The following is a 115,343-nucleotide window of genomic DNA, read 5'->3' as shown; positions in this document are numbered from 1 at the left end:
ATAATTTTTCTTTATCTATCTTTAAAATCCCATCTCTATCTGCTATAAAATTAATTTTTCCTTCTTTTATTTCAGAAAATCTTAAACCATCTTTACAGACTAAATTTTTAAGTCTTACTGCCGCATCGTTTTCGTGTAGCATTCCTTCTTCTTTTTCCCAAACGTAGATATGTTCTTTACCTATTTTAAGTAATTCTTCTATATCTTCTTCTTTTATTATGTGTCCCTTTTTAAAGGCACGACCTTTAAATTCTCCTGGTACAATCTTTGTTATATCGTGACAAAGTACCATACCAATAGCATCTTTTACGTTAACACTTTTCATTTTCTTCACCTCTTAATTAATGCGTTTAATTATCCTGTTATAAAAGAAAATAAGAAGGATAGATAGTATCACAATTATAATTAAAATAGTATTAGCTAAATGTGAATCACCGTTTTCAATAGCATAATACATAGCCATCGGAACTGTTTGCGTCTTACCTTCTATATTCCCAGCAACTAAAATAGTTGCACCAAATTCACCAAACACACGTGCAATACCTAATATAAGTCCTGTTAATAGACCTTTTTTTGAGAGTGGCAGACTTATAAGTTTATAAACCTTTAAGTCTGTTGCACCCATCTCTTTTGCAGCGTTTTTCATATCAGAGTTTACGCTTAAAAGAGATGCTTTTAAACTTTGATACATTATAGGTAAGGCAACTATAATTCCAACTACTACAGCACCAATCCAAGTAAAAATTATGCTGTAATCAAAGTTTTCATCTAAAAAACTTCCTATTACTCCTCTTTTACCAAATATAATTAAAATTATATACCCTACAGCTGAGGGCGGTAAAAACATAGGAAACATTATTATAGTTTCAAAAATATTTTTTAATTTAAAATCTTTTTCTACTAGGACATATGATAAAAGTACATTTAGTGTCATCCCTACAAGTACTGACACTAAAACTACTTTTAAAGATATTGCAAGTGCCTCTAAAATCATTGTTAGTTCACTCCAAAGCCATATTTCTCAAATATCTTTTTACTTTCATCGCTTTTTAAATAATCACTAAACTTCTTGCTTAAATCTAATTCTTTACTATCTTTAAGTATACATAGTTCATAAACTATTGGTTTGTGATAGTTATTTGGAACTGTATAAACTATTTTGCTACTTTTTAAATTCATAGCATCAGTTTTATATACAAATCCTAATTCTGTTTCTCCGTTTTCAACGTAAGTTTTTACGTTTGTAACACTTTTTGCAAAAATTAATTTATCTTTTAGTGAATCATAAATTCCAAGTTTGTCTAGGGACTGTTTTGCGTATTGCCCTGCTGGAACTGTATTTAATTCACCTATTGCTATCTTTCCATCTATATTTTTTAAATCATTTAAAGATTTTATATCACCTTTAAAATCCTTGCTTCCAATTAAAACTAATTCATTATTTAATAATTTTTTTGAATCATCTTTTTTTACGTAATCTTCTTTTACTAATTCTTCAGCATATTTAGTGTTTGCTGATATAAACACATCTACAGAAGCTCCGTCAACTATTTGTTTCTTTAAAGTTCCAGAACCTCCTACGTTAAATTGTATCTTTACTCCATTTTCTTTTTCAAACTTATCTCCTATTTCTTTCATTGGTTCTTTTAAACTAGCAGCAATACTTACCGTTAATGACTTATCTTCTGTTTTTTTATTATTACATCCTGCTAATAAACCCAAAGCTAGAAATGATGTTAATACTGTAGCTAATATTATTTTCTTGCGCATTCTTTTGAATCCCCCTTTAAAATATCTATACCATGTTTTAAATCTTCTAAGATATAATCTAAAACTTCCCTGCAAGCTTTAGGACTTCCTGGCATATTAACAATAAGAGTTTCTCCTCTGATTCCAGCAGTTGCTCTTGAAAGCATAGCTCTTTTAGTAATTAACATACTATAACTTCTAATAGCCTCAGGTATACCTAAAGCTAATCTTTCTATTACTTCCATTGTTGCTTCTGGCGTAACATCTCTATGACTAAAGCCAGTTCCTCCTGTTGTTAATATTAGATTTACTGAAAGCTCATCGCTTTGATAGATCATTTCATCTCTTAAAAGATCCTTTTCGTCAGGTAAAACTATATACCTTTTAACTTCAAATCCTCTCATCTTTGCGATTTCAGCTATAACTTTACCACTCTCATCATTTCTTTCTCCTTTATAGCCTTTATCGCTGCTGGTTATTATTCCTAATGTATACATTTTCCTCTCCTTTTTAATAATATTTACCTTACTATTTTAATTTTAGTATAATATCGACAATTTTACTATGGTCATTCTTGTCGATTTGAATATGTTTTTCGTTTTCATTTATATAATCCGTAGCAATACATACCAAATCCTTAGAATTTGAAATTATTTTAGAGCTATACCCTTTTCTAAAAACTTCTATTTTTTTAAGGTTTGAATTTTTGTATCCTTCAACTAAAATAACATCTTTATCTTTCATTAAATTAATAAGTTCTTCTATATTTAATTCTTCTTTGATTTCTTTTATTATAGCTACTCTATTTTTAGATGAAATTATTACTTCATCTGCACCTGCTTCTCTGTGCCTGTAAGTATCTTTTCCTTTCTTATCTATATCAAATCCGTGAACATCATGCTTTATAGTTCCAACTGAATATTTTCTTCTCTTTAATTCTCTTATTAACCCTTCTATTAATGTAGTTTTTCCAACATTACTACACTCTCCTACAATATTTACTACGATAGGCATTTAAATCACCTTTACTTTCTAAGTAAATTTTCATATTCTTCTAAAGTATTTATATTTCTAGTCTTTTTTGTTTCTTTTAAATCTAAATATTCTACCCTTAAATTATTTATTAAATCTTTTAGTTTATAATTTTTTTCTTTTATCATCTTTTCAATTTTTTCTATTGAACTTTTTTTATACACTGAACAAAGGGGTTCTATATTGCCATTTACTCTCACTATAAGAGCATCTTTATTTATTTTAGATTCATAAATTTTTTTAATAAACTCCTCGTCTAAAAAGGGCATATCTGATGGAATAAATAAAACTTCTTCATACTTTGTTTCTTTAAGAGAAGTATAAATCCCTCCAAGCGGTCCTATATCTTTTATCTCATCTTCTACTAGCTTATACCCTAAATCTTTATATAATTCTCTTTGATTACATGAAATTATAATTTCATCAAATATCTTTATAGCATCTAATTCTAATTCTAAAAAACTTTTATCTTGAAGCTTTAAAAAAGCTTTTGTTTTTTTATTCATTCTTGAGTTTTTTCCACCTGATAATATAACTGCACTCTTTTTCATAATACCTCCAAAATTAAAGCATTAAAACATTAACTTTTTCACTTAATTTAAGTTCTTTGTTTTTAGGTATCTCTAATATACCATTACTGTTTATCATAGTGTGAACTTGGCCTGGAGTTTGGTATACGCTATTTATAAAAACTTCGTTTTGATTATTTACATAAACTCTTAAAAACCTTCTTTTAGAAGTTACCTTTAAAAATTCATCTTTTAATATGCAGTTTTTCTTATAGTTATAGTTTTGATTTAACATATTTTCTATAACTTTTCTTCCTGTAAGTTCAAAACTAGTTGCAGCTGCAACAGGAGTCCCTGAAAGACCTATATATAATTTGTCTCCCTTTGAAGCTGCAAACATAGGAGACCCTGGTTTCATATCTACCTTCCAAAACAAGATATCATACAAAGCTTTAACTACACTTTCTTTAACCCTATCTTTTTCTCCAACAGATACACCACCTGTCGAAATTATTATATCTGAGAATTCTTCTAATTCCTTTATAGCTTTTATTATTTCTTCATCAGAGTCACAAATTATATTATAAATTTTCCCAATGCAACCTAGCTCTGATACTCTAGACTTTAAAAAGTAACCGTTGCTATTATAAATCTTACCTTCTTTTAGAGTTTCTCCAAGGTCTTGCACCTCGTCACCTGTGTTAATTATTCCTATAACAGGCTTTTTATAAACCTTAACCTTTTTAATTCCAAGACTTGCTATAGCCATAACTTCTGAGGCTGTAATCTTTGTGTTTTTAGATATAAGCTTTTGACCTTCCTTATAGTCTTCACCTTTAAAACAAAAGTTTTCATAAGGTTTAAGACTCTTATAGACTTTTACATACCCATCTAAAAACTCAGTATCTTCTTTTCTTACTACAGTGTTTGCGCCTTCTGGAATTTTTGCACCTGTAGTGATTTTTATTGCAGTTTTAGGCTTTACTGTTTTCTTTGAGATATGACCTGCATACTCAGTATCTATAACTTTAAGAAATACAAAATCTTTTAAATCAAAAGTATCTTCTGCAATTATTGCATATCCGTCTAAAGGAGATCTATTAAAGGGTGGATTATCAATCTTTGCAAATATATCTTCACTTAAAACTCTACCTGTAGCTTCTTCTAAGCTAACTTCTTCGATTTTTAATTTTGGTGTTTTATTAAGGAGCAAAATTTCAGCTTCTTCTAAACTTACCATATTTATCCCTCTTTCTTTTTATAAGAAAGTATGCCTATCTTTTTAGATAGACATACTAATAAACTAATTTACTTTTTTTACGTTAACAGTTGAATATTTGTATGAAGGTTCTCTAGAATATGCATCATATGAGCCACGAGTTAAGATGTTTGTTTCTATATAGTGCATAGGCCCATATAATTCATCACTTTTTAATCCTTCATTTATCTTCCCTAAAACTATAACTTTTTTTCCGTTAACAGATGATACTTCAATTTTATCTCCGTTATTAATATTTAAATTTTCAGCTATTTCTTTACTTATTTCTATATACGGTTCTTTTGAAATCATCTTTTCTATAATTTGTACTTCCCTTGTTCTAGTTTGAGTGTGCCACTGACCTACAGTTCCTCTTCCTGTATTTAAAACGTATGGGTATTCTTTAGTTTGTTTATCTTCATTTACCTTTACGTCTTCATACATAAATTTCATTTTACCGTTTGGTCTAAAGAATTTACCGTCTTCAAATAATCTTCTTTGATCCTTTTCTAATTTTTCTCCAGATCTTAAAGGCCATTGTACTCCGTTATGGTCTTTAACCATTTCATCGTAAATTACTCCTGTTATATCACAAGGAGTTCCTTTTGAAGCTTTTCTTAAAAGTTCAAATACATCTTTTGTAGTTTCCCAGCCTTTTAGTTCCTCTTCCATTCCTATAGCTTTACCTATTCCGTGTAAAACTTCAAAATCTGTTAATTCATTTTCTTCTTTTTTAAGCATAGGAACTAAGCTTGAAAGTCTTCTTTCAGTATTAATGTAAGTTCCTGATTTTTTAATTCCAGGTGCAACTGGTAAGAAAAGGTCTGCCATCTTTGCAGTATCAGTATCAGAATATAAATCTTGAACTACTAAAAAGTCTAAGTTTTCTCTAGCTTTAATAAATGAACTATTATCTATCCAAGAATCAGCAGGGTTTGTTGAAACAATCCACATCCCTTTGATTTCACCATTTATAGCTCCACTTATTATTTCTGGATACGCTTTAGTAGGTCTTTTAGGAATATATTCATCTTTAACATTCATAACCTCTGTTATAAATTTTCTATCTTCTTCATTTGTATAATCTCTTCCTGCATAAAGGCAAGCAGTATTACTATAAAGCCTTGAACCCATAGCATCACTTTGACCTGTTATTGAATTTGGACCTGTTCCTTCTCTTCCTATGTTTCCAGTCATAACTGCTATGTTTATAATAGCTTGAGCTGTTCTTACAGCTTCATAACCTTGGTTTACTCCCATAGTCCACCAGAATGAAACTTTTTTACCGTTATTTATAGTTTCTGCTAATTCTAAAACTCTATCTTTTGAAATTCCAGTAAACTCTTCTATATTTTCAAGGGTATATTTTTTTACATGCTCTTTAAATCCTTCAAAGTCTTCAGTGTGATTATTTATATAATCTTCATCTATATATCCTTTTTCTATTAATACATTAGCTAATGCATATAAGAAATAAAGGTCTGACTTAGGTTTTATTCCGTACCATTCATCACAAGCTTTAGCTGTTTCTGAATATCTTGGATCTATTGCAATCTTTTTAGCTTCTTTGTTTTTTCTAGCTCTTCCCCAAATTACAGGGTGTGCAACTGCTGGGTTTGCTCCTATTAATATCATAGTATCAGTAAGTTCTATATCTTCTAAAGTGTATGGTGGTGCGTCAAAACCAAAACTTTGTTTGTAAGCTACAACAGATGTTGCCATACAAAGCCTTGTGTTACCATCCCCCTCCATATGCATCATTCCTCTACCTATATATCCAAGTAGAGCCATTTCCTCTAAAGGTAATTGTCCTGTACTTATAAAAGCAGAACTTCCTTCTCCGTATTTATCTTCAATCTCTTTCATTCTTGTAGCAAATACTTTAAATGCCGCATCCCAAGAGATCTCATGCATTTTTCCATCTTCGCCTCTTAAAAGAGGTAATTTATTTTTTCCGTATACTGAACATTGTTTATCTAAATTTAAACCTTTTATACAAGCAGTATTATTATTTACAGGATAACCTTTTTTTCCTGTAATCTTTTGAATCTTTCCATCTTCTACATTAAACTCTAAATTACAGCCTGTTGAACAGTAATTACACACAGATTGTTTTATCATTAACATCACTCCTTATGATCCGTTGATTGTTTAAATTTTATCATTTTCAATGTATAATAAATGTGACTTTCATCACACTTTTACTCAATTTTAATACTTTTTCTATAAATTTTGTGATATTTATCACATATATTTTTGTAAAATTTCTGTATCTTTATAAAGTAATTAAATTTTTAACAAAGGTCGGTGTGTGTTTTGAAAGAAAATAAAATATCATTTTTCCTAGCTTTACTAGGTTTTGTTATTTCACTAATTATTATTTATTTAATAAACGTACTTTAATTTTAAAATTTTTGAGGTGATTATTTTGGACAGAATTAAATTAAAAGATTATCCGATAGGTTTTATCGGAACTTGCCTAGGTGCAGTTACTTTAACTAGCCTATACCCTGGCCTTGGCTTTAACGGAGTTAGAAGTATATTTATCTATATAGGACTTATAGCTTTAATTTTTTGGGTAGCTAGATTTATAAAGCACCCAGATGTTATAAAAAAAGAAATGAACAATCCAATACTTATGACTTTATACCCTACAGCTACGATGCTTCTTATGAATATCGCAGCATACTTTATAAAGTTTAATAGCACACTTGCTTTAACTCTATGGTATATAGGATTTATAATTAACATTTTCTTTATACTCTTCTTCTTAATTACTCACGTTATTAAGAAGTTTGATATGAATTCAGTTTTACCTTGTTGGTATGCACTTTTAGTTGGTATTTCAGTTTCATGTACTACAAGCCCAGCTATGAATACACAAAATATAGTTAAACCTGTATTTTACTTTGTTGTAATAACATTTTTAACTTACTTACCAGTAGTTATATATAGACTTTCAAAAGTTGAAGTGCCAGATGCGCAGTATCCTCTTATTTGTATATTTGCAGCACCAGCTTCACTTTGCGTTTTAAGCTATTTAACATTATTTAAGAATCCAAACATCTATATCGTAGGTTTCTTCTTTATACTTAGCTTAATTACAACTATATATGTTTATATTAACTTCCCTAAGATATTTAAGTTAAAGTTTAACCCAACCTTTGCAGCACTTACCTTCCCATTAGCTGTAGCTACAGTAGCTTGCGTTAAAGTTAGCGGTTATCTATTTAAAGCTGGATATTCTAGTTTAGGTGCTATCGTTAATGAGATTGCAGGAATCGAATTATTTATAGCAACAGGAGTAATCGCTTTTGTATTTTATAAATTTGTATTCCATTTCTTAATGGACATCCCAGGAAAGAAATTCACTAAATAAATAAAAGGTTGCGAAACTAGAATTTTCGCAACCTTTTTTAATTAAATACTTTCCTTGCTATTTCTACTGATTCTTTAGCATCCTTTGAATAAAAGTCTGCTCCTATATTTTTTGCGTATTCTTTAGTTAAAACAGCTCCCCCTACCATTATCTTTCCTTTAAAGTTATTATCTTTTAAAGCTTTAATAGTTTTTTCCATAGATTCAATAGTTGTTGTCATAAGGGCACTAAGCCCAACTAGCTTCACATCATTATTTATAGCTTCCTCTAAGACTTTTTCAATCTTTACATCTTTTCCAAGGTCTATAATTTCATAACCATAGTTTTCTAAAATTACTTTTACTATATTTTTCCCTATATCGTGAATATCACCTTTAACTGTAGCTAGAACTATCTTGCCTTTTTCAGTTCCTTTTTTATTAGTTTTTATAAGCCTTTCTTTTATGATATCAAAAGACACCTTTACAGTTTCAGCGGCTCCTATAAGCTGAGGAAGGAATATCTCTCCCTTCTCATACCTTTCTCCTACTTTATCTAAAGAGGGAATTAACTCTTCATTTACTATATCTATTTCACTCTTTTCTTTTAAAAGATTTAAAGTTAGTTCTTTAACTCGCCCTTTAAGTCCTTTTAATATTAAATCTTCTAAAGTATCAGTCTTTGAATCTTTGTCGTTTTTATTAAAATTATTTTGATCCTTATTTAAAGTGATTCTTTCTATTTTTTTGTTTCCATAAGATTTTATAAATTCTTCCCCTTTAATATCGTTATTATTTAAAACTTTAAAGGATTTTACAACTCCAATCATACCTTCTTTGTTAGGGTTCATTATTGGTAAATCAAGTCCTGCCCCTAAAGCTAAACTTAAAAAGGTTTCGTTTATTAAATCCCTATTTGGTAACCCAAAAGAAATATTTGATACCCCTAAAAGGGTTTTTACTTTAAGTTTTTCTTTTACAAGTCTTAATGCTTTTAAAGTTTCCATAACTTCTTTTTGCTGTGCTGACACAGTTAAAGTTAAGCAATCTATATATACGTCTTCTCTTTTTATACCGTATTCTTTTGCTTTATCTACTATTTTTTTTGCTATTTTAAATCTTTCTTCAAAGGATTCTGGTATTCCATTTGAATCTAAAGTAAGACCAACTACCGAAGCTCCGTACTTTTTAACTAAAGGGAGAATATTATCTAATACTTTATCTTCACCTGTAACTGAATTTACTATAGGTTTACCGTTATAATATCTTAAACCTTCTTCTAAAACTTCTTTTTTATTTGAATCTATTTGAAGCGGAATATCTAAGACTCCTTGAAGTTCTTTTATAACTGTCTTCATCAAACTCTTTTCATCTATTTCAGGTAAGCCAACATTTACATCTAAGATTTCAGCTCCCCCTTCAATTTGTTCTAAAGCTTGATTTATAATATAATCTATATCTTTTTTTATAAGAGCTTCTTTAAATAATTTTTTCCCCGTTGGATTTATTCTCTCTCCAACTACACGAACTTCATCTATATAAACTACTTTAGATGGAGAAGTTACAGCATAAATCTCTTTATACTCTCTTTCTACCTTTTTTAAAGTTTTTAGTTCACTTAGTTCTTTAATAAACTTTTCTGTAGTCCCGCAGCAGCCACCTACTACAGATACCCCTAAATCTATAAATTTAATCATTTCCTCTTTAAATTCTTTAGGTGTAATTTCATAAAAAGCTTCGCCATTAACTATCTTTGGAAGTCCTGCATTAGGCTGAAGTAAAACTGGTAAGTTTGTATTGTCGCAAACCTTTTTTACTATATTATATAATTCTTTAGGCCCTAAAGAACAATTAACACCTAAAGCATCTACATTAAGTCCTTCTAAAGTTATAGCCATACTTTCAGGGGAGCACCCTGTAAATGTTCTTCCGTCTTCTTCAAAAGTCATAGTTGCAAATATAGGTAAATTTGAAACTTCTTTCGCTGCAATAATTGCAGCTTTCATCTCATAAAGGTCTGTAAAAGTTTCAAAAAGTAAGATATCAGCTCCTTCTCTTTCGCCAACCCTTATCTGCCTTTTAAAAATTTCTACAGCCTCTTCAAATTCTAAAGTTCCCATTGGTTCTAATAATTCTCCTATAGGCCCTATATCTTGCGCTATTAATATATCTTTATCTCCTCTAGCTATTTTTGCTAAATCTATAGCTTTTTTTATTACTTCTTCTACAGAATACTCCTTTCCTTTTAGCTTTCTCTCGTTAGCTGAAAAAGTATTAGTAGTTATAATATCAGAACCACACTTTATAAATTCTTTATGTATTTCTATAATTTTTTCTTCTTCTGTAAAATTAAGAAACTCTGGAATTTCTCCAAGCTTTAAACCCTTCTTTTGTAATGTAGTTCCCATAGCACCATCAAAAATTAATATTTTGTTTTTAAGTAGTTTTATTACATCCAAACTCTCCATCCTCTTTTCTATATATACATCTATCGTAGTTATTGCAATTTTTACAACTCTTTTTAGCTTTTACTTTTTCTTTTGTTATTCCAAGAATTGCAGTTACTGATTTTCTAGGAATCATTATAAAACTATCTGATAAATTAAGCCCAAGCCTTCTTTTGCAATCTAAAATCTCTACAAGATCCTTTTGAACACTTAAGCTTAAATCACCGTATCCTGGACTATACCTAAAAGTAAAGTTTTCATTTTCTTTTAAAAACTCTTCTTTTAAATTTTCCTCTAAATTATCACAAAGACTTTCAACTCCAGCTGTTGCACAAGCATCTAAAATAATAGAAGAAGTTAAATCAGTCTTTGAGTATAGCCGAATCTTTTTTTCTATGTCATTTCCTAAAGTTACAGCTATAAGTATACACCTATCAGAGTCTTTTAAAAGGTTATAAATATCTTTCCCTTTAAGTTTTATATTTGTATCTTTTAATTTAATCTCCCCATCTTCTTTTAAAATATGAAACTCTCTAAAAGCTACTCTTTCTCTAAAGAGGTTTTTACTTTCTAATATAAGGCTATCTATTTTTAAATCTAAATTTGTGTCTATATCTTGTCCCTTATATCCTAGATATCTTAAAACCTCTTCTTTTTTTACTTCTATTTTTCTATCCATAAATATTTAGGGAGAATCCTTTATTTAAAGCCTCTTTTGCATATTCCTTTGCTGAAAATAAAGAAAGGTCTTTATAATTTCCACATTGAATTTCATTTTTTGCTGGAATTTCCTTTGCCTTTAAGACTTTTTCTAGTGATTTTTCTAAAGCTTCTTTTATCTCTTTAGGGTCTCTATCTCCAAAAAGGCTTAAATAAAATCCAGTTCTACACCCCATAGGCGAAAGATCTATTATATTATCTAATTCTTCTCTTAATGTATGAGCTAAAAGATGCTCTAAGCCGTGCATACCAGCAGTTCCAAAAGCTTCTTTATTAGGCTGTAAAAACCTCAAATCAAATTTAGTAACCTTATCTCCTTTAATTCCCTCTAAAACGCAGCATTTTCTTACATACGGCGCCTTAACTTTTCTGTGGTCTAATTCAAAACTTTCTACTCTTTCCATTTTTATGCCCTCCTGTTTATCTCATTTATTATAGTATCTATATTTTCACTTATCCTCTTTGCAACGTATGGATTATTCATAGTATATAGATGAATTCCACTAACATCACTTGAGGAAAGGTCTATTATTTGCTCTACTGCATAAGCTATTCCAGCTTCTCTTAAAGCCTCTGGACTTCCTTCATATTTTTCCATAATCTTTCTGAATTTTAAAGGAATGCTCGCTTTGCAAAGCTCTGTTATCCTTTTTATTTGTTTTCCGTTAACAACTGGCATTATCCCAGCTTGAATAGGGATATCTATATTTCTCTTACTTACTTCTTCTAAAAATTTGTAGTACGCATTATTATCAAAAAACAACTGAGAAATAAAACTTGTCGCCCCATTTTCTATTTTCCTCTCTAAATTATCAACTTCTAAACTTATGTTTTTATTATCAATATGCCCTTCTGGGTAACAAGCTCCAATTATATTAAAATCTCCTTTACTTTTAATATAATTCATAAGCTCATTTGCATAAGAAAAGTCCCCTCTAGTATTTCCTAAATCATCTCCTCTTAATGCAAGAATGTTATTTACTTCTTCTAAATTTAACCTTTCAGTTAATTTATCTATATCTTCTTTAGTTGAAGAAATACAAGTTAAATGTGCTAATGACTCTAAACCATATACATTTTTAATAAGTGATGCAAGTTCGCTTGTCTTATTATTAGTTAAACTTCCACCTGCCCCATAGGTTACAGATATAAAATCTGGATTAAGCTTAACTAGATCATTTAACGCTTTATAGATAGTTTTTACAGGTGAAGTATTTTTAGGTGGAAATACTTCAAAAGAAAAAACTAATTTCTTTTCTTTAAATTTGTCTCTTATATTCATACAAATAGCCCCCTTTTGTAGTTATTAAAGTAAAACAAAAAAGCCTTAAGGGTTCACCTTAAGACTTAAATATCTTTAAAATTTAGTACCCTTATCTGTCTGGAATTAGCACCTTGATAAAGATAGCTCTAAAATTTCGCTATCTATAACGGTTGCCGGGTTTCAAAGGGCCAGTCCCTCCACCTCTCTTGATAAGTTTTTTTATAATTATACTATAACTGTATTTTATTGTAAATGATTATCTTTAATTTCTTTAATATAATTATTTTTATAAAATGCATATGCTAGTTGGATACACATTAAGCACCAAATAACAGGTTCACAAATAATTACTCCAAAGTATCCAAGTGTTGGAATTAATAAAATAACAAAAACTATTTTACCTACAAGTTCAATTACACTAGAAACTAAAGGGAGAACCTTTTCTCCAATACCTTGAAGTGAATTTCTTAAATTTAATAATATTCCAAGGACTGCATAAAATGGTGAGTTAATCAAAAGATATCTAGTTCCATTTTCTATTACAGTACTCTCTGTTGAACCTGATAAAATTTTCATTAATATCGGTGCTGTAAAAAGTAAAACTATAGTAACTAAAATTCCCCAAAGTACAGATATTAAATTTGCATACTTTACAGCATCTCTAATTCTTCTTCCTTGGTCTGCTCCTTTATTTTGAGAAACAAAAGTAGCTAAACTCATAGATAAAGAAGATACAGGTATCATAGCAAAGCTATTTAATTTACGTGCAGCTGTGTGTCCTGCTATTATTAAATATCCTAAATTATTTATAGCAGTTTGCAAAATTACAGTACCAGCTGATACTATCATAAGCATAACTCCCATAGATAAACCTTGTCCTAATAAATCTTTATATAATTCTTTATCAAATTTAAAATGCTCTCTTTTAGGAATTAAAACTGGACATTTTTTATAGATATAAATAACGCACAATAATCCTGATATTCCTTGGGCTATAACTGTTGCAACTGCAGCCCCTTTAATTCCCATATCAAATCTTGTAATAAATAATATATCTAAGAAAATATTAATTACAGAAGAAATAATTAAAAATATTAAAGGCATCATACTGTTTCCTACGGCTCTTAAAGCACTTGCACAAAGATTATATAAAAACATTACTGAAACAAACATAGTAACTGTTGATATATAAGAATAAGACTCGTCTATAATATTTTTAGGAGTATTTAATAGTTCAAGTAAAGGATATAAAAATAACTTTGATATAACCATAATGATAACTGAAATAAAAATACCAATTACAAGTGACCCTGCAACTGACTTCTTAACTAGTTCTTCGTCTTTTGAACCGTAACTTCTAGCTGTTACTATACTAAGTCCACTTCCAGTACCTAAAGCAAATCCTACCAAAAGCTCATAAACAGCTGCGGATGCTCCTATTGCAGCTAGTGAAGTATCTCCTAAGTAATTTCCAACAATCATAATATCTACAGTATTATAAAGTTGCTGAAATAAATTTGATATAAAAAGTGGTATTGCAAAGATAATTAAAGATTTTAATATCTTCCCATTTAATAAATCCACATTTGTTTTAAACATTCCATCCCCCCTAGTATTTATTCAATTCTAAAATACATATTTCGATATACTTTTCCCTTTTTTATTATAAATAGTTTACTATTTTTTTACAATATAATTACTTTTATTCTATGTCTAAAGTTTCATAAATACCCCTTACCATATCCTTCACCTCTATTTTTTCTCCTACTAATATAACCTTTTTTGCACCTATTTTATCTGCATAACTCATTTTTTTCTTTAAAGTACCCTCTTCAAAATATATAGCACTTTTATATCCCTTGTTTTGTATTCTTTTTAATATATCTAAAGATACCTTAGTATCTTCAGTTAGTGGAATTATTAAATAATCTAAACTTTCTTTAGTATAATAATTTTCTAAAAAACCAATTTCTTTTAAAATAAAAAATAACCTTGTAATCCCTATAGATATACCGACTCCAGGTAACACCCTTTTTGTAAAATTACTAGCTAAATTATCATACCTTCCGCCAGAACAGATAGAACCATACTTTTCATTTCCAATTAATACTGTTTCAACTATTGTTCCTGTATAATAATCTAACCCTCTGATTATTTTAAAATCTAATACTAAATTTTCTTCATCTACCCCTAAAAAAATTAATGTTTTTTAGACCTCTTTTATTTCTTTTATCCCAGTTCTTAAACTTTCATTTTTAAAATTTAAATTTTCTAAATAAACTATTTTTTCTAAATTACTTCCCTTTAGGTTTATTAAAGAGTTAAGAATATTATAATTTTTCAAAGATATAAGATTTAATAATTCTCTTTCAAAAACGTCTTTTTTAAGCTTTTCTACTTTATCTAAAATAATTAAAACCTCTTTTGAATTTTCAATTTTAAGTTCTTCTAAAATACCAACTAATATCTTTTTATTATTTAATAAAAATTTAAAATTAGCTAATCCGATTCTTTTAAATGCCTGAAATGCTAAACTTATAACTAAGGCATCATTATTTATATTTAATTTCTCATTTCCTATAATATCTATATCAAACTGATAAAACTCTCTATACCTTCCCCTTTGATTTCTCTCTCCTCTATAAACTTTTCCTACTTGATACCTTCTAAAAGGAAAGTTTAAATAATCAAAATGTTGTGCTACATACCTTGAAAAAGGCACAGTTAAATCAAATCTCAAAACTATATCTTTTTTACCTTTTTTAAAGCTATATACTTCTTTTTCTGTTTCTCCTCCTTCTCTAGATAATAATATTTCTTGTTTTTCTAAAATTGGTGTATCTATTTCTAAAAATCCATTTTCCTTATAAACTTCTTTTATTTTTTCTAATATATCACTAAATATTTCTTGCTCTTTTGGTAATAGTTCCATAAACCCACTAAGTATACTAGGTTTTATAATTTTTTTATCCATTTTAATCACTCCTTTAAGAAAATAAAAGCCACGTAGGCTTAAAATCCCACGTGGCTTAAAATAAATTATAAATAACTTAATTTATCTATACCTAGAGACAAAAGCCTACTTTAAATAGACCTGCCTCTTTAAAAACAAGTCTCTAGATATGATGATGTAATGTTTTAAAAACTAAATTAAGCATATTTATAACTCCTTTTTTTTAAATTTGATATTTATATTATATCCTAATTTTTAACTTTTTAATATATATTAAATAAACTACTCATTTTTACTATTTAAATAACTAATAGCACTTAAGGCTGCTACGTTACCTTGCCCTGCTGCCTTTATATCTTGATAAGGTAAGCCTACGCAATCTCCGGCTGCAAAACACCCCTCTAAGCTTGTTTTCATATTAATATCTGCTTTAATATGGCCATTTAAAACTTCTAACACTGGAACTAATTCAGCCATAGGTATAGCATTTTTCAAAACAAAAACACCGTCAGTTTCAATAGAGCTATTTTCTAATATTAATTTTATGCTCCCTAAAATGACCTAATAAATCTTTACCACTTCCAGGAACAAACCCTAAATAATTTTCTATTCTAGGTGCTTTATTTAAATGTCCTGTTAAATCTTTATCACCAAAAATTATAAATGATTTATTTCTAATTTTTGCTATTAAAGAAGCCGATAGACCTGCTGCACCGCTTCCAATTATTGCAATATCATATCTTTCACTCATTAAAACTCCCTCCTTAAATACTTTCAGAGATAAAGTTTATAAGCTGCTCTTTTGGTAAAAATCCATCATTAGTGTTTATTACTTCGCCACTTTTAAAGATCTTCAATGTTGGTATACTTTCTACATCATAAAATACAGATGCTTGCGGGTTTTTATCGATATCTACCTTTACAAATTTAACCTTCCATACCTCTTCTGATACACTTTCTAAAAGCGGAGCTAGCGCTTTGCAGTGTGGACACCAAGTAGCAAAAAACTCAACAAACACTATTCCATCATAATCTAAAACTTCTTTTTTAAAGTCAGCATCATAAATTTCTTTTATCATACAAATCACCTCTTATTATTTTTATCTTTAAAATAGTCCTTATTTTTTAATATGTCAATTTACTGTTAATATAGGGAAAATGGTATATTAAAATTTAATTCATAGAGTTAAAATTAATTATATAAGAAGTTTTTATATTAGCTTTTATTTATTCATTTTAATATCACTTTTATCTATTTTTTATAGATAATTTATAAACATTCTTAAGTTTATAAACTTCTACTGATTTGAAAGTATTTCTTGAATTTGCTAGTATTTACTAAATAAATTGAAAGGATCTGATTTTATGAAAAAATTAAGAACTGTAGAAACTTCTTTTAAAGGTTCAGATTTTTATATGGTTGGTGATGGTTTTAGAGTAAGTCAATACTTTCCTTCTAATAAAAATATATTACTTAGGTTTTCTCCTTTTATTTTATTAAATTATAATGCACCATTTTATTTTGAACCTTCTAATTTTAAATTAGGCGTTGGAGCTCATCCGCATAGGGGATTTGAGATTGTAACTATTCCATACGCAGGTTATGTTAAGCATAAAGATAATAAAGGTCATTCTGGAGTAGTCGGTCCTTACGACGTTCAATGGATTACAGCTGGTTCTGGAATGCTTCATAAAGAGTACCATGAAAAGGAATTCACTAAAAAAGGTGGGGTCTTGCATATGGTAGAACTTTGGATAAACTTACCATACAGAAATAAAATGACTCACCCTAAATATCAGTTTCTATCAAAAAGTTCAATAGGAACTCATATTTTAGATGAAAACTATGGAGAAATTCAAGTTATAGCTGGCGAAGCCTTAGGAACTAGAGGCCCTGCAAAGACTTTTTCAAAGATAAATCTTTATAATGTTTATCTAAAAAACTTTGGAAAGGTTACTTTAAACGAACCAAGTAATTTTAATACTGGGATATTAATAGTTGATGGTAATCTTGTGGTAAATAATAAAATGTATCTAGAAAATGAATTTATAATATTTGATAATGTACGTGGCGATATTCAAATAGAATCCCTAACTGAATCCTCTTTATTTCTTGTTTTAAGTGGAGAATCACTTAGAGAACCTGTAGTATTTGATGGACCTTTCGTATTAGCTACAGAAGAAGATTTACTTAAAGCATATGATGATTTTGATAAAGGAAGATTTGGCTCCTTCGAGTTTTAAAAATTAAGGACAACCTGAAATTAGGTTGTCCTTAATTTTACTTATTTGCAAGTTCTACAGAAATATCAGCTACCCTTTTATATCTTTTTTTATCATCACTAAACTTACTTTCTTTTAATCCAACTCTAGCTATATATTGTAATTCACAAGCTAAACTAAATACTTCTTTATCGTAATTTAAAATGATGCTTTCTATATCCTTTGGATTGTTTAATTTGTATGTAGATTTAATTTCTTTATCCGTTGCTCCCCAAAGTGCAAGTCCAAAATCCACTTTTGCATCTACTGCGCAGTTTCTATCATAAATAGAATCCCCTATATAAATAACCTCATCTCTTTTTGCACTACTTATTTCTAAATACTTTTCCATAGGATCTTTAAAAGGTTTATGCCTTTTAGTATCGTCTGCACAAACAATCGTTTGAAATAACTCACTAAATTTAAAACATAGAAAATCATCTTTTAGTTCAGTTTTTGTTTTTGATGTTATAATTCCTAAATTAATTTTATTTAACTTTAGATTATTTAAAACCTCTTCTATTCCATCAAAAACTACTATATCTTCTTTATATTCTTTAAAATACTCATCCCACTTCTTTAAAACGAAATCTAAGTTTTTTATCCCTAACTTTTTTAGTGCATCTTCTCCTGGTATTCCTAGTGCAAATTTTAATTCTTCTAAGTCTTTTAATTCATCTAACTCTTCAAAAATAGTTTTTCTAAGTGATTTTAACACTGCCTTTTCTGAGTCTATTATAGTTCCATCTATATCAAATACAACATGGGAATATTTCATAGTACCACCCTCACATAAATTAGTTTTTTATTAGTTCTTTAGAGATCTCTATTAATCCAACTTCATAATCTTTTTTAAATTCATTAGATAATATAATTCTTGGAATAACTTCTTTAGTAACTTTTTTCTTCAAATAATCTTCTATTTTTTCTATCCCCTCACTTAAGTATTCATTATTATATAAAACTACTTCGTTTGGATTTATTATAGATATGTAAGATAAAATAACTTTGCTATAGTAAGTAATCATATCTATATCTTTAAATCTATCCTTCTCATTTTCTAAAATAGGTAAAAAAGTTATTTCTCCAGCAAAGTTTGACATCCCTTTAAAGACTTTTCCTCCTATAATAAGGCTTGCACCTATCCCATTATCACCTATATAAATATTTACAACAGTTTCGCCATTTTCTAAACTTTTTCTTTTTATATACCCTCTAGCTACTATATTTAAATCATTATCTATATTTGTAGGTAAATTAAACTTATTAAATAAATATTCTTCTACATCTACACCTTTTAACTCTTTATATTCAATATCTGATAAAAACCTTCCGTCTTTTATAATACTAGCAACTCCAATTGTGATGCCATAAAGATTGTCATAATTTTCTTTTTTCTTAATAATTAATTCTTCTATCTTTAATAAAATATCTCCTTTTGTATCTTCTAAACCTTCTTCTATTATAGTTTCACAATAGTCTATAATTTTCCACTCTAAGGTATCACCTTCTAAACATATAAGTAAAGATACTTTATATAATGGGTTTAAAATATACTTTTTAGAACATCTTCCTCCAATAGATTCCTTTAACCCTTCTTCTTTAACTTCTTCTTTATCTATTAAATACTCTAATACTGTACTTACAGTTGGGAAACTTAAATTTGTAATTTTTGATATTTCACTTTTACTTAAATCTTTCTTTTTAAAGAGAGCATTTCTTATTGAATTTACATTTATTTCTTTTATTGTTCTTGAATTTGCCAAAATACCACCTACTTATTAAAATACTTTTTAAAACTCTTTTAATAAGTTTATTTAATCAAAAACAAATGTAGTTGTCAATGTTTAAACATAAAAAAGCCTTAAGTTAAACTTAAGACTTTTTTATTCTAAAGGCCTTCTATAAAAGCCTCCATAAAACTCTTCTGTATTTAATACGTTGATTATAGCTTTTGGATCAACATTTCTAATTAACATTGTAATATCACTAACTTCATAATATGAAACTACAGTATGAAGTAAACTCATATGAACTTTGCTATACCCTCCGTACCCTTCCATAACGGATACTCCATGCCTATAATTTTTTATATATTTTTCTAAAACTTCTTCTGGGTTTTTAGTTGTTATTTGAAGCGTTACTCTCTTATATCTTCTATAGAAAGATGAAATAGTCTTAGTTGAAATAAACTGAAAAACTATAGAATAACCAGCATATAAAAATCCAAATAAGTATCCAAAAACACATAGCATCAAAGCATTAAATATAAATACATATTCAAAAACCGATTTACCTTTTTTGTTAGAAACATATAATGCTATAAAATCTGTTCCAGCTGTAGAAGAATTTCCTTTAAGAGCACAAACTACTGATATTCCATAAAGAAATCCCCCAAAACAAACGTTAAGCACAATATCATCAAATAAAGGCTTAAAAGTTAAAACTTTTAAAAGAAAGCTTGTTAGAAAAACTTGGCATAAAGAAGATATCACAAATTTTTTACCTATAGCTTTATAACATAATATAGCTACTGGTACATTTAAAACAATAAGCCCAAGGGAAGTTGAAAAAGACCCTCCCTTTAAAGCTGCTATACGATCAATTAAAATTGATGCACCTGTGAACCCACTTGATAATAAATTAGAAGGCTCTATAAAAACCTTAATAACATATGTTTGAAGTAGTGCAGATGCACTAACAGCTAATGCCGTTACTAGATAACTTTTAAATAATTTATTATTCATCTATCTCTCCAAATTAAATATTTAACCTTTTCCTAAATAATAAAGACTTAGTGCATATATCTTTGCATTAGTAATGATATCTTCTATTTTCATCCATTCGTTTGGCTGATGTCCTATACCCTTTTGCCCAGGAAAAGAAGGTCCAAAGGGTACTATGTTTTTCATAAGTTTTGCATAAGTTCCACCAGTTGTAGTAACTGGTGTTCCATCGTTTAAAGTTACCATTTCATAGGTCTTTTTTAAAGTTTCAACTAAGAAGCAATCCTTATTAAATTTAACAGGGTCATAATTTTTCTTTAATCTAACTTTAAATGGGGATATAGCACCTTCTATCCTTTTTAGAATCTCATCTTTATCTGTAGATGCAGGATAGCTTACGCTAAATCTACAAGATGGAACTAGTCCATAATTCAATTTAAAATTTCTAACTTCTAAAGCTCCAAACTCCTCATCTGAGATCTCTAAATTAAATCTCTCTCCGTTTGATTTACTATTTAAAACATATTCATTTACAAATTCAAAAAAGTCTTCTATACTTCCTTCATCCTTAAAAATTTCTACTTCAAGTCTTCCACGCTCAGCATAAACTACAGGATATTTACAGTCTGGAGTAAATCCAAAGATTGGAGGTTTTTCTTTTTTCAAGTAATGCTCTAAATCTAAAAAACCACTTTCTTCATCACAACCAAAAATTATCCTAACCTCTCTGTTTAATTTAATGTTTAATCTTTTTAGAGCATATAATCCATACAAACAAGATAGTATAGGTCCCTTATTATCTAAAACACCACGGCTATAAATCACTCCGTCTTTTGTATATCCGCTAAAAGGAGGCTCTCTCCAACCCTTTAAAGGTTTAACTACATCTAAGTGACCAATAGCTGCAATATACTCCTCGCTTTCTCCATAACTTGCATAACCTATATAATTATCTAAATTATATGTATTAAAGCCTAGTCCTTTTGCTATATCTAAAGTTTTATCTAAGGCAAGTTTTACACCTTTTCCAAAGGGTGCATCTTTTTCTTCTTCTGATTCAACGCTATCGATTTTTACAACTTCAATAATACTTTTTATCATATCATTTGCTATATTATCGACTTCTTTTAATATCTCTTTTTCCATAACTATAACTCCACTAATTTTGCCATTCTAGTTTTCATATAATTATCAAGCCACTCGTTACTTGCAACTTCATGCATACACTTGCCATTAATGTTTTTAGTTAAATATACTGTTGGCTCTTCATTTTCTGTTGCAACTGCAAAAGAAAACCCTTCTATATTTGTAGAAACTCCCCACTCACCTTTATTATTCATAGCAACTAAAGACATATCTCCAGCTTTTTTTCTTCGTTTTTTAAGTTCTAAATCAAAATCATTAACTACCTTTTCACAAGCTTTTTGAGGGTGCATCCCTTCTTTCATAAGCCTTACAACTTCATAAGATACGCAGCCTTTCATTAAATCTTCTCCAAGTCCAGTTGCACTAGCTCCCCCAACTTCACTATCTACATAAAATCCAGATCCTGAGATTGGAGAATCCCCAACACGTCCACTTTTTTTCATAAATAATCCGCTAGTTGATGTAGCTGATGTCATCTTACCATTTGCATCTAAACATACCATTCCTACTGTATCGTGCCCTGAATAAGGCTTTATTTCTAAATCTTTTATTTCTTTTAATCTATTTTTATAATGTATTTTAGCTCTATCTGTTAGCATATTTTTTCTCTCAAAACCTTCTTTACTTGCAAACTTTTCAGCACCCTCTCCAACTAAAAGGTTATTTACCTTTTCTTTGGATAGCCTTCTTGCTATGCTTATAGGATTTTTAAAATCCTTTATAGCTGCAACTGCTCCAAGGTCAAATGTATCACCATCCATATAAGCTGCATCTAATTCTACTATCATTTCTTCGTTTGGAAGTCCTCCAAACCCAACTGATTTATAATATGGAAAATCCTCTACTTCTTTTATTGCCTTCTCTATAGCATCTCCTGAATCTTCTCCATTTTTAAGCATTTCACTAGCTTTTGTAATTCCTTCAACAGCCATTCTCCATGTTGCTATTATTCCCCACATATTTTTTCCTCCTCCGATTTTATAAAAGGATGCTAATTTAGCATCCTTTTATTTTAAATATTTATTAAAAACAATATTTTGATGATATAGTATCTACATCCTTATTTTCTACCATAGCTTTTGAAAGTTTACACATTCCTTCTAAAGCTTCATTTAACCCAGTTCCACCTTTTTTAGGTGTTTCAATTATTTTTATCTTATCTTTAAATTCTCTTATAGTATCCTCATTCTCTTTTGACATAGCTGCAAAAGCTAAAGCATTAGTATTATTATTAATAGCATAAGCTACATTTGCTGCCATTTTTCCGTACCCTTCATAGTTAAAAGCTGGTCCACATATTACTACATCTGGCTTAACCTTATTTACCATCGCACATAGCTTTCTAGTTACTTCATCTTTGTTTTCATCGTAAAACCCATCTCCACAATATAAACAAGCTACAACTTTGCCTCCAACTTCTCTTAAATAAGGTTCCATCATTATTGCAGGTCCTAACACCTCTTTTTTAGCTCCAAGAGGAATCATATGGTCATCTTTTATTCCTGCACCTGATTGAATTTGGTCATAAATCATTATAATTTTCATAATATCACTCCTACAAATCATCAAATGATAAATCATCTAATGAGAAATCATCATCATCGTCTTCTTCTTTTGCTTTAGCTTCATCCATTAAGTATTGCTTATCCATCATTTTTATAAATGGCATGTATATAAACACTCCAAGTACTAAAAGTCCTGCTTGAAGTAAAGCTCCAACCCAGTTAGTTGCAAGAAGCCCTGAAATTATTACAGGTGTCGTCCACGGTATATTAATTCCACTACAGATAGGAACTAATCCAAAGTCCATTGCAAAATATGAAATAATTATATTAACTGTAGGAACAACTATAAACGGAACTAACATCATCGGGTTTAAAACTATAGGAAGCCCAAATATTATAGGCTCATTAATACCAAATATTCCAGGTACTAATGATAGTTTTCCAAGTTCTGTAATCCTCTTTGACTTACAGAAAAATAACATTGCAATTATAAGTGATAAAGTTGAACCTGCCCCTCCAAAAGTTGCAAATAAATCTTGGAATTGTTGGCATATAATATTTCCTTGTCCTACTCCTGTCTTAAAAAACTCTAAGTTTTCAACAGAAAGCGTTTGCAATATTGGGTTAAATACAGCACCTACTACTGATCCACCGTTAATTCCAAAGAACCAGAATAGGTGTAAGAATACATAAGCTATAACCATAGCCCCTAAAGTATTTCCAATATTTAATAACGGAGTCTGTAAGAATTGGAATATAATTGTAAATACATTTGTTCCAAAATATCCAAATATTAAATTTATGAAGAAGAATACTATCATAACTATAGTAGCTGGTATTAAAGCTGCAAAAGATTGAACTACTGTTGGTGGAACACCTTTTGGCATTTTAATTGTCCAACCTCTTCTTTCTACCCAAGCATATATATGAACTGAAACAAAGGCACATATAATTCCTACGAAAATACCTTTAGCACCAAGCCAGCCTGTTGGAACACCAGTTAAGCTTACTTCTTGTCCTCCTACTGTTCCAGTTACTGTATAAGGCATAATTAAAAACCATGACATAATTGCAACAGCTGAACCAAATATAGCATTTGTTTTCATATGCTTTGCAAAGGAATATGCAATACCTATAATTGCAAATATAGCCATTATAGTAAATGTTGCATCAGATGGCTTTTCTAAAAATGCTGCTAAAGTTTGTCCAGTATTTTGATTAACAACAACTGACTTTAACCAATCAGTCCAAGCTGTTAATGGAAAGTTTGCAATTAATAAGAATATTGAACCTGCAATTAGTAGCGGTGTTGATATTAAAAAACCATCTCTAATAGACATTAAGTACTTATTTCTACCTATAGCTTCTGCTAAAGGCATAAGTATTTTTTCAAGCTTTTTTATCATTATTATTCCTCCTTATGTTATTTTTTTGCTTTTATCAATTTTATTGCTATTTTTAATACCTTTTCTCCATTCATCATTCCATAATCATCCGCATTTATAACTGATATAGGAATACCTAAACTTCCAAATTCTTCTACAGTTTCTTCATACATATACTTAACTTGAGGTCCAAGTAAAATACAATCTGGATGTCTCTCATCTATAATTTCTCTTAATTTGTTATGTGGAAATGCTAAAACCTCTATTGGTAAGTTATGACTATTTGCAACCTCTTGCATTTTACTAGCTAGCATGCTAGTTGACATCCCTTGACTACAAAATAAATATACCTTTTTCATAATTAATACCCTTCTTTCTTTCTTTCTTTCTTTTTTTATTTCATTAATTCTTTTATACTTTTATTTAATTTAATTACTTCTTTAGTAAGTATTTTAATAGTTTCAGCTGACATTAATTGATCCTCAGCGTGCATAAGTAAAATTGTTGGAGTAACACCTTTACCACTCGCTTCTTGTTGAATCAATTCTGTGTGACTATTATGTCCTTTACTAAAATACTTATCTCCCTCTTCCATCTTTTCATTAACTAAATCGAATTCTCCTTTTTCAGCAGCTTTCATAGCCTCAATATAACTTGATTTAGCCATTCCTACTGATGAAATAATATTAAAGCTTATTAATTCTAAATTATCCATCTTCTTCTCCTTTCGTCTATAAACAAATTATATATTTTATATAATCTTTTAGGCTTACATCATCTTTTCCTAATGTTAGGAAACTAATCACATAAAACTACTTTTGTATTTCCTATATAATCATGAAGTGCTCTATTTTCTCCTTTAAATAACAACAAACAAACACTTATTGCAGTTATTGCAAATCCTGCATACATTAATGGAGTAACAAAATTAAACCTTGTAAATATAGTAAGTAATTGATGCCATATTGTACTTGCTGTAACTAATGCCCCCTCAATAATCATCACACCTATTACTTGCCTTAAAAAAATATTTTTAAGTTCTACATCTTCATTAGATTTTTTAACTATTTTCATTTTGCAAATTCTCTTACCTATAGTTTGTCCTTTATAAATAAATGTTGGAACTATTACAAAATAAAATACTGCAAATAATAAAGCTAATATTCCTGCTATAATCCCGTATGAACCTTGAAACTCTATAATATTTTGGTTTGTCATAGTATTAGTTAACTTTTGTGAAATTAAAGCTATTGGTAAAGCTGTACATAAAGCTCCTACATACCAATCGATGATATAACCTAAAAACCTTCTACTAACATTTACGTTTGATTTATTATTTTCTTTCATACTCTACCTCCTAAGAAATTATCTCTTTCATTAGTTCTTCAAAACTTTTTACTTCTAGAAGTTTTGAAAATTTATTTTTATCTAAAACTACGCTACTTAACCAATCGAAAAAGGTTTTTAAAAGGGTTGTCCCAGTTTCTTTTATTGCAACTAAAACTATAAGCTTTACATCATATTCGCCCCATTTAACAGGATTATCTAAAATCATAGTAGAGATGCAAGATTCCTTAGCTGTAACTTCAATAGAGTGAGGAACTGCAAAACCATATATAAATGAGGTAGAAGATATTTCTTCACGTTTTAATACATCTTCTTTATAATTTTCATCTACTAAACCTTTTTTTATTAATTCATCTGACAAAAATTCAATAACTTCCTTTGCACTTTCCATACTATTTTTTCTGTAAAATAAATCTTTTCTCATTAACTTATTAATAAGTTCAACAAAATCTCCATGACTGTTTTTCTTATCTAAATTGTTTAAAGTTTGAAAAATTTTACTTTCATCTTCGTAATTTACAAAGAGAGATATATTTACAGTTTGAATATCTAAAGTATGCTTAAGCTTAGCTGTAGTTATTATTAAATCAGCCTCTTCTTCTAATATTTTGCTCTCTTCAAAAAAGTTATGTACAGCTACTATTTCCATCCTATCGCTAAATCTATTGTTTATTTTTTCTATGCACATCTTAGATAACATTTTATTATAAGGAATTATTATTACTGCTTTGTGCTTTTTGATAATATTTACTCTTTCATAAGCTGCACCTAAATGTAACGCAATAAATGATAATTCATTTTCATTTATCTTTTCACCTATTCCCTTTTGAATAACTTCTCCAGCACTTACTGCCATCTCAAAAACTAAAGGATACTTTCTCTTAATATCTTGAATATACGCATTAGTTACATTTATATTGTTTTTTTGTCTCTCTAATAAAGCTTGAAGATGCATAGTTAATCCAACCCTTAAATCAGAATCACCACTAAAATCTATATCATAATGATTTTTAATTTCTAAAATAACTTCATCTGTTAAATCATCTACATCTTCATTTAATTCTTCTTTTAAAATATCTTTTCTAAATTGACTACTTTTTTTACCCATAAGTAAAAGGGCAAATCTATTTATTTCTGCATCTACTAATTCTATATTGATTCTTTTACTTACTTCATTAAAAAACTCTCTTGAAATTTTATATTCAACGCTTTCTTTTAGTTTTTCTGAATCATTAATAGATTTTAAGTAGTTGTGATCAAAAATTCTTTCTATAGCTACTCCCGCGTGAATCATAATCATTGGAAAAATCATTTCTCTTATTTTATAATTATATTTTTCTAAAATCTCTTCTAAAATTTCTTTAACTTCTAAGAAATCAAAGTTGTTCCAAAGGTCTGCTATAGAATTTAAGTTTATAAAATTACCTCTAATCTCTTTTGTTAAAAGATGTTTATATAATCTTCTTTTATCTCCTTCATTTCCTTCAAGCCTTATATGGTTTTTAGACCTTATAAGAGAAAGGTTTGGATATTTACTTATTATTTTTCTTATCTTTTTAATATCATTATCTATAGAGTAACCGCTTACAAAAACTTGCTCTTGAAGTGATATTAAATTGATTTCCTTCCTTTTAAACAGAAGTTTTTGAATTACGTATACACATCTTTCTTTTGAGTTTTGAGGTATAACACCTTTTATCTCTATATTTTGCTTGTTTAACAGTTCTTTATTAACCTTATACCCAAACCTTTTATTAGATTGAATTAAAATACAGTTATAATAATTATTAATACTTGATATATCAAGTCTTATAGTTCTATCAGAGACAGTTAAAATCTTTGATAATTCTTTTCCTGTAATCCAATCATTATTATCATTTAATATATCGATTATATTAGCTTGGCGACTATTTAACATATCTTCCCCTCCTAAGTTAAATTTAACACCTTTTATTTAATTAAAGTTTAGAAACATTTTTCCTAACACTTAGGAACTTTTATATCTCTTTACTATATTAAAGATTCAAATCTATACTAATATAGTTTTTATAGAAATTATCGACTCTATTTCTTAAAAAAGAACATTTCTAAAAAGTATTTATTACTTTTGAATATAATTAAAAGAAGCATATACAAATATGCTTCTTTTTAGATATTTTTATTTTATTTTAAACGTTCATATAAGCTATTACTTCAAGGATCTTTTTTAAGAATTCTTCTTTAGTTCCTTTTCTTTCAATTTCATATGCCAAATTTCCATCCTTAATAAATATTACTCTTTTTGAGTAACTTGCAGCTAAAGGGTCGTGAGTTACCATCATTATTGTTGCATCTTCTTTCTCATTTAGAAAATTTAAAGTATCTAATAAATTTTCAGCTGACTTTGAATCTAATGCACCAGTAGGTTCATCTGCTAAAATTAGAGATGGATTTCCTATAATTGCGCGGCAAGCTGCTGTCCTTTGCTTTTGTCCTCCTGAAATTTCGTAAGGATACTTGTGAAGTATTTCTCTTATTCCAAGCCTGTTAGAAATATTTGCAGCCCTTTGTTTTATTTCACTTTTATTTATGTTTTTAGAAATTGTTAAAGGAAGTGCTATATTTTCTTCAACTGTTAAAGTATCTAAAAGATTAAAACTTTGAAATATAAATCCTAATTTATCACGTCTAAAAGCGGCAAGTTTTTTATCTGATATTTTATTTATATTACTTCCGTCTATATATACTTCTCCAGAACTTGGTCTATCTATAGTTGAAATTACGTTAAGTAATGTACTTTTCCCTGAACCTGAAGGTCCCATAACTGCTACGAATTCTTTTTCTTTTATGGTCAAATTTATATTTTTTAAAGCTACAACTTTATTATTTCCGCTTCCATATGTTTTTCCTAAATCATTTATTTTTAAAATATCTTTCATATTTTTTACCTCTTTTACTTAAATATTATTCTTATATATATTAATCTAGTTATTAGAAAGTAGATTAGATAAACTAAAAAATACCCTAAATACATTCCACCTATAATAGTTATAAATCTTTCTTGCAATCCTAAAATAACTATACTTAGAGCAACTAAGCTATGCACTACCCCTATACAAAACGGAAGTAGATAATTTATCCTTAATTGCTTAGTGATTATACTTTTTATATTTTCTTTTGAAAATCCAATCTTACTTAACATCTCATATCTACTTTTATCATCATAAGCTTCTCTAATAAATTTAAATAGCATAATTGATATAGTGCATATAGTAAAAACTAAAGATATACAAATACCAACAAATAATATTGTAGTAATAACACTACTTGATGCACCTGTATCATCTGTATAATATAAAGCTAGACAAACTCCAAGTGCTGTCATACTAGAGGCAATTAAAACTGATGTCGTTGCAATATTTCTCGAATTGCTTCTAATTTTAAATAGTAGATTTGAATTAACTATTAAATCTTCTCCATTTCTATAGCCTAACTTTTCTTTTCTTAAAGTTATCTTATCTATAACTTTTGTGTTACATAATTTGTATGTACCTTTAACTACCAAAAATAAAGTAATTACAATGCTAAGTCCGAGTGTTCCTATTGAAAATGGATAACTAAAATATCCAATCCCTATTATAACCATAGCAGAAAGACCTTTTATAATAGGCTTTTTAAACTCCTTCTCCCTTTTATTATCAGCATTAAATAAATCAATTAATTTAAATTTATCTATAATACTCGAACTATTTAATGATACTATCGTATAAAATATAAAAAATAATATGTTTGATATAATTAAAGCCTTTAAATCAAATATGCCTATACTTGTTGTATTTTTTATATTAAGCATATTAAAATATATTTTAGTAAAGCCAGATGAAAATATTATCCCTAAAATAGATCCAAAGAACATAGCTATTAATCCAACAAACATCATTTCTCCAAAAATCATATTTGATATTTTGCTATTATCCATTCCAACGAGCGAGTAAATTCCTATTTCTTTTTGCCTTTTTCTTATAAAAAATTTATTTGAATACCAGATAAATATTGATATAACCAAAAGCATAAGTAACCCAGAACCATAAAAAATTCCGTTAACTCCATTAAATTCATCTATAAGCCCACTAACTGTTTTTCCAAAAATTATCGAACAAAAAAAATATAGATTACTTATTGCAAGGGATATTGCACTTAAATAAATTATGTAATCTAATTTATTTCTTTTAATATTTCTAATTGCTAATTCCATCTTTAACCTCCGAATAAAAATTACTATATAAAAATTATAGGTTAAAGACTTTAAAACACATATTTACTTTCATTACATTTACCTTTCATTTATGTAAGAAATAATTTAGAACACTTTAATTAATATAAAAAAAATACTATACTTAATAATGGTAATAAATAAATTACGCCTAAATTTAATTTGATCGAGGGGTTTGTATGAGAAAAAAAGATATACTTGAATTAAGAAAACACTTAAAAAAAGAAAACTGTACCTTTACTAAAATGTGCGGTTGTTATGTAAATTCAGAGAAAAACATTATTTTAAATTTCAGAGAAAGTTTTCTAAATTTAGAAGAGGACGAGTATTTTAAATATTTAGATATAGCAAAGAAAGTTATATCAGGTACTATTTCAAATAATTTATTAGAATTAAACTTTAAAGATTCAGAAGACTTAGTAAATGATAGACAAGTCTCACTTATGCAGCTTAAAACTAGTGCTCTAAAAGATGATACTTTACTTAATGATTTTTATAAGTCAATTATAGATAATTATGATTACACTGGAAACTTTTTAATTATACTTTTCCACGACGCATATGATGTTATCACTAAAACATCTGATAATCTAAATATAGATGAATCAGAAGAAATATATGAATATATATTATGTGCCCTTTGTCCTGTTTCTTTATCAGAGCCAGGCCTTAGATATTACGAAGAAGAAAATACAATCGGCGCTAGAATTCGTGATTGGGTTGTAGAACCTCCTCAAAACGGATTTGTTTTCCCAGCATTTATAAACCGTAGCTCTGATGTAAATTCAGTTATGTATTACACTAAAAATGCTAAAAAAACTCACCCAGAGCTTATGGAAAACTCTCTTGGCTGTGAAATAAAACAAACTGCAACTATTCAAAAAGAAGCATTCCAATCTATAATTAAAGATTCTTACGTAGCTGATGAAAAAGCTGCAAACAAAATTTTTATGGAAGTTCAAGAAAACTTAAGTAATATGATTGAAGAACACGATTCAATTTACGGTGATACAGATAGTGAGCCTTTATCTGTTTCAAAAGAAGAGATGCAAAATCTTTTAACTGAAAGTGGTGTTCCTGAAGCTATTACTAAAAAAATTGAAAAATCATTTGATGAAAATTTCAAAGACCAAGTTCCTTTAGCCGAAAACTTAATAGATAAAAAAACATTAAAAGAAAATGAGCAAAGAAAAAAAGAAGAACATCTTATAAAAGAAGTTGTAAGGCTTCAAGAAAAGATTGAACAAGTTAAAGAAGAAGCCTCTATAAAGCTTGAAAAAGAGGAAGAAGATATCTTAGATTCTTCTAATATAGATCAAACTGAAGAAGATTCTAAATTAGAGGATAACTCAAACTCTGATCAAGGTTTTGATGTTATTTTAAAAGTTAAACCTGAAAAGGTAAGCGAAATAAAATCACAAATAATAGATGGTAAAAAGTGCTTAGTTATACCAATAAACGAAAACGAACAAGCTAAAGTAAATGATATAGAAGACTTAATATAAAATATTATTAAAGCAAACTCTAAAACTAGAGTTTGCTTTATTTTTTTCAAATAAATTAAATCCTCTATAATTATTAAAAACATAAATTTAATGAGTAATTTTTGTTTATATGCTATAATTTTCCTTAATATATTTATTTTTATATACTTAAAGGAGGAGATTTTTATGCTGGGAACTATAATAAATACATTAGCGATTGTTTTAGGTAGCTTAGTCGGATTATTTATTAAAGGAGGAATATCAAATAAAATAAGTGACACTATAATGAAGGGGATTGCACTTTGCGTTTTTTATATAGGAGTTAGCGGTTCTTTAAAGGGAGAGAATACTTTAATTACTATAATCTGCATTGCAGTTGGGTCTTTGATTGGAGAAGCTATAGATATTGATAAAAGATTAAAATCTCTTGGAAATTTTATTGAATCAAAAGTCTCTTCAAAATCAAAACTTTCATCTTCTTTAGAAACTTCTAAATTTTCTGTTTCAAAAGCCTTCGTTTCATCTAGTCTTTTATTTTGCGTTGGTGCTATGGCTATAGTAGGTTCTTTAGAAAGTGGCCTTTTAAAAGATTATGATACACTTTTAGCAAAATCTGTTTTAGACGGTATTTCTGCTATTATATTTTCTGCAACTCTTGGGATAGGTGTTATTTTTTCTTCTATAGCAGTTTTTATCTACCAAGGAACTATCACTTTATGTGCATCCTTTTTATCTTCTCTTTTAAGCCAAGCTGTTATTACTTCTATGACTGCAATAGGTAGTCTTTTAATAATAGGTCTTAGCTTTGATATGCTTGAAATTTCTAAAATTAAAGTCTCTAATATGCTCCCTTCAGTATTTCTTCCTATATTGCTTGGACTTTTTGGACTAATATAAAAAACGTATCAAAAAGATACGTTTTTTATTAAAGCGCTGAATTTTCTAATATTTTATCATTTATATCGCTAAAAAATAACCCTTCCTTAGTTCCTATAGGTGATAGATAAAAATAATCTTTATTTTTATAATTATAAGAAACTAAAATATTATAATAAAAATTTATATAACTTTTGTCCTTAGGAGAAATATCAAGCTTATAACCTCTTCCTTCTGAATTACCTTTTATATTTTCTCTTTTAAAATCACTTTTCAAATTAAAGTATTCACTATCTAAAATTAGATTATTAATAGTAATATCATCACCCTTTAAATTATGAACTTTAAGACTCGATAAATCATCTTTTGAAATTATTATAGAATTTTCTATATCGATATTTTTAGAGTCTCCTTCTTCAAGATTACTTAAATTTAAATCTTTGTTAACTAATTTTCCAAAGTTTAAATCTATACTTCCTCCATCTTTTAAAACTATATTAATATTCTCAGATACTAAATCTTCACTTAATAAATTTAAATTTATAGATATAGAAGATAAAATATATTTTTCTGTTTCTACCTTTTTTAAAGTATCTATCTTCTCTACTTTTATATTTTCATTATCAAAAGTGATATCTTCTCTATTATCTTTTAGCTTATCTTTTATTTCTTTTGGATAAAAATACATTATTTCAAGTTCTGTGAACGCTTCTTTATCTTTAACTTTCTTTTTAGAATAATTATTCACATTTAATGTTTTTATAACTTTAAATTCTTTCTTAAAAACATCTAAATCATCTTTTCTTAAGCCATTCCCCTTCTCTTTAAAATTAATAAAAGTAATAAATATTACCATTAAAATCAGTACCCCCGCTATAATTTTTTTCATAAAATGCCCCCAAATTTTTACTATAATTTAATTATACTTTATAAAATTTATACAAGCTATTGCATTTTTATTAATCAAATGATATTATTTAATCAATAAAATAATAGGATGCTTGTTCTTATCCCCGGGTAAGAACTTTAGATAAGCACTGAATCTTATTCCACTAGGGCCTTATTAAATAAGGAGGAATGAGATTCAGTGCTTTTTGTTTAATCCTATTAAATTTTATAATTTTGGAGGTTATGCAAATGAAATGGGAATTAAAAAAATTCGAAAATTTAAGTGCTTTAGAGGTATATAATATACTCTCTTTAAGAAATGAAGTATTTATAGTAGAACAAGAATGTCCTTACCAAGATTGTGATTTTAAGGATTTAAAGTCTTTTCATTTATTTTTGAAAGATGATGATAAAATAATAGCTTACCTTAGAATATTAGAAAGGGGCATATCTTATGATGAAGTTTCTATAGGAAGGGTTATAGTAAAAGAAGCTTATAGAAAAGGCGGGATTTCTAGAGATATGATGACAAAAGCTATAAAATTTATTACAGAAGAACTTAATGAAAACACTATAAAAATCCAAGCACAAGCTTATTTAATAAATTTTTATAAAAGCTTAGGTTTTAAAGAGGTATCAGAAATTTATTTAGAAGATAATATTCCTCATATTGATATGATTTATAGACATAAAGAAAAGGTATTTTAAATACCTTTTCTTTATATTATTTACTATTTTCTAATATAAACTTTCCAATTTCTATAGCACAATCCTCACTTTGAGGATAATATCCTATATTATCTCCGTAAGCATGCCCAAGACCTTTATATAAAATAGTCTTAGTGTAAATACCTTCTCTATTAAGTTTCACTGCATAAGCTAAGCTCTCTACCTTTAAATAATCATGTTCACCTACTGTTATAAATGTTTTTGGTAACCCTTTAACATCTCCTGAATAAGGATTTAAATAATGATTAGTTTTATCTACCTCTACTCCTAAAATATCACTTAAACCCAAACTAAGATTATCAAACATATAAAGCATAGTTTCTATGCCCTTTTTATACTTAGGTGAAATTTCATATTCGTCTATACTCCATTTAAATAAATCATCTTCGAATTTTGCCATATTTAAAGTAGGATATAAAAGTAATTGTCCCTTTACCATTCCTTTATTTAATTCACGGTCCTTAAGTGAACAATAATGAGCTAAATTTCCTCCTGCACTATCCCCGCAAACAAAAATATTATCCTTATCTCCTCCAAGCTTTGAGCAATTATTATAAACCCACTCTAATCCACAAAAACAATCTTTATGTCCTGTTGGATATTTATTTTCAGGTGCCAATCTATAATCTACTGAAACTGCAATAATATTTGTATTATCTACAATTACTTTAATTAACTCCTCAACAACATCTAATGAACCTCCAAAAAATCCTCCACCGTGTATATAATAAAGTATCTGTGAGTTTTCTTTATAATCTTCTCTTTTATATATCCTTAAATTAATATAGGTTCCATCAAAAGATTTAAATTTATCATTATTTATAATTATTTTATTATTAACTATAGGTCTACTTTTTATTTCATTAAACATTTTTCTAAGTTTCTCTATAGATTTTTTTGAATAACTCTTTTGAATATTTTCTTCCCATAACCTCTCCACTCCTTACTCAAAACCATATTGAATATAATAATTATATAAAGCACCAATTAAATTAGAATCATTAAAATATTTACAAGTATCTATATTTGCTTTAGGTATATCAAAAGGTATTACCTTATAAATATCATCTAATTTTTCCTTAATCTTTTCTAGTAATATAGGTTGCTTTGAAATTCCACCTCCTATAAGAATTTTCTCTGGATCTAAAATACATTGAATATTATATATACCTCTTGCTAAATTCATAGTAAACTTATCAAAAGCTTTTATAGCTTTTTCATCATTTTTCTTAATCATTTCAAATACATCTTTTCCATTTATACTGTCTTTATCTATTCCCTTTTCTTTTGCTACTTCTAAAATAAGTGCCTGTGTACTAGCCTTTAGAGCAAAGACGTCTTCAAATCCTTTTTTTGATCTTCTCCTAAAATAAAAGAAAATTCTCCTGCAAAAAAGTGACTTCCCTTATGAATCTTTTTATCTTTAATTATTCCTCCCCCAACTCCTGTTCCAAGAATTAAAACTACGCCGTCAGAGCAATTAGATAAATTTCCTTTAAATGCCTCTGCAAGTGCTGCACTCTTACCGTCATTTTCAACTGAGACAGGGATATCTATTAGTTTATTTATTTCTTTTATGATGTTAATGTTAGCATTATAAAGTATTGCACCTGGTTGATATATCTGCCCATTCTTTGAATCTATATTGCCAGGCATACTTAAGGCTATTCCATCAACTTCTTCCTCATGTTTTTTATAAATTTTTAAAATAGTGTTTATCAAACTATTTAAACTATCTAAAGGAGTCTTTTCCTCTCCTTTTTTTAATATATTAAAATCTTTATCCATCAAGGCATATTTTATTGCGCTTCCTCCAATATCTAAAACTAGTTTCTCCATAGTCCTCCCCCTTTTATTTTCTCTTTATAAAGCAAAAGACCTCAATTACTGAAAGGCTTTGCTTTCAGCAACTAAGGTCACGCCTGATAAAAATTCAGTAACGATCAGTATATAATTCTAATCATATATTATCACTTATTGTAAACGTTGTAAATATTCTATTTAAATTTTATTCACTCTTCTCTTTACTGTAATTTGATTTTTCAAAATCTTTATAAATACTTTTTACTAAATCGTTCATACCATTTGATAAATCTTTTACAGTTTTAATAGCTTCTTCTTTACTAAGGTTTTGAGCGTTTAATAACTTAGTTATTAATTCTTTAGAGTTTTCTGGCTTTATTTTAAACTTTTCAATCCAAGGTAAAAGTCTCTTTTCTCCAGGATGAAACTCTTCATTTAATGAAAATAAAATATCAAAATAAATTGCTAAATACTCAGTTATCCTATGATTTATAGAAATTATATCCCCTCTTTTTATAGCCTTAATAATTTGATAAGAAAGAGATGGCATTTGATTATCTAAAAGTTTTATATTATTTAAAACTATACTTTCTTTTAATTCTTTAGGATAAAAATTATATTTTTCTCTGTAGTCTTTTATTATATTATTTTTATCATAAAGAACCTTCGAAGTTAAAATATTATGAACCATACAAGTTGAATAACCAAATGAAGATTTAAACTTTTCAAATGTATTTATGAAATTATCTTCTAAAAAATTTAAATCTCTATAGATAAGTTCAACTTCTTTTCCATTTATTAAAATTCCATCATCCTCTTCTTCAAAAAATTTATTAGATACTTCTACGTACTTAAAATATTTTTTAAGTATTTCTCTTCTCGCTTCTACCTCTATATAATTGCTGTAATAAACATATACATCATAATCTGATAGCGCGTCCTCTTTATTTAATGCCTTTGAACCTCCAAGCATTATAAGTTCTACTTCTTCTAAAGATTTTAAATCCTCTATTAATTCTTTAAAATAATCTCTCATAAAATTTCCCCTTTTCATTATTTAAATTTATTTAATATAAACTTTGTCATATCATCTTTATTTTTATTTAACTCATTTAACCTATTAACGTTTGCACCTGATGGGTGAGGGAACCCTTTTAAAATTTGTTCTTCTTTTATATATCCTTCTTCGCTCAACTTAATTAAAACTTCTAAAACAGCTTTGCCAAGAGGTATTATAATCGCTTTATCAAATTTTTCTATGGTTTTTATCTCCTCTATAAAGATATCGTATACATACTTCATTAAAAACTCGCTCTTTATTAAGCTTGGAGTGTACCCTGTATAATTTTTATCTTTAATAAATACAGGATAAGATACTAAAGCCGTTGTGTGAATAAGATAGTCCTTATCTAAAAATAACTCACTGCAAGAATCAATATTTAAAGCTTTATTTAAACTTATTATATCTAACATAGATATAGTATTTTTTCTTAAAGGCCCACTAAATCTTCCTTTTTCTTTGCATCTATATTTAATTTCTTCTAAATCTAAATTCTTATTTAAATCATATCTCGCCTCTATAAATGCATTATTCATTTGATTAAAGCCAGGTGTTATTCCAACTATAATAACTTTAGCCTTTTTATTTATATATTCATTATGAGGTGCATAATAAACTTTTATATTACCTTTTTCATCTATTAGAAAATCTTCTATTAAAAGATCTTCTTTAGTGTACTTATCTTTTAAAGGTAACTTAAGTATTTTATCTTTAAAATCTAATATTGTCTTTTTCATAAGCTTTCTTCCTTTTTACTTTTTAATATAACTAACTAAAATTAAGCTTTAAGAACATAATCCTAAAGCTTAATTTTAATTAATTTTTATAATCTTCTTTAAATAGAGCCATCAATATCTCATCGTAATATTTTCCTTCTCTATAGATTTCTTTTTTTAAAACCCCTTCTTCTTTAAACCCTAAAGATTTATAACATCTTATAGCTCGGTCGTTAAAGCTATATGCCGCAAGTTTAATTTTTTCTAAATTGCATTCTTCAAATATGAATTTTATTAAAACCTTTAAAGCATCAGTTCCATATCCTTTTCCCCAAAACTTTTTATCTCCTATCATTATTCCAATTACGCAATTTCTATTTTTTATGCTACAAGAGTTTATACTAACTCCGCCTATATACTGACCTGTAACTATATCTTCAATTGCAAAATCATAAACTAAACCTTCTTTGTTTTTAGACGATTTTACCCAAGATTCTTCTTCCCATTTAGTGATTGGAAAAGGTGTATTTGGGTCAAGTAGCCTTTTAACTTCGAAGTCGTTAACAAATTCATAAGCTTTTTCTATATCTTCTTCTTTGTAGCCCCTTAATAAAACTTTTTCTCCATAATACATATTTTTACCCCCTTTTATTTTTAGAAATAATTGTATCTTTTATCTATCTTAAAGTCAATTAAATTTCTATTCTTTAATTATTTATTAACAGAATTTCTCAAATTAAATATAATATACAAAAAGTATATAGGAGGATTTATGAGTTACACTACAAATAGGCAACCTCAAGGCACATTGATAGATAAAGTTAACTTTTTAAGGGAAGGTATGATAGCTGAAATAGTTGCTATAAATGATTATAGTCATTTTATAAAGCTTACAAATAATAAAGAAATCAAAGAAATATTCCATCACATTATGGAAGAAGAAAAAGAACATTACGGTTTATTTTTAAATGCCCTTAGAAAGTATGATAAAAAGCAAGAGGAATATGAAGCTAAAGTTAAAAATCATCAGTCTCTAAATAAAAAAGATTTTTCAAAGTACTCAGATTTTTCTTTAAGTAAGACTAAAGATTCTAATTTGTTAGACTATTTAAGAGAAGCTATTAAAGGAGAACTTGAAGCTATTTCACTTTATGAATTTTTCATATCCAATATAAGTGATGACTTTTTAATAGCTCTTATAAATAAGATAATAAACGATGAAAGAGAACATATAGAAGAACTTACCCTTTGCTTAACATTTTTAGATAAAGATAAATACGGTCCTTTATCTAAATAAAAGAAGCCTCCTTTTTAGGAGGCTTCTTTTAAATTAATTTAAAATGTTTCATTGCGTTATAAAATCCATCATTATCTATATCAGAAGTAATATATGTTGCATATTTTTTAACCTCTTCTGGCGCTTGTCCCATAGCTATGCTGTTTTTAGAAAACTCTAGCATTTCAATATCGTTATAATCATCACCAATTGCAAATACATCTTCAAACTCTACATCAAAAAAGCCTAAGACAACTTCCATCCCTGCCTTTTTTGAAACATCCTTTTCAGATATCTCTCCGCCGCTAAACTTCTTACTTAAAGATAAATTAATGCATTTATATTTATCTCCTAAGTCTCTTTTTATCTTTTCGTTATCGACTAAATTTTCACCATCATATAAAACGTCAGCGCTGTAATAATGTAATTTATTTATTTCTATTTTATCTATATCTTCTATTTCAGTAGTTCCTTTATCTATAGTTTCCCTGTGTTTTAAAAGCATATCATATTCTTCTTTTGAAACTTCATTTTTATCTGGAAGTTCGAATAATCTCATGTATTTTTCTTTATGTCCTTTATTTATATAAATACTATCGTTTGCTTCCATGTTGTAGACTATATTATTATTATTAAAATACTCTACTAATTCTCTTTTGCTTTCTTCTTTCATTGGCTTTTTATATACTATTTCGTTATTAACAACTACACATCCACCAGCTGAACATATCATATTTTCAAAATTCATCTCTTTTAAAACCCCGTAGATAGAAGGAAGTGCTCTTCCTGTACTTAAAACTAGTATATGTCCATTTTCTCTTAACTTTTTAAATGCTTCCTTTGTCTTATCTGACATAAAGTGCCCCTTTACTATAGTACCATCAGCATCAAAAAATATAATTTTTCTCTTCATTTTTATCCCACCCTTAATCTTTTTTCAGTTTTATCTTAACACTTAGAGTGCACTCTAAGTCAAATATTTTAGGTAAATATTTTGTATAATATGGTATAATTACTTTTATAATCGGAGGTGTTTATTTATGAAAGTATCTAAAAATACATTCAGCTATAAATCACTTAGCTCCTTGCAAGGATTACTTAAAAGCGAAGCTACGCTTTGTATGGAGCCTAAGTTTTTAGTTAGCTTACAAAACAAAGGCTTCTAAAGCACATCGTTTTTAAGTACTCTTTTGCTTAATTTGATTTCAATTTAGCAAGGAGTAGATTTTATGAAATATATAAAAGCATTAGATGTGTTACCAAAAGAAGTTATTGAAACAATTCAAAAATATATAGATGGTGAATGTCTCTATATCCCAAGAAAAGATGATAATACAAAATCTTGGGGTGAAAAGAGCGGTATTAAAAAAGAATTAAAATACAGAAATATAGAAATTTATAAAAAGTATAAAAAGGGTTATAAAGTTAATGATTTAGCTAAAGAATACTTTTTATCTGATAAGAGTATAAGGAGAATCATAACTGAAGAAAAGAAACTTTGCTCATAAACATTTCATATCCATTTATTAGATTGAAGGATATTTTTAAAAATGATATTCTTTTTTTAGGATGTGAATTAAGGGAGTGAAATTTATGAGTCCTTTTATTAAAAAATACGAATATAACTTTGTAGCTAAATGCTTATATGACTTGAATAATGCATTTAGAAATTGTACTGATAAAAAAATAGTAGAAAGTACAAAAGCATATATAGGAAACAAAATATATGCTAAATTTGATTCTTTAAGTGAAGAAGAAAGAAAAATTCTAGATATTACAAAAATAGAAGATCCTCTACAAATAGAAGGATACTTAAAAGAAGTTAGATCTTACGTATACGGTATGAAAATTCCAAGTTCAAAAACTTTAACTAAACTCTTCAAAAAAGAGAAAAAGTTAAAATTACCTGACCTATCAGAAGATAAAACTTTAGTTTACTTAGGTTTTATAGACCCATCTATAAGAAAACTACTTATAGCTTACGATTATAACGGAACATTACTTGGAATGTCTTGTAGACTATCTGATTCTACATCAAACAATACTAACGTTTGTACACTTTGTAATCATATAGGAAAAAAAGATGAAGTTGCCTTTGTCTCACCCATATGTAAAACTTCAAGTAAAAGCTTAGATGCTTATAAATCTATAGGGTTTTATATATGTTTAGATAGTGAAAAATGTAATGATAGAATAACATCAACTGACAAATTAGAAGGTTTACTAAAAAAAGTAAATAATATAAAATAAATGCTAGAGATAAAACTCTAGCATTTTTTTAAAATTCTTCATCTAATAATTTCTTTTTATAATAACCTTCAGCACCATAGATTGCACCTAAAGGATTATTGCAAAGTACACGGTCCTTTACAGCAAATACTGTTATAGGAGCCTTTGCATGTTTTATAAATAATGTGTCATGACCTACGCATAACCCGAGTAATATATTTAAATCAACTTCATTTTTATTTAAATATAATGCCTGTGCTATAGGGTTACACATTATATCATTTTTAACGTAAGTTTCTTTTTCTTCTTGCTTTATACCTATATATCCTTTTAAATTAGCACCATTTTTACAGCCTATAGAAACTACCTCAAGGCCGTGATGTTCTAATATTTTAACAAACATCTTAGATTCATCGTGTAATCCCATACAAAATGCTACACCTATTTTTTTATAACCCATCTTTTTTGCAAATTCAACTATTTCTCGAACACGAGTCCAATTGCACTTCCCTTCACCTTCAACTAATGTCGCTTCCCTTTCGATTTTTAAATCTTCTGAAACATAAAGCTCTCTTGCTTCCTCCTGAAGTTCTAAATCTCTACTTGGACAAAGTTTCTTTGGCATTTTACTTTCTTCTTTAGTTGTACATCCTCTTGTTGGACATTTTGCACATATTGTCATATTAGTTACCTTCTTTCTTATATTTTTCCGACATATCCTACAAAGTTATATAGACTAATTAGTATTACAACTATTACAAGTGTTGTATATACCTTGTCCACTCCCTTTAAAGATAATTTTTTAGATATCATAGGTCCTATAGTTCCTCCTAAAATACCACCTGCTAACATAAATAAACAAACAGAAGGATCAAAGTCTGGAACCTTCCCTCTAAAAACTGTAAATAATAAACTTGTAAGTTGTGAAAAGAAAATAATATATATAGAGTTTAAAGCTGCAGTCTTACTATCCATTGCAAAAAATAAGAATAGTATAGCTAAGTTAATTGGACCCCCTCCAATTCCCATAAATGCAGAAGTTGACCCTAATAAAAAACCAATTATTAAACATACAGCACTATTTTCAACGCTATATATTTTAAATTTGCTTTTATTTAAAGTAAATATTAAAACTCCAATTGTAACTATTGCAAGAAGCATAGATTGTGAAGCTCCAACTACAGCTTCCTCTCCTGATGCAGTTTTTATGTAATCAAATATTAATTTACCTATTATTCCACCAATAGCTCCTCCAACTGCAAGAAGAGTACCTTTTCTTTTATCAATCTTTATATTAGAATTTCTACTTCTAAATAAGGTCATACTTGTCATTGCTAAAACAGTACAGCCTGATAAAAAACTAATTACAGAAACATTTAATGTTCCTAGGGAGTCTAAGACTGGCTTTATAATAACGCCTCCACCTATACCACTTATAGCTCCAACTATACATGATATTAAACACACAAAAAAATAAATAACACTCATATAACACCTCTAATTTTTAAATTAGTAATACTATAAATTCCTTGGCCAAGTTATTTTTTTCACAAACATATTACATATTAATTCTATCATTTACCAAAAAATATTAATAATAACATTTTTTTATCTTTATTATAAGTTTTAGCTATAAGTAAACATTTACATAAAGATTCACTATTGTTTTGCAAATATAGTAAAAAGTCAAACCATTATAAACTAAACTTTTAATTATTTATATTTATTTTTTGAAATACCTAAAATCCTAAAATTATATAAGTTATATCTATATATATTTATATCTTTAAAATAATTAGTTATATAATTCTTGCTTTTAAATTTAATCTTTCCTATTTTTATTGTTTAACAATAAAAATATATTGTTTTTTATTAAACTTGGTGTTATTATGGTTTTATAAAAGGAGTGATACAAATGAAAAAATTAATTTATCTTTCACCTTATATTTTAGGTTTGCTTTGTTTTTTAGTTAATAGTACCTCAAATTCATATGTTAATTCTGAAGGGTTTTTAATTGAACCATATTTCTTTATGATACCTTTAGGATATCTATTTATTTTTATTGGAATAATTATGACCCTTTTTAAGGCAACTACCTTTCTAATAAAAAGATTAAGAAAAAAAGTGCTAATATAAATTAGCACTTTTAATACTTACTTTAAATGTTCTTTTCTTATTTTCTTTAAAGCTTTTTTTGAACCTCTTAAGATATCTTTTTCTAGTTTTCTTTCTTCGAAACTTATAAATAATTGATTAAAATCATAATCTTTAGGATACAATTCAGAAGCTTTAATTTGTAGCTTTAACCTATTATAATTAATATTTAAATATTCTTCTTTAAAAAACACAATAACATTATTTAAGTTATCCCTTTCTTTAAAGACAATACCGCTTTCATTTTTATCTAAAAGTAAAACTTTATCTCCTATATTAAAGTCATCTATACTATTTTTTTCTCTTTCTAAGACTTTATTTTTTGGCTCTTTTATGCTTCTTAAGTTTATCTCGTATTCTTTATTTTTTATATATTTTTTTGTTTTTTCTATTATAGAATCAGGTATTCCTACCTTTTTAGAAATATATAAAGCGTTACTTTCGCCTGATACTCCAATCTTTAATTTGTATAAAGGATCTAAAGTATCTTTTTGAAATTCCATAGCTGCATTTTCAAAATGAGGATGCAAACTCGAATAGTTTTTTATTTCACCATAGTGAGTAGTTGCAACTGTAGTTGCACCTTTTAAGTATAACTCGTCTAAAATAGCTATAGCTAAAGATGCTCCTTCGTTTGGTTCAGTTCCACTTCCTATTTCATCAAATAATAATAATGTATTTTTATTTGTTTCTTTTATAATTTTAGATAAATTACTAACGTGAGAAGAAAATGTACTTAAGGCATTTTCAATACTTTGATTATCTCCAATATCTACAAATACATTATCAAACACTGAAAGCTCTGTATCTCTAGAGGCTCCTATGTGAAACCCTGATAATGTAGCTAAAGTGAGTAGTCCTATAGTTTTTAAAACTACTGTTTTCCCCCCAGCGTTTGGCCCTGTAATTATAAGACTTTTATAATTATTTCCGACTTCAAAATCTAAAGGAACTGATTCATCTATTAGAGGGTATCTCCCCTTAACAATTTTTATGAACCCATCTTTATTTAATTTTGGTTTTATTCCATTTATCTCTTTACTATATTTAGCTTTGGCAAAAATCATATCATACTCTGCTATAACTTCAATATTTATTTTAAGTTCTTTTACTTTTTCATAAATCATTTCAGTAAGTTTAGCTAAGATTTTATATTCTTCCATAGCTTCTTCTACTTTTAAAACTTCAAATTCGCTAGTATATTTAGAGATAACACTAGGCTCTATAAATACAGAGCCTCCTTTTGATGAAGTTTCAATTATAGTTCCCTCTACTTTATTTTTATAAGATGCCTTTATAGGAATAGTATATCTTCCATTTCTTAAGCTTATAAAAAATTCTCCTATAGCTTCTTTATTATTTGGGCTTTTTAAAAACTTTTCTAGTCTTTCTTTTATTTTTCCTTCACATATATCTTTGTGTCTTCTGATTTTTTTTAATTCTTTAGATGCGTTAGAACTTATACTACTTCCGATTATTGTGTTATTAATTTCCTCTTCTATATAAGAAAACTCTGTTATGTTATCTGCATATAAACTTAGCGTTTTAGCATAACCTTCTTTATTTTTCATAAAATTTTTAATTTTTCTAGAGCCTCTTAGGAAGTTAGATATCATTACTAAATCTTCTATATCTAAAGATGATCCCTTTTCCATTTTTTCTAAGAGAGGTTTTATATTAAAGATTCCATCAAAAGGTATATTATAAGATGCATCAATTAATGCTCTTCCTTCCTCAGTCTCTTCAAGCCTTCTATTTACTACTTTCAAATCTGAACTAGGTTTGATTTTTTCTACTAATTCTTTCCCTAAACCACTTACACAATATCCTTTTACTATTTCTTTTAACTCATAATAATGTAATTTATTTAATGTTTCTTTATTCATTTTTACCCTTCCTTGCTTTCCTCTTTGAGCCAAACGAAACTAAAAAATAGATTTCGATTTTAAATAAAAAAAGCTGTGGATACTCCACAGCTAAATAAACAAAATAAAGGGACTTCTCCCAATAGGTGTAGTTTCGTGGACTCGTATCTTAAATAATAATTAATTCCATCAAAACAAAAGGTATTTAAACCCCTATTTTTATAAAATTAATAAAAATTATCATTTTAGATACTATACACTCACAAAATTACCTCTCTTTTTTGAAATCTATCTTTTAGCATATTATATTATAATTTACAATATTTTAAAAGAGTAAATTATAATCTTTTAATAACTTTTGCTGGATTTCCACCAACTACTACATTATCTTCTACATCTTTAGTAACTACAGACCCTGAGGCTATTATGGAATTGTTTCCAATATTCACTCCAGGATTAATAATAGATCTTCCTCCAATCCAAACATTATCACCTATAGTTACAGGCTTTCCAAACTCAAGCCCACTCACTCTTTCTTTAGCATCTAAAGGATGCGTAGCTGTATATATATGAACTCCTGGTGCAAGTAAGCAGTTATCTCCAATTGTAACCTTACAAACATCTAAAATTACACAATCAAAGTTTGCATAAAAATTATCTCCAACTGAAATATTGCTGCCATAATCACATTTAAATGTAGGTTCTATAAATATATCTTTTCCACTATCACCTAATAACTCTTTTAAAATCTCACTTCTCTTTTCTTTTTCTGTTTCAATAGTATTATTATATTCTCTAGTTAACCTTCTAGCCTTTTCTCTTTCTAAGGATAATTCTGAATCCCCTGCAAAATAATACTCTGAATTTAACATTTTTTCTTTTTCTGTTCTCATAAAAATCTCTCCTCTTAATTAAAAATAATTAAATTAATTATTGTTTACCATAAACTATTATATTTACAAACGTACATATTTTATCAGTTTCGTTTTTATAAGTATGATTTGTATTTGCTAAAAATCTAATACAATTACCTTTTTCTAATGTTAATGGTTCTTTCCCAAAATCCATAGTAAGCATACCTTCATTTACTATTATATATTCTTCAACCAAATCTGCATGTTTAGGTGATGAATGAGTACACCCGCTTTCTAAATCAATGGTTAGAACCTCAAAATTCTTGTTTGAATCAAAAGGGAAAACCGTATAAATTTTCATAAGGTTATCAGCTTCTAAAATTGGTTCTATATCGTATTTATTTATTACTTCATAATCTATAGTCTTATTCTTCATAAAAGAAGAAAATGGTACTTTCAAACCAGTTGATATTTTCCAAAGAGTAGATACTGTTGGGTTTGATTTACCTTTTTCTATTTGTGAAATCATCCCCTTGCTAACTCCAGTCAACTCTGAAACTTCATCAAGACTTAAATTTCTCTTTTTTCTTATACTTATCAGGTTTTTACCTATTATTTTATTTAATTCATCCATAACTGCCCTCTTTGTTCAATATATTGAATATAAATCTAATATATTGAATTTATATTTATTTTATTATATACTATCTTCATAAGATAAATTATACAATACTTTAAACATAAAGGAGACTAAAATTGAAAAAAGCTTTAACCTTAGGAGTTACCGCATCATTGTTTTTCTCATTAACTTTTATTTTAAATAAAACAATGAATTTAAGTGGTGGTAATTGGATGTGGAGTTCCTCTTTAAGATTTATATTAATGCTGCCTTTACTTTCTTTGATAGTAATTAAAAACGGTAGATTTAAATTACTTTTAAAATCAATAAATAAGCATAAAACTAGCTGGCTAATTTGGAGCACTGTAGGGTTTGGTTTGTTTTATGCCCCTTTAACATTTGCCTCTAATTATGGTGAATCATGGTTAGTTGCAGGTTGCTGGCAAATTACTATTATTTTTGGAATACTTTTAACCCCAATTTTTAAAAATAAACTTCCTATTAAGAATCTTATATTCTCTTTCATTATATTAATAGGAATATTTATGATTCAATATGAAAATTCTACAAAATTGAATTTTGGACAAGTGTTTTTATCCATTTTTCCTATTTCAATTGCTGCTATTTCATACCCTCTAGGCAACAGAAAAATGATGCAAATTTGTAGTGATGACCTTTCGTCAACTGAAAGAGTTTTAGGTATGACAATTTGTAGTTTACCCTTTTGGATTTTAATGTCACTATTTGCTTATAAAGATGTTGGATTACCTAGTTCTATGCAAGTTTTTCAATCATTTTCAGTTGCAATATTCTCTGGCATTATAGCAACTATTCTATTTTTCAAGGCTACCACAATTGTAAAAGATGATCCTAAAAAATTAGCTGTAATAGAAGCTACACAATCTGGAGAAGTTATTTTTACATTGATTTTAGAAATTATATTTTTGAGCAGTACATTACCTGGGATAATTGGGTTTATTGGACTTATTCTAATTATATTTGGCATGGTTATAAATAGTATTATAAAATAAATAAGCAATAATTACATTTGTAATTATTGCTTATTTTCTAGTTTAAGGGGTATATATGGTTTTATTATTACCATCTATAATTAAAAGTGATTTAGCTTTTATGCTATCACCTGAAACATTAACATCTTTATTTGAGAAGTTAGCTATAACTTTAATATCATTTCCATACTCAGTCATTTGAACTTCTCTATTATCTGTTAAAACTTTAAAATCTGTCATTTCTTTGTTTATTACTTTTTTGCTAAAATCTGACCAAACCTTTGTGTGGTTAACTATAGTGTCTTTATTTGATTCCCACTCATTTTTATCTATATGATATAAAGGTGGTACATTAAATAAAATTTCAGAAAGCATCCTATTTTTAACATCATCTTTAAACTTTAAAGTTCCATTTCCCCACCAGTAAGTAGTTATAACTGAATCGTTATAAACTAATTTATAAAGAGGAATAGTATACTTTTCATCTAAAAATAAAGTTCTATATTTATCTTTTAGAGGAACTGGTTTTTTAAATAACTCTGGAACGCCTCCAGTATTAGAATAATATTTTCCAAAGTAATATTTACTTTCTTTATTAGATTTCATATCAGGGTCCATCCAGTTAAATGAAGGTGTATCTATACCGTGTGCAAATGCTAATGTTTTACTTGCAAAATCATTTCCACCTTCTGAACCTACTACCATATTCCAATCCTTTTCTAAATACTCCATTCTTTGAAGTCTTGCTTTTATATCTTGCTTTTCAGTTGTTATATGATTTTTTGAATAATCATCATAAACTTCACCTGTTGCATCTGTATCTAAGAACCACGAATTAAATAATAATCCTGTATTCATAATAGAAGATACTCTTTCTTTAACACTTGGCATTGCAAGAGTTGGATTTAGTTTTCTTCCTGTTCCTTGGAATCCTTCTAGTTTTTTGCCATTTTTATCTGTAACTGTTGCATTATCATATAAAGTTTTATCACTAAATTTAGCTGTATTCCATTTTTCTTCTCCTGGCTTATGGATAGAATGATATGAATCATAAGTTCCTACTAAATATCCTAAGTAGTTTGCTTCTTTTACAAAGTTTGGATTATCAAATCCTGTTTGCCAATCATCAAATCCAATCCACATATTATTAATTCCAGACTTTTTCATATCATCTATAACATCAACTGTGTTTGAGTTATTCCACTTATCAACTGGATCTACGCAATCACCTAGTTCACCTTTTAATAGCCTTTTATTAAGATCTATTATTTCTACAGGGTTTAATTTATCTATGCCTTTTTCTATATAAGTTTTACTTTGATCGTCTAAATTTTTAAATATATCTTTATTATAGAATTCTTTAAGCATTAAAACGTTTGAAATACCTGTAACTATTCTGTTTTTAGTATACTTATCTACATAATCTTCTTTGCCAAGTTCATCAAAAGCTGAAGATATATCACTGCTATCTGGCACTTTTGTCTTTAGTAAATTCTTTATCCAATCTTTAAGTTCTTTTGGCATATCTTTATTTAACTTACTCCAAACAATGTTTTCTTTAGAAATCACATTTTTATCCCAAAAATAAACAAAAGGAGCACCATAAAGCTTTTCTATGTTTTTATTTTTTTTAGCCTTCTCACTTAAAGTTTTAAATTCACCTTTTTCGATAATATAATTTTTATATGTTTTAGCTACGCTAACTGGGTTATTGTCAGTAACATATATTCTAAATCCATATTCTTTATCTTCATTAATAGTAGGGTATTCATGATTAAAATCGAAATTAAGATCACCCTTTGTATTTGCTATAAGTTTATTATTATATGGATTTTCCATTATATATAATAAAGAATATTTATCCTTATTAACTGCCAAAAACTGCATTGAGAAGTTCTCTAATGTATCTAATTCACTTTCTTTAAAATAATCCTTAAATGTTTTATCATCTTTTGGTATATTTTTTCCTTCCCCTATAGGTAGCATGTATGAATCACCACTTACTTTTGGAAAGTTAAAACTATTTTCTTTTTTAGTAGTAGATTTAATTTTTACATCTAGATAATTATCTTTTTTCTCTAAATCTACATCAATATTCTTTTTAGGATAAGACCAAGAAATCTTATCACCATCTTTTTTATAATTCTCTACATCTGTCTTTTCTAATGGATTAGATGCACTATAAGTTGAACCATCTACATTTACTTTTATACTAAAAGTATCAGGGTCTACTGAATAACTAAAATTCTTGTCATCCACTTTAGAATAATTTTTTTCTATCTTTTTATCTTCGCTTTTTGCACAACCTGCAAACACACCTATACTTGTAATTGCAATTAATACTAGCGATATTATTTTTCTCAATTCGACCACCTCGAGTTATATATTAATTCCCTTTTGTTACGCCAATGTTGCATCTTTAATTACTTTTTTTATATTATTTGGAAAATATTACTTGACTATATTAAGTACTTAATAAAAGGAAGGGGTGTATACTTTGGAATTTGATAAAGAAGTCCTTAAGGGGTACATAGATTCAATAGTTTTATCAACTTTAAAAAGTGAAGATATGTATGGCTACTTAATTCTAAAGAAAATAAAAGAAATTTCAAATGACCAGTTTGAAATTAAAGAAGCTACACTTTACGTCTCATTAAAGAGGCTTGAAAAACGAGGTTTACTAAAAGGGTATTGGAATGATAGTTCTCCAACTAATGGAGGTAGACGAAGATATTATAAAATTACTAAAGATGGTCTTAACACACTAAAAGAAAACTCAAAAGAATGGAATATTTTAAAGATAATAATCGATAAATTTCTAGGGGGAAACTAAAATGAGTAATTTAGATCCAAAGGATTCAGAAACTAAAATTCTAAAAGAAGAAATGAAGTTTCATTTATATGATAAGATAAGCGATTTAATTAAGGAAGGTTATACAAAAGAAGAAAGTATTGATATAGCAATAAAAAGTTTTGGTGATGAAAATTCAGTTAAATCTGATATTAAAACTATAATAAAATCCCAAAGCAAATATACAAACATTTTAAAAAGAATAGCTTTATTTATTTTTTTACTTGGATTTATTTTAAAGGCTCTGTCAGTTTTTGAACTAAAAAAAGAACAAAATCAATTCTGGGTAGATTATGGTCCTACTTCTAATACTGTGATAGATTCTATAGCAAATGAAATAAAAAATAAAGAATCTTTAGATGAAGCATCTAGAACATCTATAGTAGATAAGTTAAATTCATTTAACAATGAATTTAATAACGGAATTCACCACCTTACTATATCTAAAGGAGACAACGTAGTTTTCGATTATAAAAAGAACATATCAGAAGATTTAAAGGGTTCTGGAAGCGGCGGTACTTATTTAGATAATGGTTTTACTATCACTTATGCAGACACACTAGAAAATGAATTTAGATCTAGCCTTGCATATAATTCTTACGATAGTATTGATGAAATTTCAAATTCACTTCATTATGTTTTAGATAAACTAGGATTTGTTTTCATATGCTCAGCTTTTGTTATGATGATAATGTATTATATTCAAGATTCTATTTTAAAAGAAAAGTTAACTAAATCTAAGATTATTATTTTATCTATCGAAACTTTTATTTTCTTCTTTTCTATAGTTTCAGATAAAGATATAATCTCTCTACTTTTTGTAATCTTTTTAATACTTAATTTAATATTAGAAAAACTTGCTCTTTTAAAACTAAAATCCACCGAAAACGCTACAGTAACTATTTAATTTATAAAGCTGCTGCAAAATATTGCAGCAGCTTATTTTATTTAAAAAGATAGATATCTCTTAAAAATCTTTCATAATTTTCCCTTTGAGTAAACTTATTATTTGGATAAATATTATTTGATAAAACTATCTTATTAAGCTTTTCTCCATTTAAATTCTCATCTAAAAAATAATTTTTTCTTTCGTAAAGGTGCCTTAATAATTTTCCAAGCCTGAAAAGTTCATCATAGTAACTACCGTAAGAAAATCCATCAAGTGCTTTGTCTACTCTTTTTTTATTTCTAAAAAATACTGACTTTGCAAGCCAACCTTTTTTTGCTACACCTTTTTTTGTTGAACTCTTTAAGATATTATTTATTTCTTTAGTGAATTCTGTAAATTCTCCATTTTCTAATTTTATTCCAACTATAGGATACCATAGCCCCTCTATTTTCCCATCATTTGTCCCAGAGGATCTATAATATGCTAAAGTAACTTTTTCGTATACACCATCAAAGTTTATAATAACATCTAAAAGTCCAATCATCCTAAAATGGTTCCTAGTATATATATTAGTCCTAAAACTTTCTTTATAAATTCTTATTATTTTGTTACTCATAGTATTTACCAGTATTTATACTAGAAATTAAAAAATCTAATACTCTTCTTATTTCGTTAGTATCTTTAAAACTATTTCTTTTTGACATTAACCTTTCAAGAAAATATTTTTCTTCTTTAGATATCTTAAGTTCCTCATACCAAGGCCTATCAATATAAGAACTAATATTATACTTCGTATAATAAAGATGAATTAAAAAATCACCTAAATACCAAAAATCTGAAACTCTTAAATCACTTCTACTATCTATAAATTTTGCTAACCCGAAATCAATTAGTGCTAAAGAATTATCTTCTTTAACAATTACATTTGGCAATCTTATATCTCTGTGTGCTACGTTGTTCCTTTGTAAGATTTCAATTATATCTAATAATTTATAGCATACTTTAAATATATCTCTTCTATTAAATTCTAAGTTTTCTTTATAAACTAAATCATCAAAAACTTTTCCTTCAATATATTCTAAAATATATCCTTCCCTATATTTATCTTTAAACGTTCCTATAAACTTAGGAAAAAATTTATAATTTAACCTTTCTAAGATCTCAATTTCGTATTTAATATTTCTTAAGCTTACCTTTAGCATTTCTTTTTTAAATTGCTTAATAACAACCTTTTTCCCATTCTTATCTATTCCTAAATAAGCAATTCCATATCTTCCTTGCCCTAAAAGTTTAACAAGTTTATAATTTTCTATCATTTGTCCTTTTAAAAAATACTTGTCCACTTTATATACCTAATCTTTAAAGATTAAATCTAATACCTAGTGTAATATCTTCTTTTCTTAGCGCTTTTTTCTCTTTTAGGACTTCTTAAATCACTTTCCCATATCCATGAAATAGATTCTTCCCTACTAGGCTTACTACTAAATGAATGACTCCATCTACTTCTCTTTGAATCCCTTGAATCAAAACTATCATATCTACTACTTTCTCTTGAGGAATCAGAACTAGTATAACTTCCACTATATGATTTTTTAGAACTTTTGTAATCACTACTATAAGAATTACTTCTACTTATGCTAGAAGAAGAACTTGACTTATAGCTATATGAATCCTCTCTGCTAAAGCTTCTGCTACTTGAACTACTACTTGAACTACTACTAAAATGTCTTCTATCTTCTGGGATATCAAAAGCGCTATAGCCTTCCTCTTTTTTTATATTCCTTCTTTTATAAAAACTATGGCCTCTACTTGATCTATCATAACCTCTTCTCACGATTAACACCTCTTATAATTAATATTAAAGTTTACCTAGTATATAGTATGTTTTAAATTCATTTTGTGTTACATAATGCTAATAACAAAAAATCACCTAAGAGATTTCCCTTAGGTGATTTTTCTTATTATATGTGATTTTCTATGTAATCTTTTTTAAATAAACTAACTAAAATTAAATCGTGATATTTGAAATCTTTATAGACTTCTTCTCTTAATTTGCCTTCTTCTTTAAATCCAACATTTTTGAAAGATTTAATTATATTTTCATCTAACTCGCTTACTTTAGCTTTTATTTTGTTTATATTGTATTCTCTAAACATCATATCGACTAATAGCTTTAATGCATCTTCTTCATACCCCTTGCCTAAAAGCCTTTTATCCTTGATCACAATTGAGATTTCTGTATTTCTATTTTTAACACTTGTGTTAGAAATAGAACAAATACCAATATAATCTCCTGTATGTGCATTTTCTATTGCAAAATGATAGTCCAAATTATTTTTCTTTTTTGCAAATAGTTCACTATACAATAATTCTTCAATACCTAAACAGTTAAAATCATTTTCTAATGATTTTAAAATTTCGTCCGAACATAACCTTAAAATTACCTTTTCCCCACTGTACATAGCTACCTCCTTTATTTCAGAGATATTATACTTCGTTTGGTTAATTTTGTCAATATATGTCGAATTATTTAAAAGTTACTTTTGCTTCTTTTCTTGGGACAGTTCTTTGATATTTTACGTTTGGATAACCAACTACCATACAGCTAACAATATTTTGATCTTCCTCTAAACCTAAAAATTCCATTATTTTTTTATTTGAAACTGCAGCTCTTTGGAAGAATCCACTAAAGAAAGTTCCAAGTCCTAAGGAGTCTATCATAAGTTCCATATTTGATGAAGCCAATCCACCATTTATAGGAGTTTTTGAAACTACTAAAATAACAACTGGTGCATTAAAGAATAATCCATCCTTTTTATTATCTTTTTTATATTCTTCAAACATATTGATCCATTTTCTTGCGTATCTTTCAAAAGGCTTTGTATCTTCATTTAGATTTTCAATTAAGTACTTACCTTTTTCAAAAAGGCTTTCCATAGCTAAATCTTTTAATTCATTTATCTTATCTTTAACTACTACATAAGATACATCTTGACTGTTTGTAGAAGTTTGAGTATATCTACCAGCTTCAATTATTTTCATTATTTTTTCGTCTTCAATTTCTTTATCTTTAAAGTTTCTAACACTTCTTCTAAATTTAATGAAGTTTAATAAATTTTCTGGCTCTACCTTAAATTCGTCTTCTTTATATTCTATAACCTCTTCCATAGTTTTCTCATCTGTAAAGACAGCATTCTTAGGACAAATAGCAATGCAGTGTCCACAATTAATACAAGCTTCATTTTTCACGAATGCTTTACCACTATTTAATTCTATATCTTTTACTGGACAATCTTTGATACAAAGAGTACACCCTATACATTTATCTCTATCTACTAACATCATAATTTTTTTCCTCCAAATTTTTGACTTATTCTAAGTTCAAATTTATAATTTATTGTATTATACATCACTATTTATATATAGGTCTAATTGAATTTTTTCATATAATTATAACTTTTAGTTATAAATAAAATTTTGCAGGTGAAATAGAATGAATTTACAACAACTAGAATACTTTAAAATAGTATCTGAAACTTTAAACTTTACTAAAGCTTCAAAGATATTATCTGTTACTCAACCAACCTTAAGTAAATCAATATCAAAGTTAGAAGAAGAATTAAATGTTAAATTATTTCAAAAGAAAGGAAGAAATATTATTTTAACTCCCTTTGGCGAGATATTTTTAAAACATGCAAATTTAGCTTTAATAGAAATAGAAACTGGAATTTCTAAAATAAATCAAAGACTTAAATGTGAAAATAAATCTTTATTAATCTCATCTACTCCAAGTGTTTCAAAATACTTTATGCCTTTTGTAATAACAGAGTTTTTAGATTATAACTCAAACCTTAAGATAAATTTTAATTATCAAAAAAAAGATGAAATACTATATGATTTAAAAAATGGGAAAATAGATTTAGGTTTTTACTATGGTTTTAAAAATGAAATTAACGATAAGTATATATTTTCTATTCCTATTAAAAAAGAAGACTACGTTATTATAGTTCCTAAAAATCATAAACTTTCTAGTAAGGATGAGATTTTTCTTAAAGACCTTAAAGAAGAAAAGTTTATAGCTTTTTGCGAAGAAAGAAATTCTGATGCTGTATCTTATGTTGATGTTTTAGGATATACTCCAAAGATTGCAGTTGAACCTAGTAATTCAAGTATGCTTGAAAGTTTAGTTTCAGCCGGCGCTGGAATATCTATAATTCCAAACACGCCTCTAATAAACAAAAATACTATTTCAACTATTAAAATAAAAGATAAAGTAGATAGTAAATATATATATATGGCATTTTTAAAAGACCATCCTTTATCAGACCAAGCAAAACTATTTAAAGATTTTATTTTAGAAAAATACAAAGTAAATATTAAATAAATTTAAGCCACTTATTTTTAAAAATAAGTGGCTTAAATTTGCTTTTATTAAAAACAAAATCTTGATATTAAAACTATTATTATTAAATGTAATGGATAGAATATGTAAAACATCCATTTAACAAATTTATTTCTAATTCCTAATTTTCCGTTATAAAGTAATATTAATGGAAGTGCAAAAACCATCATCCACCCATAATCATATAAAAATATCTGATCGTAAAAATTAGGTTGTCCTAAAGTTAAAATAACAGAAGATAAACTAAATAAAATATAAGTTAAACTTAAAATTAGCTTTTTATCTCTAAAGAAGTAAAATATATAAGTCATAAATAAACCAAAACCAGATGCTTCTGTAAATAATATTACTACAGACATTATTATAGTAAATATAATCCCCTTTGACTTATTTCCACCTTTTTTAACATATTCAAGTCCCATCATTATAGCAACTGAACATGCAAGGGATAAAAATATGTTGTTTTGTATTCCAAGTAAGCTATCCACTCCAAACATAAGGGCACCAAACAGTACTAATCTACTTAAGTACTTTCCCCTATCCCTTGTGTGATAGAACCCTTCTACTATCAAATAAAAGAAAATAGGTGCTGCTATTTTCCCTAAATATCCAAACCATATAGGGATACTATTCCCTGTTGGTCCATTTATATATGTATAAATATGGTCTAACACCATAGAGACTATTGCAATAACCTTTAAATTAAAAGAATTTAATATTTTCAAAACTAATTTCCCCTTTCTAACTTGTCTATAAAACAATTATACGAAAGGATTTATTATTCTCTTATTGATTTATGTTACGCGAACCTTACATTTTTGAAATCTTTTAATTTTCTTCTAAAATCCTAGCTGACTCATTTGTAAGTTTAGTTAAAGTATCATAGTTCTCTATTCCTAATAGTTCTTTATACTTATTATGTAGTTTTAATCTAAACCTTGAAATATCTTCTTGAATGTCCTCACCCTTTGTAGTTAAAAATATATGAGATAATTTCCCTTCTGACTTTCTTTCTACTAAACCCTTTATAACAAGCTTATCAATAAGCCTAGTTATAGTTGATGGCTTTAGATGAAGCTCTTCACATAGTTCTTTTTGGGTAATGCCTGGCTTAAATTTTACGCCAAGCAAAATATATACATATGATGGTGATAAACCTAAAGGCTTTAGTTCTTCATCAGCTATGTTTGCTGCTATTTTTTTTAATCTAGTTGCAGTGAAAAATAAACATCCACAGAAATTTTGTTCTAGCATATTGCCCTCCAAATAAAAATTAATATAATATCTATATTAAATATAAAAATTAAATTTTGCAACTAAATTAGTCCAAAATTTTACAAGTACCTACATAAAAAAAAGGAAGTTTAAAATAAACTTCCTTTTTAAATCAAATTATTTTATAAGTAATTGTTCTTTAGAATGAACTAATGAAGTTAATAAGTCATTATAAGGAGTAGCTATATTTAACTCTTTTCCTTTTTTAGCTATATAACCATTTATATAGTCTATTTCTGTTAAACGCTTATTTTGAATTAAGTCTTGATGCATTGAAGGATAATGTGCTCCAGCTTGACTTGGATCATATATCGCTTCTATTCCTCTTGCAACTTCTTCTACGTTTAAAGTAACTCCGTAAGTTTTAGCTACATTTGAAAACTCTTCAATTATCTTTCTGATTAATTCTCTAGACTCTTTTAATTCACCAAATTCTTTTATATTACAATCTAGTATAGTACAAGTACTATTTAGTGTACCATTTACACAAGCTTTTCTCCAAATTGAGAATATAACGTCACTACTATAGTGAGCTTTCAGTCCTGCTAAATTTAATACATCACAGATTTCTCTAGCTTCTACTTCCATTTTAGGATCTAAGTTTTGAACTTCTAAGCTTCCATCTCCAGTTAAAAGTACATGTCCTGGTCCTTTAAGTCCAGCTGTCCATAAAGTAACACCCATTAATATATTTTTACTATCAACATATTCAGCTATAGTTTCATTGTGCCCTAATCCATTTAATAGACATAATACTCTTGTATTTTCGCCTAATATTCCTTTTATTGATTCAAGCATTGGTCTTAATCCCATTGATTTTGTAAATAAAACTACAAGATCTGGAACTTCTTTTGCCTCTTCTGGAAGCATTGCTGGTATTTTAACCTGTTTTATCTCCCCGTTTTCTTCAACTGAAAGACCTTCTTTATTAATAGTGTCAACATGATCTTTCCATGCATCAACTAAAAATACATCATTTCCAGCGTTTTGTAACATATATCCGAAACGTGAGCCCATAGCTCCTGCCCCTACTATTCCTATCTTCATATAGAACACTCTCCTTATTTTATCTAATAGTTAATTAAATATATTTAAAAATTTTATCGTCGTATAATTTTAAAACTTTTCTACAGAATAAATCTATTAAAAATGCACCAACAAATGGTATAACTATAAATGCAATAACTGCACTAGCTATAGCAAGTCCAACACTTGCAGTAGATCCATTAATAGCTGCAAGAGGTCCAACTAACCCTACTAGTCCAAACCCTGCACTATTTGGAGTACCTAAAATATTTAAGAAATATCCGCCTATTCCACAAAGTATTCCATTTGCTATAATTGGAACTGCGATTATTGGATATGTAACTAAGTTTGGCATCATCATTTTCATAGCACCAAGTAAAACTGATAAAGTAACTCCACTTTGATTAATTCTTCTTGACCCTACTACTAATACTGCAGTACAAGCTGCTACTCCTATTGCTGCAGCACCTGCTCCAAGTCCTGTTATACCAATAGCTATTCCTATAGCTACTGTTGAGATTGGAGATATTATTAAAATTGCAAATGATACACTAATTAGTATGCACATTAATAAAGGTTGTAATGTTGTAAATTTATTCATAACTGCACCTATTCCAACAGTTATCTCTCTAACATATGGTAGCATAAGCATACCGATAACACCAACACCTGCACCTGCTATAATTGGTAATAAAAGAATTGTTAAAGAACCAAGTTTATCACCAATAGCTCTTATTACTAGAACAGCTATACATGAAACTAGCATTATATTTATTAAATCACCAATACCAACTAGCATTACTCCATTTTCTGTTACTTTAAAAGCACCTGAACCTAAAAATACTGCACACCCAACTATTACAGATTGCATTGCATTAAAACTAAATTGTAAACCTACTAAAACTCCAACTAATATAGGAACTACAAATTGCATTATGTTTACTGCATTATATAGAGTTTGAAATATTGGAGAAACTCCTATAAGCCCTTTAAAAATCGATCCTAAAATTGCATTTGGAATAAGTCCTACAACTATCCCTGTTGCTGTACCTGCTAAAATCTTATTTAAATAATCTTTAGCTGTAAGCCTGTCTTTATTTTTTGTGTTTTCTTTTGTCATTTTAATCTTCATCCTTCAAAAATAAATTTGTTTGTTTATTATTTGTCATTAAAATTCAACATTTTTTCTTTTAAATTTTAAAAATCACTAGTAATTTTATTTAGTTAATCGTTTAAATTTAGTAAAAGTACGTTTTAGTTTTACTCATTTGTATGTACAACTAACTTCTTCGTTAATAATATATCATACTTTATTTTTATTTTGCAATACATTTTTTAATATTTTTTTAAAAATATTAAGTTTAATTTGTATACTTTAATTTCTGAAAAATTTTTACTAAAAAAAGGCTAGTCAAACTAACCTTTGTTATTTATTCATATTCACTATATAAAACACTGGATCTTCATAAAACTTTAGCTTTATATCTGGTTCTAAAGTTTTTTCATCGGACTTTTCTTTATTTGGTCTTATAAATTTTTTATGAGATACCATTCCAATTATTTTACTGTTTTTAAGCTGATACTGTATAATATCGCCATATTATGAAGGCATATTTTCACTACTGCTTCCTACAATAACCCCTAAATTACCATCTCTAACTAAGGTTCCAAGCCAAGTTGCTGAACTGAATGTGTTAGCATTTGTTATAACATATAGCTTTATATTTTCATTTTTCTTTGAATAATTACTTCCTTCTAAATCAACGTATCCAGTTTCTTTTAAATACCCTCTTTGTTCTTTTGCAAGTTTTGAATACCTTATCTTTTGTGAGAAACTTCCACACTCCATACCCATAGCATTTAGTAATTCCTCACAGGCCTTTGAATCTCCTCCTGGATTATCACGAACATCTACTATTACATTTTTAACTCCATTATTTAATTCAACCTTTAAATTCTCAATAAGAGTATTTAAACTATCATTAACTGTGCAAATCTGAAATTTTATATAATAATTATCTTTATCTATTTTTTCACCATAAATCTCACGACTTAAAGGTTTACTTATACTTCTGATAAAAGGAATACTTATATTTTTTATTATCTCTCCATCTTTAACCTTTAATATTACTTCCTCTTTAGGTTTTACTCCTAAATAATCTAATACTTTCTTTCCTTTAAGATAATTTTCTATATTTTTGTTTTCTCCAGAATTATTTTCATACGGGAATATTTCATTAATTCCAGATTTTAATCTTTTTATATTAACGCCATTTATTTCTACTACCTCTTGATTAGTTAACTTATTATCTTCATCTAATAACTTTAATTTTGAATCTAAATAAACCCAATTTACATTTAATTTCTCATCCTCTTTCCATCCTATTGCTGTATGCTTGTCCTCTAAAGATGTAAGATACTTAGAAACTTCTACTTGAAAATCAGAAGTTAACATTCCCTTATTAGTATTTTTTATAAACCTCTCCTTTGCTTCCCTATATTTTTTATTAACCCCTTCTAAAAAAATAGGGTGAGTATCCTCTATTATATTTATTAGTTCTTCTCTATCTTCTATAACTTTTTCTTTACTGATATTTTTTGATAAAACAACTCTTCCATTTGGAACAAATTCTTTAGGTTTAGCTAAACTTATAGGATAATTATTATATGAGTATACAAAAGAAATCCCAACTATTAAAAGTAATACACAAATTATACCAAAAATTATTCTCTTTTTTCTCAATCGCCTTCTCCTTTCGTTAAATACTATTAATATTTTATCATAAAATAACTTTTCATCTAACTAATTCCATTTAATAAAGTATAATATAAAAAAACGCACCTAAAAATCAGTACGCTTTTACTTTAGATATTTTAAATTAAATTACAGATTTCTCTTATATCATCTACTACGTGATCTGCTCCTATATTTAAAAAACCTTCTCTAACTCTTTCTCTAGCCTCTCTTTTTTTAGAATCACTTAAAGAGTCATATTCCTCTTTAGAAAGCCCCATATTTGAACTTCCAACAGTTATTCCAACAGTTGTAACTCCAGCATTTTTACCTTCTAGAATATCTGAATTAGTATCTCCAACTTTAATAATTTCTTTTGGAGATAAAATTTTAAGTTCTTCCATATTTCTAAAAATCATATAAGGATAAGGTCTTCCAAGTGAATTTGTAGAGTCTGGAGTAATATAAAAGTCTGGGCTATAGCCCTTTTTCTTAGCTTCACTAACTACTATTTCCATCATTTTGTCTGTGTAACCTGTAGTTGACCCTATCTTTATCCCTCTTTCTCTTAGAGTTTTTATAGTTTCTAATACATTAGGTTTTATATCCGTATAATCTTTTAAAGATTTTAAAAGTGCTGGTTCAAACTCTTTATATAAATTATTTACATCATCTTCTGTAAAATCTCTTTTATATTTAAACTTCCACTCATTTCTTATTCTTTCCATCTTTAACATTTCTCTTATATGGTCTATTTTAAGCATCCCCATAGGTAATCTTGCTTCCTCATTAGTTACATCGATTCCCGCATCTTTAAATATTTGAATAAACACATTAACTGGTGCAAAACACCCAAAGTCTACAGTAGTTCCAGCCCAATCAAAGATTACACATTTTATATTATTCATTTATTTCACCTCTTAAATATTTTTTAGTGGCCTCATATAGCCTTTCTACATCATCTAAATAAATTTCTCCTATATTTCCTATTCTAAAAGTATTTATATCTGTTAATTTACCTGGATATATTACAAATCCCTCTTCTTTCATAAATTTATAAAATGAATCAAATTCGAAATTTTCTTTTGGATATAAAAATGTTGTTATTATAGGCGATTGCTTTTTTTCATCTATATATGATTCTATTCCAAGTTCTTTAAAAGCCAATCTTATCACGTCATTATTTTTTTTATATCTTAAATGCCTAGATTCTACACCCCCTTCTTCCTTTAACTCATCTAAGGCTTTAGAAAAAGCTGCTACAACATGAGTCGGTGATGTAAACCTCCACTTTCCGTCTTTCATTCCAATGTATTGATCATACAAATCTAAAGAAAGACTTTTAGAAACTCCCTTGCACCTATTAAGCGCTTCTTTATTTGAGATAATAAATCCAAAGCCTGGAACTCCTTGAATGCATTTGTTTGCACTACTTATAAGAAAATCTATCTTTAAAGATTTTATATCTATATCTATTCCACCAAAACTACTCATCGCATCTATAATCAATATTTTTTTAAACTCTTTAGAAAGTTTTGATACCTCTTCTATAGGATTTAAAATACCAGTAGTAGTTTCGCAGTGTACCATAGCTATATGAGTTATCTTAGGATCATTTTTTAATATTCTTTTTATAACTTCCATATTAGGATATTTATCATACTCTACTTCATAAATTGCAGTATTTAACTCCATCATCCTTGCCATAGAGATTATTCTCTCTCCATAAGCTCCATTTGATATAATTAAACACTTATCTGTTTTTTTCACCGAAGAATGTAATACTGACTCTACAGAAAAGCTTCCACCTCCTTGCATAAGAACTGCTGTATATTCATCTTCATCTACTTTTCCTATATCTAATAAATCTTTTATTATCTTTCTAGTAATAGCTTTATAATCCTCATCCCAAGTGCATCTATCTTTAAGCATTTCCCTTTTTACAGTTTCTGTTGTTGTAAGTGGTCCTGGTGTTAGTAATTTATAATTTTCCATATAATTTTCCCCCTTAATTTCCCATAGCCTTTTTGAAAATATCTTGATGCTCTTTTAATAAATCAACTGTAAGTTTTTCTTTATAAACTTTGCTATACTTTGGATTATATTTTTCATCTACTTTTTCACCTTTATATAAAGCTACTGGGTAATATTTTATAAGCTCACTTCTACTTTTTTCGATTATAGTTTTTGCAATTTCCATAGATAACTTATTCTTTTCTTCTCCCTTATCTACAACAGCTATAGATTCAGTTAAAGAATAATTACCTTCTACTGGGTCTATATAATCTATAGGTAACCCATTTGCTTTATCGAAAACGCCTTGATGCCTTAATCCAAAACCAGCTAAAACTTCTCCAGCTCTTACTTTTTTAATAGGCCCTGAACCTGAACTTTCTATATGTGGTCCTGCATTTACTACTAACCCTTTTAAAACCTCTTCACCTTCCTTTTCACCATACTCTGAAATTACAGCTTGTACTAAAAGCCATGCTGTAGAAGAATCTAGTATGTTTGGAATAGATATTAGATTTTTATACTTAGGGTCAGTTAAATCTTTTATAGATTTTGGCTCTTCAAACCCTTTTTCCTTTAATACCTTTGTATTAATAAATATTGCCCCTGTATTTGCTAATATAGGCGTATAATAAGCTGGATACCTTTCACTTGAATTAGTGTCAAATGTTAAATCTACAAACATTTTATTTTTATCTTCTGCACTCTCTATATAGTAAGAACTCATAGTTACAACATCTGCTTCAATTGACTTTCCTTCTGCTAAAAGCTTACCTCCAAGTTCTGACGTTCCCATACCCGTTATAATAAATTTATCTTTAAACCCTGAATTATTAAGAGAATCTTCCATAGTTTTTATACATTCTTCATCTGAATTTGTATAAATTATAACTTTCTCTTCTTCTTTACTTGTGCACCCTTGAAATAATCCTAAACTCATTATTATTAAAAGTCCTAAAGCTAAAATTCCTTTTCTTTTTATCATCATTTACACCCCATCTTTTTTATTTTGATAAAATTCGCAAATAAGTTTTACAAATAAATTAGTTAAAAATATAAGAATTGATAATATAAAAATTTCATTAAACTTAGCGTAATGCTGAAGCTCTTTTATTTTTGTTGTTATAACAGCACTCTTTGAACCTACTAAGAAAATTATTGCACTTATAGTTACCATAGAATTTATAAAATAATAGCTAAACATTTCAACTATAGTTTTAAATGAATTTGGGATAATAACCCTATAAAGAGTTTTAAAAAAGCTATCTCCCATAAGTTCTCCTGTAGTTTCAAATCCTTTGTTTAATTTACTTAAAGATCCCTTTGCCATAAGGTATGGAGCTGCAAAAAAGTGAACTATATTACAAATAATTATAAGAATTAAGCTTCCCTTTAAGCTGCTCTTATTAAATAAGAGTAAATAAGATAACCCTAAAACCATCCCTGGAATTGTATTTGTAATAATTGATATAGTATCAATACTTCCTTTAGGTTTAGATTTTAAATTGCTTCTTGTATTTAAAACCGCTGCAAGATAGGCTAAAGTCACGCCAAATACTCCTGAAAATAAAGATACAACTATAGAATTTCTAAAAGTCTCAATTAAATTATTAGAAGTTAAAGTGCTCTTTACGTGATCTAAGGTAAAGGTCATATCATAAGGAAAGTTTTTCATAAATGGAGATATAAACATAACTAAAAACACACCAAAAATTAATAATGCAGAAATTAATGATATTATAGAAAATCCTATATCTCTAAAATTATTTTTCCTAAGTTCTATATCTGAAATTTTGTCATAATTAAAATTAAATCTTTCAAGGTAATTTAATAGAATGATTCCAAACACAGCTGGAATTAACATAATTATTGCAATAGCCGCTCCCCCATTAAAATCAGGTATTGCCCCAAGCATAACTTGATAAAGAGTTGTTGATACTACTTCAAAATTCCCTCCTACAGCTGCAGGAATCCCAAAGTCTGTAAAGCTTAATATAAAAGAAAGAACAAATGCACAGCCTATACTTCCTATTAAAGGCCTTATTACTGTATTTTTTATAGTTCTAAATTTAGAATCTCCCATTAAATTAGATACTGTTAAAAACTTTTTATCTATATATCTAAAAGAATTATTTATTAAAAGGTAAGCTGTAGGCAGTGTATATATCATATATCCTATAAGTAGTCCCTTAGGACCATAGATTTCAAATAGTTCTCTATTAAAAATTTTAGTTAAAAGTCCCTGTTTTCCAAAAGAATAAATTATTGCAAAACCATAAGTAATAGTTGGAAGTAACATTGGAATAAACATAGCTATATTAACTAATTTTTTTATTCTTTTTGGCATGTTTGAAAAATTAATTCCATAAGCCAAAATAAACGCTATAAAAGTAACTATAATTCCATTTAAAAATGAAATACCTACGCTATTTTTTATAGACCTTAAAAGTACTTTATCCGATAGATACTTAGTATAATTACTTAATGTAAACCCTTCGTAATTTCTAAAAGAGTCAAATACTAAGATAAATAATGGAACTAACAAAAATAGTAGAAAAAATAAAAGTATAAAACTATAAATAAATTTAAATTCCTTTTTAGTTTTATCCATAACACTCACCAAATAACTTAAAGATATTTTCTTTCTTTATCATAAGCTGATTTATAATAAACTTTGAAACAAACTCATTACTCGGATTTTCTATAACTTCCTTTGGAGTTCCAAACTGAGATATTTTGCCTTCGTCAATAATAAGGACTTTGTCTGATAAAGTTAGCGCCTCTTCTGGGTCGTGAGTTACTATAATTGTAGTAAGTTTAAATTCTTTAGAAATACTTTTAATCTTGTCTTTTATAGACTCTTTAATTACTCCATCTAAAGCACTTAAAGGTTCATCTAAAAGTAAAACTTTAGGTTTTAAAACTAATGTCCTTGCTATAGATACCCTTTGTTTTTGCCCTCCTGATAACTCACTTATCTTTTTATCTAGATGATTTTCTAATTCTAAAAATTTAATTATATCTTCTACTTCTTCTTTAGTCGAAGCTCCCTTATTATTTTTTAAACCATAAACTATATTTTGATAAGCATTTAAATTTGGAAAAAGTGCATAATCTTGAAAAACTATATTAAAACCTCTATTTTTCATAGATACATTTGTTAAATCTTTTTCCTTAAATAAAATCGTACCTTCATCTTGTTTTGTAAGACCTAATATAATATTTAAAAGAGTTGTCTTTCCAGAGCCGCTCTTTCCAAGGAGGGAAACTATTTCACCTTCTCTTATATCTAAGCTAACGCCATCTAGCACTTTTTTATTTCCAAAACTTTTAGTTATATTTTTTAATTTCAACATCTTCTTAACCTCCGATCTACTTTTACTATAAGCTAACGTTGTAAAAGGAAAATTATGCCTATGTTAATAAATGTAAAATTAAAATTAAAAAGGATAAGCTTTAAGCTTATCCTTTTAGTAATACCTATATTATTGTTATTAAATCTAATCAATGCATCAGATTTTCAAATCCATCTAACGCATTATTCTTAAGGCTTAGAATAAAATCTTTTAAATCTTTATCTTCTTTAAATCTTTGTTATGTTTTAAAATATAATAGTTTTTAATTTATCTTTTTCTTTTTTAAATTTACACTTTAAGATATCATTTTTAAAAATAATTCTTAAATTATAAAGATTTAAGTTAAATTTGTTAATTTATTACTCAGCCCTTTTAACCTTTTTCTAATATTTCTAAACTAAATCTAACAAATAATATTAATTATCTCTTTCCTGCATCAAAAGGTTCTCCAGCTGCCTTTGGTGCCCTTGAAGATTTTGAAAAAACTATTAAAGCTAAAAGTGTAACTACGTACGGGAATATTTTTAAATATACAGGAGGTATAGCTTGAAGAGATGATATAACCCCTGATACATTAGCTATAGTAGTTGCTATTCCAAAAAACATAGTAGCACCTAAAATTCCAAACGGCTTCCACTGACCAAATATAAGTGCAGCTAATGCTAAAAATCCGAGTCCTGCTACACTTCCGTTAAATTCTCCAGCATAAGTTACAATAATTATTGCACCTCCAAGTGCCGAAAGTCCACCTGAAATTATTACTCCAATATATCTCATTTTATACACGCTAATTCCAGCTGAAGCTGCCGCTTGAGGATGTTCTCCACAAGCTCTTAGTCTCATTCCAAAGCTAGTTTTATAAAGTATTACTGCACTTAAAACCACTATTAAAAGTACAAGCCAAGTAGTTATATAAGTATTTGTAAAAAATAAGGGTCCTATTATAGGTATCTTTGAAAGAAGTGGTATATCTTTTGGTACAAATCCCATTTTGATACCTATATTTCCGCTACCTGTAATGCTTCTAGCTAAAAATATTGTAAGTGATCCTGCTATCATATTAATTGCAGTTCCGCTAATTACCTGATTTGCGCAAAGATTTATACTTGCAAAAGCATGTAAAAGAGAAAATATTGCACCTACTAAAAAAGCTACTAAAAGCCCTAGCCAAAGGTGAATGTTACTTCCACTTGGAACTTTATCTTGCATATTAACTATAGTAAAGGCACCTGCAAAAGATCCTACAATCATAAATCCATCAAGCCCTATATTAACAACTCCACTTCGTTCGCAATATAAAGCTCCTAAAGCAGTAATTAATAAAGGTGCCATATATGCCATGGCATAGGGAAATATTTGTTCAATAGTTTCAAGCATTTTAAGATTCCTCCTTTGATAGCTTAGATTTTTTTCTCTTTCTTTTTATGTTGTCCATTACTCTACCTATTAAGACACTTGTAGCTGCAAAGTAGATAATTATAGCTATTATAGTTCCTGCAATTTCTGGCGGTATATCTACCATAGCACTCATAAATCCTCTTCCTGTATATAATAACCCAAAGAATATTGCAGAAAATAGCACTCCAATTGGTGTATTTCCAGCTAAAAGTGCTACTGCTATACCATCAAAACCTTGACTTGGCATAACCCCAATTTGCATAGAAACAGTATTACCAGCATATTGAGTAAGCCCTGCAAGCCCAGCTAGTCCCCCTGCAATCATCATAGATAAAATTATGTTTCTATTAACTGGCATTCCAGCATACTCAGCTGCATGTCTATTAAAACCTACTGCTTTTAATTCATATCCTAAAACAGTTTTGTTTAATATAAATGCTATAGCTATAACTGATATTATAGCTAATATTATCCCAAGATTTATAAAAGACCCATCAAAAAGCTCTGATAAACCCTTTAAATAAAGGCTTGAATTCTCTGAAAGGGCAGCTGATTCAGTTTCCACACTACCTTTAAAATATTCTGGAACAGCATAAAATACTATCCAGTATGATATCCAGTTCATCATTATAGTAGAAACTACTTCATGAACATTAAACTTTGCTTTAAGTATTCCTGGTATTAAAGCAAAAAGTGCCCCAGCTAGCATAGCCCCAATTATCATAACTAAAATCATAATTCCTTTTGGTAAATCTAATGATAATCCTAATGCTAAAGAAACAAATCCTCCAAATAACATCTGTCCTGGTGCACCGATATTAAAAAGTCCAGTTTTAAAAGCAAAGGCTACTGAAAGACCTGTTAAAATTAATGGTGTTGCAGTAGATAGAGTATTTCCTATTCTCTCTATATTCATCATTCCACCTTTAATTAAAAAGGAATATCCTTCTATAGGGTTCTTTCCTATTAGTGCCATAAGAATTCCACCTGCAATTAAACCTAATATTACTGCAAGTAAAGATAAAACAAACTGCCTTTTACCCATCTCTACCTTCCTCCTTTTTAATTCCAGCCATCATAAGACCTATCTCATTTTCATCTGTATCTTTTGAATCTACAATTCCTACAAGTTCTCCGTTATTTATAACTGCAATTCTATCTGATAAATTAAGTATTTCATCTAATTCTAAAGAAACTAAAAGAACTGCCTTTCCTTTATCTCTCTCTTGTACTAATCTTTTATGAATATACTCAATAGAACCAACGTCTAACCCTCTAGTAGGTTGAACTGCTATTAAAAGCTCAGGCTTCATCTCAATTTCTCTTCCTACTATTGCTTTTTGCTGATTTCCACCAGACATTTCTCTTACTATAGTTTCTTCCTCTTCAGAGGATCTTACATCAAAGGCTTTTATTATTTCTTTTGCATACCTTTTTATTTCTTTTTTATTTATTATTCCTTTATTTGAAAAAGGTTTATTTTTATATGCCTTAAGCACTATATTATTTTCTAAGTTATAATCTAATACTAGACCTCTCTTATGCCTATCTTCTGGAATATATGAAATTCCTTTATCAATCCTATCTCTAATAGAGAGCTTTTCTATGTCACTGCCTAGAAATTCTATTTTCCCACTAAAAACTTTACTTATTCCAGTTATAGCTTGAACTAATTCAGCTTGTCCATTCCCTTCAACTCCAGAAAGTCCTAGTATCTCTCCACCTCTTATAGAAATTGAAAAATCTTTAAGACCTAATACTTTTCTGCTATTTTTAACTGATAGATTTTCAGTTTTTAAAACAACGTCTCCTAATTTCGCCTCACCTTTTGAAACTTTAAATGTTACTTCTCTACCTACCATCATCTTAGCCATTTTCTCTTCACTAGTATCTTTTACATCTACAGTTCCTATATATTTCCCTTTTCTAATAACAGTACATCTATCTGCTATTTCTTTAATTTCTTTTAATTTATGAGTTATAATAATTACCGATTTACCTTCATTTATTAAATCCCTTATAATATTCATAAGTTCATGTATCTCTTGAGGTGTTAATACTGCTGTAGGTTCATCTAATATTAAAACATTTGCTTCTCTATATAACATTTTTAATATCTCAACTCTTTGTTGCATACCTACTGATATATCTTCAATTTTTGAATTAGGATCAATATTTAAATTATACTTTTTAGATATCTCTTCAATTCTTTTAGCTGCCTTTTCTTTATCTAAAAACAACTTAAACTTTTTAGGTTCACATCCTAAAATTATATTTTCTGTAACAGTAAAGGTATCAACTAATTTAAAATGCTGATGAACCATACCTATTCCATACTCATTTGCTTTATTTGGACTATTTATCTTTACTTCTTTTCCATTTATTTTTATTTTCCCAGAATCAGGCTTATACATTCCAAATAAAATACTCATCAAAGTAGATTTCCCTGCTCCATTTTCACCAAGTAAAGCATGCACCTCACCTTTTTTTAGAGTAAGAGTTATATTATCATTTGCAACTAACCCTGAAAATTCTTTACGGATATTTAGCATTTCAACTACATATTCCATAGGCTATCCTCCTAGCTTTTTATTATGAAAAAGGGGACCTCATAACTTTTATTTTGAGAATCCCCTTATTTAAATTAAGGTATTAAATCACCTTGTTCTGCTGAAACTTTGATTTCTCCAGATTTCATTTTTTCTTTAACTTCATTTACTTTTTTAACTGTTTCTTCTGAAAGATTTGGATTAGTTTCTGGAATACCTACTCCATCATTACTTATGTCATATCTTAAAGTCTTTCCGCCTTGGAACTTTCCGTCTAATTCATCTTTAATCATATCAAATGCTGATTTACCAATCTTTTTAGTAGCAGATGTTAAAACTACTGACTTGTCTCCTTCATATTTTCCTTCGTCAAATTGATCAACGTCAACTCCAACTACAAAAGCTTCTTCACCTTTGCTTGCTCTAGTTTTAGCTTCAGTAATAACTCCAACTCCAACTTTACCTGCACAAGCGAAGATAGCTTTAACCCCTCTATCATACATAGTAGCTGCTGTTTGTTGTCCTAATGCTACATCATCAAAAGACATTGTATATTTAACATTTTCTTTTTTAAGAGTTACCTTAGTTCCTAAATTCTTATTTGCATAATTTACACCTTGTTGGAATCCCCAGTTAAACTTTTGAACTGGCGGTATTTTAAGCCCTCCGATAAATCCAAGATCTCCTTCTTTAAGCTGCACTGCTGTTGCAACCCCTGCTAAAAATCCTGATTGCTCTTCTGCGTAGAAGATAGAAATAGTATTTTCTCCTACCTTAGTTGTAGGTTTCTTTTCATTTCCATCGTTTGGAGCTCCGTCTATAATTACAAATTTTGCGTCTTTATATTTGTCTTGTGCTTCATATATTGCTGTTTCAAACTTATACCCAGGAGTTACAATAAATTTGAATCCTGCATCATAAATATTTTTTATTTCTGTTAAGTAGTCTGCTTTAGTTTGTCCACCCGGTTGTAAATACTTTTCTTTAATTCCAAGTTCATTTTTGGCTTTGATAATTCCTTCCCAAGTACCTTGATTAAATGACTTATCATCAATAGTTCCAATGTCTGTAATCATACCTACATTTAAATCCGCTGACTTAGTATCTCCTGTACCTGAATCTCCACCGCATCCTGCTAGTACCCCTGTTGTCATTAAAAGTGTAACTGCCATTGCAATTAGTCTTTTTTTCATAACACTACTCCCCTTTAATACATATTTTATTAACTCTTAGTTAACATTGTTTACACTTAAATTATACATCCTATATTTGCTTCTAACAACATATTTTTACATTGATTACTCTTATTTCTTAATGTAAATTTTATCTAATTAATTTATCTATTTACATTTGCAAATAAAAAAATAAAGAGCCCTAAAAATTTAAGGCTCTTTAAACTATTCGTCTTCTTTATATTCAATTATATCCCCTGGTTGGCAATCTAACTCTTTACATATAGCTTCGAGTGTATTAAATCTTATAGCTTTTGCTTTATTGTTTTTAAGAATTGATAAATTTGCATTTGTTATTCCTACTCTTTGAGAAAGCTCTCCTAAAGATATCTTTCTTTTTGCCATCATTACATCTAAATTAATTATTATAGCCATACTATCACCTATATCGTTAAATCATTATCTTCTTTGTATTTTACAGCCTGCTCAAAAACTTTTGAAAGTATTCCTATAAAACAACCTGCAAGTAAGAAGATAAAGATCTCTGCATCTGTGTGTATTCCCGCTTGGTCTATATTTATTATGCTAAATGTATCTTTACCTAGATTTAAGACAAAGTTAACTATATAACAAAAAGCAATAGTAAAACAGGAAAACATAAGTCTTCTTAAAGACTTAACGTTTGAAGCTGTAAAAGGGTTTTCTAAAACTAATGTTTTAATTATCCTTTTAAGTTCAATTACAAATGCAAATGTTGCTATTATTCCAATGATTAAAAGTGCTATTGTTATATACTTATGAAAACCTGAAATATTAACTTTAGGTAATTCAAAAAATAATATATATCCTGATAATATAATTCCAAGTATTAATACTATACTAAGAATTACATTAATAACGCTTGATAGTGAATTCTTTCCGTAGTACTTCATTATTTTCCTCCAAAAACTATAATTATATATATTATAGTACCACATAAACTTAAATTTTACATTTTTGAATTATAATAATTATAATCGTACCATTTATTCGAAATAGTTTTTTGACTTAAATAATAATCAAACTCTTCTCTTTCTATTTTATTCTCTTTAAAAGCTTTTAAAACTTCTTCATAAGCATCACCAGAAAGGGTCGTTATATATGTTATATCTATATTTTTCCCTTTTGAATTTAAATTATAGCCAGCAATTATTTTATCCATATTTATATAATTTAAAATAAGATAGATTATAGATCCAATAATAATTATAATTTTAAAGATATTAATTTTTTTAAATAAGGATATAAAGATAAATACTAAAGATATAACGATAAAAATAGTAAAGGCTGTTGTTAAAAACCTTAATCTTGTAAGTCCAAACTCACTTACATAAAGACTCATTTTATAAATAGATATAAATGCCATAACTATACTCATAGCTGTTGTAATACTATTTAATATTTTTATTTTATCTTTTTCTAAAGTTCTACTTTTAAAATATATAACTAAAAAGATATTTATTAAAAGAACTATAACTAATTGAAAAAATCCATTTCTTGCATAACTTGAATAATCATAAGCGCTATTTAAAGATATATTACTTTTCCATAAAACACTTGAAAAAACTGTTATTAAAAATACTAAATATAAGATATTTATTACTGATAAAATAGTTGCAACTAAAACATCGTCTAACCTTTTAACTTTATATGATTTTCTTCTTTTGAATTTTATATTAAATCCCATATAAAAATTATAAATAAATATAAAAGATAAAATAAAAAATATTATCTTAAAGATAGTAATTTTAAAATTTCCTAAATAGAAAATATCAAAAATTTCTCCAATCCCTTTAGTTATTATAAATTCAAAATTAGAATCTGATGCTGAAAGTAAAATTATTAAAACTACTAAAAGGGGTATAGAAATTACAAGTCCTTTCAATATACTATTTAAATTTTTATTCTTTCTTTTTAATTTAAATCCGCCTAAAGATGCTGTTATTAGATTAATATTATTACAGCAAAAAAGATTAAATATAGTTCTTTTTATACTATCATTAAGTATATTTTCCCTATTAAATTCAGAATCAAAATTTAGAAAATAAAGTCCTATCATTATTGAAATTGGAACAAAAATCAAATTTAAAATAATAAAAATTGGATTTGTAAATATACTATAAGTTAAACTTAGCATAACCCCTAAAAAAGAAAAATATATAAATTTATAATTTATTTTACCTCCTCTAAAAGATGTAACTATACCTAATGTTGTTACAATTAATGCTACAATAAATATCCAAATCCCTCTAAATATAAACCCTTCAAAATTAAAGACGAAAAAAGTTAATATAAGCCCAAGTATAATAGAACTTATCCCTACAGTTTTTGTTAAAGTTACTTCTCTTTCATTTTCCTTAAACCCAAGTTTTAGGTTATAGTTGTATTCTCTTTTACAAAGTTCTTTTACTATTTCAAAATCCCTATAACCTAACTTAAAACCTTCTATTTTTGATACGTTTTGAATATCTTTATCTTTAATTTCAGCATTTAAAAATAAAATATTTAAAATCACTATATTGTATTCCTCTTCTAAGTAAAAAAACTTTTCTGTATCTACAATATCAAGTTTGCTATAGTTAACTTTTCCCTCTAAAAATAAATCTAGATCGTTAAGCGGAATCTCCTCTCCTTCAAAACATTTCATTTCTTCATTTTCTAAAACTAAAAATGAATCATTAAGAGTTTTTAAAATAAATAGATATTTTTTCATACAATCTCCCCCTGTCCTTTAAGAAGATTATAACTCCCACTTTTACTTTTTACAATAAAAATTTATTGATAAACAATAAATTTTTATTTATTTGTGATAATTGAATTGATTTTATTTTGTGATATCTTAAAGTTAATCTTATAATTTAAAATAAAAAAAATAGAGGTAAGCATAAAAATACGCCTACCTCTATTTATTTTGTTTTATTTGTTTACTGAATAAAAACATCTCTTAGGAGAAATTATTTTATCTTCTTTTTTTAATTCTTTAATAGCTTTATCAACTTCTTTTTTATCTATACCAGCTTTTTCTGCTATTTCTGCTCCCTTTAAAGGTTCTTCTGAATTGTTTAGTACTTCTAATACTTTTTCGTTTATATCCATTTTAAACACTCCTTAAAATAAATTCTATAACTTTATTATATCCCTATTAAGAAGTATTAACAATAAATAATATTAATTAAAAATTAATATTATTTAAAATATTGTACACATTTATTATACTTTAGTGTTAAAATTAAAAAATATTTCCTAAGAAATATTTACTTGTTATAATAAATATATAAACTTAAAGAAGAGGTAATTATGGGTAATATAATAATAATTTTAACAACGATTTTTTTAGTGACAATATTAATTTTTAGAAGTATAAATAACAATAGAATAATAAGAAAAACCTTCACTAAAACTATAAATGATATAAATTCCACTTATAAAGAAATGTTTAAGGCAAAATCTATATTAAATAAGCTTTTAAACGGTGGGATTGTAATTTTATCAGATATATTTGGACTAGCTTTCGCTTTTGCAATTGTAAGTAGATATGTTAATTTGCTTTTATCACCTATTTTAGTTATAGCTATAAAGGTGTTAATAACAATTATTATATTTCTTGTTATTCACTATGCTATAGGTTATGTACTTTTAGTAACTAGTAGGATTCAAAAATTCATACATAAGGTTGAAGATAAAAATTTAAAAGTAGATTTTCTTTTAAGCTATTTTATTATAATAACATTCTTAGCTATACTTTTAATTTTCCCAGAGCATTTTAGTAAGAGTGCTGTTTTTGGTCTTATAAGCCTTACTATATGCTATATATTAAATTTAAGAGTTCTTTTGAAACTTATGATAAGTCCAAGCGTAATAAAATCAGTAAATGAAGATTCAACTAGCATATCTAGAGTTGTATCTGCTGCAATTTTAATATTAATTATGCTTATACTAAACTTATTTTTAGCTGTATGCTTTGTAAATAGCTTAGGAAATAATGTATATTTAAACGCCTCTGGTAATTTTGATTTATTTTATTATACTTTAATAACATTTACTACTATAGGTTATGGAGATATAATTCCAACTACTATTTTAGCTAAGACCTTAGCAATTATAATCTCATTAACTAGCGTTATGTGCTTAACTATTTTCTTAAGTAAAATTTTATCTGCTGATGTTTCTGAAAATGAAAAAAGTGAAGCTGATTAAGCTTCACTTTTTTAAACTACATCTTTACCAAATGGCATTAAAGATAATTTTGCAATTTTTATGCTTTGCATAGCAAAAGGTATACCAATTATTGTAATACATAAAAGTACTGCACTAATTAAGTTTGCTAAACACATAGCTAGCCCACCGAAGATAAGCCATAATATATTCATAATTAAGCTTACTCCTCCATCGTCAGTTGTAACTACATCTTTTCCAAAAGGTGCAAGTTGTAATTTTGCCATTTTAAAACATTGTAATCCTATAGGGATTCCTATTATAGTTATGCACCAAAGCACACCAAAAAGTAACCAACCTAAAGCATTAACTATTCCTCCAAAAATCATCCAAATTAAATTTCCAAGACAACTCATAAATTTTCCTCTCTAAAAACAAATTAGCTTGTTTTACATAGTTCTTCTAGTTTATTCCTTAATCTTTCCTCGTATCTACCATCAACTATTGCAGTGATCTTATCTCCAGCTTTAATTACTGTATTTCCATTTGGAATTACCTCAGTGCCTTCTGTTTCAATAGTAATAATTCTAGATTCTCTAACTAAATCTATATTTTTAATCTTAACTCCTACAATAGGTGACCCTAAATCAACAGTATAACTTACCATTATATTACCCATCTCACTATCTAACGTTTTATCTTTATTTGTAGCTAACCTAAATCTAAGTAATGTATCATAAACCGGCTCACAATTTAACGATTCAGCTGTTAAATACGCTACTCCAACAACTACAGCTAAAGGCCCAAGTGCTACAAAACTACCACTCATCTCACAAACTAAAATAAGACCAGTTATAGGTGCACGAACTATAGATGAAAACATTCCTGCCATAGCTAATAACATAAAATTAATTAGAAAACTTTTATCGATATTAAAAAGGCTAAGTGAAACTTGTCCAAATATACCTCCAATAAGCGCTCCAAGTGTTAATAAAGGAAATAATATTCCTCCAGGAGTTCCCGATGCAAAACTTGCCATAGACAAAGTAAATTTGCCAATTAAAAGTATTATGGCTAATTTTAACACAATTTCCTTTGTAAGTATACTATTTATTACAAGCTCTCCACCACCTAATACTTGTGGTAAATATAGTCCAAAGAAAAATGTAATTATAAATGGTATCATCATCTTTTTAGTAACAGGTAATTTAATTTTCCTATATAAATTTATAGTTTTAATTAATACATTATTATATATAACTCCGCCTATCCCTGTTACAAGCCCTAAAATAACTACCAAAATATAATATTTAGCTGGCATTACTAACAAAGAATCTACCGTTAAAATATGATTACTTCCAAAGAAAATCCAAGTGACTAAGTCAGATGTTACAGACGCCCCTATCGCAGATAAAAATAATACTGGTGAAAAGCTTTTATGAACTTCTTCAAGTACAAACATAACTCCTGCAAAAGGTGCATTAAAGGCTGCTGCAAGTCCAGCACCCGCCCCTGCTGATATTAAAAATCTAGACTCTAATTTAATTCTTTTAGTTATTTTTCCATATATCTCAGCTACTGTAGCTCCTAATTGAATTGAAGGTCCTTCAATTCCTAGTGATAATCCTGGACCTATCGCAATTATTCCACCTATAAACTTATATAAGAAAACTCTTATTGGCTTTTTTATAACTAAATATCCCTTTACAAGCCCTTCAATTTGTGGAATCCCACTACCACTTATCATAGGCTCTTTTTTAAGTAATCTTCCTAAAATATATCCTAAAAATAAAAAAACAATTATACCAAGCCCCATATAAAAATAATCATTTTTCATAATTTTATATGCAAAAAAGGTAAACTTACTTATATTAATTATAGCTACCCTATATAAAGAAACAACAAGTCCAGTAATTGCACCTATAAGAACACTTTGAATCACAGTTCTAAATCTTATTTTCTTTATGATATCTACGTAATTAGAAACTCTACTTTCCATATAGCACCTCCTTTTAAAACTTTATCTTAATTATATAATCCTCTAAAGACTACACTATTAACATAACCTTAAAATTTAGTAAAAAAGTATCTCAAATATGGTCTTAAACACTAAATTTGTTATTAATAAATAAAAAAAGAGGTATTAACCTCTTTTAAAATCCAGTATGCCCAAAGTCTCCCCCTCTATCTACACTTTTATGCTTTTTAACATCACACGTTTTAATAAAGTTTGCTCTATAATATTTAGCTAGTACCATCTGCGCTATTCTATTTCCCTTTTTAATGTAGATAGTTCCATAAGGGTTATTATTTTTGTCTAAATAAATATAACCGTCTAATAACTTATGCATACTTCTATCTTTTGTAGTAAGTTCTGTTACATCCTTACCTTTTTCTTTTAAATAATCACTTAATTTAACTTCTCTATAATTTTCAACTAAATCATCAATCAAACTTGGATTACTTGCTATCTCATAAGGCAAATTAGATATATTATAATTATTTTCAAGTAATACAGAAATATTACTTACAGAGTCTGAATCTACCGTTCCTACTGAATTAGATATTTTTAAATTAGTTTTAAGTGATAAGCCACTTCTTGCCCTTATTTGAATCTCTAAATTATCTGGTATTGCAAATTTTATATTTAATGGTAAGGCTACCTTTTCAAAAGGCCTAATTACCATATCACTAGCTGCAAAAAGATCCGCACCAGCTGCTAGTGGCGTTTCATATTTTGGCACTATTGCATTTTCATCATATTCAATATATACATCTCTTATTTTTTGTTCATACATAAACTCTCTCTCCTTTTTTATTTAATACTATAACTTTTATATGAACTAGATAAAAATAATATTTATTTTATATTGATTAATTCTTTACAACAGGTAAATTTCTACATATAAAAAAGTACCTAGAATAATCTAGATACTTATAAATTACTGATGATTATAAAATAGTAGTAAAATAGATAATATACTACAAACTATACTTATAATTGTTATAAATCCAACTATTTGATTAGGGTTTAACCCTTTTCTTTGTAACCTAAAATGTATTTGTCTTCTATCTGCTTGATATACTGGTTGCCCTGCTTTAAACCTTTTAAAAACAACAAACAAGTTATCAAAAATAGGAACTGCAAGTGCAAGTATTGGGATTATTATACTAAGTACAGTAGCTTGCTTAAAAGCTCCATCTAAAGCTATTATACTTAAAATAAAGCCAACAAAGTTTGCCCCAGAATCACCCATAAAAACCTTTGCAGGATATCTATTGTAGACTAAAAATCCAACTATAGCACCAGCTAAAATTATAGACATACTAGCTGATTCAACTTGCATAAGAATTATAGCAGCTAAGAAAAAGGTCCCACTTGCTATAACCGAAATACTTCCAGCTAAACCATCCATTCCATCTGACCAGTTTATTACCGTTGTAACACCGAAAATCCAAGTTACAGTCAGTACAAACTGTAAAAATGTGTTAGGCTCTATATAAACACCAGTGAAGGGGTTTGTAAATCCCGTAAACGAAATACCAGCTTTGTAAACTAATATAGCCGCCAAAACCTGAATAACTAACCTTGGGAATATAGGAAATTCCTTTCCTATAGCCTTAAAGTAATCATCTACTAACCCTATTGCTACTATCAACGTAGAACCAACAAAAATCCAAAAAGCTTTTTCTGGAGGCTCTTCTGCAAATACAAAAAAAGTAATAAAAAAACCTATATACATTCCTAAACCACCGCAAAGTGGTGTAATTTTCTTATGTTTCTTTCTTTTAGTAGGCTTGTCAGTAAACCCAATTTTATGAAACCATTTCATAAGTATCGGAGTCAATGATGCCACGATTCCAAATGTTACTATGAATTCAATAATATAATTCATACCAATCTAATCTCCTAACTATCTGAGTACACTTATATTTAATACATATTACTCTAGTATTATACTATTAATACTAACCATTTACAATTGAATTAATACTTTTGTAATAAGTGAGCCTCCAAATCTCTGATTTGGTTTGGTGGAAGTTAAGTGAAACTCTAAATCTTCGATTTAGTCAGTTGAACTTACACCTAAGAACGAATGTGATTAGGTGTTTCCTTTTAAAAAACGAATGTGAATAGGTGTTTCCTTTTAAAAAACAAAAGTGAGTAGGTGTTTCCTCTTAAATCTCACATTTAGTTAATTTAATTTCTCCTAAAGTAACAAGCGCAAATTTATATAATATTGCTTTATGTAAAATTTTAACATATAATATATAAAAAGGAAAGGAGTTTTGCCATGAAAAGAATTTTTATATTACCCAGTATGTTAATTATCATAATAATCTTATTTTCACAATGCGGTTCCGATATTATAAAAAATGATCAACCTACTAAAGAAAAGCCTGTTATAACTGATAATCTTGAAGCAAAAAAAGTAATTGAATCCTATATGAATTTTATGAATAAAAAAGATGAAGAAGGTTTACGTAGTCTCCTAACCCCTACAGAAAGAAATCAGGAATCAAACTTTAGATTATTTAATTTAAACTATGTTACGTTAAATAAAATCACTTTAGAAGAAGATATAAGATTATACGATTCCTATATAAAAAATTTCAAAGATAAAGATAACTTAGAATATAAAGACTTAATAATTTACAAAGTTGATTACTATATAAAATATATTGACGAGAAAAAAGAACCTATAGATAGTGGAGATACAGAAAAACTATATTACCTGATTCGAAATTCAAATGGAGAATGGAAAATTTCTGATATAGGCACTATGTAAAAAAAATAAATCCCTAGGAGATTTTCTCCTAGGGATTTATTAAATACTATCCTCTTTGCTCTATCATGCTCTTAACTTTCATAAGTCTAGTTAAAGCACTTCTTTCGTTTTCATCAAGTTTCATTCTGATATACTTGATAGTTTCTTGAAGTTGAGGAATTGTCATATATTCAAGAGCATTAACTCTTCTTCTAGTCTTTTCTATTTCATCTGCCATAAGCTGACATGATTTTTCTACCTCTGCTAATTCAAGTAGCTTTGGTACTATACCGTAAAGTTTTGTAATAGCGTCATCAAGTTCTGATGAAGTGTTTGCAAAACCGTATGGGAATATGCTACCTTCATCGCCTTCAAGTTGTCTTTTAAAGTTCATAACAGGTACGTTAACACTCATTATGTTTTTATTTCCAACTTCAACTGCGATGCTTTCCTTAGGATAAGCTATAGCTTCTTCTAAAAACTCAGAGCTCATAACAGCTCTAGCCATAACAAAGTCTTTTAAAGAACCTTGAAGTTCATCTTCAACGGCTTTTCTAAGCTCATTGTTATATTTGACTAAGTTAATGAATTGTCTCATTAACTCGTCTTGCTTATCCTTAAGAAGTTTATGACCTCTAGTAGCTGTAGCTAATCTTTTCTTCAGCTTACTTAGCTCCATTCTTGTAGGATTCACATTTAATCTTGCCATAGACTATTCTTCCTCTCTTGGCATATATTTTTCAAGGTATTCATCTCTGATTCTCTTAAGCTCTGTTCTAGGAAGAAGTCTTAATAACTTCCATCCAAGGTTAAGTGTTTCTTCGATAGTTCTGTTAGCTGTGAAACCTTGAGAAACATATTCGTTTTCGAAAGCTTCAGCGAACTTTGCGAAAGCTTTATCAGTTTCTGAAAGAGCTGACTCTCCTAAGATAGCTGATAATTCTTTTGCTTGCTTACCTTGAGCATATGCTGAGAATAATTGGTTCATAGTATCAGCATGATCCTCTCTAGTTTTTCCTTTTCCTATACCTTTATCTTTAAGTCTTGAAAGTGATGGTAAAACGTCTATTGGCGGCATTATACCCTTTTTATATAATTCCCTTGAAAGAATTATTTGTCCCTCAGTTATATATCCTGTTAAGTCAGGGATTGGGTGAGTTTTATCATCTTCTGGCATTGTAAGTATTGGAATTTGAGTGATTGAACCCTCTTTTCCTTTTAATCTACCAGCTCTTTCATATAAAGTTGAAAGGTCAGTATATAGATATCCTGGGTATCCTCTTCTTCCTGGAACCTCTTTTCTAGCAGCTGAAACTTCTCTTAGAGCTTCTGCGTAGTTTGTGATATCTGTCATTATAACAAGTACGTGCATTCCTTTTTCGTATGCTAAGTACTCAGCAGTTGTAAGTGCCATTCTTGGAGTTGCTATTCTCTCGATAGCTGGGTCTGATGCAAGGTTCATAAATAGAACTGATCTATCTATAGCCCCTGTAGCTTTAAACTCATCTACGAAGAATTGTGCTTCCTCGAAAGTAATACCTATAGCTGCAAATACAACAGCGAATTTTGAATCAGAATTTAAAACTTTCGCTTGTCTTGCAATTTGAGCTGCAAGTTCAGCGTGTGGAAGTCCTGATCCTGAGAAAACAGGAAGTTTTTGTCCTCTTACTAGAGTGTTAAGTCCATCTATAGCTGAGATACCAGTTTGAATAAATTCTGATGGATAATCTCTAGCCATTGGGTTTATAGCTTCACCGTTTATATCTCTTCTCTCTTCTGGTATTATTTTAGGACCATTATCTATTGGTCTTCCCATACCATCAAAGACTCTTCCAAGCATATCTTCTGAAACACCAATTTCAAGAGGTCTTCCTAAGAATTTTGCTTTAGTTCCTTTTAAGTTAATTCCTGAAGAACCTTCGAAGATCTGTACCATTGCTCTTGAACCATTAACTTCAAGAACTTTACCTCTTCTTTTTTCTCCATTTTGTAATTCTATTTCAACTAACTCGTCGTATTTAACTCCTTCAACGCCATCAACAGCCATTAAAGGTCCAACAACTTCAGTTACTGTTCTATATTCTTTAAGCATCTAGAAAGCCCCTCCCTCGCTGATTAATTTATCCATTGCATGAGTTAGGTCAACGCTAATTTGATCAATGTTTTGGATATTTTCTTCTGAGATATATTTAGCTCTTGCTATTTTATCTCTAATCTCATCCATACCTAAGATTTTATCTAGGTAAACTCCGTTTTCTAAAGCTCTTTCAGCTTCAGTTTGGAATTTAAGGATAAGGCTTAACATTTTATGTTGCTTATTTAATGAAGTATAAGTATCAACTTCATGGAAAGCGTTTTGTTGAAGGTAATCTTCTCTTATTGATTTAGCGATTTCAAGTTTTAATCTATCGCCTTCTGAAAGAGCATCTATACCAACAAGTCTTACGATTTCTTGTAAGTTTGCTTCTTCTTGAAGAAGTGCCATAGCTCTAGTTCTAAGTTCTGACCAGTCGCTTGCAATTTCTTCATCCATCCATTTACCGATTCTATCACCATATAATGAATATGAGTTTAACCAGTTAATTGATGGGAAGTGTCTTTGGTAAGCAAGTTGAGCATCTAGTCCCCAGAAAACTTTAACTATTCTTAAAGTAGATTGAGTAACTGGCTCTGAAATATCTCCTCCTGGAGGTGATACTGCACCGATAGCTGTAACTGCTCCTTCTCTTCCGTCATTTCCTAAACAAACAACTTTACCAGCTCTTTCATAGTAATCAGCAAGTCTTGATCCAAGGTATGCTGGGTAACCTTCATCACCTGGCATCTCTTCAAGTCTTCCTGACATTTCTCTTAGAGCCTCTGCCCATCTTGATGTTGAGTCAGCCATGATAGCTACTGAATATCCCATATCTCTGAAGTACTCAGCGATAGTTATACCTGTATATATTGATGCTTCTCTAGCTGCAACTGGCATGTTTGAAGTGTTTGCGATAAGAACTGTTCTCTTCATTAAGCTTTCCCCAGTTTTAGGGTCTTTTAATTCAGGGAACTCGTTTAAAACGTCTGTCATTTCGTTTCCACGCTCTCCACATCCAACGTAAACAACTATTTCAGCATCTCCCCATTTAGCTACTTGGTGTTGTACTACTGTTTTACCTGCACCGAAAGGTCCTGGTACTGCAGCTGCTCCACCTTTAACAACTGGGAAGAATGTATCTATAACTCTTTGTCCTGTAGTAAGTGGTGCAACTGGGTTTAACTTATTTGCATAAGGTCTTCCCTTTCTTACTGGCCACTTTTGCATCATAGTAAGTTCTCTATCTCCCTTAGCTGTTTCTATTACACAAACAACATCGTCAACAGTGAATTCACCTGATTTTATTTCTTTTATTTTACCTGATACTCCAACTGGTACCATTATTTTGTGAAGAACTACTGGAGTTTCTTGAACTGTTCCAAAAACATCTCCTTCGTTTACTTCATCTCCAATTTTTAAAGTAGGAACGAAATCCCACTTTCTTTCTCTGTTTAATGATTTAACAGAAACACCTTTAGTTAAGAAGTCTGATTTAGCAGCTTTCATAAACTCATCTAGTGGTCTTTGTATTCCATCAAACATGGCTTCGATTAGTCCTGGTCCAAGTTCAACACTTAGAGGTTCTCCTGTTGTTACAACTGGGTCCCCAGGTCCTATTCCTGAAGTCTCTTCATATACCTGAATAGATGCCTTATCGTCTCTCATTTCAATGATTTCACCGATAAGACCTTTTTCTCCTACTTTACATACGTCAAAAATGTTAGCTTCATCCATTTGTTCAGCAACAACTAATGGTCCTGAAACTTTAATTATTCTTCCGGTCTTCAACTTGCAAAACCTACCTTCCTTATAGAATATTTACGCCGACAGCTTTTTCTACGTTATCGCTGATTCTTTGCATTCCTATATTTAATGATCCTTGATTACTTGGAATTAATATTACAGCTGGAAGTGTTACTCTATTGTATCTTTCAATAGTTTCTTCAATATCTTTTGCAACTTGCTCAGTTACAAAGATAACTGCGTAATCTGTCATAGCTAATCTATCGATTGTTTTTCTAGCTTCTTCTGATTCTACAACTGGAAAAACATCAATTCCTAGTGCTTTAAATGCTAAAACTGAGTCTTTGTCACCAACGACACCAATCTTCTTATACATAAATATCACGCAGCCTTTCTCTTATTACTTCCCCTGTAACGTTGTTGAGTTTACCAACCATGATTATTCTTACTACTTTTATCTCTGTTTCTTTAGCATAGATATAAGCTAGTAATGGCTCAACACCAAATGGTATAAGCTTAGCTTCTTTCATCATTTTCATGATGTAGTTATCTGTTAATTTCTCAAGTTCACTAGCTGAGTTAGTTTTTGAGAAATCATCCATTCCAAGCTTAAGTATTTCTGAATAATCAGTATATGATAATTTGTTTGCTATATTTTCAGCTGAATCATTTAATAATGATACTAAAGTATCAACATCTATAAATCCACCTTCTATAACTACCTCTGAAAGGAAATCTTTACCTTTGCTTTGCTTTTTAACTCTAAGTAAAGTTTTTAAGTTTGTTAAGTCGATTAAAACTCTAACATACTTAGTAACAAACTTATCATCTAAGCCTTTAGCTATAGTTTTTAATTCTTCAAACATTGCATTATCTAATATAATATCAATTTTTTGAGGATCTTTATTAGAGTCAAAATCTTCGTTTGCTCTTATGATACCATTTTTCATGTTTTCATTTAGATCACTTAAATTGTTATTTAAAACGCTATGCTTTAAAGTTTGTAAATCTATCTTACCAACTGGAATAAGCATTTCACTAAAGTCTTTTTTAAGTTTCATTCCCTTAATTAAAACTTTAATGTTGTGATAATCATATTTGATACTCATTATATCTATAAGAGCCTTTGAAGGAGATGCATCGTACATAAGCTCATAAACCCTTTTTAGTTCTGAACTTAAGACCATCTCATAATCTTCTGCTCTTTTAACGCCAGATAAAACATTTGCATATTCTGATTCCCCAAGAACTTTTAGAGCTTCTTGTGGTGAACTTGCATCTATCATTCTGTCTAATTTCGCTTTATCAAGGAGTCTTGTCTCTAACACTCTAAGTCTTGGTATAACTTGAGTAAACTGCATTGGATTCATTTGCTCTCCTCCTTAATTGAATAAAACACTTGCAACTTCAAATTCTAATTCATCTCTTAAAGCGCTAACTAAAGCTTCAAAAGTATTATTAATTTCAACACCATTCTTTTCTAAGATGAATCCACCTTTAAAGTTTCTAACCTCTTTAGCTAAAGTAAGTTCTCCAACTCTTCCGTTTTCTGAAAGTTTTGAATTAACTTCTTTAATAAACTCTTCAGTTATTATTCCTTTTTCGTTTTGGCTTATTATAACTTTTTCATCACCATCTAATTGTGAATTTAAAATTGTATCCATAACGAATTTTTTGATTTCAGCATCTGACATTTTACATAGGCTTTCTACGCTCATCTCAAATACTTGACTTATAATATTTTGCTTAGCTTCAAGTTTTTCATTTCTAACTTTAAGCTCTGCACTAGATACTATTCTTTCTTTTCTAGTCTTAGCTTCTGCTTCAGACTTTAAAATCATTTCTATTTCAGCTTTTCTAGCTTCTGCTTCTTTTTTTTCTAATATTTTAGCTTTTTCTTCGTTTGCTTTCGCTAGTATGCTATCTCTTTTAGCTTCCGCATCACTAGTGATTTTGGAAGTTAACTTTTTTATGTTTTCAACTGACATAACTTCACTTCCCCAATCTCTTAATATTTATTTTCTAATTAAAATAAGTTGTTTATTAATAAGAATGAGATAACGAATCCTAATAGTGCGTAAGTTTCAACCATCGCTGCAAAGATGATACCTTTAGTGTTGTGCTCTGGTTTTTTAGCTAATATTTGGATACCAGCTGCTGCTGCTTTACCTTGTGCTATACCTGACCATAAACCTGCGATAGCTATTGGTAAACATGCTAATAAAAGATATAAACCTTGTGCTAAAGTTGTTTCTGGACTTAATTTAGTCATAACAACGAAACCTATAACGAAACCATATAAACCTTGTGTACCTGGTAATAATTCAAGAACTAACGCTTTACCGAATTTTTCTGGTTGTTCAGTCATTAATCCTGCTGCTGCTTCACCTACTAAACCAACCCCTTTAGCTGATCCTATACCTGATAAACCTACTGCTAAAGCTATTCCTAAAGCACCTAAAATAAATCCTCCGTAATTTGCTGGGTTTGATAAAAAGCCAGCCCAAGTTGTAATTTCCATAATTCTAATCCTCCTAAAAATTTCCTAAATTTCTTTTTTAATATTTATAAATTTGTCTAATGTTTTAAATGGAACAAATGGTTTTCCGCCACCTTCATAGAATTTTGAGAAGTACTCAACGTATTCTAATCTACAAGTGTGAACATAAGCTCCAAGTAATGATAAACCTAAGTTAAATATGTGGAATAGTATAAACAATACTGGTCCAAGTACTATTAAAGCTACTCCTGGAAGCATTCCAATTATAAGGTTTAATGCACCTGCAATTGAACCACCAGCTAAGCCTAAAGCCATAAGTCTTGTGTAAGATACTAAGTCTCCTATGTACCCAGTAATACCGTATAAAGCATATAATCCTCCACCAAGCTTTGCTCCAACTGATTCTGCTTCTCTACCTTGTGTAAGAACTATAAGAATCATACCGATTATCATTGTGTATTTTGCAAAACCAAATCCAGCTATAAGTAATCCGATAGAAACTAAAGTAATTACCCATGATCCTACATCATAAAAAGCATCTTTTGCTCTTCCATCTCTTATTAAAACGTAAGCTTTAATTGCAAGACCAACAAATATTTGAACAACCCCAAATACTATTGACATAATAAGAATAGTGTTTACATCTTTATTTGTATCAATAAGCTTTGGAAGCGGTATTAAATCTCCAAAGAAAGATCCATATATAAGCCCAAATACCATTGTTGGGAAACTTAAATAAAAGAAGAACTTAGCAAACTGCTCTTGCTTGTTATCTAAATTAAATACTTTTAATGCTATAAATGAACCTATGCATAATAATAATCCATATCCAACGTCTGCAACCATCATTCCAAAGAATAATAAGAAGAAAGGTGCTAAAAATGGTGTTGGGTCTATGTCATCATATCTTGGCATACTATACATTTCTGTAATAGTTTCAAATGACTTATTAACTGCATTATTTTGTAGTCTTATAGGAACTATATCTATCTCTTCTTCTTTAACATCTTCAAATGTTAGATAGTAGTCTTCTCCTATAGAATCTTTGATTACTTTTTCTAAATCGTTATTATCTGATACTGCAATCCATCCTTGAATGATGCTCATAGTATCAGTTTTTAAGAAGTTTGTAGCTACTCCGTTTCTTGAATATGAATTATGATAGTACTCATAAACTTGTTCTAGAGTTTCAACTTCTTTTTCTAATGCTTGTAATTCTTCTTTTATAAAGAACTTTTCTGCATTTATCTTTTCAATTCTATCCATGTTTGTATGGATAACTTTTATTGGTGAATCTGCTTCTTCTGTTTTAAATGAACTAAATCCAAAACCTCTTAAAGCTTCTTCAACCTCTTCTTTTTTCTCATCACCTGTAATAACTAATAAATACATATCTTGATTATCACAAGAGATAATTTCTACGTAAGAATCCCCAAGTGAATTAACTAGTTCTTCTTTGTACTGGTTACTTACACTACCTAAGAAGTAAGGTACTTTTAAACTTCTTATTTCAGAGAAAGGACAATCTAAGCCTTCCCAAGGTTTAAGAGTTTCGTTTTCACCTTCTAGTCTAGTTTTTTCATTATCAAGATTTGAAAGATGTAATTCTTTTTCTTTAAGCTTTTCGTAAAGTGCTTCCCATTCGCTCTTTTCTACATTAGCTTTTAACTCGCTAGCACTTAAAGTTTTCTTTCCTTCTTTCATAGCCTTGATTGATGATTTTGGAGGTACGTAGTTTTTTAAGAACTCTAAAGCAAACTTAACTTTAGATAAATCCTCTTCACTCTTAGCAAACTCTGAATCAATTGAATCTTTAGTAAGATCACTTAGAATTTCATTTTCTTCTAAAACTTTTTCGTCTTGAAGGTTTATAAATTCTATCTCTGAAAAGTTTTGAAGCTTTTCAAGTAGTGATGCTTTGTTTTCTTCAAAGCTTAGTAAGGTGAACTTATTCATCTTAACTATTGCCATGAATTTTCACTATCCTCTCAATCACTAATTTTACAGCATTATTTTTTTTCTCATCTGCTATATCTAGAATACCTTTAGCTTCTTCTTTTCCTTTAGCTAGGATAGGTTCTGCTTCTTTATTTCCAGAATCTACAGCATCTTGAATGATACTATCGCATTTAGCCTTAGCATCACTTAGGATAGAGTTGTATTTTTCTACAGCCTCAGCGGTAGCCTTTTGAACAATCTCTTTTGCATTAACGTTTGCAGTGTTTATCATTTCATCTGCTTTTGCCTCTGCGCTCTTTATTTCCTTTATTGCTTCTAATGCCAAAATCTCACCACCTTTGCAAGTTAATCAATAATATATGAATTAATACTTAATATAGTATTAATTACTTTTTAGTTCATATTTACTATTATACACTTTTTGTGGACAATTTCAATAAATTTCTTAATTTTTATAACCGTTCTAATTTATAATTTGTATAAATTGTTTAAAGTTTATTAAAAATTTATGAGAAATTTGTCTTATATAATAATTTAAATGAAAATAATATTTTTATCATTGTCAACTACTGCATAGATTTCTTTTTTAACAATTTCCCCTTTTGCTAAAAATGCTTCAATATCTATATTGAATTTTTCTACAGTATAAATTCTAAAAGAGTATTCTTCTCTAAGAGAATCTTTGATTTTCCCCTCTTCTTCTCTAGTTAAATCACCTTTTAAAAACTCAGGTATCCCTCTTTTTTTATTTTGAAGTAAATAATCGTATCTTAAAATTTCTCTAAGTGCATAGTTATCTTCTTTTAAAACTTCAAAGTTAAAATCTAGAAAAAGTTTATAATATTCATTATTTCCTATGCTTCTGTCGAAATACCCCTTGTTTTCGTATAGTTTTGATAAATCATTAAAGAAATCAAAAGGTTTTTTATATTTTGGATAAAAATATTTTAAGGTATTGTTGAATTTTTGCCCATTATAGTATTTATCGACCATATGTTCAACTTTCTTAAGTTTAAGTAGTTCTAGATAACTTATATCCTTTGTACTTAAGATTTCATATGGTGGATAATCTGAATACTTCATATTCCAAATGTCCGCTTCTTCTCTCATTGAAGAACCCTTTAAAAGTTTTAAAAATCCTAATTGGATCTCTTCTGGCCTTATTGAATGAACATCATTAAAAGAATTTACAAAGGAATCATAATTTTCTCCTGGTAGTCCTGCAATAAGGTCTAAATGCTGTTTTATATTCCTTATCGATAAAAGTTCTACTACCTTTTCTTTTATATCACTAAAGTTAACAAATCGATTTATGTTATGTAAAACCTTATCGTTTGTAGTTTGAACTCCTACTTCAAATTGGAATCTTCCTTCTGGGCAGTTTCTAAGTAATTCTAATTCCTCTTTTTTTAATATGTCTGCTGATATTTCAAAGTGGAATTGAGTTTCTGTATCGCTATTTATTAAAAACTCCCAAATCTCCATTGCAAATTTGTGATTGCAGTTAAATGTTCTATCAACAAATTTAACAAGTTTTACTTTTTTGTCTATAAAGTATTGAAGTTCTTTTTTAGCTCTTTCTATGTTGTGGAATCTAACTCCGTGTGTAGTTGATGATAAACAATATTTGCAGTTAAAAGGACAACCTCTTGAGCCTTCATAATAAACTATTTTGTTATCAAGATTTTCGTCTTCTTCGTATGGAAATACTATTTCATCCATATTCATAAGAGGTCTAGTGCCATTAAACTTCACTTCATTATTTTCTCTATAAATTAATCCTCTTATACTATCAATTTCTCTAAGATTCAATTTATATTCAACTAACTCTTTAAATGTTTTTTCACCTTCACCTTGAATTACATAATCTCCTACATTCTCCTTTAGGAAAACCATGCTATCATATGTCACTTCTGGTCCTCCAAACATTATTTCAATGTTTGAATCAACCTTTTTTATAAGATTTGCTAATCTAATTACCATCTCAACATTCCAAATATATGTAGAGAAAGACACAAGGTCTGGTCTTTCTTTTATAATTTCTTCTAATATTTTCTCTTCTCTATCATTAATAGAAAACTCTCTTATATTACAATCAAAATCCATATCCTTTGTAAACGCCTTTAAATATCTAACAGCTAAATTGCTGTGAACGAATTTAGAGTTTATAGCTGTAAGTAAAACTTTCATATCTTCATCTCCTAGTTATAATTTTGTTCCCTCTATAAAATGCATCTCTTCCCAAATTCTAGTTTCGTCTATTTTATAACTTTTTTCAAGAATTTTTTTAGTTTCTTCTATATTAGAAGAAGAAAATGGGTTTAGATTTTTTATTTTAAATTCCTTTAAACCGCCCTTAGGTAAGACTACCTTTATACTATTATCTACTATTTCTCCTATATTTTTATTTATATCCCATATATATATCTTACCATTTATTTTAATATGTTTACTTATATCTTCTATTAAATTTTCTTTACTTTCATTTTTCCAAAGCTTACTTAAACTAAAAAACAAAGTACAAGAATCGTATTCCCTGTTCTTTAAGGCAGTTTCCGAATCACCTTCTATATAATCTGCTGATATTTCATCATCTATATCTTTTGAAATATTATAAATAACACCGTGGTCTTCGCAAGTTATATCTAATACATCCCCTTTAAATTTAAAATTTGATAAATTAATTAATAATGTTTTTCCCATTTTTACACCCCTTTAGTTTTTTCTTTTATTTTACCATTTATTTACATATTCTAAACTAATTTCATTTATTTTAAAAGAGGTGTTTAATTAAAAATAAATTAATACTTTAAAAAAACACCTTACTCTTAATAAATGCTTATCTATATTTTCTTTTTAATATTTTATTAACTACTATAACTAAAGCAATTAAAGTTATTATAACTACTATAATTATAATTGCTTTAGGGACAACTTTTTTCGAGCTTAATAAATCACTATTATAAATTTCATAAATAACTCCATTTTCCTTTTCTAAAAGTAAACACTTATCTTTTAAAAATAATATATCTATAATTTCATTTCCTTCTTTTAATGCAATTATCTTAGTTAACTCTTTTTTCTCATTTAAACTTAAAAGTTCTTTTGTTTTACTATCAAAATATAAAATAGAATCCTTCTCTAAAATAACGCCCTCTCTATCTATTGCTAAACATTCTATAGAATCAACAGAGTTATGCTGATAGTAAGGTCCATAAACACTTTCTTTAGGTGGATTTAATAAAAGATTTTCTATTTTTAAGTTATCTGTAAATCTTGGAGATGAAATAGGATCTCCTCCTGAAAAGTCAGGCCATCCATACCAAGAGTCTTCTTTTAAATTATATATATAATCAGAATCTCTTAAAACAGGTCTATCCCCTTCATTTTTCATTCCACTAACTGCTGCATATATTTCACCGTTTGCCTTATAGTCAATTCCTTTTATATCCTTTACGCCACTTGAAAAAGTTTCTATCTTTTCTTTATTTACATCTATTTTAATTAATGAAGCATTTCCAATTTTACTTTTATTTATTTTTTCTCCTTCTTTGCTTGAATCTCCAAACTCTTTAAAAGCCCCAGTATTTTTCTTTCCATAGTTTATCCCTCTTAATTTTAAATCGATAGGGCTTAAATCTTTTTTCTTTTCGTAAAAGAACTCACTTTCTTTTGCTATACCTGAGTTTGTAAATGTACCTATGCTTAAATATATATCATCATCTTTTCCAAGTAGTTTTCTATCTAAGTCATCTCCAAAGGGAATATCTTTAACTATTTCTCTTTTCTCATCGCCATCTAAATTTAAACTATATAATTTATCCTTAGATAAAATATATATTCTATCGCCTTTTATCTCTATATCTTCTATAGAAAAATCCCTATTTTTTATACTTTTCAAAACCTTGCCTTCATCTGTTATCTTTGTAATCTCGTTTTCATATGCTATATATAGATATCCTTCATTATCTTTAGCTATTGCTTTAGATTCTTTAACTCCCTTTAAAAATAATTTACTATCTATTTCTTCTTCAAAGGTTTTAACTTCATATCTATTTGTATACATATAAATAAAAATTGAACTGCTAACTATAAATATTCCACTAAACAAAAAAAATATAAGCCTTTTCAATAACTTCACCCCATCATAATTAAACTCCTTTTAATTTATATTTAAACTAGTATATTTAATATTCCACTTTAATTAATAAAACTTAAATTAATTATTGTATATTTATAACCTTTCTCGAATATCTTTTATTAAAGGTAAAGGAGTGATTTAGCTTGGAAAAGGATAATTTTTTTAAAAATTCTTTTCTTTTAACAGCTTCAAACATAACAACTGGTATACTTGGTTTTATTTTCTCAATAAACTTATCTAAGCTTTTAGGGGCTGAAGGTATGGGGCTTTATAACCTTGTTATGCCGCTTTACAATCTTTTTATATGTTTAATGACAGCTGGTATAGTTGCTGCTATTTCTAGAGTCTCAGCAGTATACTCACGAAAGAAAGAATACGGTAATCTAGATAAAACTATTAAAACTGTTGCTATTTTTAACTTTGTTTGGGCAATTATCATTGGAATTTTAGTTTTTGCATTTGCACCATTTATAGTTGAATTTGGTGTATCTGATTCTAGAACTATTAATGCTATACGGGTAGCTTGCCCTGCTATGGTTTTTATTGCACTTTCTAATATTTTAAAGGGATATTTTTTAGGTCTTTCTAAAATTAAAGTTCCGGCTATTATAGATATTTTAGAAAAGGGTATGAGAATAATAACAATTGGACTTCTAGTTTTTTCTTTTAACTCTGTAAATTTAAAAACTTTAGTAACTTTAGCTTATATTTCCCTAGCTATAGGTGAGATGCAAAGCTTGATTTTACTATATTTTTACTACAGAAGATTAAAATTTAAAAATAAACATCTTATAAATAAACCTACAGAAGGTCGCGTACAACTTTTATTTAACGTGTTAGTTGTATCACTTCCTCTTTGCTTAAACGGATTTATAGGGAGTATATTTTCTACACTTTCTACACTTATAGTTCCAAAGCGGCTTATACACGCTGGGTTTACTTATGGGGAGTCTCTATCTATGATTGGGAGGTACTCTGGTATGGCAGTTTCAATTATTGCAATACCTTTAATAGTTGTAGGTTCTATAAACAGTTTATTGGTTCCAGACCTATCTCAAAGTTTGAGCCGTGGAAATGAATATGAAGCTACTAAAAGAATAAATACAGTTATGAAAATTGCTTTTATACTAGGAATTGCAACTGCAGTTATTTGTAATCTTGTTCCAAACGAACTTGGAAGCCTTTTTTTTGATAGAGTCGATTTAGGAAATTACATTAAGGCTTCTTCTCTTGCAGCGCCTATATTTTTCTTAGCCTCAACTATGTTTGGAATATTAAATGGTTTAAATAAGCAAGGTACTATAGTTAAAGTAACGATAACTATAGCAGTAGTTGAACTTATATCATTATTTGTTTTTACAGGTATACCTTCTATAAATATTTATTCTTATAGTATATCTTTACTTTTAACATCTTTAGTTTCGCTTTTTATAAGCATAAGGGAAATTAAAAAAGTTTTAAAGGTTCATATTCCAGTATTTGATTTTACTATATTTTTATTAATAGGTATATTATTCTTCTCTTTATTTAAACTATTTGTAGCACAAGTGTTAGCACCTTTAAAAACTATAGAAGTAATACTTCTAATAATATTATCTTTTTCATTTTTTGCATTTATATCAAGATTTGGAACTGAATAAAAAAAATGCTATGAAAGATTTTCTTTCATAGCATTTTTATTTTATTTCAATTTTTTTCTTATAAATCTAGGTAATAGTTTATATACCTTAGTAGATACAGAATCTATATCTCTCTTTCTTATTCCACCAAGCATTACCATTATAATAAAGTAAACTAATCCTCCAACACCTATTAAAACCATAGTATAAATAAATACTATAATTCTATTAGTTCCAGTGAAAGTTAAAATTAAATTTATTGGATTTTTAAGACCTATTATTGCTAAAGCCATAAATGCTGATGCAATTAAAGGCTTAACGATGTTACCTATAAGAGGTACATGTATCTTTGCATGCCTTTTTATTATAATAGCATTTATAATAGTTGGAACTGCATAACACAAGAAATTACCAATAAGTACACCCATAATATTTATGTTTGGTATTCCAACAAAAATAAAGTTTGCAATTATCTTAAGAACTATCCCTATAGTAAAAGATATAAGCATAGGATAAAATTGGCTTATTCCTTGAAGTACAACGCCCTGTATTTGCGATACAGCCATAAAAATAACTATAAATGATCCATAAACCATAAGGTTTGAACCTTCTATTCCACCATATAAAAGTTTATAAACATCATCGCTTAAAACAGCAAGCCCTACAGCAGCTGGAATAGTTATTGAAAGAGTAAGTCTTAATGCAAAATTCAAACTAGACTTTATCTCTTTTCTATCTCTTAAATAAGCAGCCTTGGAAACCCTAGGTAATATAGTCGTTCCAAGTGCTGTAACTATTATAAGTGGAACACTTAATAATACTTTATAGTTATAAAGTAATCCATACAAAGTATCGGCTTCAACTGATGTGAATCCCGCATGTAATAGTCTTCCGTTAACATTAACCATATCAACTAGTCCACCAAAGTTTTGAATACCTGCACTAAGAGTAATTGGAAGCCCATATCTTACTAATTTTCTTAAAATTGTATCTATGCTTACTCTCTTTTCAGGTTTTGGCATTTTTAGTATTTGTTCTTCATACTCTTTTTTATCATAAATATGTATTAAGTAAAAACAAGCTATCAAAGCACCAACTGAAGTACCAACAGTTCCCCCAGCACTACCTAAAGGAAGACTTATTTGTACTAAAATAAATGCAAATAATAAACTTATAGCTACATTTAAAATCTGTTCTAAAACTTGTGAAACTGCTATTGATGTCATTTCATTTCTACCTTGAAAATACCCTCTATAAGAAGATAAAACAGCGGTAAGAACTATACTTGGAGCTAACGCAAAAATTGCATAAGCAGATGATGAAATATCTGCTGCATGAGCTATAGGAAATGCTAAAATCATAAGAAGAACTGTAAGTCCTCCCCCAATTATCGCATATACTCTTCTGCTAACTTTTAATGCTTTAATTGCATCCTCTTCGTTTCCTACTGCTCTTATTTCTGATACGATCTTTGCAACGGCTGGTTGACATCCCATACTTGCTATAGCATAAACGAATATAAAGATATCATAACTTCTAGCATATATACCAACACCTTCCGCTCCTATTATTTGATTAAGAAGCGGAACATATAATGCTGATAATAATTTTGCTAATATCCCTGCAAGAGAAAGTATCATAAATCCTTTTGTAGATGATGACTCTTCTCTCATAATAATCCCCTATCTAAATTTCAAATCTAAATACATCTCTTTTTATTTTTTTAAATATCGGAGGTAAACTATGTGTTATAGTTTTGTTTTTTAGGTAAGCTAACTTTCCATCAACTTCTCTAAAGTTTAGTTTGTATGCATATAGATATTGGAATGTTAATCCATACTTGTTGTCAAAGAATGAATTTAATTTTCTATCTCCATATTTAGAGTCTCCTATTATAGGATTTCCTACGTGAGCCATATGAGCTCTTATTTGGTGACTTCTACCTGTGATTAAGTTAACCTCAATTAATGAGAATGAACCACAGCTCTCTATAGTCTTAACTTCCATTTTTATTTCTTTTGACTCTGGAATTTGTTTATCATAGATTTTTGAGATATTTGCATCTTCATTCTTCTTGATATAACCCTTCATCATTCCATCTTTAACTCTTCCTTTTACTAGAGCTAAATAGTATTTTTTAACTTCATTTTCTCTTATTATACTGTTAAGTTCTCTAAGAGATTCAAAGTTCTTTCCAAAGATAACCATACCTGAAGTATTTCTATCTAATCTATTACATGGTGCTGGAGTAAAAGTAACTTCGTTTTCTGGTATGTAATCTCCCTTAGCATTTAAATAAGATAGTACATAATCAGTTAATGTTGCTTCTTTTCCTTTAGCATCTGGATGAACTAATACTCCTGGCCATTTTTCAACTATAAGCACATTTTCATCTTCAAATACGATTTTTATTGATTTAGGATCAACTTTAATAAAGTTTTCCTTTTTCTCAGATTTCGCCTTACTTTGGATATATCTGATTTCTACTACATCATCTATTTCTAAAGCATATTTTTCCTTTTGTTTTTTCCCATTTACTCTAATATCGCCTTTTCTTAAAGCTTTAAATATTGCACTTAGGGGCACATCCTTTAATAGCTTTCTTAAAAACTTATCAAGTCTTTGTCCTGCTTCGTTGGCACTTATTTCTATTCTCACTTTTAAAATCAACTCCTAATTTTACTTCTTTAGTAAATCTCTTTCCCCATTCTAATAGAATAATCTGTATTTACTTCCCTGTCAAATAATTTAAAGCTGCAGTGCATTGAATCTCTACCCCAAGTTCTAAAGCATCTTCATCAATATTAAAGAATCTACTATGAGCTGGCTTGTCTGTGCCTTTTTCACTGTTTCCTGTTCCTAAATAATAAAAGGCTGATTTTCTAGCCATTGCAAAATATGCAAAGCTCTCAACTCCCATACTAGGATTTTTTTGTTCTATTACGTTTTGACTTCCTAGTACTTCACTTGCAGCTTCTTTTATTATATCTACCATATCAGAATCATTTATTAAACATGGATAACTTTCTTCGATTTCAACTGTTGCTTCCCCTCTAAGTGAAGCTGATACTCCTTTTGAAATTTCTTCTAATCTTTTTTTTGCAAATTCCCTATCTTCTGGAGTAGTAGTTCTAATTATTCCTTCTATTACAGCTTCTTCTGGAATAATATTTTGAGCTGTACCTGAGTGGAATTTTCCAATAGTAACTACTGCTGGATTCACTGCACTTATTTCTCTACTTACTATTCCTTGAAGAGCTGAAACTACGTTTGCACCTATAACGATCGGGTCAATAGTCGCACTTGGCTGAGCTCCGTGCCCGCCCGCACCTTTTATAGTTATTTTAAATGGGTTTGAAGCTGCATTTACCATTCCGTTTTTTATTCTAATAGTTCCAACCTCTACATCTTCTGCTACATGAAGCCCAATTACGCAATCTACATTTGGTGATTCTAACACTCCGTCATTTATCATAATTGCTGCCCCACCTGTAGTTTCTTCAGCTGGTTCAAAAAGTAATTTAACAGTTCCACTAAACTTATCTTTATTTTTATTTAAAACCTTAGCTACTCCTAAAAGAATTGTAGTATGGGCGTCGTGCCCGCAAGCGTGCATTCTACCTTTTATTTTAGAAGCGTAAGGACATCCATTTTTTTCTTCTATAGGAAGTGCATCCATATCACCTCTAATTCCTATACATTTATCAGTATTCCCTTTTCCTTCACCTTTAATGATTCCTAAAACTCCAGTTTTTGCAACCTTTTTATAAGGTATTCCCTCTTTTTCTAATAAATCTATTATCAGCCCTTGAGTTCTAAATTCTTCAAATCCTAGTTCTGGATTTTCATGTATATCTCTTCTTATTTCTACTAACTCATTTTTTATATCTTTTACATCATTTTTTATATTAATCATCTTGCCCCTCCTTATTTTTTAGCTCCATTTAACTTCAATAATATCTTTTTCTTTTATTAAATCAGTATAAGCTGCCTTTTCTCCGTTTAAAGTTAATATTAAAGTTTCGCCTTTTACATTTGCTGTATCAAAATCATAAAAATTAAAAATATCTACAAACATATAGCCTTCTTTTCCTTTTAGAGTAACCTCTTCATCGTTTACTAAAACACTTATTGTATTTTCATTTCTTATGCTTTCTAATAAAGGTTCATCTTCCTTAACTTCTTCTTTTAAAGAGATATCTTCTCTCTTTAAGTTTTCCCCTTCTTTCACTCTATAATCATCTTTTAATTCTTCTTTATTTAAAAATAATTTATCACTAGATTTTAAAACATATTTTTTAATATCACCTATTGTATTTGGAAATATTACCTTAATATCATCATTTTCTTTTATGGGAGTATCTAACTCTTTTACTTCTCCATTAATTAAAGCTATCGTATTTAAGTTAATTAATTTTCCATCTATGTATATGCTTGTACTATTAATTTCATCTAATAAATCTAAAACTTTCGCCTTTGCATCCTTACCTTTTTGCGCAAATTCTATATCTATCTTATCGCAGGCTGAAATTTTAGTATCTACATTAGCTTCTTTTCCATTTAATCTAATTTTTGCACCTTCGCCATTTTCTCCAAATAATATTCTTTTTTTGCCATTTAAAGTAAATCTTAAATTTTTACCATTTTTATTAATTAACATGGCAGAATGGATTCCAGCTTGAAGTAAAACATCTAATATAGTGTGCTTATGCGAATTAAACATACTTATACTTTTGTTATTTAAAATAACATCTATAAAATCTTCTTCTTTATTTTTTATTCCATTTAAAGCTATTCCAATTACAGTAACTCCTGCAGAGCCTAAATTATTTTCACCTATAAAGTTATCTATCCCAGTTCTATCTTTTATACCTATTCTTCTCTTGTCTAATGAAATGATATCACTTATTTCATCTATAAGCCCTGGAGTGTGTGCACCTCCGCCTACTAGAAATACTGCACTTGGCGCTTTATTCCCGTTTAGTTCTAAGATCTTTTCTCCTATAGCTTCCGCAAGTTTTCTTACTATAGAATTTATCTTTAATAAAACCTCTTCACTTTTAACACTGTTTTCAAGTCCTAAAACATCTACATAATCTATAACTTCTTCTGTATTTAGCTTCCTTTTTATAGCTTCTGCTGAATCAAAATCTACTAAATACTCTTGTGCTATTACTTCTGTTATTTCATCTCCTGCAATAGGAACCATTCCATAAGCTGAAATACTTTCTTTTGAACTTATTGCAATATCTGATGTTCCTGCCCCTATATCCACTAATGCAATATTAAGTAGCCTTAATTTTTGAGGTACAACAGCTTCAATTGCAGCTATAGGCTCAAGAGTTAGGCTATTTACTCTAAGCCCTACCTTATCCATAACAGTATATAAAGAATCTACTACAGACCTTGGAAGAAATGTTGATATTATATCTGCTGAAATTCTCTCGCCCTTATGCCCTAAAAGATTACCTATTACAAAAGAATTTAAATAATAATTTTTAACTGAATAACCTACGCAATAAAGCTTACCTTCTGTATCTTTTGCTATAGTATCTTCTGCTTTTTTAACTACGCTAAGTTCTAAGCTTCTAACTATATCTTTATCAATCTCAACTTCTCCATCGATTTCAATCTCTTCGCTTTCTAAAACAGTTCTTAAAAATCTACCAGCTGCCGCTATAGAAACCTCTTTTAAAGTTATACCAAGTCTTTCTTCTAATTGCATTTTTATTTTATTTACTACTTTAGCTACAAGGTTTATATCATGAATTTGCCCATCTATCATAGCCCTTTCTTCATGTTCTATATAAACTTCTTCTAAAACTTCAAACTTTTCGTCTGTGATTTTACCAACAGTACCTATTATAGATCTTGTCCCAATATCTAATGAAAAAATAATTTTCTTTTCAAAAATCTCATCTATCATAATTTAAAACTTCCTCGTATTTTAATATATTTAAAGGCTCATATTGTCATAATATGAGCCTAATTTAAATTATATATTATAAATTTTCTATATTCAACTTTCCGAATTTATATTTACTCCCATTAAAAGATTTCTCTCAAGTAATATCTTTATTGAATAACTTCTAGTTACTCCATCTTTAAATAATATAGAGATTTTATCTCCTGAAATTTCTTTTATCATTCCCCACTCTTTTCTACCATTATGATAAACCTCAGCCCCTTTTGTAAATCCGTGAATTTCTTCCTCTTCTGTTTTAAACTCAGTTTCTTTAATAAACCTTGATACCTCTCTAAACTTACCACCCTTTGTTTTAGGGGCTAGTATATAAAGGTTATCTATAGCCCTTGTAATTGCAACATAAAAAAGTCTCCTCTCTTCTTCTACCCCATCTTCACCAGCTGAAATGTGCGGTATAGTTTCTTCATTACAGTTTGCGATAAATACATTTCTAAATTCCATTCCCTTAACCCTATGGATTGTACTTAAAATTACTCTATCTTCATCAGACTTATCTTTTGAATCTTCGATTTCACCTTTTACTCTATCTACATGTTCAAAAAATTCAAAGATACTCTTAAATTCAGAAGCTGATATTTTAAACTCTTCTAATATTTCTTCTAAATCATCTAAACTTTGTCCAAAATCATCAGCATATTTTTTTAAATAATCCATATAACCCAAATCACTAATTATAAATTGTATAGCGGAACTTAAAGTTAACTTATTTAAATATATTATATCTTTTTTTAAGTCACTTAAGCTTTTAGCTTGAAATGGTTTTGTATCATTTTTTTCTATAAGTATATCAAAAGGATTCTTATCTTCTCTAAAGTTTTTAACATAGGCTATATTACTTTTACTTATATATCTAAATGGCTTATTAATTATTCTTATAAAACTTCCTCTATCGTTTATATTTAATGATAACTTTAAGTATGTAAGAATATCTTTACATATAAAATGTTCAAAAAAATTATATTCTCTATCTAAAAGAGTAAAAGGTACTCCTTTTCTAGTAAAAACATCTATAAAAGACATAGCTTCCATATTAGTTCTATATAAAACTATATTTTCATTATAGCTGTATTCTAAATTGTTATAATTTTCTTTAATAACTTCCACTATCTTTTCACCTTGAAATTTCTCATCATATGGATTAAAAACCTTAATAATCCCCTCAGTTTCTTTAAATGAAGTTATAAGCTTATCGTTTCTATTCTCATTATTTTTAATTAGGTTTTTAGAACCATGTATTATATTTTTATTGCTTCTATAATTTATAGCTAAATAATATTTTTGACTGTCTCCAAATATATCATCAAATATAACCATATATTCAGGTTTAGAGCCCCTAAAAGAATAGATGCATTGATCCTCATCTCCTACTGCAAATAAAGAATTCTCATCTGATGAATTTATAAGACTTAAAAACTCTATTTGAAGCTGATCGCAATCTTGAAACTCATCAACTAATATATACTTAAAGATATTTCTATAATTATTTAAAACATTTTGATTGCTTTCTAAAAGCTCTATAACTCTTAAAGCTAAATCATCGAAATCCATAAGATTTTCGTGTTCTTTATACCCTTCGTATCTTCTGTAGCACTCTTCAAAAATATCTCTTTTTACAGTAGGTGAAAAACTTGATAAAGGTATTCTAGCATTTTTAAAAAGAGATATATCATTTAATACTTCTTTTATCTTATCTTCACTTACTTCATCTGAGAATTTTTTTAATACACCTTCAATAAGTTTATTTACCTTAAATCCTTCAATTATATTTATTGAATAACCTTCTCTTAAAAGAATTTTATAAAAGAGTCCATGAAAAGTTCCAAAAAACGGAGCTCTATCTCTATTGAATCTTTTTTTATATCTTTCCTTCATATTAAGTGCTGCTGCCTTTGTGAAAGTTATAACTATAATATATCCAATCCCTATTTTAAACTCACGTACTAATTTATCAATCCTATTTATAATTACGGTTGTTTTTCCAGACCCAGGTGCTGCAACTACTAAAGTATTTTTATATGTTGAATTTACTGCTGCACTTTGGAATTTATCTAATTTCATTTTTTTCTCCTTAATGTTTATTTATCTTAATTATAGCCTATACTATTTATAAAATAACAACTATTATTGTAATAATTTCACTATCGTTGTACAATAGTTTTAAGTATTTTTTTAGAGGAGAGTATTATGACTAAAAATAATAACTTTAATATTAAGGATGAAAGAAATTTAACTATGCTTGTTGATTTCTATGAATTAACTATGGGTAATGGTTATTTTAATAAAAACCTTCAAGATAGAATTGCTTATTTTGATATGTACTTTAGACGTGTTCCAGACGGCGGTGGTTACTGCATAATGGCTGGCGTTGAACAAATTATAGAGTATTTAACATCTCTTAAGTTTACAGATGACGATATAAAATATTTAAAAGATAGAAACCTTTTTTCAGAAGGCTTTATAGAATATTTAAGAAATTTTAAATTTGAATGTGACGTTTGGGCAATTCCTGAAGGAAATCCAGTCTTCCCAAATGAACCTTTAGTTACAGTTAGAGGGCCTGTTATACAAGCTCAGTTTATTGAAACTATGATTCTTTTAACTGTAAATCACCAAACCCTAATAGCTACAAAAGCAAATAGAATATGCAGAGCTGCAAACGGAAGAACTGTTATGGAATTTGGTTCAAGAAGAGCTCAAGGATACGACGGTGCAGTTTACGGTGCTAGAGCTTCTGTTATAGGTGGATGTGATTCTACTGCATGTACTATTGCAGATCAAAAATTCAATATACCTGCAAATGGAACTATGGCTCACAGCTGGGTTCAACTATTTGATACTGAATATGATGCATTTAAAACTTGGGCAGAAGTTTATCCTGATGAATGTTTGCTTTTAGTAGATACATATAACGTATTAGGTTCTGGTATTCCAAATGCTATAAAAGTTTTTGACGAGATATTAAAGCCTCTTGGAAAAAGACCAAAAGGAATTAGAATAGATTCTGGTGATATAACATACCTTAGTAAAAAATGCAGGGAACTTTTAGATAATGCAGGCTACCCTGATTGTAAAATTGTAGTTTCTAATTCTCTTGATGAACATATAATTAGAGATGTATTAAACCAAGGTGCTTGTATAGATTCATTTGGTGTTGGGGAAAGACTTATAACTGCAAAATCTGAACCTGTTTTTGGTGGTGTATATAAGTTAGTTGCAATTGAAAAATCAGGAAAAATAATTCCCAAAATTAAAATTAGTGAAAATAGCGAAAAAATAACTAACCCTGGCTTTAAAAAGACAGTTAGAATATTTGATAAAACAACACATAAAGCAATAGCTGATTTAATATTACTTCATGATGAAGTGATCGATGAGAGTTTACCTTTGGTTATTTTTGATCCTGTGTATACTTGGAAAAAGAAAACTATTAAAAATTACTATATAAAAGATTTAATGGTTAAAATATTTGATAAAGGTAATCTTTGTTATGAGTGCCCTGAAACTTTAGAGTCAAAAAAATTAGCTAAAGAGGAAACTTCTAAGCTATGGCCTGAAATTTTAAGATTTGAAAATCCTCATACATATTATGTTGATTTGTCTGACGAATTATGGTCTTTAAAACAAACTTTATTGCATTCTGCAACAAACGAATTTCAAAAATAAAAAGAGGCCTAAATTTTAGGCCTCTTTTTAAATATTTAACAAAGGTATTTGACTTCTTAAATTACCTTCATCTTCAAAATCTAAATCATCAACTTCTAAGAACTCTTGAAAAACACAATCCTCCAACTTCCCTAACTCTCTTTTCATCGGACAATCATCATAACATTCTTCATTAGAGCTATCTGTCGACCAAAAAGGACATTTACTCATAATTCTCCCCACCCCTGTAAACGAAATCAAATTTCCAATTCCGTCTCTATTATAGAATATTTTACAAATAAAATAAACCCTTTTTTCCAAATTAATCAATATTTTTCCACAATATCTATAGCCCATCCTATAGATTCTGCATATAACCCAAATAAAATACCAGAATCTATTCCTATTTCGCTAGAAAGTTCCCTAATTTTATCAGTATCCATTTCTTCATAGGCTTTTACAAGTTGAAGAACTTTTCCATTTAAGGTTTCATTAGGATTTATTAATGACTCTTTTATATCACTTTCAACAGGAAGTTCTCTTATAACTTCTTCCATATCTTTTCTCATAAATAAATCTAAAAATGAAAATAAACCAACTATAAAAGCTTTTGATTTTTCTCTTTTATCTATATTGTTTACAATAGACTCGCAAAAACGCCCTCTTATAATACTATTTATAGAGAGTTCACTGTCATATCCGGCTCTCATAGACCTCATAATTATAAGCGAAATCCATTTTTTTAATTCCTCTACTCCTAAAAGCATGATTGCCTGCCTTATAGAACTTACACGATTTTTAAAACTAAACATCCCAGAATTTAAAAATTTAAGAAGCTTAAAGCTTAAAGAAACATCACCTTTTATTATTTCCTCAATTGCATCTATATCATATTCATAGCTAAATAGTTCTTGAAGAAGTTTATAATAAACAACATTATTTGCTGCTATGTCACTATCTTGTACCATTTTAGGTTCACTAAATAAAAAACCTTGAAAGTAAGAATACCCTGTCCTTATCCCTTCATCATGCTCTTTTTTAGTTTGAACTTTTTCAGCTAAAAATTTAGCCCTTGGATTTATTTCTTTTATTTCTTTTAAAAGAAAAGCTCTTTCCTCTTTTGAGTTAAGTCTAAAATCGATTTTATAAATATCAATTATATCTTTAAATCCTTTATGCATTCCGTTAACACTAACATCATCTAATGCAATTGTATAACCAAGTGTTTTTAGTTCTCTTAATTTATTTAAAAGTTCAGCTGTCGGTTCAACTTGCTCTAAAACCTCAACTATAATACTTTCTCTTGGAAGAAGTTTTGGTATTTCATCCATAATGCAATCTTTAGGAAAGTTTATAAAAGCTTTTTTCTTATCAGCAATTTTTCCTTGCCCCATAAGCATTACATTGTAAACTACTTGAAGCGTTGCTTCATTTTCTTCTACAGTTGGATCAAAACTATTCTTTTTTGAATTCCTATATAAAATTTCATAAGCAACACATTCAGCTTTGCAATTATAAATCCCTTGCCGTGCTAAAAAAATTTCCATATTTTCCCCTTTCAGCAATCATGTCTATGCACTATAAAACCGCATGTTATTAACATGCGGTATATTTATTTCATTACTTAACAAATCCAGTATTTTTCCCAACTGAAATATCTATTATTTCATTTTGGAATGCTTTAAGTAGAGCTTTTTCTAATACTTTTTCTTTGTCAAAGTTTGCTATGTCTTTGCACTCTGCAAAAACTTTATTTTTTTCTCCGTTGATGTTTCTATATGTAAGTGTAACATTTGGCTTATCATATTCAACTTGTAGAATCTTTATACCCCAAGAAATTTGAGCGTAATCATCTTCTATGTTTAATTTTGTAAGTTCACCTAATCTTTGTTTTTCCTCAGTAGGATCATTTACTATTATTAGTCTATCTCCAACTTTATATTTAGCCATATAAAATCCTCCTCATATATAGTTTATTTATTATATAAAAATTTTATCACTATACTGATTTTCTTGCAACTCTATAAAGATACATTTATAATTAATAAATAGTAAAAAAAAATAGAACAGAAATCTGTTCTATAATGGAAATAAACATGGAATTGTTATTTGTTTAACAACTTTGTCTATATTTTAACATATATTCTTTTTAAGTACAAGCAATTTTTTATAAAATTTTAAATGTTTTCACTTGTTAAATAATACTAATTATCTATTCGTAGTTTTTTTCTTTTAATAGTAATTGACTTTTTTTTACTGAAATATTATAATAATTTATATAGTAAACAGAAAGGAGTGATTTTATGGAGAATATCACTGCAATATTTAAGGAGAAAAAACTTAAATTAACTCCTCAAAGGCTTGCTGTTTATAAGTACCTTATGAGTACTACAGAACATCCATCTGCGGAATTAATTTATAAAGCTATCCAACCTGATTATCCAACTATGAGTTTAGCTACAGTTTATAAAGCCCTAAAAACTTTAGTTGAAGTTGGATTAATTCAAGAGCTTAATGTAGGTGAAGGAAATTTTAGATACGACGGAACAATAAAGCCCCATCCACACGTGCAATGCATCGAATGTGGAAAGGTAGATGACTTACATTCACTAGATGTATCACATTTAAATGAAGAAGCATCTAATCAATCTGGATATAAAATTTTATCAAGCCAAATGTATTTTTACGGAAGATGTAAAGACTGTCAATAAATAAAAAAACGCAAATGAAAATTTGCGTTTATTTTTTTATTCTAAAACTCTCTCCCATTCTTTTTTATCGTACTTACCTCTCATTATATTTTTAATTTCATTTTCTATTTTTTTTATCTTCTCATTTGAAATTATGTTTACATAAAACTTGTTTATCCCATCTGCTGCATGTATATCTTCAGCCATTTCAGCACTTACTCCTAAAAGATTACTATCTGCTTCTTTATTTCCAGTTATCAAATTTTTTTCACTAAGCTTCTTAAAGGCATCAGACTGAATTAAGTACCTTATAAATATATCTATTTCGTCTGTTTTTTCTGAACCTATTGTAGAACATAGTATTAAATCTGAACCTACTGGAGAATTTACATTGTTATTTATAGGTAATTTATTTACACAATAAAAGTCATTACTCTCTTTATCTAATCTGTCTGTTACAAGAGATGTAGTAAGAAGTACTGGAATCTTTTTTTCATTTAACTCCTTTATAACACTTTCATCTCTATCTATAAAATTTTCTTCTTTTAAAATTCCTAGAGTATAATAATAATAAATCTTATCCATAAGAGTTTGCCCATTTTTTATTTCTTTTATCTTTTCTTTAATATTAGTTGAAAGCATCTCATTTTTTATATCGTATACTATAGTATCATTTGCAACTAAATTGCTTAAAAGTATCTCCTTAGAGTGCCTACTCTCAATAAATGTTGGTATTTTTATATTTTTTTCATTAAGTTTTTTTATAAGATTAAACATATTATTTTCAGTTACATCTATTTGCATTTCCTTTAGCATTTTCTTATTGTATATGAGTTCTAAAGAGTACGGTTTAAATGATAACCCAAAATACCTTCCATTTATTCTAGAATATAGATTTGTTATAAGTGAGAATTTTTCGCGAGTAGTCTTATCTTTAAATAGAGATGTTAAATCTCTTAAATAATCTTTTGATATAAAATCCATAAATGAATAACTATCTAATAACACAAGTGAGGCTTCTTTATGCTCTCCTATCTTGTTTTTCACTTCATCCTCGCTTTCTAGAGGAACTATTTGTATCTCTTTCCCTTCTTTATTTTTATATTCTTTAACTAAAGTCTCCACATTTTTAATTGTTACAATAGAATTTTTATTATAGTACAACTTAACCTTTGAATCTTCTTCTTTCTTTTCCATACAAGATACTAAAACTAGCATCGAAAATAAAATATAACCTAAAATAACTCTCTTACTTTTCATAAAATCACTCCTAATTTAAAAATTCTCTATATTATAGTTTGCTTCATAATCATTAAATTATATCTTCTTCATATACTTTTATAAGGAGGTAATAATAGATGAAATTTTTAAAAAATTCCTATAAAATCATAATATTTTTAGTTTTTATTTTTATAACTCTAGTTTTAATAAATAAATTTTTAACAAACAATAGCGAAAAATCCACTATGTCATCTTATTCTCTAGAAGAAAAAGATTATAAAGTTAATTTAGATGGAGACAATCATACTGAAACTTTGAAAGTTTCTAAAACATCTAAAGGGTTTAATTTAATTTTAATAGATAAAGATAAAGAAATTTCTCTTGGAAGTTTAGATAATGATGAATTTTTAGTAGATACCTTAGATTTTTCTTCAATTAATATTTTAAACCTTTCTAGAAACTCCAAAAATCAAATCTTAATTACAGGAGTAAAAAATAATAATAACGTTACTTATTTATTTGGTTACTTAGAAAACGAGCTTAAACTTATATATAAAGATGATATAAACGTAGTTTATCTAAAAGATTATAATTCAAATAAATCCCCTCAGTTTATAACTTTTCATTTTTATAATAATGTTACACCTTTTAATTCTTATTATCTTATTAATGATAACTTTTATGATGTAACTAAAACTAATTTAACTAAATTTAATTTTAATTCTCTTTATGAACTTATAAACATAATATCTTTAGATTACGATTTAGAAAGTGTTCCTGATATTTTTGATTCATCTACTGATTCAAATGAGATATCTCCACTATGGAAATTAGATAAAGATTCTTATAGCTATACTTTTCAAAATGCAATTATAAAAGATGATTCTTTCTCTTATAATCAAAGCTTAGAGACTGTAGAAGCGTATCTAAACTTTAGTAAAAAAAATAAAACAAATAATAGTGTGTCTTCCCTTAAGTTAAAGGTTATCCTTAAAAAAAATATAGATGATAATTTTAAAGTTTTAAGTTTAAATACTTTTAAAAAATAAAAGGCCGCTTTTTAGCGGCCTAAAAGGGGGATGGGGGGTTTGCCTTATTAACCTTGTCAATAAAGCTTTGTAGGAGAACTATTTCTCCGGTACAATTATATTATTAACAATTAAAATAATTTTATACAACTTAATCAAAAATACCCTCATTATATTTTTGTATAACTTTATCTATAAAAGATTTTCTTTCATCATTTACAAATTTCTTTAAAGCAAGTAACATTTCTACGTTGCCATCATCCACTCTTATCTTCTTTTTTTCAGCTCCATCCCCATTTTTTGAGTTATTTAAAGGACTAGTCTTTTCTTTGTTTATAGGGTTTCTGTTTTGTTTTACTGTGTTATTATTAACTTTTTCTTTATTCAAATCGTTTGTTTTATTATTTTGACCATTATTATTTGTAGGTCTATTGTTATTTATGTTGTTACCCATGTTATTTTTAAAGTTATTCATGTTGTTTGACATCCTATTGTTCATATTACCAAGTTGACTTAAAATTGCCATAGGATTAAAATTCCCCATAGGATTATTCATCATATTATTCATTTGATTATTCATTTGGTTATTCATCTGGTTATTCATCTGGTTATTTGTTCCAGAATTCATATTATTAAACATTTCCATAGGATTATTCTCGCCATTTATATTATTTTGAAAATCAGAAAGATTAACCCCATCTTTATTCATAGATTGCATCATTTCATTTATCTTATTCATATCAAGACTACCCATCATATTCATAAGCCCGTTTGGATCTAATCCAAATGGTCCATTCATCATGTTATTCATATTGTTCATGTTATTATCTTGATCATTTCTATTTTTATGTTTTCTCTTTGACACATCTCCCCCACCTTTTTTCATTTATTATTTATTATATGTATAAACTTTATTTTTGTTAAAATTTTTTGCATTTTTTTGGAGGGCCAATTGGCCCTCCAACAATTATCAATCTATTAAATTGATTAACTTGTTTAGATTACTTTAAAACTAGAATACGCTTCCGTTATTTCCACAACCACAGAATAGTACGATTATTATAATAATCCACCATGATCCGAATCCGTTATTTCCGCATCCGTTTCCACAGCTATTTCCACAACTATTTCCGCATCCAAATCCGTTATTTCCACATCCACCACATAGTAATAATATTAATATAATTATCCACCATGATCCGAATCCACATCCGCCATGATTTTGACATCCTGTATTACAAGGTGAAACTACTACTGTATCATTACAGCAACAACATTTGTGTGACATATTTAATCCTCCTAATTATATTTATATTTTTTTAATTAACATCCACAGTTGTTTCCACAACCTGAGTTATTGAATCCGCCGCAGAATAATAAGATTATAATTATTATCCACCACATACCGAATCCGCCTGATTCAAATCCGCCACCGCAGTTACCATATCCTTGATTTCCATAACCTTGCATTGCTGCACAGTTTTCTGGATAGTATACTGTTTGAGTGCATTTTTTGAATTTTGGTTTTTCACAACAACAACAACAACAATTTGACATAGTATTATATCCTCCATTTCTACATCCGCCACATAATAGTAGCAATATTATTATCCAAAGATTGTTATTACCGAAGCCACATCCACAATCACAGCCATCGTTCCAATTGCAATCGCAATCTAAATCGCAAGGGTCACAATCGTCGAAAGAATCATAATCTGAACAAGATGAATCATCTTCGCAACTGAAATCACAGACATCTTCGTCTGAATAGCTATCGCTACGATCTGAATTGCAGCTAAAGGAACTCGAAGAATCACTATCATGACTGAATCTATTTAAGATATCATCGATTTCCATGGTTTGCCTCCTTTAATACCTTTTTGTTTGCTTTTTATACTATATACTATTCCTCTAGTAATATTTTGACACTATTTTTTTACATAAAAAAAAGCCTATGAAAAATATTTTTCATAGGCTTTTATTCCTTAATCTAAATCTGTTGCATACTCAGAAAAAAGGTTATTTATAAGCTCTTCACTACCTTTTTTATTTAAAGATGAGAAGTAATATAGCTTTTCTTCTTTTTCTAAATTAAGTGCTTCTTTAATTATTTTTTTGCTTTTAGCTATCCCGTTATTTGATAATTTATCACTTTTTGTGGCTACTACTATTACGTCGTAACCGTAATGCTTTATCCAATCGTACATAAGCTTATCGTCTGCTGTAGGTTTATGTCTTGCATCTACTAAAAGAACAACTCTCTTAAGCTCTTCTCTATCGCAAAGGTAAGTTTCTATAGTCTTACCCCAACTTTCTTTTTCTGTTTTTGAAACTTTAGCGTAACCATACCCTGGTAAATCAACTAAATAAAAATCATTATTTATAAGGAAGAAATTTATAAGTTTTGTTTTTCCAGGCGTTTGACTTACCTTTGCTAATTTTCTTCTATTAGTTAAAGCATTTATTATAGAACTTTTACCAACATTTGATCTACCAACAAAAGCAACTTCGTTTCTCTTATCTGTAGGGTATTGGTCCGGCTTAACTGCCGACGTTATAAATTCTGATTGTTTAATTCTCATTTAAATCATCTCCAATTATTGCATTTTGTAATACAGTATCAATCTCTGAGGCTGTAATTATTTTTAGAGATTTCTTAACTGATTCTGGTATTTTTAAAGCATCATTTTCATTATCTTTTGGAATTATAATAGTATCAATCCCAGCTCTTACAGCTGCTAATGATTTTTCTTTTAAGCCACCTATAGGTAAAACTCTACCAGTTAAAGTTATCTCACCTGTCATAGCTACGTTGTGTTTTACTTTTCTTTTACTTAAAGCTGACACTAAAGCTGTAATCATAGTTACGCCTGCTGAAGGACCATCTTTTGGAACTGCACCTTCTGGTACGTGTATGTGGATATCTTTATTTTTATAGAATTCATCGTCTATATTATATTTTTTTGCGTTGGCTCTAACGTAAGTGTAAGCAGCTTTTGCAGATTCTTGCATAACGTCACCTAACTGACCTGTAAGCTGCAACTTACCAGTTCCGTCCATAACCATAGCCTCTACAGGTAGAGTATCTCCACCGTAAGCAGTCCAAGCCATTCCAGTAACTACTCCTATTTTGTCTTCGTTATCAATTTTATCAAAAGTATATCTTCTTTTACCTAAAAGGCTTTCTACCTTTTTAGAATTTATACTTATGCTATCTTTGTTTTTCTTAAGCATTTCTGTTATAGCTTTTCTTATTAAAGATGCAATTACTCTAGTTAATCCTCTAACTCCTGATTCTCTAGTATAACCATCTATTAATAATTTTATAGCCGAATCACTTATTTTTATTTTGTCTTCTTCTATATTATGTTCCGCTAATTCTTTCTTTATTAAATATTTTTTTGCTATATTAAATTTCTCTTCGTAAGTATAACCTGATACTTCAATTACTTCCATTCTATCTAAAAGAGGTCTTGGAATTGTATCTAAGCTATTTGCTGTAGCTATAAATAGCGTTTTTGAAAGGTCTAATGGTAGTTCTAAATAACTATCTCTAAAATCTTTATTTTGTTCACTATCTAAAACTTCAAGTAATGCATCAGATGGGTCTCCCTTATAACTTGCTGAAACTTTATCTATCTCGTCAAATAAAATTAAAGGATTATTAGTCTTAGCTTCTCTAAGTGCTTGTACTATTCTACCTGGCATAGCACCAACGTAAGTTCTTCTATGACCCCTTATTTCAGATTCATCTTTCATTCCACCTAAAGCAACTCTTACATATTTTTTATTCATAGCTTCTGCTATAGATTTAGCTATAGATGTTTTACCAACTCCTGGAGGTCCTACTAAACAAAGTATAGGTCCTTTCATTGAATTACTCATTTGCTTAACTGCTAAGTATTCAACTATTCTCTCTTTAACATCTTTTAATCCATAATGTTCACTATTTAAAATATTTTCCGCTTCATTTATATCGATTCTGTCTTCACTAGATGTATTAAATGGAACATCTAACAAACAATCTAAATAAGCTTTAGTAACTGAACTTTCTGAAGAACTATTTGACATACTTCTAAGCCTTCCTAGTTCATATTTTGCTTTTTCTAGAACTTCTTCTGGAAGGTCTAGACTTAATATTTTTTCTTCGTATCTATCTAGTTCTTCCTCTTCATTTTCATCACCAAGTTCTTCTCTTATAGCTTTTATTTGTTCTCTTAAATAATATTCTTTTTGAGATTTATCAGCTTTTGCTTTTACTTTATTTGCTATTTTCTTTTGAGCTGAAATAATCTTTATTTCCTCTTCAATAACTAAAAGTAATTTTTCCATCCTCTTTTTAAGATTAGTAGTCATAAGTATAGCCTGTCTATCTTTTTCTCTAACTGCTGCTATACTAGATGCCATATCAACAAAGCTAACTATATTATCATCCATTTGGATCCCTCTAATCATATCAGGACTAGCTTCACCAGTTAGTTTTATGTATCTTATAAACACCTTTTTTAATTCTTTTAAGTAAGCTTGTACTTCTAAAGAATCTACATCATCTTCTTCAATTTTTTCTATCTCTACTTCTAAATACTCTTTTTTATTTTTTAATTTTAATATTTTAGCTCTTTCCTTACCTTCAACTAAAACCTTCATAACACCACTGTTTATACCTTCAGTTGGTTTTATAACTTGTTTTATCTTACAAATAGTACCTATACTACAGATGTCACTTTTTTTAGGCTCAGATATATCAGGATTTTTTTGAGGTGCTAAGAAAATATATTCCCCATTTTCCATAGCAATCTCAATTGCTTTCATTGATTTATCTCTTCCTACGTCAAAGTGGATAACCATATTAGGAAATACAGTTAACCCTCTTAAAGGAATTAGCGGAAGAATATTTTCTTTTGTCATTTTTATCTTCCTCCAAACTTATAATTTATTTAGACTTAATAAGTATAACATAACCATTAATTTTTTCAATAATTGTAACTAAACCTATAAATCTTTATAAAAATAAAAGGCACTCTAAAGCATAGAGTGCCTAAGTATTAATTATGCAGTTTCACCATTTTCTTCTTTTGTAGAGGATTTATCCAGTAACATAGGTCTTATTTCACCTTCTGGTAATCTTTCTACTTTAGGTTCACTACCTTTTTTAACAGTGTCTTCTGTCACTGTAACTTTTGTGATTCTTTCATCTGACGGAACATCAAACATTACATCTATCATCATTTCTTCAATAATAGCTCTAAGTCCTCTAGCCCCTGTCTTTCTTTCTATAGCTTCGTCAGCAATTCCATCTAAAGCTTCTTTTGTAAATTCTAAATCTACATTATCTAATTCTAGAAGCTTTTTGTATTGCTTAACTAATGCATTCTTTGGTTCACAAAGTATTTTTACTAATGCATCTTTATCTAATGATTCTAAAGTAACTACTATTGGAAGTCTTCCTACAAATTCAGGAATTAATCCAAATTTTAATAAGTCTTCTGGAGTAGTTTCTTTTAATAAACTTCCTAAATCTTTTTCTTTTTTAGATTGGATTTCAGCTCCAAATCCTATAGAACTTTTAGTAGTTCTTTTTTCTATTATTTTATCTATACCATCAAATGCTCCACCACAAATAAATAATATATTTGAAGTATCTATTTGAAGTAACTCTTGATGAGGATGCTTTCTTCCACCTTGTGGTGGAACTGATGCAACTGTTCCTTCAAGAATTTTTAAAAGTGCTTGTTGAACACCTTCTCCTGAAACATCCCTAGTAATTGAAGGATTTTCAGATTTTCTAGTTATTTTATCTATTTCATCTATATAGATAATTCCCTTTTGTGCTCTTTCTACATCGTAATCAGCATTTTGAATTAATTTAAGTAATATATTCTCTACATCTTCACCTACATAACCTGCTTCAGTTAAAGTAGTAGCATCTGCTATAGCAAAAGGTACATTTAAAACTTTCGCTAGAGTTTGTGCAAGTAATGTTTTACCTGAACCTGTAGGTCCTAAAAGTAAAATATTACTTTTTTGTAGCTCTATATCATCGTTAGATTTTTTTGAATTAATTCTTTTATAGTGATTGTAAACAGCAACTGCTAAAGCTTTTTTAGGATCATCTTGACCAATAACATATGAATCTAAATATTTTTTGATTTCATTTGGTTTTGGTAAATCTTCTGTTCCTTTAACATCTACTGTTTCTTCGAACTCATCTTCTATTATCTCAGAGCATAGTTCTATGCATTCATCACAAATATATACTCCAGGACCTGCAATAAGTCTTTTTACTTGATCTTGACTTTTGCCACAGAAAGAACACTTTAGTCCCTTTTTCTCTTCAAATTTAGCCATACTTTCACCTCACTAAAGTAAATTTATTAAGCTTTTGCCTCTTCGTTTTTAGTGATTACCTTATCAACTAAACCATATTCCATAGCCTCGTCTGCATCTAAGAAATAATCTCTTTCAACATCTTTTTTTAATTCATCAAGAGGTTTCCCTGTGTTTTCACTTAATATCTTATTTAATCTTTCCTTAATTTTAAGGATTCTCTTAGCGTGTATATCAAAGTCAGTTGCTTGACCTTGGAACCCACCTAAAGGTTGGTGTATCATTATTTCTGCATTTGGAAGTGCA

Annotated in this window: 116 protein-coding genes, 2 pseudogenes and 1 riboswitch (2 of these 119 cut by a window edge); of the genes and pseudogenes, 20 read left to right on the top strand and 98 right to left on the bottom strand. The window is 28.4% G+C overall.

Translation table 11 applies throughout. The features are described from left to right. From INR60_RS02560 to INR60_RS02525, 8 genes are all read right to left on the bottom strand, one after another. Positions 1 to 325: the start of a molybdopterin-binding protein gene (locus tag INR60_RS02560; RefSeq protein WP_194189907.1), read on the bottom strand. It extends 695 nt beyond the left edge of the window; 325 of the gene's 1,020 nt are visible here — the first part of the coding sequence; it begins with the start codon at positions 323 to 325; its stop codon lies off the left edge, out of view. A 12-nt stretch (positions 326 to 337) separates the two neighbouring features. Further along, positions 338 to 994, bottom strand: a complete 657-nt coding sequence (gene modB, locus INR60_RS02555; protein ID WP_194189906.1) for a molybdate ABC transporter permease subunit — start codon at positions 992 to 994, stop codon at positions 338 to 340. Positions 995 to 996: 2 nt separating this feature from the next. Then, positions 997 to 1,770, bottom strand: a complete 774-nt coding sequence (gene modA / locus INR60_RS02550; RefSeq protein ID WP_194189905.1) for a molybdate ABC transporter substrate-binding protein — start codon at positions 1,768 to 1,770, stop codon at positions 997 to 999. Further along, positions 1,755 to 2,246, bottom strand: a complete 492-nt coding sequence (locus INR60_RS02545; RefSeq protein ID WP_194189904.1) for a MogA/MoaB family molybdenum cofactor biosynthesis protein — start codon at positions 2,244 to 2,246, stop codon at positions 1,755 to 1,757. Before INR60_RS02545 ends, modA begins: the two co-directional genes overlap by 16 nt. Positions 2,247 to 2,277: 31 nt before the next feature. Continuing rightward, positions 2,278 to 2,763, bottom strand: a complete 486-nt coding sequence (mobB, locus tag INR60_RS02540; protein WP_194189903.1) for a molybdopterin-guanine dinucleotide biosynthesis protein B — start codon at positions 2,761 to 2,763, stop codon at positions 2,278 to 2,280. Positions 2,764 to 2,774: 11 nt separating this feature from the next. Further along, positions 2,775 to 3,332: a molybdenum cofactor guanylyltransferase gene (gene mobA, locus INR60_RS02535; RefSeq protein WP_194189902.1), complete on the bottom strand. Its 558-nt coding sequence runs from the start codon at positions 3,330 to 3,332 to the stop codon at positions 2,775 to 2,777. Positions 3,333 to 3,345: 13 nt separating this feature from the next. After that, positions 3,346 to 4,530, bottom strand: a complete 1,185-nt coding sequence (locus INR60_RS02530) for a molybdopterin molybdotransferase MoeA (protein WP_194189901.1) — start codon at positions 4,528 to 4,530, stop codon at positions 3,346 to 3,348. A gap of 63 nt (positions 4,531 to 4,593) precedes the next feature. After that, positions 4,594 to 6,669, bottom strand: coding sequence for a molybdopterin oxidoreductase family protein (locus INR60_RS02525; RefSeq protein WP_194189900.1), 2,076 nt, complete (start codon positions 6,667 to 6,669; stop codon positions 4,594 to 4,596). A 307-nt stretch (positions 6,670 to 6,976) separates the two neighbouring features. Between INR60_RS02525 and INR60_RS02520 the strand changes: the two genes are divergently transcribed. Further along, positions 6,977 to 7,927: a TDT family transporter gene (locus INR60_RS02520; RefSeq protein ID WP_194189899.1), complete on the top strand. Its 951-nt coding sequence runs from the start codon at positions 6,977 to 6,979 to the stop codon at positions 7,925 to 7,927. A gap of 37 nt (positions 7,928 to 7,964) precedes the next feature. Here INR60_RS02520 and INR60_RS02515 read toward each other — a convergent pair whose 3' ends face one another. The 8 genes and pseudogenes from INR60_RS02515 to trxA all read right to left on the bottom strand — a co-directional run bounded on the left by INR60_RS02515 (position 7,965) and on the right by trxA (position 16,368). Next, entirely contained in the window at positions 7,965 to 10,364 is a 2,400-nt protein-coding gene (locus tag INR60_RS02515) for a homocysteine S-methyltransferase family protein (RefSeq protein WP_194189898.1), read from the bottom strand. Continuing rightward, on the bottom strand, positions 10,342 to 11,031 hold the full coding sequence (locus INR60_RS02510; RefSeq protein ID WP_194189897.1) for a vitamin B12 dependent-methionine synthase activation domain-containing protein: 690 nt from the start codon (positions 11,029 to 11,031) through the stop codon (positions 10,342 to 10,344). Before INR60_RS02510 ends, INR60_RS02515 begins: the two co-directional genes overlap by 23 nt. Then, positions 11,024 to 11,476 carry an S-ribosylhomocysteine lyase gene (locus INR60_RS02505; protein WP_194189896.1) on the bottom strand — a complete coding sequence of 151 codons (453 nt, stop codon included), beginning with the start codon at positions 11,474 to 11,476 and terminating at the stop codon, positions 11,024 to 11,026. The genes INR60_RS02510 and INR60_RS02505 overlap by 8 nt, the downstream gene beginning before the upstream one ends. Positions 11,477 to 11,478: 2 nt before the next feature. Continuing rightward, positions 11,479 to 12,354, bottom strand: a complete 876-nt coding sequence (gene metF, locus INR60_RS02500; protein WP_194189895.1) for a methylenetetrahydrofolate reductase [NAD(P)H] — start codon at positions 12,352 to 12,354, stop codon at positions 11,479 to 11,481. Between the two features lie 88 nt (positions 12,355 to 12,442). After that, positions 12,443 to 12,552: riboswitch (SAM riboswitch) on the bottom strand. A 27-nt stretch (positions 12,553 to 12,579) separates the two neighbouring features. Beyond that, positions 12,580 to 13,935, bottom strand: a complete 1,356-nt coding sequence (locus INR60_RS02495) for an MATE family efflux transporter (RefSeq protein ID WP_194189894.1) — start codon at positions 13,933 to 13,935, stop codon at positions 12,580 to 12,582. 103 nt (positions 13,936 to 14,038) lie between these two features. Continuing rightward, positions 14,039 to 15,310: pseudogene (gene hisS / locus INR60_RS02490) on the bottom strand (histidine--tRNA ligase). A 261-nt stretch (positions 15,311 to 15,571) separates the two neighbouring features. After that, positions 15,572 to 16,040, bottom strand: a pseudogene (locus INR60_RS02485) (NAD(P)/FAD-dependent oxidoreductase). Positions 16,041 to 16,053: 13 nt separating this feature from the next. Beyond that, on the bottom strand, positions 16,054 to 16,368 hold the full coding sequence (gene trxA, locus INR60_RS02480; protein WP_194189893.1) for a thioredoxin: 315 nt from the start codon (positions 16,366 to 16,368) through the stop codon (positions 16,054 to 16,056). Positions 16,369 to 16,654: 286 nt separating this feature from the next. Between trxA and INR60_RS02475 the strand changes: the two genes are divergently transcribed. Continuing rightward, a complete protein-coding gene (locus tag INR60_RS02475; RefSeq protein ID WP_194189892.1) occupies positions 16,655 to 17,533 on the top strand; it encodes a pirin family protein in 879 nt (292 codons plus the stop codon). A gap of 37 nt (positions 17,534 to 17,570) precedes the next feature. Here the strand turns inward: INR60_RS02475 and INR60_RS02470 are convergent, their stop codons facing one another. From INR60_RS02470 to INR60_RS02410, 13 genes are all read right to left on the bottom strand, one after another. Further along, positions 17,571 to 18,329 carry an HAD family hydrolase gene (locus INR60_RS02470; protein WP_194189891.1) on the bottom strand — a complete coding sequence of 253 codons (759 nt, stop codon included), beginning with the start codon at positions 18,327 to 18,329 and terminating at the stop codon, positions 17,571 to 17,573. Between the two features lie 19 nt (positions 18,330 to 18,348). Continuing rightward, a complete protein-coding gene (locus INR60_RS02465) occupies positions 18,349 to 19,317 on the bottom strand; it encodes an ROK family protein (protein WP_194189890.1) in 969 nt (322 codons plus the stop codon). 120 nt (positions 19,318 to 19,437) lie between these two features. Further along, positions 19,438 to 20,298 (bottom strand): YitT family protein, encoded by an 861-nt coding sequence (locus INR60_RS02460; RefSeq protein ID WP_194189889.1) that lies wholly within the window; start codon positions 20,296 to 20,298, stop codon positions 19,438 to 19,440. 21 nt (positions 20,299 to 20,319) lie between these two features. Continuing rightward, on the bottom strand, positions 20,320 to 21,423 hold the full coding sequence (locus INR60_RS02455) for a Sapep family Mn(2+)-dependent dipeptidase (protein ID WP_194189888.1): 1,104 nt from the start codon (positions 21,421 to 21,423) through the stop codon (positions 20,320 to 20,322). A gap of 2 nt (positions 21,424 to 21,425) precedes the next feature. Beyond that, positions 21,426 to 22,382 (bottom strand): glycosylasparaginase, encoded by a 957-nt coding sequence (locus INR60_RS02450; RefSeq protein ID WP_194189887.1) that lies wholly within the window; start codon positions 22,380 to 22,382, stop codon positions 21,426 to 21,428. A gap of 64 nt (positions 22,383 to 22,446) precedes the next feature. Next, positions 22,447 to 22,968 carry a GrdB-related putative oxidoreductase gene (locus INR60_RS02445; RefSeq protein ID WP_194189886.1) on the bottom strand — a complete coding sequence of 174 codons (522 nt, stop codon included), beginning with the start codon at positions 22,966 to 22,968 and terminating at the stop codon, positions 22,447 to 22,449. Positions 22,969 to 22,978: 10 nt separating this feature from the next. Next, positions 22,979 to 24,334 (bottom strand): PTS sugar transporter subunit IIC, encoded by a 1,356-nt coding sequence (locus INR60_RS02440; protein WP_194189885.1) that lies wholly within the window; start codon positions 24,332 to 24,334, stop codon positions 22,979 to 22,981. A gap of 17 nt (positions 24,335 to 24,351) precedes the next feature. Next, positions 24,352 to 24,672, bottom strand: coding sequence for a PTS sugar transporter subunit IIB (locus INR60_RS02435; protein ID WP_194189884.1), 321 nt, complete (start codon positions 24,670 to 24,672; stop codon positions 24,352 to 24,354). 35 nt (positions 24,673 to 24,707) lie between these two features. Next, positions 24,708 to 25,028: a PTS sugar transporter subunit IIA gene (locus INR60_RS02430; RefSeq protein WP_194189883.1), complete on the bottom strand. Its 321-nt coding sequence runs from the start codon at positions 25,026 to 25,028 to the stop codon at positions 24,708 to 24,710. A gap of 83 nt (positions 25,029 to 25,111) precedes the next feature. After that, on the bottom strand, positions 25,112 to 25,660 hold the full coding sequence (locus INR60_RS02425; protein ID WP_194189882.1) for an RDD family protein: 549 nt from the start codon (positions 25,658 to 25,660) through the stop codon (positions 25,112 to 25,114). Positions 25,661 to 25,670: 10 nt separating this feature from the next. Continuing rightward, positions 25,671 to 27,578, bottom strand: coding sequence for a BglG family transcription antiterminator (locus tag INR60_RS02420; protein WP_194189881.1), 1,908 nt, complete (start codon positions 27,576 to 27,578; stop codon positions 25,671 to 25,673). Between the two features lie 250 nt (positions 27,579 to 27,828). Further along, positions 27,829 to 28,578: an ABC transporter ATP-binding protein gene (locus INR60_RS02415; RefSeq protein WP_194189880.1), complete on the bottom strand. Its 750-nt coding sequence runs from the start codon at positions 28,576 to 28,578 to the stop codon at positions 27,829 to 27,831. A gap of 14 nt (positions 28,579 to 28,592) precedes the next feature. Next, on the bottom strand, positions 28,593 to 29,894 hold the full coding sequence (locus INR60_RS02410; RefSeq protein ID WP_194189879.1) for an FtsX-like permease family protein: 1,302 nt from the start codon (positions 29,892 to 29,894) through the stop codon (positions 28,593 to 28,595). 197 nt (positions 29,895 to 30,091) lie between these two features. Here INR60_RS02410 and INR60_RS02405 point away from each other — a divergent pair, with 197 nt between their 5' ends. Further along, the gene (locus tag INR60_RS02405) at positions 30,092 to 31,417 is read left to right on the top strand and encodes a DUF4317 domain-containing protein (RefSeq protein ID WP_194189878.1); all 1,326 of its coding nucleotides are present in this window, start codon (positions 30,092 to 30,094) and stop codon (positions 31,415 to 31,417) included. A gap of 165 nt (positions 31,418 to 31,582) precedes the next feature. Beyond that, positions 31,583 to 32,293 (top strand): DUF554 domain-containing protein, encoded by a 711-nt coding sequence (locus tag INR60_RS02400; protein ID WP_194189877.1) that lies wholly within the window; start codon positions 31,583 to 31,585, stop codon positions 32,291 to 32,293. Between the two features lie 28 nt (positions 32,294 to 32,321). Here INR60_RS02400 and INR60_RS02395 read toward each other — a convergent pair whose 3' ends face one another. Continuing rightward, positions 32,322 to 33,161, bottom strand: coding sequence for a hypothetical protein (locus INR60_RS02395; protein WP_194189876.1), 840 nt, complete (start codon positions 33,159 to 33,161; stop codon positions 32,322 to 32,324). 248 nt (positions 33,162 to 33,409) lie between these two features. Between INR60_RS02395 and INR60_RS02390 the strand changes: the two genes are divergently transcribed. Then, positions 33,410 to 33,868, top strand: coding sequence for a GNAT family N-acetyltransferase (locus INR60_RS02390; RefSeq protein WP_194189875.1), 459 nt, complete (start codon positions 33,410 to 33,412; stop codon positions 33,866 to 33,868). A 16-nt stretch (positions 33,869 to 33,884) separates the two neighbouring features. On the opposite strand, the gene INR60_RS02385 is transcribed toward INR60_RS02390, so the two are convergent. The 6 genes from INR60_RS02385 to INR60_RS02365 form a co-directional block, all read right to left on the bottom strand. Further along, complete coding sequence (locus tag INR60_RS02385) at positions 33,885 to 34,829, bottom strand: alpha/beta hydrolase (RefSeq protein WP_338014996.1); 945 nt, start codon at positions 34,827 to 34,829, stop codon at positions 33,885 to 33,887. Positions 34,830 to 34,832: 3 nt separating this feature from the next. Beyond that, on the bottom strand, positions 34,833 to 35,150 hold the full coding sequence (locus INR60_RS17485) for an ROK family protein (RefSeq protein ID WP_420797481.1): 318 nt from the start codon (positions 35,148 to 35,150) through the stop codon (positions 34,833 to 34,835). A 62-nt stretch (positions 35,151 to 35,212) separates the two neighbouring features. Beyond that, entirely contained in the window at positions 35,213 to 35,728 is a 516-nt protein-coding gene (locus tag INR60_RS17480; protein ID WP_194189874.1) for an ROK family protein, read from the bottom strand. 169 nt (positions 35,729 to 35,897) lie between these two features. Next, the gene (locus INR60_RS02375; RefSeq protein WP_194189873.1) at positions 35,898 to 36,728 is read right to left on the bottom strand and encodes a DUF4037 domain-containing protein; all 831 of its coding nucleotides are present in this window, start codon (positions 36,726 to 36,728) and stop codon (positions 35,898 to 35,900) included. 17 nt (positions 36,729 to 36,745) lie between these two features. Continuing rightward, on the bottom strand, positions 36,746 to 37,489 hold the full coding sequence (locus tag INR60_RS02370; RefSeq protein ID WP_194189872.1) for a hypothetical protein: 744 nt from the start codon (positions 37,487 to 37,489) through the stop codon (positions 36,746 to 36,748). 79 nt (positions 37,490 to 37,568) lie between these two features. Continuing rightward, positions 37,569 to 38,102: a GNAT family N-acetyltransferase gene (locus INR60_RS02365; RefSeq protein ID WP_194189871.1), complete on the bottom strand. Its 534-nt coding sequence runs from the start codon at positions 38,100 to 38,102 to the stop codon at positions 37,569 to 37,571. Between the two features lie 138 nt (positions 38,103 to 38,240). On the opposite strand from INR60_RS02365, the gene INR60_RS02360 reads away from it, so the two are divergent. Then, positions 38,241 to 38,765: a ferritin family protein gene (locus INR60_RS02360; RefSeq protein WP_194189870.1), complete on the top strand. Its 525-nt coding sequence runs from the start codon at positions 38,241 to 38,243 to the stop codon at positions 38,763 to 38,765. A gap of 28 nt (positions 38,766 to 38,793) precedes the next feature. Here the strand turns inward: INR60_RS02360 and INR60_RS02355 are convergent, their stop codons facing one another. Further along, the gene (locus INR60_RS02355; protein ID WP_194189869.1) at positions 38,794 to 39,657 is read right to left on the bottom strand and encodes an HAD family hydrolase; all 864 of its coding nucleotides are present in this window, start codon (positions 39,655 to 39,657) and stop codon (positions 38,794 to 38,796) included. Positions 39,658 to 39,784: 127 nt separating this feature from the next. Here INR60_RS02355 and INR60_RS17475 point away from each other — a divergent pair, with 127 nt between their 5' ends. From INR60_RS17475 to INR60_RS02345, 3 genes are all read left to right on the top strand, one after another. After that, a complete protein-coding gene (locus tag INR60_RS17475; RefSeq protein ID WP_274380424.1) occupies positions 39,785 to 39,910 on the top strand; it encodes a hypothetical protein in 126 nt (41 codons plus the stop codon). Positions 39,911 to 39,973: 63 nt separating this feature from the next. Continuing rightward, positions 39,974 to 40,252: a CD3324 family protein gene (locus tag INR60_RS02350; protein ID WP_194189868.1), complete on the top strand. Its 279-nt coding sequence runs from the start codon at positions 39,974 to 39,976 to the stop codon at positions 40,250 to 40,252. Positions 40,253 to 40,337: 85 nt separating this feature from the next. After that, entirely contained in the window at positions 40,338 to 40,994 is a 657-nt protein-coding gene (locus INR60_RS02345) for an FBP domain-containing protein (protein WP_194189867.1), read from the top strand. Positions 40,995 to 41,022: 28 nt separating this feature from the next. Here INR60_RS02345 and INR60_RS02340 read toward each other — a convergent pair whose 3' ends face one another. Together INR60_RS02340 and INR60_RS02335 are read right to left on the bottom strand one after the other, a co-directional pair. Further along, positions 41,023 to 41,655, bottom strand: coding sequence for a DUF1847 domain-containing protein (locus INR60_RS02340; protein ID WP_194189866.1), 633 nt, complete (start codon positions 41,653 to 41,655; stop codon positions 41,023 to 41,025). A gap of 17 nt (positions 41,656 to 41,672) precedes the next feature. After that, positions 41,673 to 42,461: a sulfite exporter TauE/SafE family protein gene (locus INR60_RS02335; RefSeq protein ID WP_194189865.1), complete on the bottom strand. Its 789-nt coding sequence runs from the start codon at positions 42,459 to 42,461 to the stop codon at positions 41,673 to 41,675. Between the two features lie 427 nt (positions 42,462 to 42,888). Here INR60_RS02335 and INR60_RS02330 point away from each other — a divergent pair, with 427 nt between their 5' ends. Further along, positions 42,889 to 43,110 (top strand): DUF3955 domain-containing protein, encoded by a 222-nt coding sequence (locus tag INR60_RS02330; RefSeq protein ID WP_207729519.1) that lies wholly within the window; start codon positions 42,889 to 42,891, stop codon positions 43,108 to 43,110. Positions 43,111 to 43,127: 17 nt separating this feature from the next. On the opposite strand, the gene INR60_RS02325 is transcribed toward INR60_RS02330, so the two are convergent. The 3 genes from INR60_RS02325 to relB form a co-directional block, all read right to left on the bottom strand. Then, the gene (locus INR60_RS02325) at positions 43,128 to 45,014 is read right to left on the bottom strand and encodes an endonuclease MutS2 (RefSeq protein WP_194189864.1); all 1,887 of its coding nucleotides are present in this window, start codon (positions 45,012 to 45,014) and stop codon (positions 43,128 to 43,130) included. Positions 45,015 to 45,331: 317 nt separating this feature from the next. Continuing rightward, positions 45,332 to 45,886, bottom strand: coding sequence for a sugar O-acetyltransferase (locus tag INR60_RS02320; RefSeq protein ID WP_194189863.1), 555 nt, complete (start codon positions 45,884 to 45,886; stop codon positions 45,332 to 45,334). 37 nt (positions 45,887 to 45,923) lie between these two features. Beyond that, on the bottom strand, positions 45,924 to 46,481 hold the full coding sequence (relB, locus tag INR60_RS02315; RefSeq protein ID WP_194189862.1) for a type II toxin-antitoxin system RelB family anti-toxin: 558 nt from the start codon (positions 46,479 to 46,481) through the stop codon (positions 45,924 to 45,926). A 122-nt stretch (positions 46,482 to 46,603) separates the two neighbouring features. Between relB and INR60_RS02310 the strand changes: the two genes are divergently transcribed. After that, the gene (locus INR60_RS02310; protein WP_194189861.1) at positions 46,604 to 47,497 is read left to right on the top strand and encodes a DMT family transporter; all 894 of its coding nucleotides are present in this window, start codon (positions 46,604 to 46,606) and stop codon (positions 47,495 to 47,497) included. Positions 47,498 to 47,539: 42 nt separating this feature from the next. On the opposite strand, the gene INR60_RS02305 is transcribed toward INR60_RS02310, so the two are convergent. Then, positions 47,540 to 49,840 carry a glycoside hydrolase gene (locus INR60_RS02305; protein WP_194189860.1) on the bottom strand — a complete coding sequence of 767 codons (2,301 nt, stop codon included), beginning with the start codon at positions 49,838 to 49,840 and terminating at the stop codon, positions 47,540 to 47,542. A 133-nt stretch (positions 49,841 to 49,973) separates the two neighbouring features. Between INR60_RS02305 and INR60_RS02300 the strand changes: the two genes are divergently transcribed. Both INR60_RS02300 and INR60_RS02295 read left to right on the top strand, forming a co-directional pair. Further along, positions 49,974 to 50,309 carry a PadR family transcriptional regulator gene (locus tag INR60_RS02300; protein WP_194189859.1) on the top strand — a complete coding sequence of 112 codons (336 nt, stop codon included), beginning with the start codon at positions 49,974 to 49,976 and terminating at the stop codon, positions 50,307 to 50,309. Between the two features lies 1 nt (position 50,310). Continuing rightward, complete coding sequence (locus tag INR60_RS02295; protein ID WP_194189858.1) at positions 50,311 to 51,234, top strand: permease prefix domain 1-containing protein; 924 nt, start codon at positions 50,311 to 50,313, stop codon at positions 51,232 to 51,234. A 37-nt stretch (positions 51,235 to 51,271) separates the two neighbouring features. Here the strand turns inward: INR60_RS02295 and INR60_RS02290 are convergent, their stop codons facing one another. The 5 genes from INR60_RS02290 to INR60_RS02270 all read right to left on the bottom strand — a co-directional run bounded on the left by INR60_RS02290 (position 51,272) and on the right by INR60_RS02270 (position 54,561). Continuing rightward, positions 51,272 to 51,832, bottom strand: coding sequence for a hypothetical protein (locus INR60_RS02290; RefSeq protein WP_194189857.1), 561 nt, complete (start codon positions 51,830 to 51,832; stop codon positions 51,272 to 51,274). Next, complete coding sequence (locus INR60_RS02285) at positions 51,825 to 52,559, bottom strand: protein kinase domain-containing protein (protein ID WP_194189856.1); 735 nt, start codon at positions 52,557 to 52,559, stop codon at positions 51,825 to 51,827. Before INR60_RS02285 ends, INR60_RS02290 begins: the two co-directional genes overlap by 8 nt. Positions 52,560 to 52,588: 29 nt before the next feature. Then, complete coding sequence (locus INR60_RS02280) at positions 52,589 to 53,050, bottom strand: hypothetical protein (protein WP_194189855.1); 462 nt, start codon at positions 53,048 to 53,050, stop codon at positions 52,589 to 52,591. Positions 53,051 to 53,177: 127 nt separating this feature from the next. After that, positions 53,178 to 53,678 (bottom strand): GNAT family N-acetyltransferase, encoded by a 501-nt coding sequence (locus INR60_RS02275; RefSeq protein WP_194189854.1) that lies wholly within the window; start codon positions 53,676 to 53,678, stop codon positions 53,178 to 53,180. Between the two features lie 64 nt (positions 53,679 to 53,742). Then, positions 53,743 to 54,561, bottom strand: coding sequence for a nitroreductase family protein (locus tag INR60_RS02270; RefSeq protein ID WP_194189853.1), 819 nt, complete (start codon positions 54,559 to 54,561; stop codon positions 53,743 to 53,745). Positions 54,562 to 54,709: 148 nt separating this feature from the next. Here INR60_RS02270 and INR60_RS02265 point away from each other — a divergent pair, with 148 nt between their 5' ends. Beyond that, positions 54,710 to 55,600 (top strand): LysR family transcriptional regulator, encoded by an 891-nt coding sequence (locus tag INR60_RS02265; RefSeq protein WP_194189852.1) that lies wholly within the window; start codon positions 54,710 to 54,712, stop codon positions 55,598 to 55,600. Positions 55,601 to 55,647: 47 nt separating this feature from the next. Here INR60_RS02265 and INR60_RS02260 read toward each other — a convergent pair whose 3' ends face one another. From INR60_RS02260 to INR60_RS02175, 18 genes are all read right to left on the bottom strand, one after another. After that, the gene (locus tag INR60_RS02260; protein ID WP_194190954.1) at positions 55,648 to 56,337 is read right to left on the bottom strand and encodes a TraX family protein; all 690 of its coding nucleotides are present in this window, start codon (positions 56,335 to 56,337) and stop codon (positions 55,648 to 55,650) included. Between the two features lie 109 nt (positions 56,338 to 56,446). Next, positions 56,447 to 56,872 (bottom strand): MarR family winged helix-turn-helix transcriptional regulator, encoded by a 426-nt coding sequence (locus INR60_RS02255; RefSeq protein WP_194189851.1) that lies wholly within the window; start codon positions 56,870 to 56,872, stop codon positions 56,447 to 56,449. A 138-nt stretch (positions 56,873 to 57,010) separates the two neighbouring features. Further along, the gene (locus tag INR60_RS02250) at positions 57,011 to 57,940 is read right to left on the bottom strand and encodes a 2-dehydropantoate 2-reductase (RefSeq protein WP_194189850.1); all 930 of its coding nucleotides are present in this window, start codon (positions 57,938 to 57,940) and stop codon (positions 57,011 to 57,013) included. 34 nt (positions 57,941 to 57,974) lie between these two features. Continuing rightward, positions 57,975 to 59,039, bottom strand: a complete 1,065-nt coding sequence (locus INR60_RS02245; RefSeq protein ID WP_194189849.1) for a PTS sugar transporter subunit IIC — start codon at positions 59,037 to 59,039, stop codon at positions 57,975 to 57,977. 480 nt (positions 59,040 to 59,519) lie between these two features. Continuing rightward, positions 59,520 to 60,662: a S41 family peptidase gene (locus INR60_RS02240; protein WP_194189848.1), complete on the bottom strand. Its 1,143-nt coding sequence runs from the start codon at positions 60,660 to 60,662 to the stop codon at positions 59,520 to 59,522. A 131-nt stretch (positions 60,663 to 60,793) separates the two neighbouring features. After that, the gene (phnX, locus tag INR60_RS02235; RefSeq protein WP_194189847.1) at positions 60,794 to 61,561 is read right to left on the bottom strand and encodes a phosphonoacetaldehyde hydrolase; all 768 of its coding nucleotides are present in this window, start codon (positions 61,559 to 61,561) and stop codon (positions 60,794 to 60,796) included. Then, on the bottom strand, positions 61,554 to 62,648 hold the full coding sequence (locus tag INR60_RS02230) for a 2-aminoethylphosphonate--pyruvate transaminase (protein WP_194189846.1): 1,095 nt from the start codon (positions 62,646 to 62,648) through the stop codon (positions 61,554 to 61,556). Before INR60_RS02230 ends, phnX begins: the two co-directional genes overlap by 8 nt. 13 nt (positions 62,649 to 62,661) lie before the next feature. Further along, positions 62,662 to 63,651, bottom strand: coding sequence for an extracellular solute-binding protein (locus tag INR60_RS17470; protein ID WP_274380423.1), 990 nt, complete (start codon positions 63,649 to 63,651; stop codon positions 62,662 to 62,664). Positions 63,652 to 63,654: 3 nt separating this feature from the next. Next, entirely contained in the window at positions 63,655 to 65,277 is a 1,623-nt protein-coding gene (locus INR60_RS17465; RefSeq protein WP_194189844.1) for an ABC transporter permease subunit, read from the bottom strand. Next, positions 65,270 to 66,022 carry an ABC transporter ATP-binding protein gene (locus tag INR60_RS02215; RefSeq protein ID WP_194189843.1) on the bottom strand — a complete coding sequence of 251 codons (753 nt, stop codon included), beginning with the start codon at positions 66,020 to 66,022 and terminating at the stop codon, positions 65,270 to 65,272. The genes INR60_RS17465 and INR60_RS02215 overlap by 8 nt, the downstream gene beginning before the upstream one ends. A 420-nt stretch (positions 66,023 to 66,442) precedes the next feature. After that, on the bottom strand, positions 66,443 to 67,399 hold the full coding sequence (locus INR60_RS02210; protein ID WP_194189842.1) for an ABC transporter permease: 957 nt from the start codon (positions 67,397 to 67,399) through the stop codon (positions 66,443 to 66,445). Between the two features lies 1 nt (position 67,400). Beyond that, entirely contained in the window at positions 67,401 to 68,465 is a 1,065-nt protein-coding gene (locus INR60_RS02205) for an ABC transporter permease (RefSeq protein ID WP_194189841.1), read from the bottom strand. After that, complete coding sequence (locus INR60_RS02200; protein WP_194189840.1) at positions 68,458 to 69,990, bottom strand: ABC transporter ATP-binding protein; 1,533 nt, start codon at positions 69,988 to 69,990, stop codon at positions 68,458 to 68,460. Before INR60_RS02200 ends, INR60_RS02205 begins: the two co-directional genes overlap by 8 nt. A 74-nt stretch (positions 69,991 to 70,064) precedes the next feature. Beyond that, the gene (locus INR60_RS02195; protein ID WP_194189839.1) at positions 70,065 to 71,162 is read right to left on the bottom strand and encodes a BMP family lipoprotein; all 1,098 of its coding nucleotides are present in this window, start codon (positions 71,160 to 71,162) and stop codon (positions 70,065 to 70,067) included. 204 nt (positions 71,163 to 71,366) lie between these two features. Then, the gene (locus INR60_RS02190) at positions 71,367 to 71,576 is read right to left on the bottom strand and encodes a helix-turn-helix domain-containing protein (RefSeq protein ID WP_194189838.1); all 210 of its coding nucleotides are present in this window, start codon (positions 71,574 to 71,576) and stop codon (positions 71,367 to 71,369) included. Between the two features lie 8 nt (positions 71,577 to 71,584). After that, positions 71,585 to 72,073 carry a DUF2975 domain-containing protein gene (locus INR60_RS02185; protein WP_194189837.1) on the bottom strand — a complete coding sequence of 163 codons (489 nt, stop codon included), beginning with the start codon at positions 72,071 to 72,073 and terminating at the stop codon, positions 71,585 to 71,587. A gap of 56 nt (positions 72,074 to 72,129) precedes the next feature. After that, entirely contained in the window at positions 72,130 to 73,893 is a 1,764-nt protein-coding gene (locus INR60_RS02180) for a DUF4153 domain-containing protein (protein WP_194189836.1), read from the bottom strand. Positions 73,894 to 74,096: 203 nt separating this feature from the next. Beyond that, positions 74,097 to 74,276 (bottom strand): HTH domain-containing protein, encoded by a 180-nt coding sequence (locus INR60_RS02175; RefSeq protein WP_194189835.1) that lies wholly within the window; start codon positions 74,274 to 74,276, stop codon positions 74,097 to 74,099. A 201-nt stretch (positions 74,277 to 74,477) separates the two neighbouring features. On the opposite strand from INR60_RS02175, the gene INR60_RS02170 reads away from it, so the two are divergent. Beyond that, entirely contained in the window at positions 74,478 to 75,377 is a 900-nt protein-coding gene (locus INR60_RS02170) for a potassium channel family protein (protein WP_194189834.1), read from the top strand. Between the two features lie 11 nt (positions 75,378 to 75,388). Here the strand turns inward: INR60_RS02170 and INR60_RS02165 are convergent, their stop codons facing one another. The 4 genes from INR60_RS02165 to INR60_RS02150 form a co-directional block, all read right to left on the bottom strand. After that, positions 75,389 to 75,751 (bottom strand): YccF domain-containing protein, encoded by a 363-nt coding sequence (locus tag INR60_RS02165; RefSeq protein ID WP_194189833.1) that lies wholly within the window; start codon positions 75,749 to 75,751, stop codon positions 75,389 to 75,391. Positions 75,752 to 75,774: 23 nt separating this feature from the next. Continuing rightward, positions 75,775 to 77,334, bottom strand: a complete 1,560-nt coding sequence (locus INR60_RS02160) for a chloride channel protein (RefSeq protein WP_194189832.1) — start codon at positions 77,332 to 77,334, stop codon at positions 75,775 to 75,777. 154 nt (positions 77,335 to 77,488) lie between these two features. Continuing rightward, on the bottom strand, positions 77,489 to 78,133 hold the full coding sequence (locus INR60_RS02155) for a dUTP diphosphatase (RefSeq protein WP_194189831.1): 645 nt from the start codon (positions 78,131 to 78,133) through the stop codon (positions 77,489 to 77,491). A 144-nt stretch (positions 78,134 to 78,277) separates the two neighbouring features. Next, positions 78,278 to 79,231 (bottom strand): MraY family glycosyltransferase, encoded by a 954-nt coding sequence (locus INR60_RS02150; protein WP_194189830.1) that lies wholly within the window; start codon positions 79,229 to 79,231, stop codon positions 78,278 to 78,280. Between the two features lie 426 nt (positions 79,232 to 79,657). Between INR60_RS02150 and INR60_RS02145 the strand changes: the two genes are divergently transcribed. After that, the gene (locus INR60_RS02145; protein ID WP_194189829.1) at positions 79,658 to 80,125 is read left to right on the top strand and encodes a DUF4829 domain-containing protein; all 468 of its coding nucleotides are present in this window, start codon (positions 79,658 to 79,660) and stop codon (positions 80,123 to 80,125) included. A 46-nt stretch (positions 80,126 to 80,171) separates the two neighbouring features. Here the strand turns inward: INR60_RS02145 and INR60_RS02140 are convergent, their stop codons facing one another. From INR60_RS02140 to INR60_RS02085, 12 genes are all read right to left on the bottom strand, one after another. Then, on the bottom strand, positions 80,172 to 80,813 hold the full coding sequence (locus INR60_RS02140; protein WP_194189828.1) for a V-type ATP synthase subunit D: 642 nt from the start codon (positions 80,811 to 80,813) through the stop codon (positions 80,172 to 80,174). Positions 80,814 to 80,816: 3 nt separating this feature from the next. Then, positions 80,817 to 82,196 carry a V-type ATP synthase subunit B gene (locus INR60_RS02135; protein ID WP_194189827.1) on the bottom strand — a complete coding sequence of 460 codons (1,380 nt, stop codon included), beginning with the start codon at positions 82,194 to 82,196 and terminating at the stop codon, positions 80,817 to 80,819. Further along, entirely contained in the window at positions 82,197 to 83,969 is a 1,773-nt protein-coding gene (locus tag INR60_RS02130) for a V-type ATP synthase subunit A (RefSeq protein ID WP_194189826.1), read from the bottom strand. It lies immediately after the preceding gene. 19 nt (positions 83,970 to 83,988) lie between these two features. After that, the gene (locus INR60_RS02125) at positions 83,989 to 84,300 is read right to left on the bottom strand and encodes a V-type ATP synthase subunit F (RefSeq protein WP_194189825.1); all 312 of its coding nucleotides are present in this window, start codon (positions 84,298 to 84,300) and stop codon (positions 83,989 to 83,991) included. Beyond that, on the bottom strand, positions 84,293 to 85,294 hold the full coding sequence (locus INR60_RS02120; protein WP_194189824.1) for a V-type ATP synthase subunit C: 1,002 nt from the start codon (positions 85,292 to 85,294) through the stop codon (positions 84,293 to 84,295). Before INR60_RS02120 ends, INR60_RS02125 begins: the two co-directional genes overlap by 8 nt. Before the next feature lie 12 nt (positions 85,295 to 85,306). Beyond that, positions 85,307 to 85,912, bottom strand: a complete 606-nt coding sequence (locus tag INR60_RS02115; RefSeq protein ID WP_194189823.1) for a V-type ATP synthase subunit E — start codon at positions 85,910 to 85,912, stop codon at positions 85,307 to 85,309. A gap of 38 nt (positions 85,913 to 85,950) precedes the next feature. Beyond that, complete coding sequence (locus INR60_RS02110) at positions 85,951 to 86,445, bottom strand: V-type ATP synthase subunit K (RefSeq protein WP_194189822.1); 495 nt, start codon at positions 86,443 to 86,445, stop codon at positions 85,951 to 85,953. A 24-nt stretch (positions 86,446 to 86,469) separates the two neighbouring features. After that, a complete protein-coding gene (locus tag INR60_RS02105) occupies positions 86,470 to 88,395 on the bottom strand; it encodes a V-type ATP synthase subunit I (protein ID WP_194189821.1) in 1,926 nt (641 codons plus the stop codon). Further along, entirely contained in the window at positions 88,382 to 88,708 is a 327-nt protein-coding gene (locus tag INR60_RS02100) for an ATPase (protein WP_194189820.1), read from the bottom strand. The genes INR60_RS02105 and INR60_RS02100 overlap by 14 nt, the downstream gene beginning before the upstream one ends. Before the next feature lie 209 nt (positions 88,709 to 88,917). Beyond that, positions 88,918 to 90,573 (bottom strand): B12-binding domain-containing radical SAM protein, encoded by a 1,656-nt coding sequence (locus INR60_RS02095; RefSeq protein WP_194189819.1) that lies wholly within the window; start codon positions 90,571 to 90,573, stop codon positions 88,918 to 88,920. Positions 90,574 to 90,588: 15 nt separating this feature from the next. Beyond that, entirely contained in the window at positions 90,589 to 91,086 is a 498-nt protein-coding gene (locus INR60_RS02090) for a protein kinase family protein (protein ID WP_194189818.1), read from the bottom strand. A 136-nt stretch (positions 91,087 to 91,222) separates the two neighbouring features. Next, positions 91,223 to 92,494: a hypothetical protein gene (locus INR60_RS02085; RefSeq protein ID WP_194189817.1), complete on the bottom strand. Its 1,272-nt coding sequence runs from the start codon at positions 92,492 to 92,494 to the stop codon at positions 91,223 to 91,225. Positions 92,495 to 92,667: 173 nt separating this feature from the next. On the opposite strand from INR60_RS02085, the gene spoVB reads away from it, so the two are divergent. Further along, entirely contained in the window at positions 92,668 to 94,164 is a 1,497-nt protein-coding gene (spoVB, locus tag INR60_RS02080; RefSeq protein ID WP_194189816.1) for a stage V sporulation protein B, read from the top strand. A 41-nt stretch (positions 94,165 to 94,205) separates the two neighbouring features. On the opposite strand, the gene INR60_RS02075 is transcribed toward spoVB, so the two are convergent. From INR60_RS02075 to INR60_RS02055, 5 genes are all read right to left on the bottom strand, one after another. Beyond that, complete coding sequence (locus INR60_RS02075) at positions 94,206 to 95,816, bottom strand: putative polysaccharide biosynthesis protein (RefSeq protein WP_194189815.1); 1,611 nt, start codon at positions 95,814 to 95,816, stop codon at positions 94,206 to 94,208. A 13-nt stretch (positions 95,817 to 95,829) separates the two neighbouring features. Continuing rightward, entirely contained in the window at positions 95,830 to 96,801 is a 972-nt protein-coding gene (locus tag INR60_RS02070; protein ID WP_194189814.1) for an RluA family pseudouridine synthase, read from the bottom strand. A gap of 70 nt (positions 96,802 to 96,871) precedes the next feature. Then, positions 96,872 to 98,059, bottom strand: a complete 1,188-nt coding sequence (locus INR60_RS02065; protein ID WP_194189813.1) for a M20 metallopeptidase family protein — start codon at positions 98,057 to 98,059, stop codon at positions 96,872 to 96,874. An 18-nt stretch (positions 98,060 to 98,077) separates the two neighbouring features. Beyond that, a complete protein-coding gene (locus tag INR60_RS02060) occupies positions 98,078 to 100,069 on the bottom strand; it encodes a cell division protein FtsA (RefSeq protein WP_194189812.1) in 1,992 nt (663 codons plus the stop codon). Between the two features lie 93 nt (positions 100,070 to 100,162). Continuing rightward, the gene (locus INR60_RS02055; RefSeq protein ID WP_194189811.1) at positions 100,163 to 102,187 is read right to left on the bottom strand and encodes an ATP-dependent helicase; all 2,025 of its coding nucleotides are present in this window, start codon (positions 102,185 to 102,187) and stop codon (positions 100,163 to 100,165) included. A gap of 126 nt (positions 102,188 to 102,313) precedes the next feature. On the opposite strand from INR60_RS02055, the gene INR60_RS02050 reads away from it, so the two are divergent. Next, positions 102,314 to 103,792 (top strand): nicotinate phosphoribosyltransferase, encoded by a 1,479-nt coding sequence (locus INR60_RS02050; RefSeq protein ID WP_194189810.1) that lies wholly within the window; start codon positions 102,314 to 102,316, stop codon positions 103,790 to 103,792. Between the two features lie 27 nt (positions 103,793 to 103,819). On the opposite strand, the gene INR60_RS02045 is transcribed toward INR60_RS02050, so the two are convergent. From INR60_RS02045 to INR60_RS02035, 3 genes are all read right to left on the bottom strand, one after another. Next, positions 103,820 to 104,002: a hypothetical protein gene (locus tag INR60_RS02045; protein ID WP_194189809.1), complete on the bottom strand. Its 183-nt coding sequence runs from the start codon at positions 104,000 to 104,002 to the stop codon at positions 103,820 to 103,822. Between the two features lie 95 nt (positions 104,003 to 104,097). After that, entirely contained in the window at positions 104,098 to 105,318 is a 1,221-nt protein-coding gene (locus INR60_RS02040; RefSeq protein WP_194189808.1) for an EAL and HDOD domain-containing protein, read from the bottom strand. 73 nt (positions 105,319 to 105,391) lie between these two features. After that, on the bottom strand, positions 105,392 to 105,721 hold the full coding sequence (locus tag INR60_RS02035) for a hypothetical protein (RefSeq protein ID WP_194189807.1): 330 nt from the start codon (positions 105,719 to 105,721) through the stop codon (positions 105,392 to 105,394). Between the two features lie 353 nt (positions 105,722 to 106,074). Between INR60_RS02035 and perR the strand changes: the two genes are divergently transcribed. Further along, positions 106,075 to 106,482 carry a transcriptional regulator PerR gene (gene perR, locus INR60_RS02030; protein ID WP_194189806.1) on the top strand — a complete coding sequence of 136 codons (408 nt, stop codon included), beginning with the start codon at positions 106,075 to 106,077 and terminating at the stop codon, positions 106,480 to 106,482. 36 nt (positions 106,483 to 106,518) lie between these two features. Here the strand turns inward: perR and INR60_RS02025 are convergent, their stop codons facing one another. Next, positions 106,519 to 107,721, bottom strand: a complete 1,203-nt coding sequence (locus tag INR60_RS02025) for a type 2 periplasmic-binding domain-containing protein (RefSeq protein WP_194189805.1) — start codon at positions 107,719 to 107,721, stop codon at positions 106,519 to 106,521. Positions 107,722 to 107,819: 98 nt separating this feature from the next. Between INR60_RS02025 and INR60_RS02020 the strand changes: the two genes are divergently transcribed. Then, positions 107,820 to 108,731 carry a hypothetical protein gene (locus INR60_RS02020; protein WP_194189804.1) on the top strand — a complete coding sequence of 304 codons (912 nt, stop codon included), beginning with the start codon at positions 107,820 to 107,822 and terminating at the stop codon, positions 108,729 to 108,731. A gap of 130 nt (positions 108,732 to 108,861) precedes the next feature. Here the strand turns inward: INR60_RS02020 and INR60_RS02015 are convergent, their stop codons facing one another. The 7 genes from INR60_RS02015 to clpP all read right to left on the bottom strand — a co-directional run. Next, positions 108,862 to 109,575 (bottom strand): hypothetical protein, encoded by a 714-nt coding sequence (locus INR60_RS02015; protein ID WP_194189803.1) that lies wholly within the window; start codon positions 109,573 to 109,575, stop codon positions 108,862 to 108,864. A 147-nt stretch (positions 109,576 to 109,722) separates the two neighbouring features. Further along, positions 109,723 to 109,998 carry a hypothetical protein gene (locus INR60_RS02010; protein ID WP_194189802.1) on the bottom strand — a complete coding sequence of 92 codons (276 nt, stop codon included), beginning with the start codon at positions 109,996 to 109,998 and terminating at the stop codon, positions 109,723 to 109,725. 35 nt (positions 109,999 to 110,033) lie between these two features. Then, positions 110,034 to 110,567 carry a hypothetical protein gene (locus INR60_RS02005; RefSeq protein WP_194189801.1) on the bottom strand — a complete coding sequence of 178 codons (534 nt, stop codon included), beginning with the start codon at positions 110,565 to 110,567 and terminating at the stop codon, positions 110,034 to 110,036. A 128-nt stretch (positions 110,568 to 110,695) separates the two neighbouring features. Beyond that, positions 110,696 to 111,292: a ribosome biogenesis GTP-binding protein YihA/YsxC gene (gene yihA, locus INR60_RS02000; protein WP_194189800.1), complete on the bottom strand. Its 597-nt coding sequence runs from the start codon at positions 111,290 to 111,292 to the stop codon at positions 110,696 to 110,698. Continuing rightward, positions 111,282 to 113,618: an endopeptidase La gene (gene lon / locus INR60_RS01995; protein WP_194189799.1), complete on the bottom strand. Its 2,337-nt coding sequence runs from the start codon at positions 113,616 to 113,618 to the stop codon at positions 111,282 to 111,284. Before lon ends, yihA begins: the two co-directional genes overlap by 11 nt. Before the next feature lie 141 nt (positions 113,619 to 113,759). After that, positions 113,760 to 115,058, bottom strand: coding sequence for an ATP-dependent protease ATP-binding subunit ClpX (gene clpX / locus INR60_RS01990; protein WP_194189798.1), 1,299 nt, complete (start codon positions 115,056 to 115,058; stop codon positions 113,760 to 113,762). Positions 115,059 to 115,084: 26 nt separating this feature from the next. Further along, positions 115,085 to 115,343, bottom strand: partial view of an ATP-dependent Clp endopeptidase proteolytic subunit ClpP gene (clpP, locus tag INR60_RS01985; protein WP_194189797.1) — the 3' portion only. It continues 338 nt past the right edge of the window; the window shows 259 of its 597 coding nt (coding positions 339–597); the start codon falls outside the window, past its right edge; the stop codon is at positions 115,085 to 115,087.

Source organism: Clostridium chrysemydis (genome assembly GCF_015234215.1).
GTDB classification, from domain to species: domain Bacteria; phylum Bacillota; class Clostridia; order Clostridiales; family Clostridiaceae; genus Clostridium; species Clostridium chrysemydis.
The sequence above is the reverse complement of the archived record's forward strand: the minus strand, read 5'-3'. Positions and strand labels throughout refer to the sequence as shown.

Excerpts from the sequence above, each read along its gene's own strand:
- modB (WP_194189906.1), bottom strand. The coding sequence starts at position 994 with ATGATTTTAGAGGCACTTGCAATATCTTTAAAAGTAGTTTTAGTGTCA.
- modA (WP_194189905.1), bottom strand. The coding sequence starts at position 1,770 with ATGCGCAAGAAAATAATATTAGCTACAGTATTAACATCATTTCTAGCT.
- INR60_RS02545 (WP_194189904.1), bottom strand. The coding sequence starts at position 2,246 with ATGTATACATTAGGAATAATAACCAGCAGCGATAAAGGCTATAAAGGA.
- mobB (WP_194189903.1), bottom strand. The coding sequence starts at position 2,763 with ATGCCTATCGTAGTAAATATTGTAGGAGAGTGTAGTAATGTTGGAAAA.
- mobA (WP_194189902.1), bottom strand. The coding sequence starts at position 3,332 with ATGAAAAAGAGTGCAGTTATATTATCAGGTGGAAAAAACTCAAGAATG.
- INR60_RS02530 (WP_194189901.1), bottom strand. The coding sequence starts at position 4,530 with ATGGTAAGTTTAGAAGAAGCTGAAATTTTGCTCCTTAATAAAACACCA.
- INR60_RS02525 (WP_194189900.1), bottom strand. The coding sequence starts at position 6,669 with ATGATAAAACAATCTGTGTGTAATTACTGTTCAACAGGCTGTAATTTA.
- INR60_RS02510 (WP_194189897.1), bottom strand. The coding sequence starts at position 11,031 with ATGGATAGAAAAATAGAAGTAAAAAAAGAAGAGGTTTTAAGATATCTA.
- INR60_RS02505 (WP_194189896.1), bottom strand. The coding sequence starts at position 11,476 with ATGGAAAGAGTAGAAAGTTTTGAATTAGACCACAGAAAAGTTAAGGCG.
- metF (WP_194189895.1), bottom strand. The coding sequence starts at position 12,354 with ATGAATATAAGAGACAAATTTAAAGAAAAGAAATTAGTTTTTTCTTTT.
- INR60_RS02495 (WP_194189894.1), bottom strand. The coding sequence starts at position 13,935 with ATGTTTAAAACAAATGTGGATTTATTAAATGGGAAGATATTAAAATCT.
- trxA (WP_194189893.1), bottom strand. The coding sequence starts at position 16,368 with ATGATAAAAGAAATTTATGATGCTGACTTTAAAAAAGAAGTTTTAGAT.
- INR60_RS02475 (WP_194189892.1), top strand. The coding sequence starts at position 16,655 with ATGAAAAAATTAAGAACTGTAGAAACTTCTTTTAAAGGTTCAGATTTT.
- INR60_RS02470 (WP_194189891.1), bottom strand. The coding sequence starts at position 18,329 with ATGAAATATTCCCATGTTGTATTTGATATAGATGGAACTATAATAGAC.
- INR60_RS02460 (WP_194189889.1), bottom strand. The coding sequence starts at position 20,298 with ATGAATAATAAATTATTTAAAAGTTATCTAGTAACGGCATTAGCTGTT.
- INR60_RS02455 (WP_194189888.1), bottom strand. The coding sequence starts at position 21,423 with ATGGAAAAAGAGATATTAAAAGAAGTCGATAATATAGCAAATGATATG.
- INR60_RS02450 (WP_194189887.1), bottom strand. The coding sequence starts at position 22,382 with ATGTGGGGAATAATAGCAACATGGAGAATGGCTGTTGAAGGAATTACA.
- INR60_RS02445 (WP_194189886.1), bottom strand. The coding sequence starts at position 22,968 with ATGAAAATTATAATGATTTATGACCAAATTCAATCAGGTGCAGGAATA.
- INR60_RS02440 (WP_194189885.1), bottom strand. The coding sequence starts at position 24,334 with ATGATAAAAAAGCTTGAAAAAATACTTATGCCTTTAGCAGAAGCTATA.
- INR60_RS02435 (WP_194189884.1), bottom strand. The coding sequence starts at position 24,672 with ATGAAAAAGGTATATTTATTTTGTAGTCAAGGGATGTCAACTAGCATG.
- INR60_RS02430 (WP_194189883.1), bottom strand. The coding sequence starts at position 25,028 with ATGGATAATTTAGAATTAATAAGCTTTAATATTATTTCATCAGTAGGA.
- INR60_RS02425 (WP_194189882.1), bottom strand. The coding sequence starts at position 25,660 with ATGAAAGAAAATAATAAATCAAACGTAAATGTTAGTAGAAGGTTTTTA.
- INR60_RS02420 (WP_194189881.1), bottom strand. The coding sequence starts at position 27,578 with ATGTTAAATAGTCGCCAAGCTAATATAATCGATATATTAAATGATAAT.
- INR60_RS02415 (WP_194189880.1), bottom strand. The coding sequence starts at position 28,578 with ATGAAAGATATTTTAAAAATAAATGATTTAGGAAAAACATATGGAAGC.
- INR60_RS02410 (WP_194189879.1), bottom strand. The coding sequence starts at position 29,894 with ATGGAATTAGCAATTAGAAATATTAAAAGAAATAAATTAGATTACATA.
- INR60_RS02405 (WP_194189878.1), top strand. The coding sequence starts at position 30,092 with ATGAGAAAAAAAGATATACTTGAATTAAGAAAACACTTAAAAAAAGAA.
- INR60_RS02400 (WP_194189877.1), top strand. The coding sequence starts at position 31,583 with ATGCTGGGAACTATAATAAATACATTAGCGATTGTTTTAGGTAGCTTA.
- INR60_RS02395 (WP_194189876.1), bottom strand. The coding sequence starts at position 33,161 with ATGAAAAAAATTATAGCGGGGGTACTGATTTTAATGGTAATATTTATT.
- INR60_RS02390 (WP_194189875.1), top strand. The coding sequence starts at position 33,410 with ATGAAATGGGAATTAAAAAAATTCGAAAATTTAAGTGCTTTAGAGGTA.
- INR60_RS17480 (WP_194189874.1), bottom strand. The coding sequence starts at position 35,728 with ATGGAGAAACTAGTTTTAGATATTGGAGGAAGCGCAATAAAATATGCC.
- INR60_RS02375 (WP_194189873.1), bottom strand. The coding sequence starts at position 36,728 with ATGAGAGATTATTTTAAAGAATTAATAGAGGATTTAAAATCTTTAGAA.
- INR60_RS02370 (WP_194189872.1), bottom strand. The coding sequence starts at position 37,489 with ATGAAAAAGACAATATTAGATTTTAAAGATAAAATACTTAAGTTACCT.
- INR60_RS02365 (WP_194189871.1), bottom strand. The coding sequence starts at position 38,102 with ATGTATTATGGAGAAAAAGTTTTATTAAGGGGCTACAAAGAAGAAGAT.
- INR60_RS02360 (WP_194189870.1), top strand. The coding sequence starts at position 38,241 with ATGAGTTACACTACAAATAGGCAACCTCAAGGCACATTGATAGATAAA.
- INR60_RS02355 (WP_194189869.1), bottom strand. The coding sequence starts at position 39,657 with ATGAAGAGAAAAATTATATTTTTTGATGCTGATGGTACTATAGTAAAG.
- INR60_RS17475 (WP_274380424.1), top strand. The coding sequence starts at position 39,785 with ATGAAAGTATCTAAAAATACATTCAGCTATAAATCACTTAGCTCCTTG.
- INR60_RS02350 (WP_194189868.1), top strand. The coding sequence starts at position 39,974 with ATGAAATATATAAAAGCATTAGATGTGTTACCAAAAGAAGTTATTGAA.
- INR60_RS02345 (WP_194189867.1), top strand. The coding sequence starts at position 40,338 with ATGAGTCCTTTTATTAAAAAATACGAATATAACTTTGTAGCTAAATGC.
- INR60_RS02340 (WP_194189866.1), bottom strand. The coding sequence starts at position 41,655 with ATGACAATATGTGCAAAATGTCCAACAAGAGGATGTACAACTAAAGAA.
- INR60_RS02335 (WP_194189865.1), bottom strand. The coding sequence starts at position 42,461 with ATGAGTGTTATTTATTTTTTTGTGTGTTTAATATCATGTATAGTTGGA.
- INR60_RS02330 (WP_207729519.1), top strand. The coding sequence starts at position 42,889 with ATGAAAAAATTAATTTATCTTTCACCTTATATTTTAGGTTTGCTTTGT.
- INR60_RS02325 (WP_194189864.1), bottom strand. The coding sequence starts at position 45,014 with ATGAATAAAGAAACATTAAATAAATTACATTATTATGAGTTAAAAGAA.
- INR60_RS02320 (WP_194189863.1), bottom strand. The coding sequence starts at position 45,886 with ATGAGAACAGAAAAAGAAAAAATGTTAAATTCAGAGTATTATTTTGCA.
- relB (WP_194189862.1), bottom strand. The coding sequence starts at position 46,481 with ATGGATGAATTAAATAAAATAATAGGTAAAAACCTGATAAGTATAAGA.
- INR60_RS02295 (WP_194189858.1), top strand. The coding sequence starts at position 50,311 with ATGAGTAATTTAGATCCAAAGGATTCAGAAACTAAAATTCTAAAAGAA.
- INR60_RS02290 (WP_194189857.1), bottom strand. The coding sequence starts at position 51,832 with ATGAGTAACAAAATAATAAGAATTTATAAAGAAAGTTTTAGGACTAAT.
- INR60_RS02275 (WP_194189854.1), bottom strand. The coding sequence starts at position 53,678 with ATGTACAGTGGGGAAAAGGTAATTTTAAGGTTATGTTCGGACGAAATT.
- INR60_RS02270 (WP_194189853.1), bottom strand. The coding sequence starts at position 54,561 with ATGATGTTAGTAGATAGAGATAAATGTATAGGGTGTACTCTTTGTATC.
- INR60_RS02265 (WP_194189852.1), top strand. The coding sequence starts at position 54,710 with ATGAATTTACAACAACTAGAATACTTTAAAATAGTATCTGAAACTTTA.
- INR60_RS02255 (WP_194189851.1), bottom strand. The coding sequence starts at position 56,872 with ATGCTAGAACAAAATTTCTGTGGATGTTTATTTTTCACTGCAACTAGA.
- INR60_RS02250 (WP_194189850.1), bottom strand. The coding sequence starts at position 57,940 with ATGAAGATAGGAATAGTAGGGGCAGGAGCTATGGGCTCACGTTTCGGA.
- INR60_RS02245 (WP_194189849.1), bottom strand. The coding sequence starts at position 59,039 with ATGACAAAAGAAAACACAAAAAATAAAGACAGGCTTACAGCTAAAGAT.
- phnX (WP_194189847.1), bottom strand. The coding sequence starts at position 61,561 with ATGAATAATATAAAATGTGTAATCTTTGATTGGGCTGGAACTACTGTA.
- INR60_RS02230 (WP_194189846.1), bottom strand. The coding sequence starts at position 62,648 with ATGGAAAATTATAAATTACTAACACCAGGACCACTTACAACAACAGAA.
- INR60_RS17470 (WP_274380423.1), bottom strand. The coding sequence starts at position 63,651 with ATGATAAAAAGAAAAGGAATTTTAGCTTTAGGACTTTTAATAATAATG.
- INR60_RS17465 (WP_194189844.1), bottom strand. The coding sequence starts at position 65,277 with ATGGATAAAACTAAAAAGGAATTTAAATTTATTTATAGTTTTATACTT.
- INR60_RS02215 (WP_194189843.1), bottom strand. The coding sequence starts at position 66,022 with ATGTTGAAATTAAAAAATATAACTAAAAGTTTTGGAAATAAAAAAGTG.
- INR60_RS02210 (WP_194189842.1), bottom strand. The coding sequence starts at position 67,399 with ATGCTTGAAACTATTGAACAAATATTTCCCTATGCCATGGCATATATG.
- INR60_RS02205 (WP_194189841.1), bottom strand. The coding sequence starts at position 68,465 with ATGGGTAAAAGGCAGTTTGTTTTATCTTTACTTGCAGTAATATTAGGT.
- INR60_RS02200 (WP_194189840.1), bottom strand. The coding sequence starts at position 69,990 with ATGGAATATGTAGTTGAAATGCTAAATATCCGTAAAGAATTTTCAGGG.
- INR60_RS02195 (WP_194189839.1), bottom strand. The coding sequence starts at position 71,162 with ATGAAAAAAAGACTAATTGCAATGGCAGTTACACTTTTAATGACAACA.
- INR60_RS02190 (WP_194189838.1), bottom strand. The coding sequence starts at position 71,576 with ATGGCTATAATAATTAATTTAGATGTAATGATGGCAAAAAGAAAGATA.
- INR60_RS02185 (WP_194189837.1), bottom strand. The coding sequence starts at position 72,073 with ATGAAGTACTACGGAAAGAATTCACTATCAAGCGTTATTAATGTAATT.
- INR60_RS02180 (WP_194189836.1), bottom strand. The coding sequence starts at position 73,893 with ATGAAAAAATATCTATTTATTTTAAAAACTCTTAATGATTCATTTTTA.
- INR60_RS02175 (WP_194189835.1), bottom strand. The coding sequence starts at position 74,276 with ATGGATATAAACGAAAAAGTATTAGAAGTACTAAACAATTCAGAAGAA.
- INR60_RS02170 (WP_194189834.1), top strand. The coding sequence starts at position 74,478 with ATGGGTAATATAATAATAATTTTAACAACGATTTTTTTAGTGACAATA.
- INR60_RS02165 (WP_194189833.1), bottom strand. The coding sequence starts at position 75,751 with ATGAGTTGTCTTGGAAATTTAATTTGGATGATTTTTGGAGGAATAGTT.
- INR60_RS02160 (WP_194189832.1), bottom strand. The coding sequence starts at position 77,334 with ATGGAAAGTAGAGTTTCTAATTACGTAGATATCATAAAGAAAATAAGA.
- INR60_RS02155 (WP_194189831.1), bottom strand. The coding sequence starts at position 78,133 with ATGTATGAACAAAAAATAAGAGATGTATATATTGAATATGATGAAAAT.
- INR60_RS02150 (WP_194189830.1), bottom strand. The coding sequence starts at position 79,231 with ATGAATTATATTATTGAATTCATAGTAACATTTGGAATCGTGGCATCA.
- INR60_RS02145 (WP_194189829.1), top strand. The coding sequence starts at position 79,658 with ATGTTAATTATCATAATAATCTTATTTTCACAATGCGGTTCCGATATT.
- INR60_RS02140 (WP_194189828.1), bottom strand. The coding sequence starts at position 80,813 with ATGGCAAGATTAAATGTGAATCCTACAAGAATGGAGCTAAGTAAGCTG.
- INR60_RS02135 (WP_194189827.1), bottom strand. The coding sequence starts at position 82,196 with ATGCTTAAAGAATATAGAACAGTAACTGAAGTTGTTGGACCTTTAATG.
- INR60_RS02125 (WP_194189825.1), bottom strand. The coding sequence starts at position 84,300 with ATGTATAAGAAGATTGGTGTCGTTGGTGACAAAGACTCAGTTTTAGCA.
- INR60_RS02120 (WP_194189824.1), bottom strand. The coding sequence starts at position 85,294 with ATGAATCCAATGCAGTTTACTCAAGTTATACCAAGACTTAGAGTGTTA.
- INR60_RS02115 (WP_194189823.1), bottom strand. The coding sequence starts at position 85,912 with ATGTCAGTTGAAAACATAAAAAAGTTAACTTCCAAAATCACTAGTGAT.
- INR60_RS02110 (WP_194189822.1), bottom strand. The coding sequence starts at position 86,445 with ATGGAAATTACAACTTGGGCTGGCTTTTTATCAAACCCAGCAAATTAC.
- INR60_RS02105 (WP_194189821.1), bottom strand. The coding sequence starts at position 88,395 with ATGGCAATAGTTAAGATGAATAAGTTCACCTTACTAAGCTTTGAAGAA.
- INR60_RS02095 (WP_194189819.1), bottom strand. The coding sequence starts at position 90,573 with ATGAAAGTTTTACTTACAGCTATAAACTCTAAATTCGTTCACAGCAAT.
- INR60_RS02090 (WP_194189818.1), bottom strand. The coding sequence starts at position 91,086 with ATGGGAAAAACATTATTAATTAATTTATCAAATTTTAAATTTAAAGGG.
- INR60_RS02075 (WP_194189815.1), bottom strand. The coding sequence starts at position 95,816 with ATGAGAGAAGAGTCATCATCTACAAAAGGATTTATGATACTTTCTCTT.
- INR60_RS02065 (WP_194189813.1), bottom strand. The coding sequence starts at position 98,059 with ATGATTAATATAAAAAATGATGTAAAAGATATAAAAAATGAGTTAGTA.
- INR60_RS02060 (WP_194189812.1), bottom strand. The coding sequence starts at position 100,069 with ATGATAGATGAGATTTTTGAAAAGAAAATTATTTTTTCATTAGATATT.
- INR60_RS02055 (WP_194189811.1), bottom strand. The coding sequence starts at position 102,187 with ATGAAATTAGATAAATTCCAAAGTGCAGCAGTAAATTCAACATATAAA.
- INR60_RS02050 (WP_194189810.1), top strand. The coding sequence starts at position 102,314 with ATGACTAAAAATAATAACTTTAATATTAAGGATGAAAGAAATTTAACT.
- INR60_RS02045 (WP_194189809.1), bottom strand. The coding sequence starts at position 104,002 with ATGAGTAAATGTCCTTTTTGGTCGACAGATAGCTCTAATGAAGAATGT.
- INR60_RS02040 (WP_194189808.1), bottom strand. The coding sequence starts at position 105,318 with ATGGAAATTTTTTTAGCACGGCAAGGGATTTATAATTGCAAAGCTGAA.
- INR60_RS02035 (WP_194189807.1), bottom strand. The coding sequence starts at position 105,721 with ATGGCTAAATATAAAGTTGGAGATAGACTAATAATAGTAAATGATCCT.
- perR (WP_194189806.1), top strand. The coding sequence starts at position 106,075 with ATGGAGAATATCACTGCAATATTTAAGGAGAAAAAACTTAAATTAACT.
- INR60_RS02025 (WP_194189805.1), bottom strand. The coding sequence starts at position 107,721 with ATGAAAAGTAAGAGAGTTATTTTAGGTTATATTTTATTTTCGATGCTA.
- INR60_RS02020 (WP_194189804.1), top strand. The coding sequence starts at position 107,820 with ATGAAATTTTTAAAAAATTCCTATAAAATCATAATATTTTTAGTTTTT.
- INR60_RS02010 (WP_194189802.1), bottom strand. The coding sequence starts at position 109,998 with ATGTCACACAAATGTTGTTGCTGTAATGATACAGTAGTAGTTTCACCT.
- INR60_RS02005 (WP_194189801.1), bottom strand. The coding sequence starts at position 110,567 with ATGGAAATCGATGATATCTTAAATAGATTCAGTCATGATAGTGATTCT.
- yihA (WP_194189800.1), bottom strand. The coding sequence starts at position 111,292 with ATGAGAATTAAACAATCAGAATTTATAACGTCGGCAGTTAAGCCGGAC.
- lon (WP_194189799.1), bottom strand. The coding sequence starts at position 113,618 with ATGACAAAAGAAAATATTCTTCCGCTAATTCCTTTAAGAGGGTTAACT.
- clpX (WP_194189798.1), bottom strand. The coding sequence starts at position 115,058 with ATGGCTAAATTTGAAGAGAAAAAGGGACTAAAGTGTTCTTTCTGTGGC.